Origin of the sequence: Variovorax gossypii, assembly GCF_003965815.1 — a bacterium.
Lineage (GTDB): Bacteria > Pseudomonadota > Gammaproteobacteria > Burkholderiales > Burkholderiaceae_C > Variovorax > Variovorax gossypii.
Map to the genome: position 1 here is coordinate 393,109 of NZ_RXOE01000002.1, position 113,824 is coordinate 506,932.

The following is a 113,824-nucleotide window of genomic DNA, read 5'->3' on the forward strand; positions in this document are numbered from 1 at the left end:
GGCTTCGATGCGGTCGTTGAGCTGGTCGATGCGGCGCTGGCTGTCGCGCAGTGCCTGCACCTGCTTGTCGCGGTCGTCCTCGACGCGGCGCTGCTCCACGTAGCGTGCGGCCAGCGCGCGCGCCAGCGGCTGCAGCGCCTGCGCCTCGGGCGCGGGGTTGGAGATCACGCGCTGCAGCAGGCCCAGCGCGCGGGCCAGGTCGGCCGGCACGCGGGTCTGCGAGAGCAGCAGCGCCACCTGCATCTGCGCCGTGGGCGAATCGCCGGGGTCGCCCACGCGGGCGATCTCGGCGCTCAGGTCGGCGCCGTTGAGCGGGCGCACCTTGTCGGCGTACGACAGCATCGAGGCCACCGGCCCCTGCGTCATCAGCGTGAAGAGCGAGGCCGCGGGCTGCGTGGCCGGCGCCTTGGGCTCGGCCTCCACCGGCATCACGCGCGGCACGACCGGAGGCGGCGGCAGCGCATCGGCCTCCGGGGGCGGCTTGGGCTGCGAGGCGCAGGCGGCCAGCAGCAGGACGAAAGGCACGGTCATCGCCCCGGCGAAGGAGGAACGGCGGACGAACGGAAAAGACATGGGTCGAAGAAAGGACGCGAGGCGGTCGGACAGTATCTGGAGGGGGACGCCGGGGCGGTCAGGCCGTGCGCGGCAGTTCGATGCGAAAGCGCGCACCGGGACCGCCGGGCTGCAGGGTGATGCGGCCCCCGTGGGCTGCAATGTACTCCTGCACGATGGAAAGTCCGATGCCCGTGCCCTTCACGGTGTGTTCGGGCTGGCGCTCGCCGCGGAAGAAAGGCTCGAAGATCCGGTCGCGGTCACCCTCGGCGATGCCCGGCCCGGCGTCGTTCACGTCGATGTGCACCGCTTCCGGCGTCTGCGACACGGCCAGCGTGATGACACCGCCCGTTACCGAAAAGCGGATGGCGTTGCTCAACAGGTTGGCGATGGCGGTGCCGAGCTTGGAGCGGTCGACCGTGGCCGTGACGGGGTCGCCCTCGGCCCGCACGCGCAGGCCGTGCGACTGCCACTGCAGGCGCTGGGCCTCGATCTGCTCCTCGATCAGCGGCAGCAGCTCGGTGCGCTCGCGGCGCAGTTCGCGCGCCTCGAAGGCGGCGGCGTTGAAGCGCAGCAGCGCCTCGATCTGGCCCTGCAGCGACACGGTGTTCTGGTTCAGGATCTGCGCCACTTCGAGCTGCGCCGGGTTCAGCGGGCCGGTCACGCCGTCTTCCAGCAGCGAGACGCCCTCGCGCAGTGCAGCCAGCGGCGTCTTCAGCTCGTGCGACACATGGCGCAGGAAGCGCGCCTTGTCGGCGTCGAGTTCGGTCAGGCGCAGCCGCAGCCATTCGAGCTGCTGCGACACGCGCCGCACGTCGGCCGGACCGCGGATGTCGATGGGCTCGTCGAGCCGGTTCTGGCCGAGGCCGACGATGGCCTGCTCCAGCCGCTTGAAGGGCCGCGCCAGCCAGATGCCGAAGGCCAGCGCCAGGGCCGCGGCCAGCACGCTGGCGGCCACCACCTCGCGCATCAGCCGGCGGCGCGCGTTCTCGATGCGCCGGGCCAGCGCGTCGTTCTGCGTCTCGATGAGGAACTGCGCCTGCTGCGCGATGTTGGTGTTGAGGGCGTCGAGCTCGCGGAACTGCATCGCCATCGTGCTCTCGCGGGCGAGGGCGCTGTCGGCGCTGCCGCTCATCAGGCCCTCGATCACGCCGAGCTGGTTGCGCCACATGTCGATGCCGGCGGGCGGCAGGCCGTTCTTCTCCAGGCGCTCGAGCACCTGGTGCGCCTCGCGCGCGGCGTCGTCGAAGCGGCGGCGCAGCACGGCGTCGTTCAGCACCAGCGACTGGCGTCCGGCGCGCTCCATGGCCGCACTGCGCTCGGCCAGCGACTGGGAGGCGCCCGACAGGCGCAGCGCGCGCGCGGCCGCGTCGCGGCTTTGCGTCATGAGCGCGTCGTACTGCAGCACCGAGCGCAGCGCCACGCCGACCAGCAGCGCGGTGATCAGGAGAAAGGCGAAGAGCAGGAGCTGCTGGAACGAGCCCCGTATGGATGGACGCTTCGCCATCAGTGGTGGGCGAGCGCCATCGGCGATTCGTTCGTCGCTACCTCGCCGCGCAGCGTGTAGGCCAGCGAGCGCGTGATGCGCAGGTCGATCATCCGGCCGACCAGCCGGGCGTCGCCCTCGAAGTTGACGACGCGGTTGCAGGCGGTGCGGCCCATGAGCTCGTTCGCGTCCCTGCGCGAGGCGCCTTCCACCAGCACGCGCTGTGTTGTGCCGACCAGCGCCTGGCCGAAGCGCTTCACGTTGACGTCGATCACGGCCTGCAGCTTCTGCAGGCGCGCGAGCTTCACCTCGTGCGGAGTGTCGTCGTGCAGCGCGGCGGCCGGAGTGCCGGGACGCGGGCTGAAGATGAAGCTGAAGCTGGCGTCGAACTGGCAGTCGTCGATCAGCTTCATCATCTTGTTGAAGTCGTCCTCGGTCTCGCCGGGGAAGCCGACGATGAAGTCGCTGCTCAGCGCGAGCTCGGGGCGGATGGCGCGCAGCTTGCGTACCGTGCTCTTGTATTCCATGGCGGTGTAGCCGCGCTTCATCGCCATCAGGATGCGGTCGCTGCCGTGCTGCACCGGCAGGTGCAGGTGGCTCACGAGCTGCGGCACCTTCGCGTAGGCCTCGATCAGGCGCGGCGTGAACTCGTTCGGGTGGCTGGTGGTGTAGCGGATGCGTTCGATGCCGGGAATCTCGGCCACGTACTCGATGAGCAGCGCGAAGTCGGCGATCTCGGCTGTGTCGCCCATCCTGCCGCGGTAGGCATTCACGTTCTGGCCCAGCAGCGTGATCTCGCGCACGCCCTGGTCGGCCAGGCCGGCGATCTCGACCAGCACGTCGTCGAGCGGGCGGTTCACTTCCTCGCCGCGGGTGTAGGGCACCACGCAGTAGCTGCAGTACTTGGAGCAGCCTTCCATGATCGACACGAAGGCGGTGGCGCCTTCCACGCGCGCGGGCGGCAGGTGGTCGAACTTCTCGATCTCGGGGAAGCTGATGTCCACCTGCGGGCGGTCGAGCCGTTCGCGGTCGCTCAGCATCTCGGGCAGGCGGTGCAGGGTCTGCGGGCCGAACACGATGTCGACGTAGGGTGCGCGCGCGATGATGGCCTCGCCCTCCTGGCTCGCCACGCAGCCGCCCACGCCGATCTTCACGCCCTTGGCCTTCAGGTGCTTCACGCGGCCGAGGTCGGAGAACACTTTCTCCTGTGCCTTCTCGCGCACCGAGCAGGTGTTGAACAGGATGAGGTCGGCCTCGTCCACGTTCTGCGTGGGCTCGTAGCCCTGGGCTGCGTTCAGCACGTCGGCCATCTTGTCCGAGTCGTACTCGTTCATCTGGCAGCCGAAGGTCTTGATGAATACTTTTTTCATGGGGAGCTCTCTCTCGTGGCCCGGCGCGGCGGCGGGGCGCGACGGCATATGGCGCGCAGCGCAACGGGCTGCGCCGCCACCCGTCTCTTTCTTACTGCGTGTTGAGGGTGTCGTTCGAGGTGAACGGCCAGACGTTCAGGAACGGCTTGTTCAGCGATTCGCGGCTGGCGGTGGCTTCGTCGGGCGTGAGGATCCACACCTCGCGCAGCAGCCCGGCGGCGTCGCGCGTGTAGTTGACGAGGTACTTCTGGCCAATGATGGCGCCGGGCATCACCAGCATGTTCTGGCCGCTGCGGATGCGCGCGCCGGCGCCCAGGCGGTCGGGCTTGCCGTCGAGCTCGACGTCGGGCGCATTGGTCACCATGAACTTGCCGCGCAGGGTGCCGACGGGGAAGACGCGGCCGCCCACGAGCGATTCGTTCTGGGTCTGGGGGCGGGGCACTTCGTCCTGGGCGCTGGCGGCGAGCGGGAAAAGGCCCATGGCCGCCATGGCTGCTGTGCAAAGCGCTATGTAAGTGAGAGCATTCGTAGGTTTCTTGCAGCGGTTCATGGGGTTTATCCAGAGGCTGTGGACCGGGGATTTTAGCTAGGGGGTGTGTTCCCTCGCGTCGGCCACAGGGAGTTGAGCGGGCTTCGGGTTGACCTGCTTTACATTTCTTTACAGAGGGCGTGATCCTCGGAAGTCAGCTGCTGATTCAATAGCTGCTGTCAGCCCAAAGTGCACAAGAACCCATGAAGAAAAGTGTCGCCGTCGCCCTTTCGGGCGTGTTGATCGTAGCCGTCGCAGGCGGGTGGTGGAGCATGTCCGCGGACAAGTCCGCCACAAAGAGCGCCAAGGCCCCGAACGCGGGTGCCGGCGGCGGCATGCCCGCGCTGGTGACGCTGGCCACGGCGAAGAAGCAGGACGTGCCCGTGACCGTGCAGGTCAACGGCAGCGTGGTGTCCCTCAACAGCGTCGACCTGCGCCCGCAGGTGACCAACACGGTGAGCGCGGTGCATGTGAAGGAAGGCCAGTTCGTCAAGGCCGGCCAGCTGCTCTTCTCGCTCGACGACCGCAACGACCAGGCCAATCTCGCGCGCGCCCGCGCCCAGCAGCAGAAGGACGAGGCCACGCTGGCCGATCTCGAGCGCCAGTACAAGCGCAGCCAGGACCTGGTGGCGCAGAACTTCATCGCCAAGAGCGCGGCCGACGCCACGCTCTCGCAGCTGGAGGCGCAGCGCGCCGCCGTGGCCGCCGACCGCGCGGCCGTGCAGTCGGCGCAGGTGGCGCTGGGCTACGCCACGCTGCGCGCGCCCATCGCGGGGCGCATCGGCGCCGTGAACATCTATCCGGGCACGCTGGTGCAGCCGACGCTGTCGCTGGTGACCGTCACGCAGCTCGACCCCATCGCCGTGAGCTTCCCCGTGCCCGAAGGCAACCTGCAGGACCTGCTGGAGGCCGCGCGCTCGCGCTCGAAGGTCGAGGCAGTGGTCACCGGCCGCAAGGAATTGCTGACCGGCACGCTCGATTTCGTCGACAACACCGTCGATCCGCAGATCGGCACGGTGCGCGCCAAGGCCGTGTTCGCCAATGCCGACCAGAGCCTGTGGCCCGGCCAGTTCGTCGGCACGCGCATCACGGTGCGCACGCTCAACGGCGCCACGGTGGTGCCGGCCGCGGCGCTGATGATGCTGTCCGACGGCGCCTCGCTCTACGTGGTCGACGAGGCCAAGACAGCCACGCGCCGCAAGGTGAAGACGCTTCACACCTTCGGTACGCAGGTGGCCGTGAGCGGCGTGGAGCCCGGTGAGCAGGTGGTGATCGAGGGCAGCCAGAACGTGCGACCCGGCGGCAAGGTGCGCGTGGATGCAAAGGCTCCCGCCGCGGCGCCGGGCGCTCCCGGTGCTCCGTCCAACGGCACCACGGGCGTCACGCCCGGCAGCGCGGCGTCCTCCGACGGCACCGACATCAAGCCGCCGCGCCAGGAACGCGCATGAACATTTCCGAGCTCTGCATCCGCCGTCCGGCGATGACGGTGCTGCTGTCCGCCGCCGTGGTGGTCATCGGCATCTTCGCGTACTTCAGCATCCCCGTCGCCGCGCTGCCCAGCTACAACACGCCGGTCATCAACGTCAACGCGCAGCTGCCGGGCGCGAGCCCGGACACCATGGCGTCGTCGGTGGCGCTGCCGCTGGAGAAGCAGTTCTCGACCATCCCCGGCCTGCAGACCATCAGTTCGGTGAACACGCAGGGCGTGACCTCGCTCACGCTCGAGTTCGTGAGCAGCCGCGACATCGACGCCGCCGCCGTCGACGTGCAGGCCGCGCTGCTGCGCGCCCAGCGCCAGCTGCCGCAGGAGCTGACGCAGCTGCCCTCGTACCGCAAGGTGAACCCGGCCGACGCGCCGGTGCTGTTCATCGCGCTGATCTCGCCGTCGATGAATCCGTCGGAGCTCAACGACTACGCCGAGAACCTCATCTCGCCCACGCTCTCGACCATCGACGGCGTGGCACAGGTGGGCGTGTACGGCCGCAAGGCCTTCGCGGTGCGAATCAAGGCCAATGCCGACCTGCTCAACGCGCGCAACATCACGCTCGACGAGCTTGCCAAGGCGGTGAACTCGGCCAACGCCAACACGCCGGTCGGCGTGCTCGACGGCCCGCGCCAGACGCTCACCATCCAAGCCAACCGCCAGCTCATGAAGGCGGCCGACTTCGCCAAGCTGATCGTCGGCCAGCGCAACGGCGCGCCGGTGCGGCTCGACGAAGTCGCCACCATCGAGGACAGCTTCGAGTCGGTAAAAACCGCCAGCAGCTTCAACGGGCAGGACTCCATCTCGCTGGCCGTGCAGCGCCAGCCCAATGCCAACACCGTGCAGGTGGTGGACGCGGTGCGCGCTCTCATCCCGCGCTTCAAGGCCGAGCTGCCGCAGTCGGTCGAGATCCAGATGGTGAACGACCGCTCGCTGTCGATCCGCGAGGCGGTGCACGACGTGCAGCTCACGCTGCTGGGCACCATCGCGCTGGTGGTGCTGGTGATCTTCCTGTTCCTGCACCGGCTGGTGGCCACGCTGATCCCGGCCGCGACCATCCCGATCTCGCTGATCGGCGCGGTGGCGCTGCTCTACGCCTTCGGCTACAGCCTCGACAACATCTCGCTGCTGGGCATCACGCTCGCGGTGGGCCTGGTGGTGGACGACGCGATCGTGGTGCTGGAAAACATCATGCGCTACGTCGAGAAGGGCATGGACCCGTTCGCCGCCGCGCTGCGCGGCGCGCGCGAGGTGGGCTTCACCATCGTGTCGATCTCGATCTCGCTGGTGGCCGTGTTCATCCCGATCTTCTTCATGCCGGGCGTGATCGGCCTGCTGTTCCACGAGTTCGCGGTGGTGGTGGCGCTGGCGGTGCTGGTGTCGGCCGTGGTGTCGCTCACGCTGGTGCCCATGCTCGCGAGTAGGCTGCTCAAGCAGGTGCCGCGCCGTGCGGGCGCGCTCGACCATGAAGAGGGGCACCCCGAGCCCGGCACCGCCATCGGCCGTGCCTTCGAGCGCGGCTACCGCGCGGTACACGCCGGCTACATGAGCACGCTCGACTGGACGCTGGGGCACCGCAAGGTGATGCTGGCGATGGCGGGGCTGACCTTCGTCGTCACCGGCTGGCTGTTCGCGACCATCCCGAAGGGCTTCTTCCCCGAGGAAGACATCGGCCAGATCCAGATCACGACCGAGGCCGCCGAGGACATTTCCTTCACCGCCATGAAGGCCCTGCAGGACCGCGTGGCCGCCGCGCTCAAGGACGACCCGAGCGTTGACTACGTGAGCTCCTTCGTCGGCGTGGGCGGACCCACGGCCACGCAGAACTCCGGCCGCCTGTTTGCCGTGCTCAAGCCGCGCAGCGAACGTCCGCAGATGTCGAAGGTGCTCGAATCATTGCGCCAGCGCTTCCGCGAGATCCCGGGCATCGCCGTCTACATGCAGCCGGTGCAGAACCTGCGACTGGGCGGCCGCCAGAGCAAGGCGCGCTTCCAGTACACGCTGCAGAGCGTGAACGCGGGCGAGATGGTGCCGTGGGCCACGCGGCTCATGGAGCGCATGCGCGCCGACCCCGACTTCCGCGACGTGACCAGCGACTCGCAGAACCGCGGCCTGCAGGCCACGCTCGAGATCGACCGCGACAAGGCCGGCGTGCTCGGCGTGGCCGTGGGCGACCTGCGCACCGCGCTCTACAACGCGTACGGCGACCGCCAGATCGGCAGCATCTACGGCTCGAGCAACACCTACCAGGTGATCCTCTCGGCCGCCGACAACGACCGCCAGTTCGAGGAAGACGTCTCGCGCCTGTCGGTGCGCAGCACCACCGGCAAGCTGGTGCCGCTGTCGGCTTTCTCGACGGTCAAGCGCACCGTGGGCCCGACCGCGGTCAACCACCAGGGCCAGTTGCAGGCAGTGACGGTGTCGTTCAACCTCGCGCCCGACGTGCCGCTGGGCAACGCGACCGCGAAGATCGACCGCTTCAAGGACGAGCTGAAGATGCCGCAGTCGATCATCACCACCTACGGCGGCGATGCGGCGGTGTTCCAGAGCTCGCAGTCGAGCCAGGCCGTGCTGCTGGTGCTGGCGGTGCTGGTCATCTACGTGCTGCTGGGCGTGCTCTACGAGAGCTACATCCACCCGATCACCATCCTGGCGGGGCTGCCGTCGGCGGCCGTGGGCGCGCTCATTTCGCTGAAGCTCTTCGGCTTCGACCTCACGCTGATCGCGACCATCGGCATCCTGCTGCTGATCGGCATCGTGAAGAAGAACGCGATCATGATGATCGACTTCGCCCTCGAGGCGCAGCGCACCGAGGGCATGAAGCCTGTCGAGGCGATCCGCGAGGCCTGCCGCCTGCGCTTCCGCCCGATCCTGATGACCACGCTGGCCGCGCTCATGGGCGCGCTGCCGCTCGCACTGGGCCTGGGCGCCGGCGCAGAGCTGCGTCAGCCGCTGGGCGTGGCGGTGGTGGGCGGGCTGATCTTCTCGCAGGTGATCACGCTGTACATCACGCCGGCCATCTACCTCGCGCTCGACCGCTACAGCGGCACCGGCCCGATGGTGGACCTGCCGGGCGAAGAGAAGACGCCGCAGGCGAGCCAGGGCCCGGGGCACGCCACCTCGCACGCTTGACGGCGCCTTGCGCCGCGCACCTGCCGCTCACTCGCCGGGCGTCAGGCCGGTGGCTGCGCGGCGATGCCCAGCTTGCGCAGCAGGCGATGGAAGTTGCTGCGGTCCATGCCGGCCTGGGCAGCCGCCCGGCTGAGGTTGCCGCCGTGGCGGGCCACGCAGGCGGCCAGCCACTCGCGCTGGAAGGCTTCGGTGGCCTCCCGCAGCGTGGTGGCTGGCGCTTCCGAAGCCGCGGCGCTGGCCGGTACGTCGACGGGCGACGGCTGCAACGGCGCTTCCTCCAGCAACAGGTGCCGCGGCTCGATCGCCACCCAGCGCGCGCGAGGCGCGTGCTCGCGGTAGGCGCGCAGCGCGGCACGGCTGATCGTGTGTTCGAGCTCGCGCACGTTGCCGGGCCATGAATGCGCCAGCAGCGCGGTCCGCGCGGCGGGCGACAGGCGCAGGTTGCGCGCGCCCAGCCGGTGCTGGTTCTCCTCGAGGAAGCCGCCGGCCAGCGCAAGCACGTCGCGGCCGCGCGCGCGCAGCGGCGGCACCACCAGCGGATAGACCGACAGCCGGTGGTACAGGTCGGCCCGGAACCGCCCCTGCGCGATGGCGGCGGGCAGGTCCCGGTTGGTGGCCGCGATCACGCGCACGTCCACGCGCAGCGTGCGATCGCTGCCCGGGCGTTGCAGCTCGCCGCCCTGCAGCACGCGCAGCAGCTTGGCCTGCACGCCCAGCGGCAGCTCGCCGACCTCGTCGAGGAACAGCGTGCCGCCGTCGGCCAGCTCGAACTTGCCGGTGCGGTCCTGGATGGCGCCGGTGAAGGCACCCCGGCGATGGCCGAAGAGCTCGCTGTCGGCCAACGTCTCGGGCAGCGCCGCGCAGTTCACCTGGACCAGCGGCTGGGACCTGCGCCGCGAGCACGCATGCAGCCGCTGCGCCACCAGGTCCTTGCCCACGCCGGTCTCGCCCAGCAGCAGCACGGTTAGGTCGGAGGCACCCACGGTGTCGATCTCGCGGCGCAGCTGCTGCATCGCCGCGCTGGTGCCCACCAGTTCGCGCACGGCGGCGCGGCCGGACTGCCAGGCCTCGGCCAGCACCTGTTCCTGTGCCGTGCGCCGGGCCATGTCGCGTGCCGCATGCGCAGCCTCGATGCCCGACTCGACCAGCCGCACCAGCGCTTCCATCCGCGCGGGGCCGACGGCGTCGAAGGCCGAAGGTTCCAGCGCGTCGAGCGTGAGCAGGCCCCAGGTGTCGCCGCGCAGGCGCAGCGGCGCGCCCATGCAGTCGTGCACCGGCAGGATCTCGGGCTGGCCCGAGACGAGGCCGTCGTAGGGGTCGGGCAGATCGCAATCGGGCGGAAAGCGCACGCCCGCCGGGCTCTCGAGCAGGCGGGCGAAGCGCGGATGTGCCGCCACCGCGAAGCGGCGTCCCAGCGCCTCGTCGCTGAGGCCGTCGACCGCGACGGCGCGCAGCATGCCGTCCTCCAGCCGCAGCAGCGCCACCGCGTCGCAGCGCACGAGTTCGCGCACGGCCTTGAGGAGGGCGCCGAAGCGCTCGCCCTCACTGGGGAGATCGGGCCCCCCGGATGTGGTCATTTCTACGCTCATGGTGGTCTATTTGACAACATGTTTTGTGGTCGATTTGACTGAGTCGGAAAAAACATGTTCAAAAACAAGGGCTTGCGAAGGCGCGACGGCAGGCACGCTTCATGAGAAGGAAGAACGTTCCTTCACTACCTTCGAGTTTCCCAGCCATGCTTTCCGAACGCACCATCGCCCTCGTCAAGGCCACCGTTCCGCTGCTGCAGACGCAGGGGGAGGCGATCACCTCCCACTTCTATAGCGTCATGTTCGCGAACCATCCCGAGGTGAAGACCTTCTTCAACGAAGCGCACCAGGCCAGCGGCACGCAGGCGCGCGCGCTGGCCGGCGCGGTGCTCGCCTATGCCGCGAACATCGACCGGCTCGAGGCGCTGGCGGGCGCGCTGCCGCGGATCATCCAGAAGCACGTCGCGCTCGGCGTGCAGCCCGAGCACTACCCGATCGTCGGCAAGTGCCTGCTGCAGGCCATCCGCGAGGTGCTGGGCGACGTCGCGACCGACGAAATCATTGCCGCCTGGGCAGAGGCCTACGAGGCGCTGGCCGGCCTGCTGATCGCCGCCGAGGAAGAGGCGTACGGCGCCAACGAGCGGCGCCCCGGCGGCTGGCGCGGCACGCGCCGCTTCGTCGTGGCGCGTCGCGAGCCGGAGAGCGAGCTCATCCTCTCGCTGTACCTGGAGCCCGAGGACGGCGGCCCGCTGCCCGCGTTCCTGCCGGGCCAGTACCTCACGCTGGTGCTGGAGATCGACGGCGAGACCGTGCGGCGCAACTATTCGCTTTCCGATGCGCCCGGCAAGCCCTGCCTGCGCATCAGCGTGAAGCGCGAGGAGGGCGGGCGCGTGTCGAACTGGCTGCATGTCCATGCCCGCCCAGGCACCGTGCTCGACGTGCTGCCGCCCAGCGGCGACTTCGTGCTGCAGCCCGCGCCCGCCGAAGGCCGCCCGCTGGTCCTCGTGACCGGCGGCGTGGGCATCACGCCGGCGATGAGCATGCTCGAGACCGCAGCGCCCACGGGGCGGACGATCCGCTTCATCCATGCCGCGCGCCACGGCGGCGTGCATGCCTTCCGGGCGCGCGTCGACGCACTGGCGGCCGCGCATGCGAACGTGGAGGCGCTCTACGTGTACGACGCGCCGCGTGACGCCGACCGTCCGCACGCGACCGGCTTCGTCACGAAGGAACTGCTCGCGCAGGCCTTGCCGCCGGACCGCGACGTGGACTTCTACTTCCTCGGCCCGAAGCCCTTCATGAAGGCGATGTACGCGAACGGCGTGGCACTGGGCGTGCCCGCGCAGCAGATCCGCTACGAGTTCTTCGGGCCGCTGGAGGACCTGGGCGCGGATTGCTGATGCGGGGCGGGGAGCGAGGCTTCAGCTCGTGGTTTCGTCGAGCGGGCTGCCCGCCGAGAGATGGGCGGTGTCGCTCCAGCCCACGAGGCTGAAGCCTTCGGGCGTCCACAGCATGCGGTTGATGGCCGCGTTGCCGAGCTGCCAGGTGCGTGGCGCCTGCAGCTCCTGGCGGGTGGCGGCGCGGTAGAGCACGTCCATCACGCCGCCGTGCGCGACCAGCACGACGAGCTCGCCCGGGTGGCGCGCCGCCAGCTCGGCGGCCACGCCCGTCACGCGGTCGCGGAAGGTGAGAAGGCTTTCGCCGCCCTCGGGCTCGAATTCGGGATCGCGTTCGCGCCAGAGCCTGGCCTGCACGGGCAGAGTGGCCTCGATCTCGGCGAAGCTCATGCCCTCGAAGGTGCCGAAAGCCCGCTCGCGCAGGCGCGGCTCGGGTTGCACGGCCAGGCCATGGGGCTCGGCGATGGCCTGCGCGGTCTGCCAGGCGCGCGACAGGTCGCTGGCATAGACGACGCCGATGGGCTCGTCGGCCAGCGCCGCGCCCGCGCGCTGCGCCTGCCAGACGCCGGTGGCGTTGAGCCCGATGTCGAGCTGGCCCTGGATGCGGGTGTCGACGTTCCAGGCGGTCTCGCCGTGGCGAACGGCGATCAGGCGGGTGGGTTCTTCCATCCGGGGAATTTTAAAAGCCGCTATTTCCGGGCCTGCGCCGTCGGCAGCTCGATGTTGACCCGGCGCTCGCCCTGCGGCGGATTCGGGAAGCCCTGCAGCGCGGCCTGGAACATCACCGGCAGGATCGCCGCGCTCGAGGTGTAGGGGCCGTCGTTGCGGGCGCGGGTCTCGTAGACCACGCGATTGGAGCCCGCCTCGCGCAGCACGATGCTCACCTCGCGCTCGTACCAGGGGTTGGCCGGTGGCGCGAACATGGGGCCGCCATACCAGCCGCCGCCGTACCAGCGCCGGCCGTAGTAGCCATAGCCGCCGTAGCCGTAGCCCCAGGGGCCGTTGTAGAGCCACGGGTCGGCCCAGGGCGAGAGGCCGGCCGTCACGCGCGCGCCGATCTGCGCGGTGTACTGGGCCTTGGCGTCGTCGCGGCGCAGGCCGACCTGGTCAAGCGCCGCGCCGGCCATGGCTTCGAGCGATTCCTGCCGCGCGCCGTCGGCCTGTTGCGAGGGCAGGCGGTCGAAGCGGTAGGTGGCGCCGGGCGCGATGGCGCCCGGGGAGGCGAAGCTCTTCACGTCGCTGTCGACCACCCAGGAGGTGGCGCAGCCTGTCAGGGTTACTGCAAGAAGAAGAGCCGAGAACGCAGATTTCATGAGGGTCTCCGGGCACTGTTGCCCAAAATTCCCCTGGGTTGCCCGTTCAGCCCTGGACGATGCGCAGGGCGGCAGGTGCCTGGGAGAGCAGATCGAAGGAAGGCGGGTCGAAGGCCTTGTCGCCCTCGTCGTCCGCCACGCCGGTCGCCTTCAGACCCTTGAAGTCGTGCCGCGTTCCGTCGAGCAGGTGCGAAGGCACCACGTTCTGCAGCGCGGTGAACATGTTCTCCACGCGGCCGGGATACTTCTTGTCCCATTCGCGCAGCATTTCTCCCACCTGCTTGCGCTGCAGGTTCTCCTGACTGCCGCAGAGCGTGCACGGAATGATCGGGAACTCGCGGTGCTGGGCCCAGCGGATGGTGTCCTTCTCGGACACGTAGGCCAGCGGGCGGATAACGACGTGCCTGCCGTCGTCGCTCACCAGCTTGGGCGGCATGCTCTTCAGCTTGCCGGCGAAGAACATGTTGAGGAAGAAGGTCTGCAGCATGTCGTCGCGGTGGTGGCCCAGCGCGACCTTGGTGGCGCCCAGCTCGTCGGCCACGCGATAAAGAATGCCGCGGCGCAGCCGGCTGCACAGGCCGCAGGTGGTCTTGCCTTCGGGAATCACGCGCTTGACGATGCTGTAGGTGTCCTGGTTCTCGATGTGGAAGTCCACGCCCAGCTCGCTCAGGTACTTGGGCAGCACTTCCTCGGGAAAGCCGGGCTGCTTCTGGTCGAGGTTGACCGCCACGATGTCGAAGTGGATGGGCGCGCGCGCCTTCAGCTTGAGCAGGATGTCGAGCAGCGCGTAGCTGTCCTTGCCGCCCGAGACGCACACCATGACCTTGTCGCCTTCCTCGATCATGTTGTAGTCGACGATCGCCTGCCCGACCTGGCGGCACAGGCGCTTCTCGAGCTTGTGCGTCTCGCGCTCGATCTTCATGGAATTGGCGGGAGAGGAGGCGGTGGCGTCGGCGGTGGCGGGCGCCTCGTCGATCCAGACGGCGTTCATGGGCAGGCTGCTTCGGGGAGTCGGGGGAAGGGGGTGATTGTCCCCGATCCCCATTTCACCCGCCATCGGGCCCGTTTACGGTTGTTCCGGCTACCCCGGTTACCCCGGCCGCGGGCAACGGGGATTCCGGGAAGGCCTGCCGCATCGCCTCCACGAAGAGCCGCAGCCGCGCCGGATAGAAGCGCGCGTACGGATACACGATGTACACCGGCGCGGGCGTGCCGTGCCACTGCGGCGCCAAATGCACCAGCCGCCCCGCAGCCAGCTCCTCGGTGAGCATCCAGGCCGACGACACCCCGACCCCCACGCCCAGCACGGCCGCGCTGCGCAGGGCGTAGAGGCTGTCGGTGATCATGCGCGGGCGGATCGGCACCCGGCACACCTCGCCGGTGCTCTCGTGCGTGAACACGACCTCGGTCCGGTAGAAGTTGCGCGCCGCCAGCCAGGGCAGGGCTTCGAGCTCTCTGGCGTGCACCGGCAGCGGCGTGCCGGGCCCGAAGAGGGAGGGCGCCCCGACCGCGATGCGTGGCACGTCGAACAGGCGGATCGCCACGGCGTTGGGGTCCGTCACCTCGCCGACGCGGATCGCGCAGTCGACGCCCTCGGCGATGAAGTCGGGCGTTTCGTCATGCGGGCTGTCGTGCAGCAGCCACTCGACCGTCACCTGCGGATGGCGCTGCAGGTAAGAGGCCAGCGGCCCGACCAGCAGCTGCTGCCCGAAGGCATGCGGCGCCACCACGCGCAGCCGGCCCTCGGGCTGGTCGCCCACGCCGCGCAGTTCGGCCTCGAAGGCTCCCCAGCTCAGGATCAGCTCCTTGGCGCGATCGAAGCAGCGCTCGCCGTCTTCCGTGAGCTTCATCGCGTGGGTGGAGCGCTGCAGCAGCCGCACGCCCAGCGAGCGTTCGAGCGCCTGCAGGCGGCGGCTCACGGTGGGCTGGGTGGTGCCCATCTGGGCGGCGGCGGCCGACAGGCTGCCGGCCTCGACGATGCGCACGAAGGTCTGCATCAGCTCGATGCGGTCGGCTGGTGGTGGGGGCGGGAGTGGCTTGGCCATGCGCCGAGCGTATATCAATTGTTCGACACACAGGCCTACCTTCAGAGTGGAGAGGCCCGCAAACTCCGGCCTTCGTTTCTCGAATCCAAGGGTTTACACCATGTATTCCATTCAAAGCACGCATGAAAAGCTGCCAGGGTCGCTGATCCTGCTGCTGGCCGCCAGCGCCGGCTTCGGCGTGGCCGCGCTGTACTACAGCCAGCCCATGCTGGGCGTGCTCGGCCCCGACATCGGCGCCTCGGCCCGCTCCGTGGGCTTCGTGCCCACGCTCACGCAGCTGGGCTACGCGCTCGGCATCCTGCTGCTCGCGCCGCTGGGCGACCGCTTCGACCGGCGCCGCATCATCCTCGTCAAGGCTTCCGTGCTGGTGTTCGCGCTGTTGGGCGCGGCGTTCTCTCCTTCGGTCGCGCCGCTGCTGGCGGCGAGCCTCGTCATCGGCCTCGCGGCCACGATGGCGCAGGATGTGGTTCCCGCCGCCGCCACATTGGCGCCCGAGGCGCATCGCGGCCGGATCGTCGGCACGGTGATGACCGGGCTGCTGCTGGGCATCCTGCTGTCGCGCGTGCTCGCGGGCTTCGTGGCCGAGCACTTCGGCTGGCGCGCGATGTTCGTCGTCGCGGCAGTGAGCATCGCGCTCATCGGCGCCGCCGCTGCGCGCGGGCTACCGCGCCTGCGCCCGACCACGCACCTGGGCTACGGCGCGCTGCTGGGTTCGCTGGCCGGCCTGTGGAAGCGCCATGGCGCGCTGCGCCGCGCGACCTTCGCGCAGGCCCTGCTGTCGGTGGGCTTCAGCGCCTTCTGGTCGACGCTGGCCGTGATGCTGCATGGCGCGCCGTTCCACCTGGGCAGCGCGGCAGCCGGCGCCTTCGGCCTTGCCGGCGCGGCGGGTGCGCTGGCCGCGCCCATCGCCGGGCGCCTCGCGGATCGCCGCGGGCCCGAGCTGGTGATCCGCATGGGGGCCGCGCTGGTCGCCGTCTCCTTCGCGGCGATGCTGTTCGCTCCGCTGTTTGCGGCTCCGGCCGCGCGGCTGGGGCTGATCGTGGTTGCCGCCATCGGCTTCGACTTCGGCCTGCAGGCCGCGCTGATCGCGCACCAGACGGTGGTCTACGGCATCGACCCCGGCGCGCGCAGCCGGCTCAACGCGGTGTTCTTCACGGGTGTGTTCGTCGGCATGGCCACGGGCTCCGCGCTGGGTGCCCTGGTGCTGGCGCAATGGGGGTGGTCGGGCGTGGCGGCGATGGCTTCGGTATCGGCGCTCGGCGCGCTGGCCGTGCGCATGTGGCCGGCGGCAAAGAGGTCCGCGGTGGCCTGCGGCTCAGCGGCCTGAGTGCCGCGGATGGCTGCGGCTCAGCTCACCACTCGCCGGCTTCCATGCGGATCGCCACTTCGCAGTCGTCGAAGATCTCGAGCTTGGCGATCTTCACGCGCACGCCCAGCACGCCGGGGAGTTGCAGCAGGCGCTGCACCAGCTTGCCGATCAGGCTCTCGAGCAGGTTGACGTGCTCGGCGGTGCACTCGTCGATGATGATGAGGCGCACCTTGCCGTAGTCCAGCACATGGAAGATGTCGTCGTCCTGCGGCAGCAGCGGCTGCTCCCCGAGGTTGAGTTCCGCATCGACCTGGATCGGCTGCGGCGCGACCTTTTCGTGGTCGAGGATGCCGAGGTTTGCGTCGAAGCGCAGGCCCATCAGGGTGAGGGTCTGGTGGCCGTGGGTGTGCTTGGTGGAAGACATGGAGGTGCTCACATGAGCGAGAAATCGCGCTCGAATTTCATCAGGTGCTGGCCGCCGTCCACCAGCAGCGTGGTGCCGGTGATCGAACGGTTCTCCAGCGCGAACTTCACCGTGGCGGCCACGTCCTCCGGAGTGGACGAGCGGCCCAGCGGCGACAGCTTGTGCAGTTGCGCGAACTTGTCGTCGTCCAGCATGTGGCTCGCCAGCGTGAGGCCGGGCGCCACGCCCACCACGCGCACGCGCGGCGCCAGCGCCAGCGCCAGCATCGGCGTGGCGGCCTCGAGCGCGGCCTTCGACAGCGTGTAGCTCAAAAAGTCGGGGTTCGGGTTCCAGAGTTTCTGGTCGAGCAGATGGACCACCGCGCCCTGCGCATCGCGCGCCGCCAGGTGCTCGTGCAGCGCCTGCGCCAGCAGGATGGCCGCGCCGGTGTTGCTGCGCGCATGGCGTTCCATGAGCGCGTAGCCGAAGGTGGCGGCCTCGTCGTGCTCGAAGAGGGCGGCGCTGTGCACGACGGCATCGATGCCGCGGAAGCGCGCGACCACGCGGGGCAGCAGCGCGCGCGTGGCCTGTTCGTCCTCGAGGTCGGCCGAGAACAGGGCCGAGTCGCCCGAGAGCGCGGCGCAGTCGGCGACCGTCTGCTCGGCCTCGGAGCGCGAGTTCCGGTAGTGCACCGCCACCTGCCAGCCGCTCGCGGCGAGCGCCAGCGCAATCTCGCGGCCGAGCCGACGGCCTGCGCCCGTAACGAGGACCGTGCGGGGAGAGGTGGAGGCTGGGGAGGCGGGGCTCATGCGGGGAGAGAGGGGAGAATGGCGCTGTGACGACAAAGACGACCCCCAGCAGTTTACCCACCGCCCTCGACCATCTCATCGCGCGTTCCGTCGAGCGCGCGGGCGGCTGGATAGGCTTCGACCGCTTCATGGCACTCGCGCTGTACGCGCCCGGCCTGGGCTACTACGCCAACACGCTGGCCAAGTTCGGCCACATGCCTTCTTCGGGCAGCGACTTCGTGACCGCGCCCGAACTCACGCCCATGTTCGGCCAGACCCTGGCGGCTCAGGTCGCCGAGGCGCTGGAGAAGACCGGAACCGACACGGTGTGGGAGTTCGGCGCCGGATCGGGGGCGCTCGCGGTGCAGCTGCTGCATGCGCTCGACGAGATGGGGCGCAGCGACGTGCGCTATCGCATCGTCGACCTGTCGGGCACCTTGCGCGAGCGGCAGCAGCAGGCGCTCGTTCGCCATGCAGGCCGCGTCGAATGGCTCAACGAGTTGCCGGAGGCGATGGAAGGCGTGGTCGTCGGCAACGAAGTGCTCGATGCGATGCCGGTGCAACTGCTGGCCCGCGTGGGTGGGCAGTGGTTCGAGCGGGGTGTCGTGCGCAATGTCGCCGGCGATGGATGGGCCTGGGCCGACCGCGCGACAGAACTGCGGCCGCCGGTGGAAGTGCCTGGCGAGCACGATTACCTCACCGAGATCCATCCGCAGGGGAAGGCCTTCATCGCGACCCTGGCGGACCGGCTGAAGAAGGGGGCTGCGTTCTTCATCGACTACGGGTTTCCCGAGGCCGAGTACTACCACCCGCAGAGGCACATGGGGACTGTGATGTGCCATCAGGGGCACAAGGCCGATGGCGATCCGCTGGCTGATGTCGGGTTGAAGGACATCACGGCGCATGTCGACTTCACCGGGGTTGCGCTGGCTGGGCAGGATGCGGGGCTTGCTGTGCTGGGCTATACGAGCCAGGCGCGGTTTCTGTTGAATTGCGGGTTGCTTGCCAGGATGGAGCAGGGGTCTGTTGGTGAGCGGGGGATGGCGGCTCGGCTCATTCATGAGCATGAGATGGGGGAGTTGTTCAAGGTTTTGGGGTTTGCTGTGGGGGAGGGGTGGGATGCGATGGGGTTTGTTGAAGGGGATCGCAGTCATACGCTTTGAGTGGCTGTTCTTGATTTGCTTTCCGAGGCCGGGACTCGCCCCGGCGGGCGACCTACTTTCTTTTGCTTCGCCAAAAGAAAGTAGGCAAAGAAAAGGCGACCCCACTGTCTGCGACCCCTTCGCTGTGCGAAGGGGCAACCTGCGGTGCTCGCGTTTCGCGGGGTCTCGCAGAACTCGCTTCGCTCAAACAGCTGCGATCCCTGATCCGCGAAACGCTGCGCTCCTCGGCGCAGCCAGAGGGGAGGGGAGACGCGCGAGCCATCGCGTTGCTCGGCCCCCAAGGCACTGCAGGCGCTTCGCGCCTGCAGTGCTTGGAATGAATCGTTGGTCTTGTTGGGGCGCTGGAACTAAATATGTATGTGGCCAAGCGAAGCGAAGGCCAGTCCAGGTAGTTCAAAGGCCGAGCGCAGCGATGGCCTGCTCGGTCTCCAACTCCCTTCTGGCTGCGCCGAGGAGCGCAGACGTAGGAGGGACAAGGGCCGCAGCTGTCTGAGCGAAGCGAGTTCTGCGGACCCCCTCCTACGTCGAGCACCGCAGGTTGCCCGTAGCGAAGCGAAGGGACGCAGACAGTAGGGTCGCCTTTCTTTTGCCTACTTTTCTTTGGCGAAGCAAAGAAAAGTAGGTCGGCCGCCGGGCCGAGACCCGGCCCCGGAACCCAAACCAAACTCCGGCGAAATTACATAGTCATAAGCTAGCAACGAAGAGTTCGTTGGCGAACGACACCCCGCCCCCTACATTCCCGGCATGACTGCCGTCCCCTCCAGCAGCGTTGCCAACACCGCAGCGCAGCACTTCGAGATCCGCCCCTTCCCCGCCCCCGTAGGAGCCGAGGTCGTAGGCCTCGACATCTCGAAGCCCATCACCACCGAAGACTTCGCCCGAATCCACAAGGCCCACCTCGACCACCACGTCCTGGTATTCCGCGACCAGCAGATCACCCCCCAGGAGCACATCGATTTCAGCCGCCGCTTCGGCCCTCTCGAGATCCACGTCCTCCACCAGTTCCAGCTCAAGGACCACCCCGAGATCCTCATCGTCTCCAACATCAAGGAGAACGGCGAGCCCATCGGTCTCGGCGACGCCGGCGTCTACTGGCACTCGGACATTTCGTACAAGCCCAAGCCCAGCCTCGGCTCGCTGCTGCACGCGCAGGAGCTTCCGAGCGAAGGCGGCGACACGCTCTTCGCCGACCAGCATCTCGCATGGGAATCGCTGAGCCCCGAGCTGCAGCAGCGCATCCTGCCGCTGAAGGCCGAGCACAGCTACCTCGCCAAGTACGAAGAGCTGCGCGCCAAGAACCCGTGGCGGCCCAAGCTCTCGCAGGCGCAGATCGACCAGGTCGCACCTGCGGTGCAGCCCGTGGTGCGCACGCACCCGGAGACGGGGCGCAAGGCGCTCTTCGTCAGCGAGCATTTCACGACGCGCATCGTCGGCCTGCCGCAGGACGAGAGCGACGCGCTGCTCGCGGAGCTGTTCGCGCACAGCGTCAAGCCCGAGTTCGTGTATCGCCACACATGGGCGCCGCACGACCTCGTGTTCTGGGACAACCGCTCGCTGATGCATCTCGCGGCCGGCACGCCCGACCATCTGCGCCGCCGCCTGAACCGCACCACCATCGTCGGCGACACGCCTTTCTGATTCTTCTTCTCTCTCGATTCCCGATCCAATGAACCGCTTCACCCGCAAAGCCGCGGCGCTCGTCGCCGGCCTCGGCCTCCTGTCCGGCAGCCTTTCGGCGCATGCCGAAGGCCAGATCCGCATCGCCGAGCAGTTCGGCATCGTCTACCTGCTGCTGAACGTGGCGCAGGAGCAGAAGCTCATCGAGAAGCACGCGAAGGCCGCCGGTGTCGACGCCAAGGTCGAGTGGGTCAAGCTCTCGGGCGGCTCGGCTGTGAACGACGCGCTGCTGTCGGGCAACATCGAGATCGCCGGTGCAGGAGTGGGGCCGCTGCTCACGCTGTGGGACCGTACCAAGGGCAAGCAGAACGTGAAGGGCGTGGCCTCGCTGGGCAACTTCCCGTACTACCTGGTGACCAACAACCCGAACGTGAAGTCGATCGCCGACTTCACCGACAAGGACCGCATCGCGCTGCCCGCAGTGGGCGTGTCGGTGCAGTCGCGCGTGCTGCAGTTCGCCTCGGCAAAACTGTGGGGTGACAAGGAGTTCAACAGGCTCGACAAGATCAGCGTGGCGGTGCCGCACCCCGATGCGGCGGCGGCCATCATCAAGGGCGGCACGGAGATCACGGGGCATTTCGGCAATCCGCCGTTCCAGGAGCAGGAGCTCGCTGGCAACCCGAATGCGCGCATCGTGCTCAACTCGTACCAGGTGCTGGGCGGCCCGTCGTCGGCGACGGTGCTCTACGCCACGGAGAAATTCCGCAGCGAGAACCCGAAGACGTACAAGGCTTTCGTCGATGCGCTCGACGAGGCGGCGAAGTTCGTCACCGCCAACCCCGAGAAGGCCGCGGACATCTACCTGAAGGTGAGCAACGCGAAGCTCGACCGCGACCTGCTGCTGAAGATCATCAAGAACCCCGAGGTGCAGTTCAAGACCACGCCGCAGAACACCTATCCGCTGGCCGAGTTCATGCACCGCGTGGGGGCGATCAAGAACAAGCCGGCTTCGGTGAAGGACTACTTCTTCGACGATGCGCAGAACGTGTCGGGGAATTGAGTGAGCACGGCAGCGGTTCTGGATTCGCGGGTTGACTCCCTCTCCCATCGGGAGAGGGCGGGGGTGAGGGGGGAGCCACCGGCATCGCCGCCAGTCCTCACCCCGAGCCTCTCCCGCGAGCGGGAGAGGGGGCAAGACAGTGCACCGCTGCTGCAGGTCGACAACGTCAGCCTCGAATACCGCACCCCCGAGCGCGTCGTGCGCGCCACGCATCGCGTGAGCTTCGACGTCCATGCCGCCGACCGCTTCGTGTTGCTCGGCCCCTCGGGCTGCGGCAAGTCCACGCTGCTGAAGGCGGTGGCCGGCTTCATTCCGCCGGTCGAGGGCGAGATCCGTCTCGACGGCCGGCGCGTGGCGCAGCCCGGGCCCGACCGCATCGTCGTGTTCCAGGAGTTCGACCAACTGCCGCCGTGGAAGACGGTGAAGCAGAACGTGATGTTCCCGCTGCTGGCCTCCCGCACGCTCGGCAGGAAGGAAGCGGCCGAGCGCGCGCTGCACTACCTCGACAAGGTCGGCCTCTCGAAGTTCGCCGACGTGCATCCGCACCAGCTTTCGGGTGGCATGAAGCAGCGCGTGGCGATCGCGCGTGCGCTCGCGATGCAGCCGCGCGTGCTGCTGATGGACGAGCCTTTCGCCGCGCTCGATGCGCTCACGCGCCGCAGGATGCAGCAGGAGCTGCTCGAGCTGTGGGACGAGGTGCGATTCACGCTGCTGTTCGTCACCCACTCCATCGAGGAGGCGCTGGTGGTGGGCAACCGCATCGCGCTGCTGTCGCCGCATCCGGGGCGCATGCGCGCCGAGATCAACAGCCATGCCTTCACGCTCGACAGTCTGGGCGGCGCGGAATTCCAGGGTACGGCGCAGCGTATCCACGACATGCTGTTCGAGGAAGAAACCGGGGAGGCCGCCGCATGAGCGCCGTCGTCCCGCCGATTCGTCCCGAGTACGAGCGCACGCTCGAGCCCTTCACCGAAGTGCCGCTCGAGCGCCGGCCGCCGCTGGGCGAGCGCATCTGGTCGCAGGCATGGCTGCGCAAGGGCCTGATCCTCGCCATCATCGCCGCGCTGTGGGAACTGGCCGCCCGCTGGCAGAACAACGACCTGCTGCTGCCCACCTTCACCGCCACGGCGGCGGCGCTGTTCGACGGCCTCGCGAGCGGCGAGCTGATCGAGAAGGTGCGCATCTCGCTGGCCGTGCTGCTGCAGGGCTACATCGCCGGCGTGCTGCTGGCCTTCGCGCTCACCACGCTCGCCGTGTCCACGCGCATCGGCCGCGACCTGCTGGACACGCTCACCTCCATGTTCAACCCGCTGCCCGCCATCGCGCTGCTGCCGCTGGCGCTGCTGTGGTTTGGGCTGGGGCGCGGCAGCCTGGTGTTCGTGCTGATCCATTCGGTGCTGTGGCCGCTGGCGCTCAACACGTACGCGGGCTTCCAGGGCGTGCCCGACACGCTGCGCATGGCGGGGCGCAACTACGGGCTCAGGGGCCTGCGCTACGTGCTGCAGATCCTGGTGCCGGCGGCGCTGCCGTCGATCCTGTCGGGGCTGAAGATCGGCTGGGCCTTTGCCTGGCGCACGCTGATCGCGGCGGAGCTGGTGTTCGGGGCCTCGTCGGGCAAGGGCGGGCTGGGCTGGTACATCTTCCAGAACCGCAACGAGCTCTACACCGACCGCGTGTTCGCGGGCCTCGCGCTGGTGGTGCTGATCGGCCTGCTGGTCGAGAGCCTGGGCTTCAGGACGCTGGAGCGGCTGACGGTGCGGCGCTGGGGGCAGCAGCGCTAGCTGCTCGGCTAGCCGCCCGCCTTCTTCGGCCCTGCGGCCTGCCGCAGCGCGCGCAGCTCGCCGTTGAGGAATTCGTTGGCGTCGCGCACCGTGCCGTTGGTGAGCTTCACCTTGTAGGCCTGTCCGGTCATTTCCGAGCGCGAGGCGCAGCGCTCGATGAAGTCCTCGGCCGTGAGCAGTTCCTTTTTGAAGTAGTCGTACTTCGCCTGCATGTGCTTGGCGGCGTCGGCGGCGTTGTATTCGCTGCCGTTGCGCAGGAAGATCATTGAGCTCATCCTCGAGACGCGCTGGATCAGCGTGTCGATCAGTTTGTCTTCCGTATCGGAGGGCGTGGCGTGGGCCAGCAGGGTCGAGGCGCCGAGCACGAGGGCCAGCAGCGCCGAGCGAAGGTGGGTGAAAGAAGCCATTTGTCGTAGTCCCTGGCAAATTTCGGGCCATGCTAGGGCTGGCCGGCCCGGCATGTCAAACCCGGCCCGGCTCGGGTCTAATTGCACGTTTTGGCACGCGTTTCTCACTCTTCCATGAGCTCTTCCATTTCCGACCTCTCGCCGATCGCCGAAGCGCTGGCCGATGCCGCCGCCGCCAAGTCGATGCACTACTTCCGCACGCCGCTGGACATCATCACCAAGGCCGACGAAAGCCCCGTCACGCTGGCCGACCGCGCCGCCGAGACGGCCATGCGCGAGATCCTCGGCGCGCGCGTGCCGGCCGACGGCATCTACGGCGAGGAGCACGGCCCCGAGCGGCTCGATGCCGACCGTGTCTGGGTGCTCGACCCCATCGACGGCACGCGCAGCTTCATCACCGGCTCGCCGCTGTGGGGCACGCTGATCGGCGTGCTGCAGGGCGGCCGCGTGGCGCTGGGCATGATCGACATGCCGGTGCTCAAGGAGCGCTGGATCGGCGTGGCAGGCCAGGGCGCCACGCGCGACGGCCAGCCCGTGCGCGTGAGCGGCTGCACCGAAGTGGCCAAGGCCCGCATCGTCACCACCTCGCCCGACATCTTCGCGCCGGCCGACTGGAGCGCCTTCGACAGGCTCAGCCGCCAGTGCGCGATGCGCCGCTTCGGCGGCGACTGCTACGGCTACGCCCAGCTGGCTGGCGGCACCATCGACCTCGTGGTCGAGACCGGCCTGCAGCCCTACGACTACCTCGGCCCGGCCGGGCTGATCGAGGCGGCCGGCGGCGTCATCACCGACTGGCAGGGCCAGCCGCTGGGCCTGAAGTCCGACGGACGGGTGATCGCCGCGGCAACGCCCGAACTCCACCGGCAAGCCATGGCCATTCTCTCGGCCTAGACTGTCGCCTTATGTTCCGCTGGCTGATCGTCGTCGTCCTCGCGCTGGTGCTCATGAGCGGCCTGACCGCCTGGCTGCGCCGCTTCGGCTTCGGTCGCCTGCCGGGCGATTTCGAGTTCCGTGCCTTCGGGCGCGAGTGGCAGCTGCCGATCGCGAGCACCATCGTGCTCAGCATGATCGCGGCGCTGGTCGCGCGCCTCCTGTAGAGACGAGAAACAAGGAAAAGACAAACTGCGATGAGAGCCTGCGTAGACATCGGCGGCACCAAGGTGGCCGTGAGCCTTTCCGCTTCGAGCGACGCGCCGCTGATCGGCCGCCGCAGCGAGCCCACGGCCAAGACCGGCGACAACGACGCGGTGGCTGTGCAGATCATGCGGATGATCGACGAGGTCTGCGCGGAGCAGGGGGTCGATGCTGCGTCCATCGACCGCGTGGGCGTGTCGTCGGCCGGACCTTTCGAGCTGCGCGACGGCAAGGTCGAACTGGCCACGCCCAATATCTGCGGCGGCATCGCCGGCCCGGCTCGGGGCCTGCCCAACAACTGGATGACCGCGCTGGTCGAGGCCCCGCTGGCGAAACGCTTCGCCCGCGTGCGGGTCGAGAACGACGCGGTGGCCGCGCTGGAGGCCGAGCGCCACTGGGGCGCGCTCAAGGGCATGGACGACTGCGCCTACGTCACCTGGAGCACCGGCGTGGGCGTCGGCCTGTGCGTGGACGGCCGCGCGCTGCGCGGAAAGAACGGCAATGCCGGCCACGCGGGCCACAGCTTCGTGGTCGACGACGCCAGCGGTGCGCTGTGCGGCTGTGGCAACGTGGGTGATGTCGAGGGGCTGATCGCCGGCAACTCGATCGCGCGGCGCTTCGGCCAGCCCGCGGCCGATCTCTTCAGTTCGGCGGCGGCCGGCGAGCGGCATTCGCTGGAAATCGTCGATGCGCTGTGCCGCGTGATGGGCCGCATGCTCTACAACCTGATCGCCACGCTCGACCTGCAGCGCATCAGCCTGGGCGGCAGCGTGTTCTGGCACCACCGCGACTTCCTGCTGCCGAAGCTGCAGGCGCAGGTCGACGGCAAGCTGCCGCCGCTCACGCAGGGCGTGCGCCTCGTCCCGGCGGGCCTGGGCGACAAGGTCGGCGACTACGCGGCGCTCGCGCTGCTCGACTGACCGGCACCGGCGGCACGCAACACCAGAACCATCGGCGGAACCATGACCCCGTCGCCTCGCCGCTCCTCCTTCGCCTGGCTGCTGTGGCTGGTGGGAGGCTTCATCGGAGCGCATCGTTTCTATCTGGGGAGCTACCTGGGCGGCGCGGCGCAACTGGGGCTGCTGCTCTACGGGCTCGCGGGCCTGCCGGGTTCGCGCTTCTGTCTCATGGTGCTGCTGCCGTGGCTGTTGTTCGATCTCTGGTGGGTTCACCGGCGCCTGAAGCAATTGAAGGAAGGCGGAACTGGAGCAATGGACGGCGATGGCGATGGCGATGACGCCCCCGCCGCGCGCCAGGCCACCCGCCGCCCCGCGCCGAGGGACGCCGCAAAGGACTTTGACCTCGCCGCCCTGGCCGAAGCCAACAAACTGCAGGAGCGCTTCGTGGCCGCCGCCGAGGCCGGCGACTGGGGGCAAGCTGTCGCCATCGGCGAGCAGATCGTCGCGGCCATGCGCCGCGTGTTCAGGGGGCCGCACCAGAACCTCGCCATGACCCTGTGCATGCTCGGCCAGGCCTGCTACCGCGTCGATGCTTTCGACAAGGCGCGGGCCAGCCTCGAGGAAAGCCTTTCCATCGGCCGCAAGATCGGCATGCCCGCCGAGGACATGGACGTCGCCCGCAAGGCGCTCGACCTGACGCTGGTCGGCATCGAGCAGCGCAAGGCGCGAGGCGCGACCTCCGACGAACAGGGCGCGCTGCTGAACCTGCTCGACGATCGCGAGGCGCGTTACCGCGATGCGCTCGCCCAGGGCGACCTGCAGAGCGCCGAGAAGCTCTGCGCCGAAGCCGTCGCCGCCAGCCGGCGTTTGCACGGCGGTCCCGACAAGACCGTGGTGCTGCACCTGTCCAGCCATGCCGAACTGTGCCGCCGGCTGCGCTGGAACGAAAAGGCCCAGGCATCGGCGGACGAAGCCATCGCGATGATCGGCCAGCTGGGCCTCGACGACAGCTGGCGACGCGGGCCGACCAACACGCTCGCGCTGCTGCACGCCGCGGCCGGGCGGGCCGACGAGGCCGAGGCGCTCTACAAGAAGACCATCGCCATGGCGGTGTCCGAGGCCGGGGGCGGCTCCAGCGACGGCGTGGTGCGCGCCTTCAACAACCTGGCGTTCCTCTATGCCGAGTCAGGGCAGGACGTGAAGGCCGAGCTCTGCTATGCCCGCGCCCTGGTGCATCTCGACAAGCTCCCGCCGGGCGAGGGCGACACCGAACTGCACTCCGACATGCTCAACAACTTCGCCAGCCTGCACATGTCGCGCCGCGACTTCGTCCGGGCTCGGGAGCTGTTCGAGCGCTCGCTCGACATCCAGCAGCGCAGCTGCCGCGGCATTTCGGCGACGGCCGCCAATGCCCACAACGACCTGGGCCTGATCGCGCAGGAAGAGGGCGACCTGCGCCAGGCGCTGCTGCACTTCAAGCGCACGCTGCTGCTCAACCAGATCTGCACGCCCGATCATTTCCGGAACATCGACAACGCGCAGCGCAACATCGAAAGCGTGAGCATCGCGCTGGCAGCCGTGGCGCGTGCGGCGCGCATGGAACCGAGTACATGAGCATCGGCGCCGCCTTCTACGCGCTCGATCGCTACCGGCTGCGCGCGCTGGTGATCGACCCGTCCACCGTCTCCGGCTTCCTGAACTCGCCCGCCGCGCAGGGCGGTCCGCACGACAGCCAGACGGTGGAGCAGGCCTGGGACGTGGTGCGCACCCTGATGCCCGAGGCGATCGACGGCGAGGAACTCGACGGCACCGACGGGCTGGGCTGCATCTATCTCACGGCCGCCCACGTGGAGCGCGCGGCGGCGCGGCTCGCGCAATGCGACGTCAGCGAACTCGTGGGCCGCTTCACGGGCGAGCCGGCGAAGTTCGGCGAGCTTTACTGGGCCAAGGTCTGGCAGGACGGCGCGCAGGACCTCGCGGACTTCATGGAAGGCGTCAAGCGCTTCTTCGCCGGCGCAGCCTCGAGGCGCGACGCCGTGCTGTTCTACATCGTCTGAACGGGGTTAGCCGGGTCGACCGGCCCTAGTTCGCCGGCCGCACGGCCGACACGATCTCGCCGAGCCGCCGCAGCCCGGCCTCGACGGCATCGGAATACGGCCAGCCGCAGTTGATGCGCAGGTAGTTGTCGAAGCGCCCCGAGTTCGAGAACTGCGCGCCCGGCGCCACCAGCATCTGCTCGCGCAGCGCGGCATCGAACACGTTCACCGACGAGCGCTGCCCCGGCAGCTCCACCCACAGCTGGAGCCCGCCGCGCGGCAGGTTCATGCGCGTGCCCGCCGGGAAGTACCTGGCGATGGCGTCGGCCGTCTGGTCGCGCTGCACATGCAGCCGCTCGCGCAGCCGGCGCAGGTGGCGGTCGTAGGCGCCGCCCGCGATGTACTCGCCCGCGGCGATCTGCGCCAGCGCCTCGTTGTTGCGGGTCTGGGCGTACTTGAGCATCTCCACCTGCGCGTGCCAGCGCCCGGCGGTGATCCAGCCCAGCCGCAGCCCCGGCGCCAGCACCTTGTGCAGCGAGGCGCAATAGATCACGTTGCCCGTGCGGTCCCACGACTTCAGGGCGCGCAGCGGCGCGTCGCTCTCCACGAGGTCGCTGTAGGTGTCGTCCTCGACGAGCGCGATGCCGTGGCTCTCGCACAGGTGCGCGAGCCGCTGCTTGTGGCTGTCGGGCATCACGCTGCCGATCGGGTTCTGCAGGTGCGGCACCACCACCACGGCCTTGATGTCGTCGTAGGTGTGGATGGCGAGGTCGAGCGCTTCCAGCGAGATGCCGGTCTGCGGGCTGGTGGGAATCTCCAGCGCGCGAAGGCCGAGGCTCTCGAGCACCTGCAGCAGGCCGTAGAAGGTGGGCGACTCCACGGCCACCGTGTCGCCGGGCTTCGCGATGGCGCGCAGCGCGAGGTTCAGCGCCTCGATGCAGCCGTTGGTGACGAGCACCTCGTCGGGCGGCACCGTCATGCCGATGCGCAGGCTGCGCTGCGCCACGGCCTCGCGGAACTGCTCGTGGCCCTTCTGCGAAGAGGCGGTGGTCAGCAGCTCGGGCCGCTGTCGCAGCGCGCGCGTCATCGAGTTGCGCAGGGCCTCGGCGGGATACAGCTCGGGCGCCGCGCGGGCGATGGCGAAGTTGAGCTTCACGCCGGTGTGCCGGCCGCGCGCCATGAAGTTGGCCATGCGCGCGCGCATGCTGACGAACTGCGCCGGATCGGGCGGCACGTCGGCCACGGGCTCTTCCATGGGCGCGATGGCCAGCCGCTGCGGCCGGCGCACGAAATACCCGGAGCGGTCGCGCGCCTCGACCCAGCCGTCGCTTTCCATGGCGCGGCAGACCTGCAGCGCGGTCGACAGGCTGATGTCGTGCAGCCGCATCAGGCTGCGCAACGACGGCAGCTTGTCGCCCTGCTTGAGCGAGCCGGTGTGGATCGCATCCACGTAGTGCGCGGAAAGCTGGCGGTAGAGCGGTAGCGAATCCATGGCGTCGATGTTCCCCGCATCGGGCATCCGAAAACAGATGCAGTTGGCTGGGAAAACGACCATAACAGATGCGTTTCCGGCTCGGCTGTTACGGCTGCAATAGCCACTGCGTGTGCCTGTTTTTCGGGCGCCCGGATTCCTACGATGAAGCCTCGTTCTTCCGAGGTCCGCCATGATCACCACACTCTCCCAAGCGCCCGATTCCATCGTTCTCGAACCCGGGCAGTCCCTGCGCCTGCCGGTCGATGCCGGCGCATGGCTGCACCTGGCCGAAGGACGTGCCCGCGTGGTCTCGCCGCCCGGCTGGCTGGGCGAGACCGTGTTCATGACTGAGACGCCGCTCGAGGAGGGCGACGTGCACCGGCTGCCGCACGGCGGCTGGATCGAGGTGTCGGCGCTGACGCCGGTGCACCTGAGGGTGCACGCGCCGCTGTCCGTGCGGCGGGCGCCGAGGGCCGCGGTGGCCGAGGCCCGGCCCGTGATGCGGTTCGTGCGGCTGCTGACCGGCTGGTAGCCGGCTGGTAGCTGGCGGGGGCTCAGCGCTCGCTCGCCGCCTCGCGCAGCGCATCGAGAAAGCTGCGCCGCCACCAGTGGATGTCCTGCTCGCGGATGCGCGACAGCAGCTTCTGGTGCCGCTCGCGCCGCTCTTCCAGCGGCATCTGCAGCGCCTGCTGCACGGTCTCCGCCGTGCCGTGCGTGTCGTAGGGATTCACCAGCAGCGCTTCCCTCAGCTGCTCGGCCGCCCCCGCGAAGCGCGACAGCACCAGCACGCCGGGGTCGGCCGGGTCCTGCGCCGCGATGTATTCCTTCGCGACGAGGTTCATGCCGTCGCGCAGCGGCGTCACCAGCCCCACGGCCGCCGCGCGGCACAGCCCCGGCACGCGCTTGCGCGCCACCATGCGGTGGATGTAGCGCACCGGCATCCAGTCGAGCTCGCCGTAGTCGCCGTTGATGGCGCCGCACAGCGATTCGAGCTCGCGCCGGATGTCTGCATACGCGTCGACTGTCTCGCGCGTGGGCGAGGCGATCTGGATCAGCGTGGCGCTGCGCCGGTTCTCGGGGTAGTTCGCCAGCAGCTCGCGGAACGAGCGCACGCGCTGCGGAATGCCTTTCGAATAGTCGAGCCGGTCGATGCCCAGCAGCAGCCGACGCTGCGAATACTCGCGCTTCATGGTCTCGTACATGTCGCGCGACTCCTTCGCATGCGTGAGCGCAGCGAACTCGTCCACGTCGATGCCGATGGGGAAGGCGGCGGCGCGCACCGTCTGCCCGTAGGCGCGGTACATCTCGTCGCCCAGGTACTCGCCGTTGGCCTCGTTGCGCACGTAGTGCTCGAAGTGCTGCACGTCCTGCTGCGCCTGGAAGCCGATCAGGTCGTAGGCGAACAGCGAGCGCATCAGCCACTCGTGCTGCGGGATGGCCGCGGTGATGATCTGCGGCGGCAGCGGAATGTGCAGGAAGAAGCCGATGCGCTGCCTGCAGCCCATGGCGCGCAGCTCGGCCGCCAGCGGGATCAGGTGGTAGTCGTGCACCCAGATGATGTCGTCTTCCTTCAGCAGCGGCAGCAGCTTGCGCGCGAACAGCTGGTTCACGCGCCGGTAGCCGCCGACGAAGCCGGCGTCGAAGTGCGCCAGGTCGAGCCGGTTGTGGAACACCGGCCAGAGCACGTCGTTGCTGTAGCCGAGGTAGTAGCTGTCGTGGTCCTCGCGGCTCAGGTCGAGGGTGGCGAGCGTGACCTTGCCGGCCTGCTGCCTGTGCAGCTCGCCTTCGCCGGTCGGGCCGCCCTCGATGACCTGCCCGCTCCAGCCGAACCACAGGCCGCCGCTTTGCTGCAGGCTCTCGCCCAGCGCCACGGCCAGGCCGCCGGCGGCGGGCTTGCGCGGGTCGGCCACGCGGTTGGAAACTACGACGAGACGGCTCATGGAGCCTCCTTGCGGCCGCCGCCGGGCCGCCCCAAGGCGGGCCGTGCCTCCCCCCCGGGGGGTGGAGTCGCACGAGCGAAGCGAGTGAAAAGCCGGGGGGCCTGTTTCATATGCAAGAGTCCCAGGGAGCGGACAGTCGCACGGCCGCGTTGATGATGCCGACCATCGAATAGGTCTGCGGAAAGTTGCCCCACATCTCGCCCGTGACCGGGTGCGTGTCCTCCGACAGCAGGCCCAGCGGGTTGCGCGCCGCGAGCATGGTCTCGAAGATCTGGCGCGCCTCGGCCTTGCGGCCGATCTTGGCCAGCGCGTCGATGCGCCAGAAGGTGCAGATGTTGAATGCGGTCTCGGGCTTGCCGAAGTCGTCGGCGGCCTCGTAGCGGCGCATGTAGGGGCCGTCGCACAACGACTTCTCCATCGCGTCGACGGTGGAGATGAAGCGCGGGTCGCGCGCGTCGATCAGGCCCACTTCCACCATCAGCAGGATGCTCGCATCGAGCTCGTGCCCGCCGAAGCTCTCGGCGAAGGCCTGGCGCTCCTCGCACCACGACTTGGCGAGGATCTCTTCCTTCATGCGCGAGGCATGGCCGTGCCAGTAGGCGGCGCGCTCGGGCAGCTGCAGCGTGCGCGCGATCTTCGCGAGCCGGTCGCAGGCGGCCCAGCTCATCAGCGCCGAGCTGGTGTGCACGCGCGCGCGGGTGCGCAGCTCCCACATGCCGGCGTCGGGCGTGCCGTAGACGCGCACCGCCCGCTCGCCCACCGCCTCCAGGTGCGGGAACTCCGCCAGTCCCGCGCGGCTGAGCAGCCGCTGGTCGTGGAAGGCCTGCGCCGCGCCGAGCACGATGTTGCCGTACACGTCGTGCTGGAAGTGCTCCTGGGCCTGGTTGCCCACGCGCACCGGGCCCATGCCTCGATAGCCCGGCAGCCCGTCGACGAAGGACTCGGGCAACTCGCGCTCCAGTCCGATGCCGTACAACGGCTGGATGTGCTCGCCGTGCGAGCCGATCACCACGTTGCCGAGCCAGCGCAGGTAGTCCTCCATGGTGCCCACCTCGCTGAGCGAGTTGAGCGCGCGCACCACGAAGAAGGCGTCGCGCAGCCAGCAGTAGCGGTAGTCCCAGTTGCGCTGGCTGCCCGGCGCCTCGGGAATGCTGGTGGTCATGGCCGCGACGATGGCGCCGGTGTCCTCGTACAGCGAGAGCTTCAGCGTGATGGCCGCGCGGATCACCGCGTCCTGGTATTCGAGGGGAATGGCCAGGCGCTTGCTCCAGGTGCGCCAGTAGGAGATGGTCTCCTGCTCGAAGCGGCGCGCGGTGTCGGCGATGCCGTCCATCAGCGTCTCGTCCACGCCGAACATGAAGTTGTACTCGCGCGAGAGCACGAAGGGCTGGCGCGAGAGGATGTGCGAGATCGACGCGTCGGTGTTCAGCCGCAGCGTCACGTCGGGGCCGACGTAGCGGATGTGGTTGCTGCCGCGCGTGACCTCCACCGGCGCCGACGAGCCCCACTGGAAGCGCGGGTCGAGCGACACGCGGATGCGCGGCGCGCCCGCGATGGGCCGCACGCGGCGCACGATCATCAGCGGGCGGAAGTAGCGCGAGCGGCTGTAGAAGCGCGGCGCGAAGTCGGTGATCTCGATGCCCTGGCCAGCGCTGTCGAAGAGCTGCGTGCGCAGCACGGCGGTGTTCGGCTCGTACCACTGCTTCGCCTCGGCGAAGTTCTCGATGTCGATGCTCCAGGCGCCGGCATCCTCGCCGGGGTGCAGCAGGGCGTTGAACACCGGGTCGCCGTCGAAGCGCGGCAGGCAGCACCACACGGCGCGGCCGCGCGCGTCGATGAGCGCGCTGTAGGCGCAGTTGCCGATCACGCCCACGTCGAGAGAGGGCTCGGCCGGCGGCGCGAATCCTCGCGGTCCGGGGGCGGCGGCCGCCTGCGCGTCGACCGGCGCGCGATCGTCGGGGCCGGCCGCGCCAGCCAGCGCCTGGCCGGCGCGGTCCTCGGGCGCCACCGGCAGTTGTTGTTCGCTCATCGGGGGCTCCTCGGTGATTCTTCGGGTTGGCTTGCGGTGTCCTGCGGCCGTGCCGCGAGCATGTCGCGTGCCTGCACGAGCCATTCGTACACGGCGCGCGGCGATTCGAGGCGGTGCAGCGCCAGGCTCGGCCCCGAGCCGACCTTCACGGCGATGCCGCCGCGCGGCTGCACCACGGCGAAGCCGCTCTCGTCGGTGGTGTCGTCGCCGAGGAAGACGGGCGTGCGGCCCGCGAAGGGCGCCTCGGTCATGAAGGCGTCGATGGCGATGCCCTTGTTGACGCCCGCGGGCTTCACCTCGAACACGAACTTGCCGTGCATCAGCTCCAGCTGCGGATGGTTCGCGATGGCGCGCGACATCGCGTCGCGGCACACCGCCTCGAGCTGCGGCGCGAGCCGGTAGTGCAGTGCGATGGCGGCGTGCTTGCGCTCCACCAGCAGGCCTTCGTGCACGCGCGCGAGTTCGTTGGCGACGTCGAGGATGGGCACGAGGTCGGGCGGGCGCTGCTCCTGCATGCGGCCTTCGGCGTCGCGGCGCTGCACGCCGTGCTCGCCGGCCGCGGGCAGCCGCAGCGGCGCGAGGAAACGGTCGATGGAATCGATCTGGCGGCCCGACACCACGGCGAGCGCGCCGCCCAGCTGGTCGCGCAGGTCGGCCAGCAGGGGCACGAGGGCCGGCGGAATCTCGATGGCTTCAGGCGTGGGCGCGAGCCCGACCAGCGTACCGTCGAAGTCGAGGAAGAGGGCTGCGTCCCGGCCCAACGGAGGTGGCAACTGCGAGTTGCTGGAGGACTTTGGCATCGGGGAAAACCTTAACACGCACCGTGCGCGGCGCTTGTCGGCGAAAGCCCAATCTCCCCGGATCATCCCCGGGGCCTGCCCGGGCGATCCCCGAAAGCAGCTCAGTGAGCCGTTTCCGTCTCCGCCTGAGGGATCAGCTCGGCGAGCACGCCCAGCAGCGTCGCGGCGCTCACCGGCTTGAACAGCACCGGCACGCCCGAGGCGCGCACGCGCTGCAGCCGCTCGGGCGAGGTCTCGCCGGTCACCAGCAGCAGCGGCGCCTGCAGATCGAAGCGGCGCTGCAGCCGCTGGCCGACGTCGAGCCCGTTGTCGCCGTCGGCGAGGCGGTAGTCGCACACCAGCAGCGCGAACGGGTGCTCGCGCGTCTCGGGCCGGGCGAGCAGCTCGGCGGCCTCGGCTTCGTCGGCCGCGGTCTCCACCGCGAGGCTGTGGGCCTGGAAGAAACCGGTCATGGCCTCGCGCACCTCCGCCTCGTCGTCGATCAGCAGGATGCGTCCGCGCGTCGCGAGGGGCGTGCGCACGGTGCGCACCGGATCGGGCATGGCCCCGGCGGCGAAGGGCGTTGCAAGGCCGGCCGAGGGCGTCGTCGCCTCGTCCGCAGCCGATGCCGGCAGGCGCAGGCGAAAGCGGCTGCCGCGGCCCGGGCGCGACTTCAGCTGCACCGGGTGCCCCAGCAGCCGCGAGAGCCGCTGCACGATCGACAGGCCGATGCCCAGGCCCTGCGTGCGGTCGCGGCCCGGGTTGTGCACCTGGTAGTACTCCTCGAACACGCGCTCCTGCTGCTCGGGCGCGATGCCGATGCCGGTGTCGAACACCTCGATCCACACCATGTCGCCGCGCGCGCGGGCCCGCACCGCGACGCCGCCGCGTGCCGTGTACTTCAGCGCGTTGTCGACGAGGTTCGAGAGCATGCGGAAGAGCAGCTGCGGATCGCTGCGCACCCACAGGCCGCTGGCCTGCACGCGCAGCTGAAGCTGCCGCTGCTCGGCCCGCGCCGCGAACATGTGGTTGAGCGAGCGCAACAGCGCGTCGAGCGGCACGGGCACCACGGTGGGCGTGACCACGCCCGCGTCGAGGCGCGACACGTCGAGCATGGTGTCCAGCGAATTGCCCAGCGCGTTCACCGCGCGCATCAGTTGCCGCGCATTGCGCCCGCCGTGATGCTCGCGCAGTTCGTTTTCCAGCGCCGCGCCGAACAGCGCGATTGCATGCAGCGGCTGGCGCAGGTCGTGGCTGGCGGTGGCGAGGAAGCGCGTCTTCTCCGCGCTGGCGCGCTCGGCCACGGCGATCTGCCTGCCGAGCTGCCCGGCCAGCGCCTCGTTCTCGAAGCGAAGCACCAGCGAATCGGTCAGCAGCCTGTGCTGCTGGTTGCCCACGCGCAGCGTGAACAGCAGGTAGCCCAGGCTGAAGATCGCAAGGAAGAAATGCATGGCGTCGCCCTGCCAGGCCAGCACGGCGATCAGGCTCAGCATCATCGGCAGGGTGTAGCCGTACAGCGCGGGCTTGAGCGGCCACAGCAGCTGCATGGCGCGGGCGCAGCTACCGATGATGACCACCGTCACCACCGAGGTCACGGGCAGGTCGTCGGGGGAGATGAACAGCAGCGGCGCGCTCGCCATGCCCACGCCCACGGCGGTGACGGTGCGCGAGTGCCGGCGTGCCCAGCGCGTGGTGTCGGCGAGCGGCACGCCCGGGTGCCAGCGCGGCATGAGGAACAGGAACAGGCCGAGCGAGAGATGCACCGCCATCCAGACCAGGATCCATGTGCGCGGCTGGTGCACGTACATGGCGGTGCCCAGTGCCGCGCCCAGGCCGAAGTGCACGAACACCGACGCGTTGTAGGCCGCGTACACCGAGGCCACGTGCTCGCGCAGCACGCGCAGGGCCAGTTCGTCCGGCCCCGAGGGGAGCGGGAAGTCGGCGGATTCGCGTGACGGCTTCGGCGCGGTGGCATTCACCCGGCCGATGCTATCGACAGGGCCTGCACCGGGAAGTGCCAGAAGTCATGTCCCGGCGGGCGGTCTTCAGGCGGTGTTCGGTCAGCGAGGCTCAGGCCGGCGAGGCCGCGACGGCCTCGACCCGCGCCCGGTGGATGGCCTCGCCGATCTTCGGGCCGGTGGCGCCGGACTGCTGGGCGGCCCTGGCCACCACGTCGGTGGGTACGGCCGCCGCCGTGGCCAGCACCGCGAGCAGGTGCTGGCGCGGCGCGTAGGGTGCCTCGCCGCCGCCTGAGCTGCGCGCATCGCACTCGCAGGCCTGCAGCGCCTCGGCGAAGCGCGCCGGCTTGCGGAAGGCATCGCAGCGCTCCAGCAGGCGGACCAGACCGGAGGCGTCGAGCGTGCCGCTGCCGTCGATGTGGCCCTGTTCGCGCGCCACCACCTCGGCCAGTTCGCGGATCTCCACCGGCACGCGCCAGCGCTCGCACACCGCATGCAGCGCCTTCAGCCCGGGAGGCCCGCTCCGGCCGAGGCCGCCGGTCAGGCAGGCGAAGCGCACGGCCAGCGACGCCTTCTGCCCCGCGGCGATGTCGATCGCCTGCATGGTCCGCGCGTCGGCTTCGATCTCGGGCAGCAGCACCGCCAGCGCCCCGCATTCGCGCAGCACCTCGAACATGCGGGAAGGGCGCGTTTCCATCAGGCCGCGCGACAGCTCCTGCCACACGCGCTCGGGCACCAGCGCGTCGACTTCGCCGGCCGCGACCATCTCGCGCATCAGCGCCTTGGTCTCGGGAGCGACGCCGAAGTCGTCGAAGCGGGCCGCGAAGCGCGCCACGCGCAGGATGCGCACCGGATCCTCGCGGAAGGCGTCGGTCACGTGGCGCAGCACCTTGTCGCGCAGGTCGCGCTGACCGTGGAAGGGATCGGCCAGCGTCCCGGGCGTGGGGTCGAAGCGGCCGTCGGCGCTCACCAGCTCCGACGGCAGCGCGATGGCGTTGACGGTCAGGTCGCGGCGCGCGAGGTCCTGCTCGAGCGTGACGTCGGGGGCCGCGTGCACGGTGAAGCCGCGATAGCCCGGCGCGCTCTTGCGCTCGGTGCGGGCGAGCGCGTATTCCTCGCGCGTCTCGGGGTGCAGGAACACCGGAAAGTCGCGCCCCACGGGCAGGTAGCCGCGGGCCACCATCTCCTCGGGCGTGGCGCCGACCACCAGCCAGTCGTGGTCGGATACCGGGCGGTCCAGCAGGCGGTCGCGCAGCGCGCCGCCGACGAGAAAGATTTTCATGGCCGCAGTGTAGGGATACTCCTTGGATTGAAAATAGAACGGTCGTTCGATAATCCGGCGATCGGACCGGGCAATCTTTCGTCATACGGAAGATTTACAGCGGCGGTCACAGCCGACGCCCGTATCCGTAGAGGGATATTTCAATCAAAGGAGCAATTCACATCATGAAGAAAACAACGATTGCGCTTGCAGCCCTGGGCGCCCTGGCGTCCGGCAGCGCCATGGCGCAACAGGCCGGCGACTGGGTCGTCGGGGCAGGGTGGTTCCATCTGTCGCCGCAGGACTCGAGCAAGCCGCTGACCGTGACTTCGCCCATCCCGAGCGTGCTGGCCGGTTCCGGCGCCAGCGTGAGCGACTCCGACACCCTCGGCCTCAGCGCCACCTATTTCCTCGACAGCCACTGGGCAGTGGAAGGCGTGTTCGGCGTGCCGCCGAAGTTCAAGCTCAACGGCACCGGCACCCTCGGGCGCGTGGGCCAGCTCGGCGAGGCCCGCCAGTGGAGCCCCACGATCCTGGGCAAGTATTTCTTCAATGAAGGCAACGACGCCTTCCGCCCGTTCGTGGGCCTGGGCGCCACCTACGTCTGGTACAGCGACGTCAAGCTGACCTCGAACCTGCAGGGCGCGCTGGCCACGCAGTTCCACCAGTCGCCCTTCGCCGTGAACACCACGGCCAAGCTCGACAGCTCGTTCGCACCGGTGATCAACGTGGGCGCGGCCTACCAGTTCGACAAGCACTGGGGCATCTCGTTCTCGGTGTCGTACATCCCGCTGAAGACCAAGGCCAAGCTGACCACCACTTCGGTATACGGCCTGCCCGTGGCCACCAGCGAAGCGAGCCTGAAGCTGAACCCGATCGTCACCTACGTGTCGGCAACGTACAGGTTCTGAACCTGGCTCGCCCCCAGGCTGCGCGCACTTCGTGTCGCTTCGCCAACCCCCTACCCGGGGGCGACACCTGCGGCCCGGCAAAGCCGGTTCCGCGGTGTCCCGCGATTCCCCTCGCAAGGGCACGCCACTCTTGTTCGAAGAGCCCTATCGCCCCGTGCGGTAGGGCTCTTCGAATTGCAGGAAGTCCTTTTCCGCGAGCCCGGCGTCGATCCACGCCTTGACGCCCGGCAGCGCCTGCACGCGCTCGATGTAGTCCGTGATCCGCTGCGGAACCGGCAGGCCGTAGGTCTTGATGCGCGTGCCCACGGGCGCGAAGTAGGCGTCGGCGATGCCGAACTCGCGGCCGAACAGCATCGGGCCGCCGTGCGCGTCGAGCAGGCCGCTCCACATCTGCACGATGCGTGCGAGGTCGCTGGCGACTTCGGGCACATCCTTCATCAGCCGCGCGCCCACCTCGGGCAGCGAGGCCTCGAGGTTCATGCCGCAATGGCCGCGCAGGCCGCCGAAGCCCGAGTGCATCTCGGCGCAGACGCTGCGGGCGCGCGCCCGGTCGGCCGCGGCGCGGGGCCAGAGCTGCTTTTCGGGAAAGGTCTCGGCGAGGTATTCGGCGATGGCCAGCGTGTCCCAGATGACAAGGCCGTCGTCTTCCACCAGCACCGGCACCTTGGCCACCGGGTTCAGCGCGCCGATGGTGTGCTTGAACTGCGAGTCGGCCTCGAAGGAGTCGAAGCGCACGGCGACTTCCTCGAAGTCGATGCCGGCCTGCTTCATCAGCACCCAGGGCCGCATGGACCATGACGAGTAGTTCTTGTTGCCGACGTAGAGCTTGCGCATGAGGGGTCTCCGGTCCGTTGCGGGGTTCTGAAACAAAGCCTTCGATGCTAGCCGTGCGCCGGACGGCGATTGATGCCGAACGCGGCGCGAATTGATGCCGCTGCCTTCGTTCAGCGACGGCGGCTGTCGTCGTCCTTGTCGCCGTCGCTGTTGTTCTTGCTGCTCTGCTTCTTCGGCCCGGACGCGCGCTCGATCAGGCTCACGAGGCGCGGCACCAGCGCCAGCACCGCGAGTGCGAGCAGCGCGCTCGTCACGGCCGTCACCTCGCGGCCGAGCCCGCAGGCCATGCCGATGGCGGCCGTCATCCACAGGCCGGCGGCCGTGGTCAGGCCCTGCACGTGGCTCTCGTCCTTGCCCTGCTTGAGGATGGTGCCGGCGCACAGGAAGCCCACGCCCGCCACCAGCCCCTGGATGACGCGGCTCATGTCGGCCGGAACGATGCCGGTCTGCTGCGGGATCAGCACGAACAGCGCCGATCCGATCGCCACCAGCATGTGGGTGCGCACGCCCGCGGCCTTGCCCTGCTGCTCGCGCTCGAAGCCGAGCACGAAGCCCAGCGCGCCCGCGAGCGTGAGGCGCAGCACGATGCGCGTGAGCTGCGCGACGTCGCCCGCATCCGAGAACTCGGACGCGATGGTGTCGAGGACCTCGTCGCGCCAGCTCATGTCAGGCGGCGGACTTCAGGGGAGGTCCTTGTTCGGCTCGGGCTCGGAGGCGTCGCGCGGGCCGACGCGGCCCAGGCGCTCCTTCAGCGACTGCGGCCGGCCACTGATGATGGCGGCGTAGTTGGTGGTGTTGGCCAGCACCTTCTTCACGTAGTCGCGCGTCTCGTTGAACGGCACGTTCTCGGCCCAGATGGCGGCGTCGAGCACCGGGCCGTTGCGCCAGTTGCGCGGGCGGCCTGGGCCCGCGTTGTACGCGGCGGCGGCCAGCGCCATGGAACCGTCGAAGTCGTCGAGCGCGAGCTTCAGGTAGTTGGTGCCGATGGTGATGTTGGTCTCGCGGTCGTTGATCTGGCTGGGCGAGAAGTCGGTCATGCCGATCTTGCGGGCCGTCCAGCGCGCGGTGGCGGGCATGACCTGCATCAGGCCCGAGGCGCCGACGCCGGAGCGCGCGTCCATGATGAAGCGGCTTTCCTGGCGGATCAGGCCGTAGACGTAGGCCGGGTCGAGGCCGATGTCCTGGCTCTTGCGCAGCACCGTGTCGTGGAAGGGCATCGGGAAGCGCTGCTCCACGTCGACCACGCCCTTGGTGCGTTCGCTGGTGTTGATGCAGCGGTCCCACACCTCGCGCTGGCAGGCGAAGTCGGCAGCGGCCAGCAGCGCGCGGTCGTCCATGCCGCCCTTGTCGTGCAGGTTGGTGGCGTAGTTCCACTCGCGCGTGCCTTCGGGGCGCAGGCCGATGGCGATGGCGTAGAGGCCGCGGGCGAGCGAGGGGTTGTTGCGCGCGGCGGCCTTTTCCTCGGGCGTGAGCGGGGCCGGGCGCGTGGCCGCCACGGTACGCTGGCCCAGTTCCTCGAGCGCCAGCATCTCGTAGAAGCCGCGCGAGCCGGCAATGCTCTGGTAGAGCTCGCGGGCCTGGGCGCGGCGCTCGTCGCCGCCGGCATTGGACAGGGCGCGGGCTTTCCAGTAGACCCAGGTGGGGTCGAGCTGGGCGGTCTCGCTCATGGCGTTGATGGCAGGCACCACTTCCTTCCACTGGCCGGCGCGCAGCGCGGCGCGCACGCGCCAGGCGAGCATGTCGTCGGACAGGTCGCTGTTCTTGGTGACGTTGGCGTAATAGGTGCCGGCCTGCGGCCAGAGCTTCAGCGCGGCGGCGCGGCCGATGGTGCCCCAGAGCCAGTTGCGCTCCTCGGCGGAAAGCATCGGGCCCCACTTGCTGTCGAGCTGCGAGGCGGCCAGCTCCGGGTCGGCGATGGCGATCTTGATGAGCGCCAGCACCACCAGTTCCTTGCGCGACTTGGCGGCCACGAAGGCGCGGCCGGTCAGGAACTTGGCCGAGCTCGCGTTGAGCTCCTCGAACAGCGGCAGCGCGTCGGGCGCTGCGATGGTGACGGCGGCGCGCGCGGCCGACGGGCGGTTGGCCTCCATGGCCAGTCGCGCCTTCTTCCAGACGTCGTTGGTCGACATCAGGCGGGCGGCGACCATGCGGTCGGCGGCGGTGAGGCAGCCGTCGTCCAGGTCTTTCTGGGCGAGCCAGTTGCGGCGCACCTCGTCGGCCTGTGCCTGGGTGGCGGTGCCGTTGCGCAGCGTGTCGACCAGGATCGCGTAGCAGCGCACCTGCGCGTCGTCGCCCATGCGGAAGCCGTCGACCGAGGCGGAGAAGTTGTCCCAGTCGCGGCGCTGGCCGGTGAGCAGCAGCCAGTCGTTGCGCAGGCGATCTTCCTGGTAGGTGCCGGGGTAGCGGGCGTAGAAATCTTGTACCTCGTTGGGCGCGGCCTCCTGCAGTCGCGCCTTGAGTTCCCAGTAGGCGGCCCAGGGTTCGAGCGCATGGCCGCGGGCCTGCGGAAGCAGGGCCGTCAGCCGGGCCTTGTCGCCGCGCTGGAAGGCCAGCTTCATCTGGATCAGAACGTCGTCGTTGGTGTTGCTCTGCGCGGCGGCGGGCTGCTGCGAGAGCAAGGCGGCGAGGGCCAGGACCGCGGAAAAAACCAGTGCGGGTGCCGCTTTGCGCGGGCGATGGCTCTTGGATGCCAAAATGCTTGGGAACTGCATCGGGGGATTATGGACAAGTCAAAGGGTGCCGACACTTCGGCAACGGCGAGTTTTCTTAAGGAACAGTTGAGAAAAGCACTCATCGAGCAACGTCTTGCGATGCCCGATCGGCTGACACGCGCCGACCTTCTGCAGCGCGTGATGCGGATCTGGCTGGTGGGCCGGCCCGATACCGTGATCGGCGCCTACTGGCCGATCAAGGGCGAATTCGATCCGCTGCCCGCCCTGCACCGCTGGAAGGAGGACGGCGAGCTCATGGAAGAGCCCCAGCGCCGCCGCATCGGACTGCCGGTGATCGACAAGGTTCACAAGACCCTGACCTTCCACGCCTGGTATCCGGGCTGCCAGATGGAAGAGGACGCCTACGGCATTCCCAAGCCCAAGGACACCGAGCTGATCGTGCCCACCCTGCTGTTCGTGCCCTGCGTGGGCTACAGCGCCGGCGGCTACCGCCTGGGCTACGGCGGCGGCTTCTACGACCGCACGCTGGCCGCGCTGGAGCCCCGGCCGTTCACGGTGGGTCTGGGCTTCACCAACGGCTTCGTCGCGGACTTCGAGCCCGAGGCGCACGACCTGCCGCTTGATGCCATCCTCAACGACAACGGTGTGGTCTGGCCCACGAGCTGAGCCAGGCCCTTCGATCTTCCTTCAGTCGATGTTGTCGACGGTGTCCGGATCGGGCACTTCGCCGATGGTCTCGCGCGTGGTCACGGCCTGCAGCTGCAGCCAGTCGCAGAAGGCCCTGATCTCCGGCCGCTGCACGCTGCGCGGCCCCGCGATCAGCCAGTAGGACATCGGCGAATCCATGCGGTGCTGCGGCAGCACCTCGACCAGGTCGCCATTGGCCAGGCTCTCGGCGATCAGCGAGCTGCGCGCCAGGGTCACGCCCTGGCCGGTGAGCGCGGCCTGCACCATCTGGTAGGCGTAGTTGAAATAGAGCCAGCGCTTGGGCTGCGCGCGCTCCAGCCCGTTCACCTCGAACCAGCGGCGCCAGGTCAGCCATTCGAGGTGGGTGCGGTGGGCGTCGCCCGCCTCGATCAGCGTGAACCGGGTCATGTCCGCCGGCGTCTTGATCGGCGGGCTGCTCTTCAATAGCCAGGGGCTGGCCACGGGGGTGAGCGTTTCACCGAACAGGCGCACGGCGCCGGAGGGCATCACCTCGCGCGGGCCGTAGCGCAGGGCGATGTCCACGTCCGCCACGTCGAGGTCGACGGCCACGTCGCTGGCGTCGATGCGGATGTCGATCTCGGGGTTGTCGCGCTGGAAGGCCTCCAGCCGCGGGATCAGCCACATCGAGGCGAACGATGCGAATGTGGTCAGCGACACGCTCTGCCGCCCCGCGCTCTGGCGGATCTGGCGCACGGCCGTGTCGATGCGCGGCAGCGACTGCTGCACCGCCAGCAAGAGCAGCGCGCCCGCGCTGGTGAGCTCCACGGCGCGGGTATGGCGCAGGAACAGGGCCACGCCCACTTCCTCCTCCAGCGACTGGATCTGGCGGCTCACGGCCGACTGGGTCAGCGCCATTTCTTCCGCCGCCGCCCGGAAATTCAGGTGCCGGGCCACCGCCTCGAAGGCGCGCAGGTGCCCGGCGGAAATGGGGCGGGAGCGCAGATGAGTCTGGGAATGTTGCATGGATATGAATCGAGGGCGGTTCCCGGCCGATCAATTGATGCGGAACCAGCATCAGTAGGCTACCTCGTTTTCATTGGACCGCCAACGCCGGAGAAACGATCATTCATTCCCGAACTGCGCTATTGCCTCTTTCTGTCAAGCGCTTCGGCAAAGCCCTAAGGAGTTACATCATGTCCACCGCCGTCTGCACCACCGAATCGCTCTCGTCCCTGTCCGTCCCGGCTCGCGCCGCCACCGTTCCGCCGGCCGTCCGCCGCGGTGCATGGCAGATCGCTCCCGGCGAGGCGATGAGCCTGAAGGCGCGGGCGGCCAGCATCCTGCGCGTGAGGCAGGGCCGGGTGTGGATCACGCCCGACGCCACGCTCGCCAACCCCAGCGAAGACTTGGTGCTCGCACCCGGCGAATCGCTGATGGTGGCCGCGGGCCAGCGCATCGTGATGGAGGCCTGGGACGGCTACGGCGCCACCTACAGCTGGGACAACGCCTGATCGTTCCCCAGTCCTCCAGGTGCTGAAAAAGGCGGCTTCGGCCGCCTTTTCCTTTTTTGGGGCTGTTCTTTCGGGGCTGATCAGCCGTTGATGTCGAAGCTGGGCAGCAGCGCCAGGAAGTGCCGCAGCGCCACCTCCCCGTCGAGCGCATGCACGCCGGCCATCAGGTCGGGTCCCTCGCACTCGGCCAGCCCCATGCCGAAGCCGCTGTAGCGGCGGGCTTCCAGCGGGGCTTCGTGGACCACCCTGACGCCGACGTGGCGCGGATCCTTCCCGATGCGCTGCATCAATGCACCGACGGCCTCTGGCGGGCCTTCCAGGTGCTGGCAGAAGCGCAAGCCGTCGAACACCAGCAGGCCGGTGATGCCGTGCAGCGCGTTGTGCGCCCGGGCCCGCGAGGCGATCAGGCCCACGGTGTCCGGAGGCAGGCCTTGGGCGAGCGTGCTGCAGTAAAGAATCTCGTGAAGCGGGGGCGTTTCTTGTTCTGTCATGCGTCTTGGATGGGGAAACGGTGCGCAGTGTAGGCAGCGCCCGGGCGCCGGGAAATGTCAAAAGACACAGGCCGGGCGCCTGTGCGGGCGCCTATAGTGAGGCGTGAAGTTCGAGGACTACCCCGCAGCCATGGCGCCTCCGCAGGGCGCGAATCCGTGCGACCAGTGCGCATTGCGCCGGCTCGACGCATTCCTGGCCCCGTCCGGCGACGAGCTGCGGACGATCCAGTCGTTTCGTGTCGGCGCCCGGAGGGTGGAGGCCGGCAGCTCGATCATCGACGAGCACCGCCCGAGCCCGCAGCTCTTCACTCTCTATTCGGGCTGGGCCTTCCGCTACAAGACACTCAGCGACGGTCGGCGGCAGATCCTGAGCTTCCTGCTGCCCGGCGATTTCCTCGGCCTGCAGGACGAATTCGCCGACGGCCAGACGCACGGCGTCGAGGCGGTGACCGACGTCACGCTGTGCGCCTTCCCCCGCGAGCGGCTCTGGGGCCTGTTCCACGCCCAGCCCAAGCTGGGCTACGACATCACCTGGCTGGCGGCGCGCGAGGAGAAGCTGGTCGACGACAACCTCGTCACCACCGGCCGGCGCAATGCCGGCGAGCGGGTGGCGATGCTGCTGATGCACCTGTACCGCCGCGCCCTGCGCGTTGGCATGGAGCGCGACGGCTGGGCCGAATTCCCGTTCAACCAGCAGCACATCGCCGACGCGCTGGGGCTTTCGCTGGTGCACACCAACAAGACGCTGCGGCGCCTGCAGCGCCTGGGGCTCTACAGGATCGACGGCGGCTGGCTGCGCATCATGGAGCCGCGCGCGCTGGAAGCGCTGGGCGACTACTTCGAGCGTCCGATGCGGCCGACGCCGCTTATCTAGAACCCCAGACTCCGGAGCTCCATTCCGGCGCCTTCAGCGCGCCGCCACCAGCTCGCGCAGGTCGTCCTGGTAGGCCTGCAGCCGGCGCACCGCCTGAGCGCGCTGGCTGGCGCTCGTGCCGTTGTGCATGGCCGCGGTGTTGCGGCAACCTTCCTGCAGCAGGGCCTGCTGGTGGTCGCGCCAGGGCCCGGGCGGCGGCTCGGCGATGCGCTGGATGTAGTCGTGCAGCGCGGCGCGTGCCTCGGCGGGCGAAGGCTTGCCGGCGACGAAGCCGCGCAGCAGCCTGAGCGCCTCCTGCTGGCGCTTGCGGCGCTCGGCATCCGCCAGCTTCGGGTCGAACACCGACTGCGCGACCTGCTGCTTCAGCAGCTCGCGCTGCTCGGCACTCAGGCGGCCGTAGAAGTCCTCGGTGCGGTCGAGGAACTGGTCGTAGCGCTTCTCCTGCACCTGGGCCGGCGTGCGGTCGAGCCAGTCCTTGCGGTACTCGGCGTTGTTCTTGGCGTACTTGCGCTCCAGCTGCTGCAGCTGCGCCTCGTTCAGGCTCAGCGCCAGCTCGGTGCCGGCGGGCTCGGCGCGCTCGGTCACGGCCAGCAAGCGCTCGCGGATGCGGTCGGCCATGGCGCAGACCTGCTCCGGCGTCACCTCGCCCGGGGCCATCGCCTGGGCCTCCTTCAGCAGCGACGCGAGGCGCGGCAGCTCGTTCTGCCGGTGCCAGGCCAGCAGCTGGGCGAGCTCGTCGCGCACCTTCGGGGTCTGGGCGCCGTCGAAATCGAGGTAGCCGTCGAGCCACCAGTAGCTCACCGTCGGCAGGTTGTTGTAGGCCAGCTGGATCGCGCTGCAGGCGCCCAGGGCGGCCACCACGAGCAGCGCGCCGATAATTCGGGTCACTGCAGAGATTGCCGAGCAAGTCGCGCAACGAATCCTGGAAAAGAAACGCATGAATCAGCCTCCGCAACAGAACCACGACGCCGGACCGATCGACGTCGTCATCATGGCCGCCGGCAAGGGTACCCGCATGAAGAGCCGGCTGCCCAAGGTCCTGCACCGGCTGGGCGGCCGCGCCCTGCTGGCGCACGTGGCGGGCACCGCCGCGCGCATCGGGGCACGCGACGTGGTGGTCGTCACGGGCCATGGCGCGGCCGAGGTCGAGGCCTCCATGGCCGGCGGCATCGGCAACGCCACGGTGCGCTTCGCGCGCCAGGAGCCGCAGCTGGGCACCGGCCATGCCGTGCAGCAGGCCGCGCCGCTGCTGGCGGACGACGGCACGGTGGTCGTGCTCTCGGGCGACGTGCCGCTGATCGGCGAAGAAACCCTGCGCGCGCTCGTCGCCGCCAGTGCCGGCGGCAAGCTGGCGCTGCTGACCATCGTATTCGACGATCCCACGGGCTACGGCCGGGTCATCCGCTCAGGCAGCACGGGCGACGTCCAGGCCGTGGTCGAGCACAAGGACGCCACCGAGGCCCAGCGCGCGGTGCGCGAGATCTACAGCGGCGTGATGGCCGTGCCCGCGCGCCTGCTCAAGGGCTGGCTCGGCCGGCTGGACAACGACAACGCCCAGGGCGAGTACTACCTGACCGACGTGGTGAAGCTCGCGGCCGCCGACGGCGTGCCCGTGGTCGCGCACATCACCACCGACGCGTTGCAGGTGGCCGGCATCAACAGCCCCGCCCAGCTCGCGGCGCTGGAACGTGCCTGGCAGCTGCGCCAGGCGAATGCGCTGATGGAGCAGGGCGTGCGCCTGGCCGACCCGGCGCGCTTCGACCTGCGCGGCACGCTCGAATGCGCGGCCGACGTGGAGATCGACGTCAACTGCGTGTTCGAGGGCGCGGTGTCGCTGGGCGAGGGCGTGCGCATCGGCGCGAATTGCGTCATCGCCAATGCGCGCATCGAGGCCGGTGCGGTGATCCATCCGTTCACCCACATCGAGGGCGAGAAGGCCGGCGTGAGCGTCGGCGCGGGCTCGCTGATCGGCCCCTTCGCCCGCCTGCGCCCCGGCGCGCAGCTGGGCGCCGAGGTGCACATCGGCAACTTCGTGGAAGTGAAGAACTCCACGCTGGCCGCCGGCGCCAAGGCCAACCACCTGGCCTACCTGGGCGACGCCACCGTGGGCGAGCGCGTGAACTACGGCGCGGGCAGCATCACCGCCAACTACGACGGCGCCAACAAGCACCGCACCGTGATCGGCGACGACGTGCACGTGGGCAGCAACTGCGTGCTGGTGGCGCCCGTCACCATCGGCGCGGGCGGCACCATCGGCGGCGGCTCGACCATCAACAAGTCGACCGAGCCGGGCGCGCTCACCGTGGCGCGCAGCAAGGCGGTGAGCTTCCCCAACTGGAAGCGGCCGCAGAAGAAGCCGAAGGCCTGAGGGCCTTCCTTTCCTTGTTCTCTATGCCCGGGGCGCCAGCGGCACCCGGGGTTCGAACTTCGCGCGCTTCAGGCTGAAGAAGGCCTTGACGTTGCGAACGTTCGCATCGGCCGTGAACAGGCGCTGCGTAAGGGTGCCGTAGTCCTGCATGTCGCGCGCCGCCACCACCAGCACGAAATCGGGGCCGGGCGACACGCGCCAGCATTGCTGTACCGAGTCGTCGGCGATCACGCGCGTCTCGAATGCGTCGAGCGAGGCGGCGTCCTGCCGGTCCAGCGAGATCTCGATCACCGCCTGCAGGCCGTGGCCCAGCACCGTGGCGAGCCTGTCGGGCGACAGCAGCGCGACCTGGCGCTCGATCAGCCCGATGTCGCGCAGCCGCTGCACGCGGCGCAGGCAGGTGGGTGGGGAGATGCCCACGTCTGCGGCCAGGCGCTGGTTGGTCTGCGAGGCGTCGCGCTGCAGGGCGTCCAGCAGGCGCAGGTCGGTTGAATCGAGGGAGATTGATTCCATATATGAAGAAATTATGGAATAAAACTCCATATGTATGGAGTGAAGAAATAAAAGTCCGAAATCAATTGAATTTCGAATGCATATTTCTTTCGTGCCTTCCTACCATCGAGCCTCTTCTTCATTCAAAGGCAGCTCACCATGTGCGGCATCGTCGGGGCAGCGTCCCATCGCAACATCGTTCCGGTCCTCGTGCAGGGCCTTCAGCGGCTCGAGTACCGCGGCTATGACTCCTGCGGCGTGGCGGTGCATGCCGGCGGCCTGACGCGGGCGCGCACCACCTCGCGCGTGGCCGACCTCGTGGCGCAGGTGCGCGACGACAAGGTCGAGGGCCTCACCGGCATCGCCCATACGCGCTGGGCCACGCACGGCGCGCCGGCGGTGCACAACGCGCACCCGCATTTCAGCCATGGCCCAGGCGCCGACGCGCAGGCCGCGCGGCCGGGCCGCATCGCGCTCGTGCACAACGGCATCATCGAGAACCACGAAACGCTGCGCGCCGCGCTCGAAGCCAAGGGCTACGCCTTCGAGAGCCAGACCGACACCGAGGTCATCGCCCACCTCGTCGACAGCCTCTACGACGGCGACCTGTTCGAGGCCGTGAAGGCGGCCGTGCTGCAGCTGCACGGCGCCTACGCCATCGCCGTGATCTGCCGCGACGAGCCGCAGCGCGTGGTCGGCGCGCGTGCGGGTTCACCGCTGATCCTGGGCGCGGGCAAGGACGGCGCCGAGAACTTCCTCGCCAGCGACGCGATGGCCCTGGCCGGCGTGACCGACCAGATCATCTACCTGGAAGAGGGCGACGTGGTCGACGTGCAGCCCGGCAAGTACTGGATCGTCGACAAGAACCACAAGCCGGTCACCCGCCAGGTGCGCACCGTGCTGGCACACAGCGGCGCCGCCGAGCTCGGCCCCTACCGCCACTACATGCAGAAGGAAATCTTCGAGCAGCCGCGCGCCATCGGCGACACGCTCGAAGGCGTGGAAGGCATCGTGCCCGAGCTGTTCGACGGCATCGGCCAGGACGGTGCCACGGGCGCCAGCGCGCATCGCGTGTTCCAGGACATCGACAAGATCCTCATCCTGGCCTGCGGCACCAGCTACTACAGCGGCTGCACCGCCAAGTACTGGCTGGAGGGCATCGCGAAGATCTCCACGCAGGTCGAGATCGCGAGCGAATACCGCTACCGCGAATCCGTGCCCGACCCGAAGACGCTGGTCGTCACCATCAGCCAGTCGGGCGAAACGGCCGACACGCTGGCCGCGCTGAAGCACGCTCGTTCGCTGGGCATGGAGCAGACGCTGACCATCTGCAACGTCGCCACCAGCGCGATGGTGCGCGAATGCAAGCTGGCGTACATCACGCGCGCCGGCGTGGAAATCGGCGTGGCCTCGACCAAGGCCTTCACCACGCAGCTGGCGGGGCTCTTCCTGCTCACGCTCGCCATCGCGCAAAGCAAGGGTCGCCTCAGCGATGCCGACGAGGCACGCTACCTGAAGGAGATGCGCCACCTGCCCGTCGCGCTGCAGTCGGTGCTGGCGCTGGAGCCGCAGATCATCGGCTGGGCCGAGGACTTCGCGCGCAAGGACAACGCGCTCTTCCTGGGCCGCGGGCTGCACTACCCGATCGCGCTCGAAGGCGCGCTCAAGCTCAAGGAAGTGACCTACATCCACGCCGAGGCGTATGCCGCCGGCGAACTCAAGCACGGCCCGCTCGCGCTGGTGACCAGCGAGATGCCCGTGGTGGCCGTGGCCCCCAACGACGCGCTGCTAGAAAAGCTCAAGAGCAACCTGCAGGAAGTGCGCGCGCGCGGCGGCGTGCTCTACGTGCTGGCCGACGGCGACACCAAGATCACCAGCAGCGAAGGCCTGCACGTGATCCGCATGCCCGAGCACTACGGCGCGCTCTCGCCGATCCTGCACGTGGTGCCGCTGCAGCTGCTGGCGTATCACACGGCCTGCGCGCGCGGGACCGACGTGGACAAGCCGCGCAACCTGGCGAAGAGCGTGACGGTGGAGTGAGCGCCGAGGGCGACTGGCGCACTACTACTGCAGCATGCGCGCCGGCACCAGTCTCAGCGCGCGCAGCTTGGGCTCCTCGTAGACCGAGTCCTCGGCCGGATAGCGCAGACCTGGAATCTGCGCTGCCCTGGCGCTGGCCCAGACGACGCTTTCGCCCGCCGGCAGGGTGTCGATCTGCACGGTGTAGATCGGATCATCGAAGGCTGTCCTGGCGGCGATGAAAGACCACCCTCGCGCCCTGAACGCCGCGATCAACTCCCCGAGAGCAGCGGCGTTGATCCTGCTCGTGTGCAGCAGCGTCACATGGGCAGGGCTGCGGCCGAGGACCTGTCGGGCAAGACCATCGTAGTAGGCTGCACGGTCCAGCAGGTGCTCGATGTACGCGGCCTTCACGCGATCGGCCTTGTCGGCATCTCCTGCGTCCAGCCAGGCCGCATAGAGCTGGTTGTAGTACCAGTCGCTCGCATCGATCGAAACCGGCGCCGCCCTGTAGCCCGCGGCCTGCATCCAGAGGCGCATGCCGTCTCGCTTGGCGAGCGTGTTGCCCTCCTTCAGATAAGGAAAGCGCAGCATCTTCGTCCAGCCCGGTATTTGGCCCAGCACGGCGTCGGCCTCCTTGACATCGCCGATGAAGTCCGCGAGCGGCACTTGAGGCGATCCCAGGCTGCGATGCCGGGATGTGTGGTTGCCGATCGCGTGGCCCGCGCGCGACCAGTCCCGGATGAGGTCCAGTCCCTGGGCCCGGCCGGTGCGCACGAGTGCTGGAAACACCAGCGACGTGATGCCCGCATCGTGGAGCGTCTCCAGGATCTGCCGGTTCCACGACGGAGCCGCGGGCTCCTTCTGGGGATCGAGGCCGTCGTCGAATGTCAGCGCCAAGGTCTGGGCCAGCCCGCAGGACGAGCCCAGAGCGAAGAGAAGCGCGGCAAGTGCGCGACGCAATGCGGTCATGGCGCAGCGGCCGGCAGAAGCTGGAGCAGCTCGTCGCGTGCGCGCAGGCCCGCGTTGGGCTTGAGGGCTTGCTCGTCCTGTATCAGGCGTGCGAATACCAGCCTTCGCTCGCCCTTGGTAGCCCAGCCCACGTACCAGCCGTAGGCGCGGCTTGCGTCATAGCGGTTGTCGCTGCCCGGCGACCCGGTGCCCGTCTTGCCATGCACGGCCCAGCCGTCGACCGGTGTGCCGTAGCTTGCGATGAGTGCGGTCATGTCGAAAGCATGGGCACTCACCGGCAACTGGCGACGCACGATCCTGCGCATGAACGCGAGCTGTTCCTCGGCGGAGATGCGCAGGGAGCTCATCACCCAGACGCCGTTCTGCCCGGGGTCATCGACCGGCACCGCAGAGACATCTGCATTGCCATACTGAAAAACCTTCGCGTAGTGCGCGAAGCGCTCCTGCCCCACGCGCTTCACGACCTGCTGCGAGTACCAGAAGACGGAGTCCCTGATCCACGTAGTCGGCGTGACGTCACGCCGCCAGGCATCGCCACTCCAATCCGGATATCCCGCCTGATACGACAAGGCAGGCTGTACAGCATCCTTCAGCACGCCTGCGTCGTAGCCCATGAGGCTGATGGCGAGCTTGAAGGTCGAGGCAGGCGTCACGCGCTCGGAGCAGGAGGGGCCACGCTGCAGGACGACCTTGCCGGAATCGGCATCGGCAATCAGCGTGCACAGCTCGTGCGCGGTCGCGAAAGGAACTGAAAGAAGGGCGGCCGCTGCTGTCGCGGCAACCCGGAGGACGCGGTTGAGCATGTCGTTTGTTTCTGCGGTGAAGGAGAGGAGGAGTGCGGTGCCGGGCGTGCTTCCGGAGCAACCCGTGGCACCGAGGGCCGAATAGACTTTATTGTCGTCAAGCAGCCGTCCTTGTCCGCAAGAGCCATCCGCAAGACGGATGGCATGCGTTCTCCATGGTGCATCGCAGGGTGCCGGTTTTCCAATTCCAATGGATCCGTCGTCCGGAGCCCGGCTCCGCGGAACCACTGAAGAAAGGCATCCATCACCATGCAGTCAATCAACCGGCGTCTTGCCGTGCAGGCAATCGGCGCGGCCCTGGCCGCGGCATCCGTTCAGGGCGGCGCCGCCACCCCTTCGACCCGCGACGCAGCGGCGGCAGCCGGGAGAAGAATCCTGATCGTGGTGTCGAGCCATGACAGAAAAGGCAAGGATCTCGTTGCCGGTTTCTGGTTTCCCGAACTCACGCACCCTGCCCACGTGTTCGCGCAGGCGGGCCATGCATACGACATCGCGAGTCCGCGGGGAGGAATGCCGCCTTTCGACGGCTTCGATCTCAAGGACGCTGGCAACAGCTGGTTCTGGATCCAGCCGGAGCAGCGGAACAAGCTGGCCAACAGCCTCAGGCTGTCGCAGGTCGATCCCTCTCGCTATGACGCGGTCATGCTGGTGGGCGGACATGGCCCGATGTGGGACTTTGCGGGAAACAGCACCCTCCACGACATCGTGCGCTCGATCTACGAGCGCGGGGGAATCGTGAGCGCGGTGTGCCATGGGCCAGCGGGCTTGCTGGACCTGAAAATGTCCGACGGAACCCGTTTCATCGAGGGCCGCAAGTTGACGTCGTTCACCAATGAAGAGGAAGTCTCCAGGCAGTACGACAAGCTGATCCCCTTCGAGCTGGAGACCGCGCTCAGGGGGCAGAAGGCCGTCTTCGAGAAGGCTGGCGTGTTCCAGAGCCGGGTGGTCGTCGACGGGCGCCTGATCACCGGCCAGAACCCTGCATCCGCCAGGCCTTTCGGGGAGGCAGTCGTGGCGGCCCTCGAACGGCGGGAGCAGGCATGAAGAATGAATGACATACCCATCTCCGCGCTGCGGACGTTCCGGGCACTGGCGCGGTGCGGTAGCTTCACCGCGACGGCCCGCGACCTGGGCTGTGCGCAGTCGGCCGTCAGTCGCCACATTGCCGCGCTGGAGGCGCACCTGCAGCAGACGCTGGTGCTGCGCGGCCATCGGCGAGTGAAGCTCACTCCGGCGGGGCAGCTCTATCTCGAAACCGTGCAGCGCGTGCTCGACGAGCTGGATCAGGGAGCGATGCGCATCGTGCGCGCCAGCGACCGTCCGGTGGTCAAGGTCCTGGCGATGCCTTCCTTCGCCGCGCGCTGGCTGATTCCGCGCCTCACCCGGCTGCAGGCCGCCCGCGTCGGCGTGGACATCGAGCTGTCCACGTCGATCTGGGACGTGGACTTCCACAGGGAGCGCTACGACATCGCCATTCACTACGGGGACGGCTCATGGCCCGGCGCCAGATTGCTCATGCATGACAGCCTCGTTCCCGTCGGCTCGCCACAACTGCTGTCTGGGACCGCGCTGGAGCGCAAGGAAGAACTGGCGCGTTTCTGCTGGCTGCACGACTCCCTGCGAGCCGGCAAATGGGCGCAGTGGCTCGCGGCGTGTGGCGCCGAGGGGCTCTCCAGCGACCGGCACATGAGATTGCCGGACACGGAGGCCGCGCTGACCGCCGCCGTGGAAGGCCTGGGCATCGCCATCGGGCACTCCGTGCTCATCGAGAACGACATTTGCAAGGGACGCCTGATCCAGGCGTTCCCGCAGCGAATGCCCCTGGCTGCCGGCTACCACCTGCTGCAGTCCAAGAGAGCCATGCGGAACCCGGCCGCCCAGACACTGGTGGCGTGGCTGCTGGGCGAGGCGGATGCGTATCGGCGGCTGTAGCCTTGCGGCGAGGGCTGCAGTCGGGGGCGTTTCCTCGAGCGACTTGAGCGCGAGGCGTGACACGAGCGTCGCTGCAGCCGCATTGAGCGAGTTTCTCCGTGTGTTCGAGGCGCGCCCGAACTCCATGGCATCGGGCAATATAATTGAGAATTATTCTTATTGAAGCCTGAGCGCGGCCCCCCGGCTGCGGGGAGATGCCATGCCGGCCGGCGAGTTCGCTCTACAGCACGAGGTGCAAGCGCTCTACAGCAACCATCACGGTTGGCTGCACGCCTGGCTGCGCAAGAAGCTGGGCTGCACGCACAACGCCGCCGACCTGGCGCACGACACCTTCGTGCGCGTGCTGAGCAAGACGGAGCCCGTCGCCGCAGCCGAGCCGCGCGCGTACCTCGCCACCATCGCGCACGGGCTGGTCGTGGACTTCCATCGCCGCCGCGCGCTCGAACGTGCCTACCTCGACACGCTCGCCGCGCTGCCCGAGCCGCAGCTGCCTTCCCTCGAGGTGCGGGCCATCGTGCTCGAGGCGCTCGTGGCCATCGACACCATGCTCGACGGCATGAAGCCGCCGGTGCGGCAGGCCTTCATCCTTTCGCAGCTCGATGGCCTGACCTATGCGGAAATCGCCTCGCGCCTCGGCGTGACGGTGCGCACGGTCAACAACTACATGCTCAAGGCGCTCGAACATTGCTACCTGCTCGCGCCGTGACCATGAACCACGCGCGCAGCGAAGCCGAGGTCCGCAAGGAAGCCGTCGCCTGGTACGCCCGGCTGTGTTCGGGCTGCGCCACCGCAGCCGATCACGAGGAGTGGCGCCGCTGGCATCACGCCCACCCCGACCATCAACGCGCGTGGCAGCGCTTCGAGTCCATGCAGGCGACGCTGCAGCGCGTGCCGGGGCATGTTGCGGCGTCCACGCTGCGGGCCGCGCAGGCTGACCGGCGCCGGGTGCTGCGCGGCATCGCGGTGCTGGCGGGCGGCGGATCGCTCGCCTGGCTGTCGTGGCGAGCGGCAGGGCCCGACGGTCTGGGCGCTTGGCTGGCCGACCACCGCACGGGCACCGGCGAGCAGCGCACCGTCAGGCTGGCGGACGGATCGCAGCTGATGCTCAACACCCGCACTTCGGTGGACGTGTCCATCGATGCCAGCCGCAGGCTCGTCACGCTGCGCGAGGGCGAAATCCTCGTGCAGACCGCGAAGCATCGCGAGGTGCCGGGCGTTGCTCGCACGGACAGCCGCCCCTTCATGGTGGAAACGCCGCACGGCCGCATCCTCGCGCTGGGCACGCGCTTCACCGTCCGCAGCGACGACGTACGCACGGTGGTGAGCGTGCTCGAGGACGCCGTCGAAGTCCGCGCCTCGCAGGCGCCCGGCCAGGTCGTGCGGCTGGAGGCCGGCCGGCAGGCGCGCTTCACCGCCGGGCACGTCGATGCGCCACAGCCGGCCGATCCGGCGCTTGCCGATTGGGAGCACGGCAGCCTGGTCGTCAACGACTGGCGGCTGGAGGACGTGGTCGGCGAGCTCGCGCGATACCGCCGCGGCCGTCTGGTCTGCGACCCCGCCGTCGCGGACATCCGGGTGTCGGGCGCCTTCCCCATCACCGACACCGACAAGGCGCTCGCTGTCATCGCCCGTGCGTTCCCGGTGCGCGTGAGCAGCCTGACGCGCTACTGGGTGTCGCTCGTGCCCGCCTGAGCCGGCAGGGCAGGGTGCGGTGGAGAAATTTTTTCCTCCGTGCCTTTCATCTTTTCCGATTTCGTTCGGCCTACCCATTGAGAGCCATGAATCGCAGTCAATGAATGCCGAAGGAATCCCGAATGCACGCGCACCCCTCACCGTTTCCACCTCATCCCGTTCGCAAGGCGCTGCTGTGCCTGGTTGCGGCCATGATGGCCTTGCCCCTCGCGGCCACGGGTGCCGAGCCTGCCGCGGGCGCCGGCACCCGGAGCCAGCCCGCCAGAAGCTTCCGCATCGACGCTGGCCCGCTGGCCTCCGTGCTCGGCCGCTTTGCCGCGGCAGCGGGCGTGGCGCTGTCCTTCGACCCCGCCAGCACCAGGGAGCTGAAGTCCGCCGGACTCCAGGGCAACTACACCGTGCGCGCCGGCTTTGCCGCGCTGCTGTCGGGCACCGGGCTCGAAGCGGTGGAAGGCGGTGCGGGTGAGTTCACGCTGCGCAAGACCGCTGCGCCGGCCTCATCGCCCGACAACGTGGAAGAAGCCGGCGGCACGCTGCCGGCCGTGCGCGTGGTGGCCCGCGCTGCGCCGGCGCCCGCCGACGCCGACGACCGCTACCAGCCCACGCCCGACGCATCGACCCTGCGCACGACCGCGCCCGTGCTCGAGATCCCGCAGGTGGTGAATGTGGTGCCCGCGCAGGTGATCCGCGACCAGCGCCCGCGCAACATCGACGACGCGCTTGCCAACGTCAGCGGCATCAACCAGGGCAACACGCTGGCCAGCACGCAGGACACCATCATGAAGCGCGGTTTCGGCGGCAACCGCGACGGCTCGATCATGCACAACGGCATGCCGCTGGTGCAGGGGCGGGGCATGAACGCGGCGGCCGAGAGCGTCGAAGTGCTCAAGGGCCCGTCGTCGCTGCTCTACGGCCTGATGGACCCGGGCGGCGTGATCAACGTTGTCAGCAAGAAGCCGCAGCTGCGGCAGCGCACCTCGCTGTCGCTGCTGGGCTCGGGCTATGCGAAGGGGCGCGACGGCAGTGGCGCCACGCTCGACACCACCGGCCCCATCGGCGAGGACGGACTGGCCTATCGGCTGATCGTCGACCATGTGGACGAGGACTACTGGCGCAACTTCGGCAAGCACCGCGAGACGCTGGTGGCGCCGTCGCTCGCCTGGTATGGCGACGACACGCAGGCCGTGCTCTGGTACGAGTACCGCAAGTACGTCACGCCCTTTGATCGCGGCACCGCGCTCGACCCGCGCACCCAGCGCCCGCTCGCGCTGCCGAAGACGCAACGCCTGGACGAACCCTTCAACGAGATGACCGGCGAGACCCACCTGGCGCAGTTCTCGGTCGACCACCAGTTCGGCGGCGGCTGGGCCGGCCACCTGAACCTGAGCTACAACCGCGAGACCTACGACGCCAACCAGCTGCGCGTGAACGGCATCAACACCACGCGCGGCACGCTCGCGCGCAGCAACGACGCGACGCACGGCGCGCTGAGCACCGACAGCTACGCCACCGCATACGTCGACGGCACCGTCGAGCTCGGCGGCATGCGCCACGACCTCCAGTTCGGCTGGGACGCCGAGTACCGCAAGATCTACCGCGCCGACCTGCTGCGCCAGGCCACCACGCGCACCTTCAGCTACCTGAACCCGGTGTATGGCCTCGAATCCCCGTCGAGCACCGTGTCGGCGAGCGACAGCGACCAGACCGACAAGCTGCACAACCAGTCGCTCTTCTTCCAGGACTCGATCCACCTGAACGACCGGTGGATCGCCGTGGCGGCGCTGCGCTACCAGGCCTGGTCGCAGATGGCCGGACGCGGGCGTCCCTTCAAGGTCAACACCGACACCGACGGCTCCAAGCTGCTGCCGCGCCTGGGCCTCATCTACAAGCTGAGCGACACCGTGTCGTTCTACGGCAGCTACACCCAGTCGCTCAAGCCCGCATCGACCATCGCGCCGCTGTCCAGCGGCTACGTGCTCGATTCGTCGGTGAAGCCCGAGGAAGCGAAGTCGTGGGAGCTCGGCGCCAAGTTCGACATGCCCGGCGGCGTGACCGGCACCGTGGCGCTGTTCGACATCCGCAAGAAGAACGTGCTGGTCTCGCAGTTCAACGACGTGACCAAGCTGACCGATTGGCGCACCTCGGGCGCGGCCCGCTCGCGCGGCCTCGAGGTGGACGCGGCGGGCCAGCTGAGCAGGAACTGGAGCGCCATCGCCAGCCTTGCCTACATCGACGCCAAGACCACCGAAGACCCGCTGTACGCGGGCAACCGGCTCTGGAACGTGGCGCGCCAGACCGCATCGCTTTCGGCCGTGTACGACTTCGGCCAGGTCTTCGGCGGGGAGGGCCGGCTGCGCATGGGCGCGGGCGCACGCTACGTCGGCAAGCGCGCCGGCGACTCGGCCAACAGCTTCGAGCTGCCGGCCTACACCACGGTCGACGCCTTCGCCACCTACGACACGCGCATCGGCGGCAAGAAGGTCAAGTTCCAGCTCAACGTGAAGAACCTGACCGACAAGACCTACTACCCGTCGGCCGCGAACACCTACTTCATCTCGATGGGCGACGCGCGGCAGGTTTCGTTCCTCACGACCTTCGAGTTCTGAAATGAAGCAAGGCATTCGCTCCATCACCCGGCGCGTGGCGACGGCACTGCTGCTTGCGTGCGGTCTCCATGCCGGCGTCCAGGCGGCCGAGCCCGCGGGCCAGGGCCGCAAGGTCGTGCTGCTGGTGCAGCGCGACGGCCCCGGCATGCCGGTCGACGAGAAGGTCAGGGCGCATCTCGAGTCGCGCGGCTTCGTCGTCACGCTGCAGGACCAGTCGGCCGTGCCGTCGGTTGCCGCCGGCGCCGACCTCGTCGTGATCTCGTCCACCGTCTCCGCCAAGGACGTGAGCGGTGCGTGGCGCCAGTTGCCCGTGCCGCTGCTCACCTGGGAGAACGACCTGCTCGACGACCTCGCCATGACCGGCAAGCGTCACGACACCGATTTCGGCGAAGCCGCGAAGGAGCGCTACGTGTGGCTCGTCAACGCGCCGCATCCGATGGCGGCGGGCCTGCCCGCCGGCGTCGCCAACGTCTACCTGAAGCAGGCCGGCATGAGCTGGGGCAAGCCCGGCCTGGGCGCCACCACTATCGCCACGCTGTACGGCCAGCCCGAGAAGGCGGCGATCTTCGGCTACGAGAAGGGCGCCACCATGGACTACGAGTCGCTTGCGCCGGCGCGCCGAGTGATGTTCTTCCTCGGCAACGAGACTTTCGGCAATCTATCGCCCGCGGGCCGGCTGCTCTTCGACGCGGCGGTCGACTGGGCCGCGGGCATTCGCTGAGGAGACGAATCCGGAAATGAATTCTTAAGCTCTCCGACAGGGTGAAATAGGGTGAAATCCATAGTTCTCCGCTATGGACTCAATTCACTCAATTGGATTGAACAGCGGGAAATCCAAACCTAGACTGGGTCCGGCCCCCGCGTGATCAACTACCAAAGGAGAACCCCTTGTCCGATGAAACCAAGTGCCCCTTCCCGGGCCATGCGCGCAAGCACACCTTTTCCGGTGCTCCTGCCAATACAGACTGGTGGCCCAACCAGCTGAACCTGAAGCTCCTGCACCAGCACTCCGCCGAGTCCAACCCGATGGGCGAGGCGTTCGACTACGCCGAGGAGTTCAAGACCCTCGACCTCGATGCCGTGATCAAGGACCTCCACGCCCTGATGACCAATTCGCAGGACTGGTGGCCCGCCGACTACGGCCACTACGGACCTCTCTTCATCCGCATGGCCTGGCACTCCGCCGGCACGTACCGCACAGCCGACGGCCGCGGCGGCGGCGGCCACGGCGCGCAGCGCTTCGCGCCCCTGAACAGCTGGCCGGACAACGGCAACCTCGACAAGGCACGCCGCCTGCTGTGGCCGATCAAGCAGAAGTACGGCCGCAAGCTCTCGTGGGCCGACCTGATGATCCTGACCGGCAACGTCGCGCTGGAGTCCATGGGCTTCAAGACCTTCGGCTTCGCCGGCGGCCGCCCCGACATCTGGGAGCCGGAAGACGACATCTACTGGGGCCCCGAAGGCAAGTGGCTGGGCGACGAGCGCTACAGCGGCGACCGCGACCTCGCCAACCCGCTGGCCGCCGTGCAGATGGGCCTGATCTACGTGAACCCCGAAGGACCGAACGGCAACCCCGATCCGCTCGGATCGGCCCGCGACATCCGCGAGACCTTCGCCCGCATGGCGATGAACGACGAGGAAACCGTGGCGCTCACCGCCGGCGGCCATACCTTCGGCAAGGCCCACGGTGCCGGCGATCCGACCAAGGTCGGCGCGGAGCCGGAAGGCGCCGACATCGAGGAGATGGGCCTGGGCTGGCGCAACAGCTTCGAGAGCGGCATCGGCGTGCACGCCACCACCAGCGGCATCGAGGGCGCATGGACCCCCACGCCCACGAAATGGGACAACAGCTACTTCGAGACGCTGTTCGGCTACGAATGGGAGCTCACCAAGAGCCCGGCCGGCGCCAACCAGTGGAAGCCCAAGGGCAGCACCGGCGCGGGCACCGTGCCCGATGCGCACGACCCGTCCAGGCGCCACGCCCCGATGATGACCACGGCCGACATGGCCATGCGCATGGACCCGGCCTACGAGAAGATCTCGCGCCGCTACATGGCCAACCCGCAGGAGTTCGCCGACGCCTTCGCCCGCGCCTGGTTCAAGCTCACGCACCGCGACATGGGGCCGCGCGCGCGCTACCTCGGCGCGCTGGTGCCGAAGGAAGAGCTGATCTGGCAGGACCCGATCCCCGCCGTCAACCATCCGCTGGTCGACGACAAGGACGTCGCGGCGCTGAAGGCCAAGGTGCTCGCCTCGGGCCTGGGCATCTCGCAGCTCGTGGGCGCGGCATGGGCCTCGGCCTCCACCTTCCGCGGCAGCGACAAGCGCGGCGGCGCCAACGGCGCGCGCATCCGCCTCGCGCCGCAGAAGGACTGGGAAGTCAACCAGCCGGCGCAGCTCGCGAAGGTGCTTTCCACGCTCGAGGGCATTCAGAAGGAGTTCAACGGCGCGCAGTCGGGCGGCAAGAAGATCTCGCTGGCCGACCTGATCGTGCTGGCGGGCAACGCGGCGGTCGAGGCCGCCGCGAAGAAGGCAGGCCAGGACGTGACGGTGCCCTTCTCGCCGGGCCGCGGGGACGCCTCGCAGGAGCAGACCGACGTCGAATCCTTCGCTCCCCTGGAGCCGAAGGCCGACGGGTTCCGCAACTACCTGAAGAAGGGTGTCGACGGATCGCTGGCCGCCGCGCTGCTGCTCGACAGGGCGCAGCTGCTGACGCTGAGCGCGCCCGAGATGACGGTGCTGGTCGGCGGCCTGCGCGCCCTGAACGCGAACTTCGGGCAGTCGCCCAACGGCGTGTTCACCAAGCGCCCCGAGACGCTGAGCAACGACTTCTTCGTGAACCTGCTCGACATGAACACCGGCTGGAAGAAGTCCGCCGCGAACGACGGCGTGCTGGAAGGCCGCGACCGCAAGACCGGCGAAGTCAAGTGGACGGCCACCATCGTCGACCTCGTGTTCGGCTCGAACTCGCAGTTGCGCGCGCTCTCTGAGGTCTACGGGGCGGCCGACTCGCAGAAGGCCTTCGTGACCGACTTCGTGGCCGCCTGGGCCAAGGTGATGAACCTCGATCGCTTCGACCTCGGGAAGAAGTGATCGAACGGTGACCGCGGGCGGGCCGGTTGCGGCCGCCCGCGGTGAGTGAGTGAATGAGCTCAGTACGCATCGGCCTGGCTCCGGATGATTCCGGGCCAGGCCGGGACGCATAAGAAATGACGGCAGGAGACAACCATGCTAGTCGTGAAGAAGACATCGCCGCCGGTGCCCATGGAGTTCTTCCAGCCCGAGCAGTGGATGCATCTGCTCGAGCAGCTCGACATCATCCTGGCGACGGTGCAGGGCGACGACTCGAATCCCATACTCCGCCGCTTCGGCGCGCGCCGCCGTTCGGCCATCGTCAGGCGCCTCATGCAGGAGCGGCGGCGCCTCGTGAAGGAGATCGAGGCGTTCGGCCAGGAAGGGCTCCTCGCCTTCGCGAAGAACCAGACGACGCCGGATGCATCGGCTTCGCGCCGCCATCTCGACGTCGAGTTCAGGCTGCTCGGCGAAGCCTTCGACCAGTGCTCCAGGGACCTGTCTCCCGACAAGCAGGCCGCGCTGAAGAGCTGGCTGGTCGCGCGTTCGCACATGCACCGGGAGCACGCCAGGTTTCTCGAGACCTATTGAAAGGCGAAAGGCCCCGGAGGCTGGTACCGTTGCCGGCAACCTCAGGAGCCCTCAATGAAACCCCAGCCCATCGAATACGCGGCCGCATCCGACGAGGTGCGCGCCGTCTTCGACGACATCAAGGCCACGCGCAACGTGCCCGACGTCAACAACTTCTGGAAGTACCTCGCCAACGACCCCGTCACGCTCAGGCGCACCTGGAGCAGCCTGAAGGAAGTGATGGCGCCCGGCGCGCTCGATCCGGTGGTGAAGGAAATGGTCTACCTCGCCGTGAGCGTCACCAACAGCTGCGGCTACTGCATCGCGAGCCACCATGCGGGCGCGGAAAAGGCCGGCATGACGCCCGCGATGTTCGCCGAGCTCATGGCGGTGGTCGGCATGGCGAACGAGACCAACCGGCTCGTGAACGGCTACCGCGTGCCGATCGACCCGGCCTTCGACAAATAGCCGCGGGTGCGGGCGGCGCTCAGCCGATCGTCATCAGGCTCGCGTTGCCGCCGGCCGCCGCGGTGTTGGTGCTGATCGCGCGCTCCACCACCAGGCTTTCGAGCGGAATGCGCGCGTCGCCGGAAGCGAAGCCGCGCACGCCGACGATCGGGCCCGGCCGCGCCGCGATGCGCCGCATCGCGTCCGACAGGCCCTGCGCGCTGCCGTGATGCAGCGCCGCGTCGAATGCCACCGTGTCGGAGGTCCAGTCGTTCGCGACGGCCACGCACTGGCGCACCTCGGCCGGCAGCGAAGCGCGCAGGCCCTGCGCCGCGGCGTCGGTGGGCCAGATCGCGGTGCTGCCAACTGACAGCACCGCGGCCAGCTGCGCCAGCCGGTCGGCCTCGGCATCGGCGAGACACAGCACCGCCTCGCGCGGCTCCAGCGTGTAGACATTGCGCTCGCCGGTCGGGCCGGCCAGCGTGCGCGAACTGCCGGCGCGTGACTGCTCGGCGAACCCCGCGCACTGCGCCGCGAGCGCCGGGCGGCCGGTTTCCCGGGCCCATCGCGCCAGTGCTGACAGCGGCGTCCGCGGCACTGCGGTGCCGCCGGCCACCGCGCGCACCATCGCATCGTCCGGCCGCGCCGACAGCATGCGCAGCATGTACAGCGGCCCGCCGGCCTTGGGCCCCGTGCCCGAGAGTCCTTCGCCGCCGAACGGCTGCACGCCCACCACCGCGCCGACGATGTTGCGGTTCACGTAGACGTTGCCCGCCCTGGCGTGCTCCACGATCTGCGCGATGGTCTCGTCGATGCGCGTGTGCACGCCCAGCGTGAGCCCGTAGCCCGTGGCGTTGATCTGCCCGACCAGCGCGCCGAGGTCGCGACGGCGGTAGCGCACGACGTGCAGCACCGGCCCGAACACCTCGCGCTGCAGCTCGGCGATGCCGTCGAGCTCGATCAGCGTCGGCATCACGTAGGTGCCGTCTTGCGTGTCGTGCGCGTATTCGCGGCCCTGGCGGAAGACCGCATGGCCGCGCGAGCGCATGGCCTCGACGTGGCGCTCGATGCCGTCGCGCGCCTCGGCGTCGATCACCGGGCCCACGTCCACCGCCAGCCGCGCGGGGTTGCCGATGCAGGCCTGCGCCATCGCGCCCTTGAGCATCGCGACCAGCCGGTCGGCCGCTTCCTCCTGCACGCACAGCACGCGCAGCGCCGAGCAGCGCTGGCCCGCGCTGTCGAAGGCCGAGGCCATCACGTCGGCGACCACCTGCTCCGCGAGCGCGGACGAGTCGACGATCATCGCGTTCTGCCCGCCGGTCTCGGCGATGAGCGGCACCGGCGCACCGTGCGCGCCGAGCCGCTGCGACAGCGTCTTCTGCAGGATGCGCGCGACCTCCGTCGAGCCGGTGAACATCACGCCCTGCACGCGCGCGTCGGCTACCAGCGCGGCGCCGACGGTCTCGCCGCGGCCCGGCAGCAGCTGCACGGCGGCACGCGGCACGCCGGCCTCCCACAGCACGCGCACCGCCTCGGCCGCCACCAGCGGCGTCTGCTCGGCCGGCTTGGCCAGCACCGGGTTGCCCGCAGCGAGCGCGGCAGCCACCTGGCCGGTGAAGATCGCGAGCGGAAAGTTCCACGGACTGATGCAGGCCATGGGGCCGAGCGGGCGATGCGTGTCGTTCGAGAAATCGCTGCGCGCCTGCGCCGCGTAGTAGCGCAGGAAGTCGACCGCCTCGCGCACTTCGGCGACGGCGTTGGCATATGTCTTTCCGGCCTCGCGCGTCAGCAGGCCGAGCAGGCGCGGCATGCCCTGTTCCAGCTTCGACGCGGCGCGTTCGAGCAGTGCGGCGCGCGCGGCGGGCTGCGTGGCCGCCCAGTCCGCCGCGAAGCCGTGGGCCTGCGCGACGGCTGATTCGACGTCGGCCTGCGTGGCTTCCCGAACCTGCCCGACGATGTCGCGATGATCGGCCGGGTTTCGCACATCGTTCGCTTCTCCTTCCTGCTGCAAGGCCCCGGCGAGCATCGGCGCGGCCTGCCAGTTCTCGCCCGCGCTTTCGCGCAGCACCCGGCCCAGCGCGCGCAGGCTGTCGTCGCTCGCGAGATCGAGTCCGTGCGAATTGGCGCGCTGCGTTCCGTACAGCGCGACGGGCAGGGCGATGGCCGGGTGCGGAAGGCCCGTGGCGCCTTCCTGCACCGCCATGTGCTCCACCGTGGCGACCGGGTCTTCCACCAGCACCTCGAGCGGGATCGCCGGGTCCGCGATGCGGTTCACGAAGGACGTGTTCGCGCCGTTCTCCAGCAGCCGGCGCACCAGGTAGGCCAGCAGCGTCTCGTGCGTGCCCACAGGCGCATAGATGCGGCAGGGCCGCGCTAGCGGGCCCACCACCTGCTCGTAGAGCGGCTCGCCCATGCCGTGCAGGCACTGGAATTCGTACTGCCCCGGCTCGTAGCGCGACGGGTCCGCCATCGTGTAGATGGCCGCCAGCGTGTGCGCGTTGTGCGTGGCGAACTGCGGGTACACGGCCTCCGGCGCATCGAGCAGCTTGCGCGCGCAGGCGAGGTACGACACGTCGGTGTAGGCCTTGCGCGTGTAGACCGGATAGCCGTCGAGGCCGTCGATCTGCGCGCGCTTGATCTCGCTGTCCCAGTAGGCGCCCTTCACCAGCCGCACCATCAGCCGGTGCCCGCTGCGGCGCGCCAGTTCGATCACGAAGTCGATCACGAAGGGGCAGCGCTTCTGGTAGGCCTGCACCACGAAGCCGATGCCGTTCCAGCCCGCGAGCGCGGGCTCGAGGCACAGCTGTTCCAGCAGGTCGAGCGAGAGCTCGAGGCGGTCGGCTTCCTCCGCGTCGATGTTCAGGCCGATGTCGTACTGCCGCGCCAGCAGGGCGAGATCGCGCAGCACCGGGTACAGCTCGGCCATCACGCGGGCATGCTGCGCGCGGCTGTAGCGCGGGTGCAGCGCCGAGAGCTTGATCGAGATGCTCGGGCCCTCGTACACGCCGCGGCGGTCAGATGCCTCGCCGATGGCGTGGATCGCCTCTTCATATGCGGCGCGGTAGCGCTTCGCGTCCTCCATGGTCAGCGCCGCCTCGCCGAGCATGTCGTACGAATAGCGGAAGCCCTGCGCCTCCAGCTCGCGCGCGTTGCCCAGAGCCTGCGCGATGGTCTCGCCGGTGACGAACTGCTCGCCCATCATCCGCATCGCCATGTCCACGCCCTTGCGGATCAGCGGCTCGCCGCCCTTGCCGATGAGGCGCGTGAGCACCGCCGACAGGCTGCTCTCGCTGTGCGTGGCCACCAGCTTGCCCGTGAGCAGCAGGCCCCATGTCGCGGCGTTGACGAACACCGAGGGGCTGCGGCCCGCGTGCGACTGCCACTGGCCGTGCGCGATCTTGTCGCGGATCAGCGCGTCGCGCGTGCCGGCATCGGGAATGCGCAGCAGCGCCTCGGCCAGGCACATCAGCGCCACGCCTTCCTGCGACGACAGCGCGTATTCCTGCAGCAGGCCCTGCACGAGGCCGGCGCGGCCGCCTGCATTCCTGCGCTCGCGCAGCTGCCGGGCGATGCGGAATGCGAGCTTCCGGGCTTCCTCCGCCTGCCCGTCCGGCAGGCGGGCCTGCGCGAGCAGCGGAGGCACCGCCTGCGGCTCGGGGCGGCGGCAGGCTGCCGTGATGCGGGCGCGCAGCGGCGCGGGATCGGGTTGCAACCCGTCGGCGAATGCTGCGAAGGAAGAGGGCAGGGGGTCGGGGTTCATGGGCGGCTGGTGCTTGCGATATATGTTGGATGATCCGCGCGCCGCGGCCGAATATGTGTTCGAAGAGTGACGTTTCCGCTGAGTAAATCGCTGGTAAATCAGCGCGCAAGTCAGCTTGGGTGCTGCATGGCGGGCAGAGAATCCGCGTTCCATTCCGGGAGTCGCACGAACATGTCCAGCTTCAGATGGTTCTTCCCCCTGGCTCTCGCGGCCGCGTGCATCGCGCCCTGGCCGGCGCATGCGGCAACCGCCGATGCCTCCACCTGCCTGAACTCGGCCGCGGCGGAGTGCTTTCGCAGCTTCACGCCGCCCGGGGCCGGAGGCGCGCTTCATTACTACTCGTCGCTCGATCCCGATGCGGCAGCCGGAGCCACCGCCGGGCCTACCAAAGCGCTGATCGCCATGCACGGCCACTCGCGCGACGCCAACAAGACATTCGAAGCGACGCTGCGCACCGTGCGCGATGCCGGCGTGTTGGGCGACACGCTGGTTGTCGCGCCGCTCTTCCAGGTGCCCACCGACAAGGCGACCGCCGGCCGCTGCACCAGCCCGGGCCTGCCCGCGCCTCAGACCGGCGACCTGCTGTGGAGCTGCGGCTCGTGGCTCGAAGGCGGCCGCTCGGCATCGGGCAGCCGCATCGGCTCGTTCGCGGTCATGGATGCGCTCGTGGCCGACATCGCGCAGCGCTGGCCCAGCCTGCGCACCATCACCATCGCCGGCTTCTCGGCAGGCGGGCAGTTCGTGCAGCGCTACGCCGCCTTCGCGCGCAACGACGCCGTGACGGGCAAGGTCGCCATGCGCTTCGTGGTGGCCGACCCGAGCACGTGGCTCTATTTCGACCCGGTGCGCCCCAAGCTTTCGCCCGACGGTGCGACCGTCTCTGGCTTCGCGGTGCCCGATGCTGCCGCGTGCCCCGAAATGAACCGCTGGAAGTACGGCACAGACGACCTGCCCGCGCACCTCGGCCGCAGTGCCGAGCAGGCGCGCCGGCAGTACGCGCTGGCCGACATCGGCTACCTCGAAGGCGCGCTGGACAGCAACGACGCCAGGGGCACCGCCTACCGCGTGCTCGACAAGTCCTGCGCCGCCATGGCGCAGGGCTCGTTCCGCCTGCAGCGCGGCCTGGCCTATGCGCAGTACGACCGCACGCTGCTCGCGCCGGACAAGCGCCGTGAAGTCGTGGTGGTGCCGGGCTGCGCGCACGACGTGGCCTGTGTCTTTCCGTCGGAGGCCGCGCGCGCCACGCTGATCGGCCCTTCGCGATGAAGATGCTCCGCGGGGAGGATGGGCAGAGTCGGGAGGGTTGACGGAATTTCCTTCATGGTGGATATTTCATCCAATATGAAGGAAATAGAAGAAGCACCCGGCGCCGGGGCATCCGGCCTCAACGACCGCATCGCGCAGCGCGTGCGAGACCTGCGCGCGGCCAGCGGCCTCTCGCTCGACGCGCTGGCCACGCACTGCGGCGTCAGCCGCTCCATGATCTCGCTCATAGAGCGCGGCGAGAGCAGCCCCACCGCCGTGGTCCTGGAAAAACTCGCGACCGGCCTCGGCGTGTCGCTGGCCTCGCTGTTCGAGGCACCGGCTCTCGCGGCCGACCCGGTGTCGCGGCTGGCCGACCAGCTGCAGTGGCGCGATCCGCATTCAGGCTACGTGCGGCGCAACGTGTCGCCCGGCGGCTTCGCTTCGCCGATACAGATCGTCGAGGTGCTGTTTCCGCCGAAGGCCCGCGTGGCCTACGAGACATCGGCGCGCGAGCCGCTTATCCACCAGCAGGTGTGGGTGCTCGACGGCGTCATCGAACTCGCGCTGGGCGACGAGAGCCACCGGCTCGGGACCGGCGACTGCCTGGCCATGGTGCTCGACCGCCCCATGAGCTACTACAACCCTTCGCGCAAGAACACCCGCTACGTGGTCGTGATCGCGACCATGCCTTCCGCGCCCGCTTCCTGGAGATGAGATGAACCGAACGACGAATTCCGACGACAGCAGCCCGCGCATCCGCCTGCTGGACACCGTCACCGATGCGCAGTTGCGCGAGCTGGCCGCCGTGCTGGCCGATTGCGTGGAGGGCGGCGCATCGGTGAGCTTCATGCAGCCGCTGACCGAGGCCCGCGCGCAGGCCTTCTGGCGCCACGTGGCCGACGGCGTGGCGAGCGGCGAGCGCGCGCTGCTGGTGGCGGAGGACGAAGAAGGCATCCTCGGCACCGTGCAGGTCGTGCTGGCCCTGCCCGAGAACCAGCCGCATCGCGGCGAGGTGGCAAAGATGCTCGTGCACCGCCGCGCGCGCCGCAGGGGCATCGGTGCGCTGCTGATGAAGGCGGCCGAAGAGCTGGCGCGCGAGCGCGGCAAGACGCTGCTGGTGCTCGACACATCGAGCGCCGATGCCGAGCGGCTCTACGAGCGCTCGGGCTGGGTGCGTGTCGGCTCGATCCCGGGCTACGCGCTGCTGCCGCAGGGCGAGCCATGCGCCACCACCTACTTCTATCGCGAGCTCAATAAGTGACGAGCGCCAGCGCGATGGATCGCGGCTTCGACGAGTTGCTGCAGGAGGCGCAGGCCCGCCCGCTCATCGGCTGGGACCTTTCCTGCGATGGCCGCATCACGACGACGGCCACGCCGTGGAACTTCGAGCAGACCGTCGAAGCGCATGCGCGCAGGTCGCCCGACATGCTCGACATGGGCACGGGCGGCGGCGAGTGGCTCAGCCGCCTGGCCTTTCGCCCGCCACGCACCGTGGCAACAGAGGGCTGGGCGCCCAACGTCGCCGTCGCGCGAGAGCGGCTTGCGCCGCTGGGCGTGGAGGTGGTCGAAGTGGAGGGCGCCGACGACAACGCGCTGCAGCCTGACGGCGCGGAGCAGGCGCGCCTGCCGTTCGGCGACGCGTCCTTCCATCTCGTCGTCAACCGGCACGAATCCTTCGTCGCCGCCGAGGTCCATCGCATCCTCGCGACGGGAGGGCGCTTCGTCACGCAGCAGGTCGCGTCCGACTTCAACGCCGACTGCTACGCATTGCTCGGCCTTCCGGTGCCCGAACTCCCGCGCTGGAAGCTCGACACCGCCGTGGCGCAACTGGAGCGCGCGGGCTTCGGTGTCGACGACAGCGCGGAGGGCGCCGAGCTGATCGCCTTCGCCGACATCGGCGCCTTCGCGTGGTACCTGAAGCACGTGCCGTATGTCTGCCCGGAGTTCGACATCGACGGTTGCCGCGGCGCGCTGGAGCGCCTGCACCGCCGCATGCAAGGCGGCGAGGCGCTGGCGATGCGGCAGAAGCTGTTCTGGGCGAGCGGCGTCAGGCAGGCCTGAGCAACAGCTGCTTTGTGGCCGTTCAGAGAAACGGTATGGTGTCCGCGAGCATGTGCGCGAACACGACCGGCCACAGCCAGCCTGTGCGCAGATAGAACAGCCCGAACACGATGCCGACCACCACCAGCGACAGTGCGCCATGCGGCCCCTGGTAGAGGTGGTACAGCACCCGTACCAGCACGCTCACGCCCAGCGCGAAGGACGCACCGTGGTGGCGCAGCCCCTTCTGCAGATAGCCCAGCAGGAAGACTTCTTCGTACAGGCCGTTGACCACCGACAGCGCGAGGACCATCGCCATCGAAGGACGCGCCGTTTCCATCATGCGTTCGATGGGCTGCGTGGCCGTGTTGTCGGCAAGCGGGGAGAGCACGATCACGCAGGCCAGCAAGGCGGCGAGGTACAGCAGCGCCCCTGCGCCGCAGCCTTTCAGCGAGGGCAAGGGCAGCAGATCGCGCACCGCATAGCCCCGGCTGCGCAGGATGAGCAGGGCGATCGGACCCACGAACAGTTCGAAGGCCACGATGCCGAAGAGCGAGGCATCATTGAATGAGGCGTTTCGGAAGCCGGCGCTGACCGACCATAGCGAGCCGATGATGAACCAGCCGAAGCACAGGGCCACGATGCCCAGTGCTTCCAGGGGCGTGGCGGTCGGCGGTGAGGAGGGCTGCTTCATGCGCGTCGGATGGGGCGGTGAACGCGCGCATGCCGGCTGGCACGCGGCGCCGGCCGGCATGTTAAGGGCAAAGACCGGAGCTACCGCGCGCCGAAGGTCGCGTTCTCGAACAGATCCTTGAACTCGCGCGGTTGCGAGCGCCAGTACTGATACGGCGCTTTCACCCGCGCGCCCAGCTCGGCCGCCGCATGCCACGGCCAGCGCGGGTCGTACAGGATCGCGCGCGCCAGCGAGACCGCGTCGGCCTGTCCGTTGGCGACGATGGCTTCCGCGTGCGCGGGTTCGGTGATGAGCCCAACCGCGATGGTCGGCAGTCCGACTTCGGCCTTGATGCGTTCCGCGAACGGCACCTGGTAGCCCGCGCCGAGCGTGATCGCCTGTTGCGGAGAGACGCCGCCGCTGGACACATGGATCGCCGCGCAGCCGCGTGCCTGAAGCGCGTGCGAAAACGCGACGGTGCTGTCGAGGTCCCAGCCGCCGGGCACCCAGTCGCTGGCCGAGACGCGCACCCATACCGGGCGATCGGCGGGGAACACCTCGCGCACCGCCTCGAAGACTTCGAGCGGAAAGCGCAGGCGGTTTTCCAGGCTGCCGCCGTACTCGTCCTCACGGTGGTTGGCGATGGGCGAGAGGAACTGGTGCAGCAGATAGCCGTGCGCTGCGTGGATCTCGATGCCGTCGATGCCCAGCCGCGCGGCGCGACGTGCGGCGGCCACGAAGCCGTCGCGCACGCGCGCCAGTCCGGCGGTGTCGAGCGCGATGGGTGGGTCTTCGGTGGGGGCGTGCGGCACGGCCGACGGAGCCCAGGCTTTCCAGCCGCCGGGTTCGCCTGGGCGGATCTGCTTGCCGCCTTCCCATGGTGCGCGGCTCGAAGCCTTGCGGCCCGCATGGCCGAGCTGGATGGCGACCTTGATCGGCGAGTGCGCGCGCACCGCATGAAGCACCTTCGCCAGGCCTTCCTCGTTGGCGTCGGAATACAGCCCCAGGTCGCCGGGAGAGATGCGCCCGTCGGCCTCCACAGCCGTCGCCTCGAGGATCAGCAGCCCCGCGCCGGAAAGCGCCAGGTGCCCCAGGTGGATCAGGTGCCAGTCGCCCGGCGTGCCTTCCGTGGCGGAGTACTGGCACATCGGCGCGATGACGATGCGGTTGTCGATCCGGAGGGGGCCGAGCTGCAGGGGCTCGAAAAGATGGCTTCGGGGGCTGTCGCTGATGCTCATGAGGGTGTGGCTCCACAGGTCCGGTAATTCTGCTGTGGCAGCGCGATCGGTGCAGCCGCGGCGGCGGAAGCCTTGCGGCTCGATGCGGTATGGATCAGGAGCGCCGCGATCACCATCGCCATGCCGGCCGCTTCGCCCGCCGTGGGCAGGCGGCCCATCGCCGCGCTCATCAGCAGCGCCGACACCGGAACGAAGTTGAGGAAAGCCGTGCCCGTGACGGCGCCGAGCGCGCGCACGCCGTAGTTGAAAGCCAGCACCGAGATGGCCGAAGGCACCACGCCCACGAAGAGCAGCGCATGCCACGACAGGCGCAGGCCTTCCATGCTCGGCACGGCGGACCAGCCGAGCAGCGAAGCGCCCACGGCCGCCGCGAGCAGCACGGGCCACGAGGCCAGCACCGTGAGCGCGGTGTACTCGATCACGTCGAGCTCCGGAAAGCGCGTGGTGCCGCGCGTGTACCAGACCCAGCCCAGCGTGCCGCCGAAGGCGATCGCGTCGCCGAGCAGCGTGCTCGCGCCGGCCGAAGAGCCCGCGCCGCCGGTCAGCAGGCCGGAGACCGTTGCCACGCCCAGCAGTGCCAGCGCGCTGGTCAGCAGGGTGGTGCGCGTGGGGCGCACGCCGTCGAGCAGCCACCGCACGATCTGCGTGGTCATGGGCGTGGTGGCGATGATGACCGCGCCATGCGAGGGCACCGAATGCGCCAGCCCCACCAGCAGCATCACGCTGAACACACCGAAGCCCGCGGCGCCGCGCAGCGCAAGCGGCCCCGCGTGCCGGCGCAGCTTGCGCCAGGGAGCCGCGCCGCGCGGCAATACCAGCAGCACGAAGAGCAGCGCCGACAGCGTGTAGCGGATCAGCGTGAACCACACGGGTTCGACATGGTGGAGCACGCCCTTGCTCACGAGGAACAGGGAGCCCCACCCGGAGGTGGCGAGCAGCAGCGCGGCGGTGCCGGCGATGCGTTGGCGACGGGACATGGGGAAACCAGCCTTTTCTTGCGATGAATCGATGTCCCGAGGATGGGTGCCCGACGCTCCGAATGCCATTCGCTTCTTTGGACAGGGGGCTCCAAAAAAGCGAACGGACCGGTCCGGCCCCGAAGCTCACAATCCGTTCCCATGGAGCTCTACCAACTGAAGACCTTCGTCGCCATCGCGCGCGAAGGCAGCCTGACGCGGGCCGCCGAGCGCGTGTTCACCAGCGCGCCGGCGGTGAGTGCCCAGCTCAAGGCGCTGGAAGACGAGCTCGGCGTGAAGCTGTTCGAACGCACGCCGCGCGGCATGTCGCTCACCGAGGCCGGCACCGGCCTGCTCGAGGAGGCCGAGCGCACGCTGGCCTCGGCGATGCGCATGCGCTCGGCGGCCGACCAGCTGCGGGGCGCGGCGCAGGGCGTGGTGCGCTTCGGCACGGTGGTCGATCCGGTCGCGCTGCGGCTGGGCGAGGTGCTGGTGAAGCTGGCGGAGCGGCACCCTCAGGTCGCGCTGCAGCTCAGGCAGGGCCTCTCGTACGAAACGCTTTCCGCCGTGCAGCGCGGCGATCTCGACTGCGCCTATGTGCTCAGCGACGGCGAGCGCATCGAAGGGCTGGAGCTGCACCGGCTCGGCGTCGTCGATCTCGTGGTGACGCTGCCGCCTCCGGTGGCCGAGGCGCATCCCGACCTCTCGCTCGACGAACTCACGAACCTGCCGTGGGTCGGCACGCCGCCTTCGTGCATCCTGCGCGTGCATCTCGAGAAGCTCTTCGCCGGCGCGGGCCGCGAATACCGACAGGGCCGCACGGCCGACGGCGAGAGCGCCATCCGCAGCATGGTCGCGAGCGGCATGGGCGCGGGGCTGATGCGGCTCGACCAGGCGGAGCAGGGCGAGCGCAACGGCGAGCTCGCGATCTGGAAAGGGTGGCGCTCGCACACATGGCTTTGCTGGGTTGCGCCGGCGGAGGGCAGGAGGGCCGTAGCGGTCGATGCGGTGCGCAGTGCCGTGATGGAAGCCTGGGCCTGAAACCGGTACGCGAAGAAGCCGGCGACACGCCACGCGTTGGTGCTGGTCGCGCCATCTCGCGATCGTTCTTAGGAGCTTCTTCTTAACAGGCATATCGAACGGCGTATTGCCCGCCCACCGAGCCGCCGATACCTTCGATGCGCGCCTCACCCGAGGCGCTATTCGCCTGGAAAACGGACAACCACATGGCTCATTCGATCTCCGCGCTTCGCCTCGTCGCAGGCTTGCGCTGGCAACAACTCCTGGCCGGCGCCGCACTGCTCGCGGCCGCTGCTTTTTCGTCGGCAGCAGAGCCCGCGAAAGATCACCCGCTGGTCGGCCGCTACGAAGGCTCCGTGATGGATGCCTTCCAGAGCAAGAACTACGACGAGGTCGGGCTCATCCGCGAACCCATCCAGACCTGGGGCGACCCCAGGCCCGCGCCCAACCGGCTGCAGGTGGCGGGCAAGGTATCGCTCTACTACTACCACCTGCCTGAAGGCCGCTCGCTGCTCGAGGTGCAGCGCAACTACGAGGCCAGCCTGAAGGCCAAGGGCTTCCAGATGCTGTTCTCCTGCGCGAGCAACGACGGCAGCTGCTACAGGAAGGACCCGGACCGCAGCGGCCCCAACACCGACGTCTCCGCGCTGGCCGATGCGGTCGACACGCCCGAGTGGCCCATGATCGGCCTGGGCCGCAACTACGTGAGCACCTATTTCGGCACCGGCGGTCGCTACCTGCTGGCCCAGTACGACAACCCGAACGGCGGCAAGGTGTACGCCAGCATCGCGCTGGCCGAAGGCAACTTCCGCGGCAACTTCGCCTTCGTGAAGGTGGTCGAGGCCAAGGCCATGGAGACCGGCAAGATCGTCTTCGTCGATGCCACGGCAATGCAGAAGAGCCTTGCCGAGAGCGGCCGCGTCAACCTCTACGGCATCCACTTCGATCTCGACAAGGACAACATCAAGCCCGACTCGCAACCCACGCTCGACGAGATCGCCAAGCTGATGCGCAACAACCCGCAGCTGCGCGTGCAGGTGGTGGGCCACACCGACGCGCAGGGCGAGGAAGGACACAACGCCGACCTGTCGCGCCGCCGCAGCGTGGCGGTCATCGCGGCGCTCGCGAAGACGGGGCTCGATGCGCGGCGCTTCAGCTCGCGCGGCGCGGGCTCGAAGGAGCCGGTGGCGCCCAACACCAGCGAGGACGGACGCGCGAAGAACAGGCGCGTGGAGCTGCTGCGGCTGTAGCAGGTCAGCCAGTCGTCAGGCTGCGAGCAAATTCCATGGATTGACGGGATGGCGGGCCGCGCCGTGGCCTGTCATCATTCGCGGCTGCATGAATCAAGACCAGAAGAATCCTCTTGCAGATCTGTTGAACCGCGCCAGGCAGGCCCTGGCGGACCCGGCGGGTGTTCTGCCCGCCACGGCGCCTGTCACCGGCGAGGCGGGCTGCGTGGTCTTCTTCGCCATCGGCGAAAGCGGCAGCCGGGCCCGCGTGGCCTCGGGCCGCGGCGGCGACATCGAAGCCGCATGGCGCGCCGCCGCCGATGCCGTCACCACGCAGGCCAGGCGAGCCGCGCAGCCGCCGCAGCGCCTGCGCGCCGAAGTGGTCGACAAGGTCGTGCCCATGAGCTGGGGCGAGCTGAAGGCGAGGCTCGCGCAGACAAAGCGCAACTACTTCAACGAGGGCATCGCCTTCGACACGCGCTTCGAGTTCGCGCTGCTCGCGCAGGAGATGCACGGCAGCGCGATCCTCTACAACGGCGACGTGGACCATGCCGAGCCCAACGCCGGCAACCTGCGCCTGCACACCAAGCGGCGCTTCGGCCGCGAGCTCGACTTTCCGGCGGACGATGCCGCGCCCGTCTGGTGCTTCACGACGCGGGCGGTCTACGTCGACGCGAAGGGCGCATGGCCCGTCACGGCAGAAGGGCAGGCGGCAGGCTTTCGCGAGCTGCGTGAATGGAACGCACAGCAGGTGCACGCACTGATCGACGACGCGGGCAACTACCTCGCCGAACAGGTCAAGCCCACGGGCGAATTCCACTACGGCTGGTTTCCCTGCTTCGACCGCACCATCCCCACCTACAACACGCTGCGCCACGCGAGCTCGACCTACGCGATGCTCGAGGCGTGGGAGCTCACGCGCAACGACGCGCTCAAGGCCGCCATCGACCGCTCGCTGGCCTTCCTCACCGGCACGCTGATCCGCCCGGCCAACCTGCCCGACGGCACGCGCGCGGCCTACCTGCTGGACATCGGCAGCGAGATCAAGCTCGGCGGCAATGCCGTGTGCCTGCTCGCACTGGTCAAGTACACCGAGCTCACGGGCGACGAGCGATACCTGCCGCTGCTGGAGCAGCTCGCGCTGGGCATCCGCCACATGCAGGACCCGGAGAGCGGCAGCTTCGTGCACGTGCTCAATGCGCCCGCGCTCGACGTGAAGGACAGGTTCCGCGTCATCTACTACGACGGCGAGGCCGCCTTCGGGCTGATGCGCCTGTACGGCCTCACGCGCGACGAGCGCTGGCTCGCGGTCGTCGAGAAGGCCTTCGAGCATTTCATTGCGGCCGAGCACTGGCGCGCGCACGACCATTGGCTGAGCTACTGCGTCAACGAGCTCACGCGCTACCGGCCCGAAGTGCGCTACTACCGGTTCGGCCTGCAGAACGTGTCGGGGTACCTCGACTTCGTGCTGGAACGCATCACCACCTTCCCCACGCTGCTGGAGCTGATGATGGCCGCGCGCGACATGGTGCTGCGGCTGGAGGTCGACCCCGAGCTGCGCCCGCTGCTGGAAGGGCTCGACCGCGACAGGTTCGACCGCGCGCTGGAGTACCGCGCGCGCTACCTCGCCAACGGCCATTTCTGGCCCGAGCTGGCGATGTTCTTCCGCAACCCCGCGCGCATCGCCGGCTCCTTCTTCATCAAGCACCACAGCTTCCGCGTGCGCATCGACGACGTGGAGCACTACCTCTCCGGCTACGTGGCCTACCACCGCATGCTGAAGGAGAACGAGGGCCGCGCGGCGGGCACCGGCACCGTCGCATGGGGCGGCGACGTGAACCTCGCGCGCCGCCAGCACTACCGGTTGAAGGAGCTCGGCGGCGCGCACAGGATGCTCGGCGATATCGCCGCGCTGCGCGAGGCCGACCTTCGCATCGTGAATCTCGAATGCGTGGTCGCCACCGTGGGCGAGCAGGGCGTGGACAAGGGCGAGGCCGGCCCTTACTACTATCGCGCGCGCCCCGAGATGCTCGCGGTGCTGACCGAGGCCGGCATCGGCATGGTCGCCACCGCCAACAACCACAGCGGTGACTACGGCCCCGAGGCGCTCATGGAGCAGCAGGCCCTGCTGCAGGTCGCGGGCATCGCCCATGCGGGCACCGGCCGCACGCCCGAGGCCGCGCTGCGCCCGGCCTTCCGGCGCGCGGGGGGCGTGCGCGTGGCGCTGTTCTCGCTCGACGCCACGCAGCCGAGCTTCGCCGCCACCGCCGAACGCGCGGGTGCCGCGTGGCTCCCGCTCGACGATCCCTCCGCATGGACCGCCACGCTCGCGCCGCGCATCGAGGCCGCGCGCCGCGAGGCCGACGTGGTGCTGGTGGCGGTGCATTGGGGCGCCAATCTCGAAACCGAGCCCACGCAGGCCGAGATCGCCGTCGGCCACGCCATCGTCGATGCCGGCGCGGACGCGGTGCTCGGCACCTCGGCGCACGTGCTGCAGGGCATCGAGATCCATCGCGGCCGGCCGATCCTGCACGACGCGGGCGACCTGCTGTTCGACTCGGTGCGCAACGACTTCGGCGACTCCGGCGTCTTCACGCTGGCGCTGAGCCCGCGCGGCGTGGAGGAAGTGACGTTCACGCCCATCGGCGTCGGCTTCGGTTTCTCGCGGCAACTCGAGGGCGACGAGGCGCAGGCGCTCGGCGAGCGCTTCGCCGCGCAATGCCGCGCGCTCGGTACCGAGATGGTTCCGCTGCCTGGCGGCCGTTGCGTCGCGAGGCTGTCGCCACCGGACCGGCAGGCGTTCCAGGCCGGCACCACAGACGCTGCCGCGCCAGCACAGCAGCCCGCGCCGGTCATCGCTGCGCTGTCCGCGCCAAGACCCGAATGGCTGGTCGACGCCGTGCCCGACGACGCGCGCATCGCGCCGCTGCAGATCGGCCCGCTGCGCCTCGTGGGCCTGCGCTGCACGCCGAAGCAGATCGTCGGGCGCCGCCTGCTGTGGGTCGAGTCGTTCTGGTCCGTCGACGAGCCCGTCGCCGCCGACCTGCGCGTGGGCTTCCGCGCGATGCCGATGCGCAGCAGCCGCATGCCGCCGTGGGGCGAGGGCATGGACCACGACCCCTGCGACTGGATGTGGCCCACCAGCCGCTGGGAGCCCGGCCGCATCTACCGCGACCGCTACGGCCTGCGGCCGCCGCGCGCGGGGCTGCTGGAAAGCGACGTGCTGCAGCTCGAGGTGAGCGTGCGCGGCGATCTTCCCGGCCTGCCGCCTCCGCGCCGCCTGCCGTTCTGGTGCGGCCTGCGCGTACCGGAGCTGCCCGTGCCCCTGCCCGAACGTCCCGCGCCCGTGCTCTCGGCCGACCGGCCCGGCGCGGCTGCGCACCCTGCGCCCGTGTGGACCGCCGAGGAGGTGCAGCGGGCCACCGGCGGGCGCTGGCTGGTCGAGCCGCCGGCGGGCTGGTACGCCAACTCGGTGGTGCGCGGCCCGGTGCACATGGGCGTGCTGCCGCAGCCGTCTCTTTTCGTCGCTTCCGACTACCGCACGCTGGCCGTTCACGAGAGCTACAGCAAGCCGGGCTCCGACAACTGGGACCGCCATCTCGAGCTGCCCCGCCTGCAGTTCACGCTGGCCGGCGCCGTCGTGGCCCGCACGGTGGAGGGGCTCGATCCGGCCTTTCCGCTGCTGCAGGCCGACGATCCGATCCGCGCCATGCTCGCCATGGGCGAGGCCGCGCGGGCGCGCTTCAAGGGCCTGGTGGTCGGCGTGACCGGCACGGTGGGCAAGTCGTCCACCATCGCTATGTTGCGCGACCTGCTGCCGGAGCGCGCGCGCGTTCACACCACCGTCTACAACTACAACTCGCGCGTCGGCGTGCCGGCCACGCTGGCGAACCTCGGGCCCGACGTGGACGTGTGCATCCTCGAAATGGCGCAGAGCGGCCTGTGGATGGACCGGGGCCCCATCTCGCTGATGGCCCGGCCGCATGTGGCCATCCTCACGGAGGTGGGGCTCTCGCAGACGCGGCAGGCACCGACGCTGGAGCTCACGGCTCAATACAAGTCGCGCATCTTTCTCGGGCTGGAGCCCGGCGGCGTGGCGATCGTGCCCGACCACATTCCCTGCCTGCGCCAGGTGGTGGAGGCGGCCGCGCGCACGGCGGGCGCGATCTGGGTGGTGGGCAGCGGGCCCGACGCCAACGTGCGCATGCTCGACGCCCGGCCCGAGCCCGGCGGCGGCTGCCGTGTGCGCGTTGCCGTGCCGGGGCGAACGCACGAGTACCTGTTCCCGGTCGAGAGCGCGGGGCTGGTGCGCAATTCGGTGCTCGCCTTCGCGGCGCTGCTGGCCATGGGCTTCGACGGCGAGGCCGCCTGCGCGCGCATGCCGCATGTGCGCCTGCCGGCCTCGGTGATGCAGGTGCGCGCGCTGCGCACGCTGGGCGGCGTGCAGGCCACGCTGATCGACGACAGCTGGAACGCGGAGGTCATGTCGATGCGCAACGCCATGGAGTTCGTGCGCACCTGGCAGCGTGCCGATGCCGGCCCGGTGCTGCGCAAGATCGGCGTGCTGGGGCGCATCGTCAATCTCGACAAGGACGCCGAGGCCATGCACCGCGGCCTGGCCGAGCCGCTGCTGGCCTCGGGCATCCAGCACCTCGTGACGCACGGCGCCGAGATGCGCTGGCTGCGCGAGGAAATGCCCGCCGAGCTGCTCGGCCCGCACTTCGACGATGCCGTGCAGCTCGCCAACTACCTCGGCACCTTCCTGCGCGACGGCGACCTCGTACTGGTGAAGGGCGACCGCGACCGTTCCGACTTCGGCAGCATCCCCGGGCTGCTGCAGCGGCTATGACGACGCCGGCCTTCCTTCGCCGTTGCGCGCGCGGCGCGCTCGTTCTGCTCGCGCTGGCGCAGGCGGCCTGCGCGCAGCGCACGGGGCCGGACGTGCCCCGCCTCTTCGCCGCCGGAAACGACGAGGTGCTGTACTGGAACCAGCCCGCCGACCGCAGCCGCTGCCCCGACCGCAACGGCTTCCTGTGGGTGCAGGCCGTCGAGGGACCGTCCTGCATCCGCTATTTCGCGAGCGACGACATCGACGGCGCACGCATCGCCATCGTGCAGTTCTCGGGCGACCGCGACGGCGTGATGGACCAGGCGCCCACGCGCATTCCCGAGAACACCGACGAGCTGCGCACGCTCGACGCGCAGCGCAGCCGCGACCGCGCGGGCGTGCCGTGGATCTTCATGGCACGGCCCGGCACCTACGGCTCGTCGGGCGACCACCGCAAGCGCCGCCAGCTGGTGGAGTTCCACGCGCTCGATGCCGCGCTCGACGCGCTCATGCAGCGCCACCGGCTGCAGCGCATCGTGATCGTCGGCCACAGCGGCGGCGCCACCGCGGGCGCCGCGCTGCTCACGATGGGGCGCACGCGCGTGGCCTGCGCGGTGCTCACTTCGGGTGCCTACGGCCTGCTGGAGCGCGCGCGCATGCTGGGCCGCTCGAAGGACGGCCGCACCGACACCACCGGCAGCACGCAGTTCTACGACCCGCTCGACCACGTGGGCGGCATCGCGCGCGATCCGTCGCGGCGCATCGTGCTGATCGGCAACCGCGAGGACCGCAACACGCCCTTCGTGCTGCAGGAGCGCTTTGCCGACGCGGTGACGAAAGCCGGCCACCGCATCGAGCTGCGCACCCATGCGGCCGAGCCGCCCGACTTTCACGACCTTAAGGACCGCATCGCGCTGCGCACCGCCTCGCAGTGCGCGCGCGAGGCGCTGTTTCCCTGAACCGCAGGAGACACATGAGCATCAGCAACGTCAACAGCATCACCTCGCGCGAGTTCGGCCGCATGCCCGACGGCCGCGCGGTCACCGAATACACGCTCGACAACGGCCGGGGCCTGAGCCTGAGTGCCATCAACCTCGGCGGCATCGTCACCGCGCTGCGCGTGCCCGATCGTCATTGGCGCAGCGCGAACATCGTGCTGGGACTGCCCACGCTGGCCGACTATCTCGGGCCGCATCCGCACCTGGGCACCATCGTCGGGCGATACGCCAACCGCATCGCGGGCGGGCGCTTCACGCTCGACGGAAAGGCGTACCAGCTGGGGCTGAACAACGGCCCGAACTCGCTGCACGGCGGAGCGACGGGTTTCGGCAAGCGCTACTGGGAGATCGCGCCGGTGCCGGCTCGGCAAGCCGGCGACGACGCCATCGCCATCGAACTGAGCTACACCAGCGCCGACGGGGAAGAGGGCTACCCGGGAGAGGTACGGCTGGTGGTGCGCTACACGCTGGGCACGAAGGCGAACACATGGCGCATCGACTACAGCGCCACCGCCGACAAACCCACGGTGCTGAACCTGAGCCATCACGACTACTTCAACCTCGCGGGCAGCGGTTCGGTGATGGACCACCGGCTGACCCTCGCCGCAAGCCGCTACTGCCCGGTGGACGCGACGCTGATCCCGCTGGGCATCGCCGAGGTGGCGGGCACACCCTTCGACTTTCGCGCGGCGACGCGCATCGGCGAGCGCATCCGCGAAGGCCACGAGCAGCTGCTGCGCGCGCACGGCTACGACCACAACTGGGTGCTCGACCGCGATCCGGCGCAGCAGGGGCTGGCGCTCGCGGCGCGGCTGGAGCACGAGGCCTCGGGCCGCGTGATGGAAGTGCACACCAGCGAGCCGGGCGTGCAGTTCTATTCGGGCAACTTCCTCGACGGCAGCCTGCTGGGCAGCGCGGGCGCGAGCCTGCGGCAGGGCGACGGGCTGTGCCTGGAGACGCAGCACTTCCCCGATTCGCCGAACCGGCCGGACTTTCCTTCAACAGTGCTGCGGCCGTCCGGGGTTTTCCGCAGCGCGACCGAGCATCGCTTCGGCATCGCCGGCTGAGTCTTCCGGCAGGGTGCCGAAGTCGGTCGCCGCGAATTCTGGCGACACGTGCACGGCCTCGCCGTCGCGCCGCAGCAGGCCGCGGCTTTCCATGTCGCGCATCGTCTTGTTGACCACCTCGCGAGAGAGGCCCGAGTACGAGGCGATCAGCGACTGCGAGATCCGCTTGTCATAGCCGCCCGCGGGAGCCGGCGCCAGCTCCGTGAGCTGGTAGAGCACGCGGCGCACCAGGTCTTCGGAGGGCAGCGTCGTCACGCGCCGCATCTGGCCGCGCAGCATGCTCATGCGCTTCATGGCCAGGCCCAGCAGCGCCATCGCGACGGCGGGATGCCTCACGCACAGCTCGCGCATTGCGCGGATGGGCACGAGATACACCGACGAAGGCAGCGCCGCCACCAGCGCCTGGGACGAGGTGTAGCGGTCTTCCCGGATCGACAGGTCGAAGAAGAAATCGTCCCGGCGGATGAACTCGCTCGTGAACTCCGCGTCGGGGTCGCGCCCCGGCGCGGCCACCCGCAGCAGGCCGCTGGCCACGCAGTAGATGCTGTCCGTGGGCTCGTCGATGCGCAGCACGGTCTGGTTGCGCTTGAAGTAGCGAAGCTGGCTCTGGCGGGCGAGCGCCTCCCGCTCCGCCGCCGGCAGGCCGGCTGTCAGGGGATGCAGATACATGCCGCGGATGATTCGCGAAGGCGCCCCGCCCGTCTTCTCAATGCGCGCAGGCGCCCTGATTTATTGGTACTTCTGTTTTCGAAAGTACGGCGCCGCAGGCGTCACCCGCCCTGCGCCGCCGCCGCCCGCGCGTCGCGCGGCGTCATGGCGTAGGCCGCGCGGAACACCCGGTAGAAGGTGGCGATGCTGTCGAAGCCGCAGAGATAGGCGATGTCGGTGACGGAGCGCTCCGGCGCCTCGGCCAGCATCCTGGAGGCGTCGGCGAGCCGCATGGACGTGAGCGTGCGCGCGAAGGACAGCCCCGTGGGCTCGAACAGCACGTGCACCTGGCGCAGCGAGATGCCCAGTTCGCGGGCGACCCTGGCCGGCGAAAGCTCGGGCAGCCGCAGGTCGCGCGCCAGGATCTCGCGCGCCGCATGCAGGAAGCCCGAGCGCAGCGCGGCGCGGCTTTCCGGCAGGCCCGGTGCCAGGCGCCCGCGCGCCAGCAGCGCCAGCCGGGCGGCGTGGGCGACTTCGGTCTCGGCGCCAGGAATGTCCGCCGGGTGCTGCGTGAGCGCCTGGAACTGCGCCATCAGCGGCCGCAGGAAGGGCGCGGCGCGGTCCAGGGGTTCGGCGAACAGGTCGTCGGCCCGCGCGCCGAGCAGCAGCTCGGGCGTCAGCGGGATCCGCATCATGCGGAAGTCGAAGCCGTCGGTGCGCACCGGCGTGCCGGCGTAGGGCAGGTCGGAGTGATTGACGACGAGGTCGCCCTCGCGTATCTGCAGGCCGGAAGCCCGGTCGGTGTTCATCAGCCCCGGCCCGCGCACCTGCAGGCCGATGCACAGGCTCTGGCTGGCGACCCGCGCGATGTCGGCGCGGGTGCGGCTGATCTGATAGGACGAGGCGCTCATGTTCGAGACAGTCGCGCCGCCAACCGGAACGGCGTGGAAGCGGCCCTGGAAATCGGGCCGGCGCTCGCGCGGCAGTTCGATCGTGACGCCGAACATGTGCCGCCCGCGAACCTCGCACCAGTGGTCGAAGCGGTCCCGCGGGTGGATGTCGTCGGTCGAGAAGTTCAGCATGGCCATCGGCGTCGGAAAGTCCGAATGTCCGACAACTGCGCGCATCCTGCGCGCTTGCGGGCGCTACGTCCCTCGACGGCCGTGGGATTTAGCCCGCGAACAGCGCCGCCGGCACGCCGGGGCTGTCGATGCGCACCCTGAAGAGCCCTCCGGCCAGCGGCTCGGCGGCCTGCTGCTCGGGCGTGAGGCTGTTGCGGGCGGTCGTGATGTAGAGCGTGCGCAGGTCGGCGTCGCCGAAGGCGCAGTCGGTGACGTGGCTCGCGGGTATGGCGATGCGGCACAACTCGGCCGCGCTCACCGGGTCGTGGCAGGTGACGCAGGAGCCGCCCCAGTGCGCGATCCAGAGCCGGCCGGCGGCGTCGGTGGTCATGCCGTCCGGCAGTCCGTCGGGCTTGGGGAAGCGATGCCATACGCGGCGGTTCGACACGGTGCCGGCTTCCATGTCGAAGTCGTAGGCATACAGGTTGTCGAGCACCGTGTTGTTGAAATACATGGTGCGGCCGTCGGCCGACCAGGTCGGGCCGTTGGTCACCTCGAAGCCGTCGTCGTGCTTCGTGCAGCGGCCGTCGGCGTCGTAGCGGTAGAGCGCGCCGGTGGGCGCCTTGCAGTCGAAGTCCATGCTGCCGGCCCAGAAGCGGCCGCGGGCATCGCACTTGCCGTCGTTGAAGCGGTTGCCGGTGCGCTCGGGCTCGGGCTGGTGCAGGTAGCGCGGCTTCGCTTCGTTGCCGGGCGCGGTGGTGTCGAACAGCGCGAAGCCGCGGCGCAGCGTGATGAAGAGGCCCGGTGCCGAGGCGCGCTCGGCGATGGCGGTGATCTCCTCGTCGAAGGTCCAGGTGCGCTGCGCGCCGGTGGCGGGGTCGTAGCGGAAGAGGCGCGGCGTGAGGATGTCGATCCAGTACAGCGCCTGCTCGCGCTGCGACCACAACGTGCCTTCGCCGAGGTTGGCGCCGGCGGGCCAGATGCATTCGGCTTCGCCGATGACGGCAGGGGAGGAGAGGGGAGAGGGAACGGGGCTTGTCTCTTTGCTCATTGGTCTTGTTTCCTGTTCGTGTCTTCTTGACGCGGCGGATCGTATCAAGGCATATTGATAACGGAAATTAAAAATCCATGCATTGATCGATATGCATATTGCAATGTCAGATGCAGGGCACTCCGGAGACTTTTCTTGAATTCCCCCCAGCTTTCCATCCATCCCAGCCTGGCGGGCCGCACGGTGTTCGTCACTGGCGGCGGCAGCGGCATCGGCGCGGCCATCGTGTCCGCCTTCGCGACCCAGGGCGCGCGCGTGGCCTTCGTCGACATCGCCGAGGGCGCCAGCGCGGCACTCGCACGGCAGATCGAAGAGGCCGGCCATGCGGCGCCGTGGTGGCGCGCCTGCGACGTGCGCGACATCGCCTCGCTGCAGAAGGCCATTGCCGATGCCGCCGCCGAACTCGGCGACTTCGCGGTGCTGGTCAACAACGTGGCCAGCGACGACCGCCACACGCTCGAATCGGTCACGCCCGACTACTACGACAACCGCATGGCCATCAACGAGCGGCCCGCGCTCTTCGCGATCCAGTCGGTGGTGCCGGGCATGAAGCGACTGGGCTTCGGCTCGGTGGTCAACCTGGGCTCCACGGGCTGGCAGACCAAGGGCTCGGGCTATCCCTGCTACGCGATCGCCAAGTCGTCGGTGAACGGCCTCACGCGCGGGCTCGCGGTGGAACTGGGCCGCGACCGCATCCGCATCAACACCGTTTCTCCCGGCTGGGTGATGACCGAGCGGCAGGTCAAGCTCTGGCTCGACGATGAGGGCGAGCAGGCGCTCAAGCGCAACCAGTGCCTGCCCGACAAGCTGATGCCGGAAGACATCGCGCGCATGGTGCTGTTCCTGGCGTCGGACGACGCGAAGATGTGCACCGCGCAGGAGTTCACCGTCGACGCCGGCTGGACCTGACCAGGTCCGCGGATCGATCCGGTCAGTCGATCTCGAGCTTGCGTCCGTAGACGCTCATGCTCGCGGTCTTCAGCGCCTTCATCATCACCTTCGCCGCCGGCGACAGCAGCCGGTCGGTGCGCGTGATGATGCCGAAGGCGTCCATGTGGCAGGGCATGTCCAGCGGCAGCAGCGACACGATGCCGTGCGATGCGTAGTAGCGCGCCACGTCGGTCGCCAGCACCGCCACCATGTCGCTCTGCTGCAGCATGCGCGTGATGAAGAGCAGGGCCGAGCTCTCGATGGTGTTGCTCGGCGGCGCGAGGCCTTCCTCCTGGAACATCAGCTCGAAGCGGTGGCGCAGCACGCTGCCCGCGGGCGGCACGATCCAGCCGGCGCTCACCACGTCGCGCAGCGTGAGGCCGCTCACGCCCAGGAGCGGATGGCCGGGGCGCACCAGCGCGCACACCGGCTCCTCGCTCAGGGCCTCGTAGCGCAGCTGCGACTTGTCGTGCTCGGCGAAAAGGCGCGCCACGAGGATGTCGAGCTTGCCCTGCTCCAGCCGCTCGATCAGCACCGGGCTGGTCTCGATCTCCAGCGACACGCGCAGGTCGGGCTGCTCGCGCTTCACCATCGCCACGGCCGGCGGCATCAGCGTGAGGCCGGGCGCGGTGATGGCGCCCACGCTCACCTGGCCGAAGCGGCCTGCCTTGAGCGCGGTGAGCTCGTCGTGCGCCTGGTTCAGGCTCGCGAGCGCCACGCGGGCGTGGCGGATCATGGTCTCGCCGTACCAGGTCGCCCGCATGCCGCGCGGCAGGCGCTCGAACAGCGGCACCTCCAGCACGTCCTCCAGGTCCTTCAGCAGCTTGGACGCGGCCGGCTGCGTCATGTTGAGCACCTGCGCCGCGCGATGGATGTTGCCCTCCTCGGCCAGGGCCACGAGCAGCAGCAGCTGGCGGGTCTTGAGGCGGGCGCGGATGAACCAGTGGTTGTAGTTGGTCATGTCTCTGGAGCTTGAAACAAAGGACTGATCGGGTTTTCCAGAATCCGGCGATCGATATCCATTTTGCTTAAAAAACGATTGGATCGATATCAAATCTATACATAGACTGCCGGCACTTCAAGAACAACAGAGACAAGGTCCACGCCCCGGTGATCCATGGCGAGATCCATCAGAACGTGCGGCTCTACATCAACGGCCGCTGGGAAACCAGCGCGACCACCGGTGTGAGCGCCAATCCCTCGGACACCAGCGAAGTGGTGGCCGAGTACGCACGTGCCGATCGCCGCCAGGCCGAAGCCGCCATCCGCGCCGCCACCGAGGCCTTTCCCCACTGGAGCCACAGCACGCCGCAGCGGCGCGCCGACGTGCTCGACCGCATCGGCACCGAGCTGCTCGCACGCAAGGACGACCTGGGCCTGCTGCTGGCGCGCGAGGAGGGCAAGACGCTGGCCGAGGCGGTGGCCGAAGTGGCCCGCTCGGGCCAGATATTCAAGTTCTTCGCCGGTGAAGCATTGCGCGGCGGCGGTGGCGAGAACGTGGCCTCGGTGCGCGCGGGCGTGCAGGTCGACGTCACGCGCGAGCCGGTCGGCGTGGTGGGGCTCATCACGCCGTGGAACTCGCCTTTCGTCGTTCCCGCGTGGAAGATCGCTCCCGCGCTGGCCCACGGCAACAGCGTGGTTTTCAAGCCGGCCGAGCTGGTGTCGGCCTGCGGCTGGGCGCTGGCCGAGATCATCAGCCGCGCCGCGCTGCCGGCCGGTGCCTTCAACCTCGTGATGGGCAGCGGCCGCGAGGTGGGGCAGGCGCTGGTCGACAGCCCGCTGGTCGATGCGCTGAGCTTCACGGGCTCGATGGCGAACGGCGAGCGCATCCTGCAGGCGGCGGCCGCGCGGCGCGCCAAGGTGCAGCTGGAGACCGGCGGCAAGAACGCGCTGGTGGTGCTGGCCGATGCCGACCTCGACCGCGCCGTCGACTGCGCGGTGCAGGGCGCCTACTTCTCCGCCGGCCAGCGCTGCACCGCGTCGAGCCGGCTCATCGTGGAATCGGCGGTGCACGACGCCTTCGTGGCGAAGCTGCGCCAGCGCCTGAAGACGCTGAAGATCGGCCACGCGCTGGAGCGCGGCGTCGACATCGGCCCGGTGGTCGACGAAGAGCGCCTCGCGCAGGACCTCGCGTGGGTCGACGTGGCGCGCGAGGAAGGTGCCGAGCACGTGTGGGGCGGCGAGGCGCTGGAGCGCGCCACCGCCGGCCACTACATCAGCCCCGCGCTGTTCCTCGCCAAGCCCTCGCACCGCATCGCGCGCGAGGAGATCTTCGGGCCGCTGGCCTGCGTGCTGCGCGCCGACGACTACGACGAGGCGCTGGCGCTGTGCAACGACACGCCCTTCGGCCTGTGCGCGGGCATCTGCACCAATTCGCTGAAGCACGCGATGCATTTCAGGCGCCATGCCGTGGTCGGCATGACGATGGTCAATCTGCCGACCGCGGGGGTGGACTTCCACGTGCCCTTCGGCGGCCGCAAGGGGTCGGGCTACGGGCCGCGCGAACAAGGGCGCCACGCCGCGGAGTTCTACACGACGGTGAAGACCGGCTACATGCTGGCCTGACCGGACGGGGTTTCAGCACGTCAACCGCCAACGCCAACCGGCAAATCCTCGGAATCATCAAGAAGGAGACATCCCATGACCATGAATCGCCGCACCCTCAACACCGCCCTGGCCGCAGCCGCGCTCGGCGGACTGCTGCCCGCCTCCGTGCTCGCGCAGAAGAAACTCGTGCTCGGCTTCGCCCAGGTGGGCGCGGAGAGCGAATGGCGCACCGCCAACACCGAGTCGATCAAGTCTTCCGCCAAGGAGGCTGGCATCGAGCTGAAGTTCTCCGACGCGCAGCAGAAGCAGGAAAACCAGATCAAGGCCATCCGCTCGTACATCGCGCAGAAGGTCGACGTGATCGCTTTCTCGCCCGTGGTCGAGTCGGGCTGGGAGACCGTGCTGCGCGAAGCGAAGGCCGCGAAGATCCCGGTGGTGCTGACGGACCGCTCCGTCAACACCAAGGACGACTCGCTCTACGTGACCTTCATGGGCTCCGACTTCACCGAGGAAGGCCGCAAGGCCGGCCGCTGGCTGGTCGAGAAGATGAAGGACCAGAAGGGCGAGGTGAACATCGTCGAGCTGCAGGGCACCGTGGGCTCGGCGCCGGCCATCGACCGCAAGAAGGGCTTCGAGGAAATCATCAAGGCCGACCCGAAGTTCAAGATCATCCGCTCGCAGACCGGCGACTTCACGCGCGCCAAGGGCAAGGAAGTGATGGAAGCCTTCCTGAAGGCCGAGGGCAAGAAGATCAATGTGCTCTACGCGCACAACGACGACATGGCCATCGGCGCGATCCAGGCCATCGAGGAAGCGGGCCTGAAGCCGGCGAAGGACATCGTGATCATCTCCATCGACGGCGTGAAGGGCGCCTTCGAGGCAATGATCGCCGGCAAGCTCAACGTGTCGGTCGAGTGCAGCCCGCTGCTCGGGCCCCAGCTCATGCAGGCCGTGAAGGACATCAAGGACGGCAAGACGCTGCCCAAGCGCATCGTGACCGTGGAGAGCATCTTCCCGATGGAAGTCGCCGCCAAGGAATTCCCCAATCGCAGATATTGAGTACTCCCCCAGGCTTCGCGCACTTCGTGTCGCTTCGCCAACCCCCTCGCCGGGGGCAACACCAGCGGCCCGGCAAAGCCGGTTCCGCGGTGTTCCCTGAAAGACCTGCCCTTATTGAAAGACGGAGTTCCTAGCACCATGAAACGCAATTTCCTCAAGGCCTCGCTCGCGGGCATCGCACTGGCCATCGTCGGCTTCACGCCGCTGGCCAACGCGCAGGACAAGGGCCTGATCGCCATCTCCATGCCGACCAAGTCGTCGGCGCGCTGGATCGCCGACGGCGCCAACATGGTCAAGTACTTCAAGGACAAGGGCTACAAGACCGACCTGCAGTACGCGGACGACGACATCCCGAACCAGCTCGCGCAGATCGAGAACATGGTGACCAAGGGCTCCAAGGTGCTGGTCATCGCGGCCATCGACGGCACCACGCTGTCCGACGTGCTGCAGAAGGCTGCCGACAAGGGCGTGAAGGTCATCGCGTACGACCGGCTCATCAAGGGCTCGAAGAACGTCGACTACTACGCCACCTTCGACAACTTCCAGGTCGGCGTGCTGCAGGCGCAGTCGATCGAGTCGGCGCTGGGGCTGAAGAGCGGCAAGGGCCCGTTCAACATCGAACTCTTCGGCGGCTCGCCCGACGACAACAACGCCTTCTTCTTCTACAACGGCGCGATGTCGGTGCTCGACCCCTACATCAAGAGCGGCAAGCTGGTGGTGCGCAGCAAGCAGATGGGCATGGACAAGGTCGGCACGCTGCGCTGGGACGGCGCGGTGGCGCAGGCGCGCATGGACAACCTGCTGTCGGCCTTCTACACCAAGGACCGCGTCGACGCGGTGCTGTCGCCGTACGACGGGCTTTCGATCGGCATCCTGTCCTCGCTCAAGGGCGTGGGCTACGGCTCGGGCTCGCAGCCGATGCCTGTGGTGTCGGGGCAGGACGCGGAGATTCCGTCGGTGAAGTCGATCCTGCGCAAGGAGCAGAGCTCGACCGTGTTCAAGGACACGCGCGAGCTGGCCAAGGTGACGGTGTCCATGGTGGACGCGATGCTCTCGGGCAAGACGCCCGAGGTGAACGACACCAAGACCTACAACAACGGCATCAAGGTCGTGCCCTCGTACCTGCTGAAGCCGGTGAGCGTGGACGCGTCGAACTGGAAGACGGTGCTGGTCGACAGCGGCTACTACAAGGAAAGCCAGATCAAGTGAGCGTCGACGGTCGCACAGCCGATGCCGCCATCCTCGAGATGCGCGGCATCACCAAGACGTTTCCCGGCGTGAAGGCGCTGAGCAACGTCAACCTCAGCGTGCGCGCGGGGGAGATCCACGCGGTGGTCGGCGAGAACGGCGCGGGCAAGTCGACGCTCATGAAAGTGCTGAGCGGCGTCTACCCGTGCGACTCGTACACCGGCGAGATCTTCTTCGAGGGCGAGGAGCGCCGCTTCGGGGGCATCGCCGACAGCGAGAAGCTCGGCATCATCATCATCCACCAGGAGCTGGCGCTGGTGCCGCTGCTGTCCATCGCGGAGAACATCTTCCTGGGCAACGAGATCGCCAGCGGCGGCGTGATCGACTGGTTCGCCGCCTATGCGAGGACGCGCGAGCTGCTCGCCAAGGTGGGCCTGAAGGAGCCGCCGACCACGCTGGTGACCGACCTGGGCGTGGGCAAGCAGCAGCTGGTGGAAATAGCGAAGGCGCTGGCCAAGGAGGTGAAGCTGCTGATCCTCGACGAGCCCACCGCCAGCCTCAACGAGAACGACAGCGACGCGCTGCTGATGCTGCTGCTGGAACTCAAGCGCCAGGGCATCGCTTCGATCCTCATCTCGCACAAGCTCAACGAGATCGCCAAGGTGGCCGACTCCATCACCGTGCTGCGCGACGGCGCGACGGTGGAGACCATGGACTGCCGCGGCCAGCCCATCAGCGAGGATCGCATCATCCGCGGCATGGTCGGGCGCGACATGGCGCACCGCTACCCGCAGCGCGACCCGAAGATCGGCGAGACCGTGTTCGAGGTGCGCGACTGGCGCGTGCATCACGCGCTGCACGCCGATCGGGAGCAGATCAAGGGCGTGAGCCTGAACGTGCGCCAGGGCGAGATCGTCGGCATCGCGGGCCTCATGGGCGCGGGCCGCACCGAGCTGGCCATGAGCGTCTTCGGCCGCTCCTACGGCCAGCGCATCAGCGGCTCGGTGTTCATGCATGGCAAGCAGGTGGACGTGAGCACGGTGCGCAAGGCCATCGACCACGGCATCGCCTACGTCACGGAAGACCGCAAGGGCCTCGGGCTGGTGCTCGAGGAAGACATCCGCAAGAACATCAGCCTCGCGAACCTGGATGCGATCGCCGACAGATCGGTGATCGACAACGGGCGCGAGTTCAAGGTGGCCAATGAGTACCGCAAGGCGCTCAACATCCGCTGCTCGGGCATCGAGCAGCTGGTGGTCAACCTTTCAGGCGGAAACCAGCAGAAGGTGGTGTTGAGCAAGTGGCTCTTCACCAGGCCCGAGCTGCTGATCCTCGACGAGCCCACGCGCGGCATCGACGTGGGTGCCAAGTACGAGATCTACACCATCATCGACAGGCTTGCCGGCGAGGGCAAGGGCATTCTCATGATTTCTTCGGAACTGCCGGAGCTGCTCGGCATGTGCGACCGCATCTACGTGATGAACGAGGGGCGCTTCGTCGCCGAGTTTCCGGCTGCGCAAGCTTCGCAGGAGCGCATCATGCACGCCATCGTGAGTTCAGGGAGTTCCGTTCATGTCGCAGCCTGAAGTCAACGCGGTGAAAGCCGCCGTTCCCGCGGCGGAGGGCGCATCGGCGAAGCTGCATGCCGGCTTCCTGAAGAACAACCTGCGCGAATACGGCATGCTGATCTCGCTGGTCGCGATCATGGTGCTGTTCCAGGTGCTGACCGACGGCACGCTGCTGCGGCCGCTGAACCTCACCAACCTGCTGCTGCAGAACAGCTACGTGGTCATTATGGCGCTGGGCATGCTGCTGGTGATCGTGGCCGGCCACATCGACCTGTCGGTGGGCTCGGTGTGCGGCTTCATCGGCGCGCTGGCGGCGGTGCTGATGGTGGAGTACGACTGGCACTTCGTGCCGACGGCGCTGGTGAGCATCCTCGCGGGCGCGGTCATCGGCGCGGCGCAGGGCTGGTTCGTGGCGTTCCGCAAGATCCCGTCGTTCATCGTCACGCTCGCGGGCATGCTGGTGTTCAAGGGGCTCACGCTGGCGCTGCTGGCGGGGCAGTCGGTGGGGCCGTTCCCGGTGGAGTTCCAGCGGCTGAGCTCGGGCTTCATTCCCGATCCGCTGGGCGGCGACACGCTGCGCACCACTTCGTTGATCGTCGGCGCGCTGGCCGCGGCGGCGCTGGTGTTCTTCAAGCTGCGCGGACGCGCCAGGCTGGCGGCGCACGGCATGGAGCAGGAACCTTACGCCTTCTTCCTCGTGAAGAACCTGTTCTTCGCGGCCATCATCCTGTTCTTCAGCTACCTGCTGTCCACCTACAAGGGCCTGCCCAACGTGCTGATCGTGATGGCGGTGCTGATCGTGGTGTACGACTTCGTCACCAACCGCACCACCGTCGGCCGGCGCATCTATGCGCTGGGCGGCAACGAGAAGGCGGCGCGGCTTTCGGGCGTGAAGACGCAGCGGCTGGCCTTCCTCACCTTCGTGAACATGGGGGCGCTGGCGGCGCTGGCGGGCCTGGTGTTCGCTGCGCGGCTCAACACGGCAACGCCCAAGGCCGGCCTGGGCTTCGAGCTCGACGTGATCGCGGCCTGCTTCATCGGCGGCGCATCCGCTTCGGGCGGCGTGGGCCGCGTGATGGGCGCGGTGATCGGCGCCTTCATCATGGGCGTGATGAACAACGGCATGTCGATCCTGGGCATCGGCATCGACTACCAGCAGGTCATCAAGGGGCTTGTGCTGCTGGCGGCGGTTTTCATCGACGTCTACAACAAGAACAAGTAACGGGCAGCGGCACGACATGGCAGAAGACGGAAGCACCGCCGGCCCCGTACTCCAGCTCAGGGGCATCCACAAGCAGTTCGGCGGCATTCCGGTGCTGCGCGACGTTCGGCTCGACCTGCATCCGGGCGAGATCCACGCGCTCATGGGGCAGAACGGCGCCGGCAAGTCGACGTTGATCAAGGTGCTGACAGGCGTGCTGCCGTCCAGCGGCGGCGAGATGCTGCTAGAAGGCCGGCCGATCCGCCCGCACTCGCCGCTGGAGGCGCAGAAGCTGGGCATCAGCACGGTCTACCAGGAAGTGAACCTGTGCCCGAACCTCTCGGTGGCGGAGAACGTGTTCGCCGGGCGCTATCCGCGCAAGGGCGCGGCGCAGGGCTTTCGCATCGACTGGGCGGCGGTGAACCGGCGCGCCGAGGAGCTGCTGGCGCGCATCGGCCTCGACATCGACGTGACGCGGTTGCTGTCGAGCTACTCGGTGGCGGTGCAGCAGATGGTGGCCATTGCGCGTGCGCTGGGCGTTTCGTCGAAGGTGCTGATCCTCGACGAGCCGACCTCCAGCCTCGACGACGACGAGGTGGAAAAGCTGTTCGAGGTGCTGCGCAGATTGCGCGGCGAGGGGCTGGCCATCGTCTTCGTGACGCACTTCCTCAACCAGATGTATGCGGTGTCGGACCGCATCACCGTGCTGCGCAATGGCGCATGGATCGGCGAGTGGCGCGCGGCCGATCTCGGGCCGCAGGCGCTGATCGCCGCGATGCTGGGCCGCGAGCTGGCGGCGCAGTCCGCGCGGCCGGCAGCCTTGCCCGCGTTCGACGAGGCCGCGCCCGCGCTGCTGCAGATCGAGGGGCTGGGGCAGGCGGGCCAGCTGCAGGCGACCGACCTGCGCGTGCGCGCGGGCGAGGTCGTCGGCATTGCGGGGTTGCTCGGTGCGGGCCGCACGGAGCTCGCGCGGCTGCTGTTCGGGCTGGAGACGCCGGATCGCGGCGTGCTCAAGGTCGACGGCCGCAGCGTCTCTTTCTCGAACCCGGCCGATGCGATCCGCGAAGGCCTGGCGCTGTGTCCCGAGGAGCGCAAGACGGACGGCATCGTCGCCGAGCTGTCGGTGCGCGAGAACATCGCGCTGGCCTTGCAGGCACGGCTGGGCACCAGGCGCTTTCTCTCGCATGCCGAGCAGACGGCGATGGCGGAGAAGTTCGTCGCGTCGCTGGGCATCAAGACCGCGAGCGTCGAGACGCCCATCGGCCTGCTGTCGGGCGGCAACCAGCAGAAGGCCATGATCGCGCGCTGGCTCGCGACCGAGCCGCGCCTGCTGATCCTCGACGAGCCCACGCGCGGCATCGACGTGGCAGCCAAGCAGGAGATCATGGAAGAGATCCTGCGGCTCGCGAAGGCCGGCATGGCGGTGATCTTCATCTCCTCGGAGATGAGCGAGGTGGTGCGCGTGGCGCATCGCATCGTGGTGCTGCGCGACAGGAAGAAGGTGGGCGAGCTGCCGGGCGGCTCGACCGAGGACGAGGTCTGCGAAATGATCGCCGCGGCATGACGAACCCGAAGAAGAACCTTTTCTCGGCGGCGATGCATCACCGCCTCGCGTGGCCGATCGTCACGCTGGTGCTGCTGCTCGCGGTGAATACCGCATTCAATCCGAGCTTTCTGCACCTGGAGTGGCGCGAAGGCCACCTGTACGGCAGCCTCGTCGACATCCTGAACCGCGCGGCGCCGCTGGTGCTGGTGTCGCTGGGCATGACGCTCGTGATCGCCACGCGCGGCATCGACATCTCGGTGGGCGCCGTGGTCGCCATCGCCGCGGCGCTTGCGGCCTGGATGATCGGCGGCTCGGTGTCCAGCGACACGAGCCGCTTTCCGATGCCGCTCGCGATCCTCGCGGCCATCGGCATCGCACTCGTGTGCGGGCTGTGGAACGGCCTGCTGGTGGCGAAGGTGGGCATGCAGCCGATCATCGCGACGCTGATCCTGATGGTGGCGGGGCGCGGCATCGCGCAGCTGATCGCCGACGGGCAGATCATCACCATCTACTACAAGCCCTTCTTCTTCCTCGGCAGCGGCTACCTGCTGGGCCTGCCGTTCTCGCTGTTCATCGTGGCGGCGGTGTTCGCGCTGCTGTACCTGGCGATCACGCGCACGGCGCTCGGGCTGTTCATCCAGGCGGTGGGCATCAACCCGACGGCGGCGCGCGTGGCGGGCGTGCAGGCGCGGCGGCTGATCGTCGGCGCTTATGCGTTCTGCGGCGCCTGCGCGGGCGTGGCGGGGCTGCTGATCAGCTCCAACGTGAAGAGCGCGGACGGCAACAACGCGGGCCAGCTCATCGAGCTCGACGCGATCCTCGCGGTGACGCTGGGCGGCACGGCACTGACGGGCGGACGCTTCAGCCTCGTGGGCAGCGTGATCGGCGCGCTGATCATCCAGACGCTGACCTACGCGATCTACTCGCTGGGCGTGCCGCCCGAGATCAACCTCGTGGTGAAGGCGGGCGTGGTGTTCGTGGTGATGCTGCTGCAGTCGCCGGAGTTCAGGTCGCAGGTGCGTGCGCTGGTTCAGCGGCCTGTGCATGAAGGAGCGAAGGTATGAGCGCGGTGATCGACGCTGCACCCTCACCCCAGCCCTCTCCGGTTCGCGGAAAAGGGGGCGGGAGAGGGGGCAAGAGGGGTCTCAACCCGAAGTACCTGCCGCTGGTCGCGACCATCTCGCTCTTCGTGCTGGTGGCGACGCTGGGTTCGGTCTTCTACGACGGCTTCTTCTCGGCGCAGGTGTTCCTCAATCTGCTGATCGACAACGCCTTCCTCATCGTCGTGGCGGTGGGCATGACCTTCGTGATCCTCTCGGGCGGCATCGACCTGTCGGTTGGCTCGGTGATCGCGCTCACCACGATGGTGTCGGCCTCGCTGGTCGAGAAGCACGGCTGGAGCCCGGGCATAGTGATTCCGCTGGTGCTTGCGATGGGCACGGCATTCGGCGCGTTCATGGGCGTGCTCATCGAGCGCTTCAGGCTGCAGCCCTTCATCGTCACGCTGGCGGGCATGTTCCTGGCGCGCGGGCTTTGCTATCTGATCAGCATCGATTCGATCAGCATCACCAACGAGTTCTACTCGGAGGTCTCGCAGATCCGCATCCCGGTGTGGGGCGAGGCCTCGGTGTCGATCAGCGCGGTGATCGCCATCGTGGTGCTGCTGGCGGCGATCTTCATTGCGCACTGCACGTCGTTCGGCCGCGCGGTGTACGCCATCGGCGGCAGCGAGCAGTCGGCGATCCTGATGGGCCTGCCGGTGCGCCGCACGCTCATCGGCGTGTACACGCTCTCGGGCTTCTGCTCGGCGCTGGCGGGCGTGATCTTCACCTTCTACATGCTCTCGGGCTACGGCCTGCACGCGATGGGGCTGGAGCTCGACGCCATCGCGGCGGTGGTGATCGGCGGCACGCTGCTCACCGGCGGCGTGGGCTACGTGGCGGGCACGCTCTTCGGCGTGCTGATGCTCGGGATCATCCAGACGCTCATTTCCTTCGACGGCACGCTGAGCTCGTGGTGGACGCGCATCGTCGTGGGCGCTCTGCTCTTCGTGTTCTGCCTGCTGCAACGCTTCTTCACCTCGCGCGCCCCACGGCGCTGACTGGCTCTACAAAAAATGACGACAAGGAAACTGCGCTCGACCGAATGGTTCGGTTCGGCCGACAAGAACGGCTTCATGTACCGAAGCTGGATGAAGAACCAGGGAATTCCCGATCACGAATTCGACGGCCGGCCGATCATCGGCATCTGCAACACCTGGTCTGAGCTCACGCCGTGCAACGCGCACTTCCGCAAGATCGCCGAGCACGTGAAGCGCGGCATCTCGGAGGCGGGCGGCTTTCCGGTGGAGTTTCCGGTGTTCTCCAACGGCGAATCGAACCTGCGGCCCACCGCGATGCTCACGCGCAACCTCGCGAGCATGGACGTGGAAGAAGCGATTCGCGGCAACCCGGTCGACGCGGTGGTGCTGCTCACCGGCTGCGACAAGACCACGCCTGCGCTGCTGATGGGCGCGGCGAGCTGCGACATCCCGGCCATCGTGGTCACGGGCGGGCCGATGCTCAACGGCAAGCTCGAGGGCAAGAACATCGGCTCGGGCACGGCCGTGTGGCAGCTGCACGAATCGCTGAAGGCGGGCGAGATCAACCTTCACCAGTTCCTTTCGGCCGAAGGCGGCATGTCGCGCTCGGCCGGTACCTGCAACACCATGGGCACGGCCTCGACCATGGCCTGCATGGCCGAGGCGCTGGGCACTTCGCTGCCGCACAACGCGGCGATTCCGGCGGTCGACGCGCGGCGCTACGTGCTCGCGCAGATGTCGGGCATGCGAGCGGTGGAAATGGCGAAGGAAGGGCTCACGCTGTCGAAGATCCTTACGCGCGAGGCTTTCGAGAACGCGATCCGCGTGAACGCGGCCATCGGCGGATCGACCAACGCCGTGATCCACCTGAAGGCGATCGCGGGGCGCATCGGCGTCGAGCTGGAGCTGGAAGACTGGACACGCATCGGCAGCCACACGCCGACCATCGTCGACCTGATGCCCTCGGGGCGCTTCCTGATGGAGGAGTTCTATTACGCGGGCGGCCTGCCGGCGGTGCTGCGCCGGCTCGGCGAGGCCAAGCTGCTGCCGCACCCCGGCGCGCTGACGGTGAACGGCCATTCGCTCTGGGACAACGTGCGCGATGCGCCCAGCCTCGACGACGAGGTCATCCGCCCGCTGGACAAGCCGCTCATTGCCGACGGCGGCATCCGCATCCTGCGCGGCAACCTGTCGCCGCGCGGCGCGGTGCTCAAGCCCTCGGCCGCGTCGCCGGAGCTGCTGAGGCATCGCGGCAAGGCGGTGGTGTTCGAGAACCTGGAGCACTACAAGGAGCGCATCGTCGACGAGAACCTCGACGTCGATGCCAGCTCCATCCTCGTGATGAAGAACTGCGGCCCCAAGGGCTACCCCGGCATGGCCGAGGTCGGCAACATGGGTCTGCCGCCGAAGCTGCTGCGCCAGGGCATCAAGGACATGGTGCGCATCTCGGACGCGCGCATGAGCGGCACGGCGTATGGCACGGTGGTGCTGCACGTTGCGCCCGAAGCGGCGGACGGCGGCCCGCTCGCGGCTGTGCGCGACGGCGACTGGATCGAGCTCGACTGCGATGCGGGGCGCCTGCATCTCGACATCAGCGACGAGGAGCTGGCCGCGCGGCTGGCTTCGTTATCCGCGTCCGACAAGCAGCCGATGAGCACGCGCGGCGGCGGCTACCAGAAGCTCTATGTCAACCACGTGCTGCAGGCCGACGAAGGCTGCGACTTCGATTTTCTCGTCGGCTGCAGAGGCGCCGCCGTTCCCCGTCACTCGCACTGATCAACACCCGTACACCATGACCCCCAGATACCGCGGCATCTTCCCGGTGGTGCCCACCACCTTCACCGAACAGGGCGCGCTCGATCTCGAGAGCCAGAAGCGTTGCATCGATTTCATGATCGACGCGGGCTCGGACGGCCTGTGCATATTGGCGAACTTCTCCGAGCAGTTCGTGCTGTCCGACGAGGAGCGCGAGGTGCTCACGCGAACCATCCTCGAACACGTGAAGGGCCGCGTGCCGGTGATCGTGACCACCACGCACTACAGCAGCAAGGTGTGCGCCGAGCGCAGCCGCCGCGCGCAGGACATGGGCGCCGCGATGCTGATGGTGATGCCGCCGTACCACGGCGCGACATTCCGCGTGCCGGAGCCGCAGATCTTCGAGTTCTATGCGCGACTGTCGGACGCGGTGGGCATTCCCATCATGATCCAGGACGCGCCGGCCAGCGGCACGGTGCTGTCGGCGCCGTTCCTCGCGCGCATGGCGAAGGAGATCGAGCAGGTGGCGTACTTCAAGATCGAGACGGCGGGTGCGGCCTCGAAGCTGCGCGAGCTGATCCGTCTTGGCGGCGACGCCATCGAGGGACCATGGGACGGCGAGGAAGCCATCACGCTGATGCCCGACCTCGATGCGGGCGCGACCGGGTCGATGACGGGCGGGGGCTATCCGGACGGCATCCGGCCGATCATCGAGGCGCACCGCTCGGGCGACCGCGAGAAGGCCTTCGCGCTGTACCAGCAGTGGCTGCCGCTCATCAACTACGAAAACCGCCAGGCAGGCCTGCTGGCCTGCAAGTCGCTGATGAAGGAGGGCGGCGTGATCGCCTGCGAGGCGCCGCGCCATCCGCTGCCCGCCATGCACCCCGACACGCGTGCCGGGCTGATCGAGACCGCGAAGCGGCTCGATCCGATGGTGTTGCGCTGGGGGAAGTAGGGCGGCGGGGAGAGGGAATACCGGGCGGGGCGCCCGGAGCCGCCGGGGTTCAGGAGGCGGTGGAGTTCTTTTCGAGTTCGCTGACTTGCAGCGACAGGTCGAACAGCTTGGACTTGCTGGCGTAGTAGCGGTCGAGCCGCCACTCCTTCAGGATGTCCATTGCGAGCTGGAAGCTCTTGTAGTCGAGGTCGTAGAGGGTAATCAGTTCGAAGCTGCGTTCGGACTCGAGAGCCAACACGAGCTGGGCCAGGATCTTGGCCGATTCGTTGGCCGGGTCCGTTTCGATGAATCGGCGAGCGACCTTGATGGCATTCATGAGAAAGGGTTCCTCGGTGGGCAGAGAGCGGGAACTATAGCTAGCATGCCGTGGGCTTTTATGACAGAAATATGACAATAGGGGCATCGCCATCTCCGTGGAAATGGCAATGCCCCTGGTGCGGAAAACCTGTCAGGTCAGCGGATCGGAGCCGGCATCGGCCGTGGCATGGGCATCGGCATCGGCTGCGGTTCCATGGGCGCAGGCGCCACTGGCACCATGGTGGTGGTGACCGATTCGCGGATCAGCCCGCCGCCCATCACGCTGCCGTCCACGTTGGTCGTGGTGTTGCCCATGCTGCCGAGCACGCGGGCCTCGCATGCGGGGCGATCGGCCGGCTGCTGCAGGCCGCAGCGCGCGAGTGCGTTGGCACGGTAGTCGGGGGCGCTCGTGAGGCCGCCGCGCGCGGCCGCCTGGCGTGCCGCTCCGGCTTCGCGGATGCAGGCCGCGCGATCCTGCTGGTTGTGGCCGCAGACGGCCAGTTCCTGCTGGTAGATGCCCGGGGCTTCTCCGCGGGCCGGCGGAGCCGCGAACGCGGCGGTGGTGGCTGTCAGTGCGCCGGCTGCGAGCATTGTGAAGAGCATCGAACGGGGGTTGCTTTTCATGGATGACTCCTTGAGGTGAGCTGGAAAACCAGGGAAAGGTTGGAGCGCCCGGCGCAGGCCGGGTTCGCATTCATCGCTCAGCGTGCGGGTGCGGGCACGGTCTGCGGGGGCAGGGGCGTCACGGTCTCGCGGATCACGCCGCCGCCCATCACGCTGCCTTCGGTGGTGGTGCGCGAGCCTCCCTTGATGCGGGCTTCGCAGTCGGGCTGCTCGGCGGCGGGCAGTTCGCTGCAGCGGGCGAGGGCGTTGACCTGTTCCCGCGCGGGGCTGGGGCTGGTGAGGCCGCCGCGCCCGGCTTCCTGGCGTGCGGCGCCGGCTTCGCGCAGGCAGGCTGCGCGGTCCTGTTGCACGCCGTCGCAGGTGGCGCGCTCCTTCTGCATGCGGGCATCGCTGCCCGGCGCCTGCGCGCTGGCCGTCTGCGCGCCGAAGACGATGAAGCCACTGGCGGCGAAGAGTGCCGTGGCGGAAAGAATGGAACGAAGGCTTGTTCTCATGAGGGCTCCTGTGAATGCACGCCCCTCCGGGAGGGTGCGTGACCGGAGCCTCAGTGTGCTGTCGCCGGTGGGCGGCGGTCTGTGGGACAGCCGCACGCCGCCGACCGGGCCGGACTCGCCCCTGCTTGTGGGACGTGTCCGGCAAGGCCGGCTTCAGCCGGCAGCGATGCGCTGGGCCAGGTGAGCGAGCGCTTCCTCGACCTGGTCGACGAGGATCAGCGAGAGGTCGCCCGGCTGCAGGCGCGCCAGCGCGGCGTCGATGGCCACGAACTCGCCGCGGATCTCGTCGACGTAGCGTGTGCGCGCCGCACCCTGCAGACCCTGGCGCAGCAGCGCCATGACTTCGCCGTCGGCGCGGCCGCGCTGGGCCGCGTCCTGATAGAGGATCACGTCGTCGAAGGCTTCGCCGAGGATGGCCGTCTGGTCGCGGATGTCCGAGTCGCGCCGATCGCCCGCGCCGCTGATCACCACCGAGCGCTTCTTCGCCGGCATGGTGTCCACGGCCGACACCAATGCGCGCATGGCGTCGGTGTTGTGACCGTAGTCGGCGATCACGGTGGCGCCGCGGTAGTCCATGACGTTGAAGCGCCCGGGCACGCCGGCCGCGTCGTTCATGAAGCTCGCGAGGCCGCTGCGGATGGTGTCCCAGTCGAGGCCCACGCCCCATGCCGCGGCCACGGCGGCCATCACGTTGTCGACCTGGAAGCCGATGCTGCCGCCGCGCGTGATGGGCACGTCGCGTAGCGCGATGCGTTCGCGCCACGAGCCTTCGGCGGCCACCAGCGTGTCCTGGTCGACGTACACGGTGCGCTTGCCTTGAGCGCGGTGCGTGGCCATCACCGGGTGCATGCGGTCGGCGGTGAAGAAGATCACGTTGCCGGGGCAGCCGGCCGCCATGGCGGCGACGTTGACGTCGGCCGCGTTGAGCACCGCGTAGCCATCGGGCGCCACGTTGCGCACGATCACGCGCTTGAGCACCGCGAGGTCTTCGACGGTGGTGATGTAGTTCAGGCCGAGATGGTCGCCGCTGCCGATGTTGGTGACGACCGCCACCTGGCAGCGGTCGAAGCCGAGGCCCTCGCGCAGGATGCCGCCGCGAGCCACTTCGAACACGGCCGCGTCGACGTCGGGGTGCATCAGCACGTTGCGCGCGCTCTTGGGGCCGCTGCAGTCGCCGCTGTCGGTCTGGCGGCCGTCGACGTAGACGCCGTCGGTGTTGGTCATGCCGGTGCGCAGGCCGCTCGACGCGAGCAGGTGGTTGATCAGGCGCGCGGTGGTGGTCTTGCCGTTGGTGCCGGTGACGGCCACCACGGGGACGCGGCCGTCGTCGCCGTGGGCGAAGAGGGTGTCCATCACCGCCTCGCCCACCGCGCGGCCACGGCCGAAGGAAGGCGAGATGTGCATGCGCAGGCCGGGCGCGGCGTTCACTTCGACCACGCCGCCGTGCTGCTCCTCGAGCGGGCGCAGCACGTTCTCGCAGACCATGTCGACGCCGCAGATGTGCAGGCCGACCATCTGCGCCGCGTCGACGGCGCGCGCCGCGACTTCGGGGTGCACGGTGTCGGTCACGTCGGTGGCGGTACCGCCGGTGGAGAGGTTCGCGTTGTTGCGCAGCACCACGCGCTGGCCGCGCGCGGGCACGCTGTCGGGCGTGAGGCCCTGCGATTCGAGCCGGCCGATGGCGATGTCGTCCAGGCGGATCTTGGTGAGCGAGGTGGCGTGGCCCTCGCCGCGGCGCGGGTCGAGGTTCACCGTGTCGACCAGCTGGCGCACGGTGGAGCTGCCGTCGCCGATCACCTGCGGCGGATCGCGGCGAGCCGCGGCCACGAGGCGGTCGCCCACCACCAGCAGGCGGAAGTCGAAGCCGGGAAGGAACTTCTCGACCATCACCTCGCCGTAGACGGCGGCCGAGTCGTAGGCCGCGAACAGCTCTTCACGCGAGTTGATGTTGACCGTGACGCCCTTGCCCTGGTTGCCGTCCTGCGGCTTCACCACGACCGGCAGGCCGATCTCGTTGGCGGCGGCCCAGCCATCCTCGGCGCTCGTCACGGGGCGGCCCAGCGGCACCGGCACGCCGGCGGCGTTGAGCAGCTGCTTGGTCAGTTCTTTATCTTGCGCGATCGACTCGGCCACGCCGCTGGTGCTGTCGACCTCGGCGGCCTGGATGCGGCGCTGCTTGGAGCCCCAGCCGAACTGAACCAGGCTGCCGCGCGTGAGGCGGCGGTACGGAATGCCGCGCGCAACCGCTGCATCGACGATGGAGCCGGTGCTCGGGCCCAGGCGCTCGGATTCGTCGAGGTCGCGCAGTTCGGCGATGGCGGCTTCGGCGTCGAAGGGCGTGTCGGCCTGCGCGGCGGCGATCAGCTGCTCGGCCAGTTCGGCGGCGCGGCGGCCCACGGCCTCCTCGCTGTACTGGAACACGACCTGATAGACGCCTTCTTCCATCGTGGGAGAGGTGTGGCCGAAGTTGACGGCACAGCCGGCCTGGGCCTGCAGCGCGACGGCGGCGTTCTCCAGCACGTGCGCCAGCGCCAGCGGCTGGCCCAGCACCATCGGGTGCAGTTCGCCGATGGTGGGGAAGCGCGCGCGCAGGCGGTCTTCGAAACCGGCCAGCTTGCTGATGGCGTTCTCGTCGCCCTGGCAGGCCACGACCGCCTCGATGGCGGTGTGGCGGCTCCAGAGGTTGGGCCCGCGAAGGGCTCGGGTGCGGGTGACTTTCATGGGGCTGCGAGAGCTGCTGCTGTCTATCTGGCGAGGCGAAGGTGCCTCAGGCGAATTGGGGTTGTTGGAGAGGCTGGGTCTGCGAGAGCTGCAGCGAGGCCAGCGCGGCCTGCAGGTCGGCCTCGAAGGCTTCGACGCCGGCACCGATCAGGTTCAGCGGAATGCCCATGGCCCAGGCCGCGGCCACGGCGGCCAGCAGGCTCTCGAGGCTCACGCCGGCATGGGTGGCGCGCCACACGGTCAGGCGGCCGAGGCCCGGCAGGAACGATTCGCTGCTGCCGTTGGCCAGCACCACGCGGTCTTGCCGCACGAGCACGGCTTTGCCGCCGGCGGTCTGATGTGCGGTGAGTTCAGGAGCCTGCGCGTCGGCCGAATAGAGGATGACCGCGCCGTCGCACAGCGGCGCCAGGCCGGCCACGCGCGGATCGGCGGCATTCAGCACGGCCGTGCCCTCGGGCAGCACCACGTCGACCTGCGTGCGCAGCACCTTGACCATCTGGTCGCTCTCGGTGATGTCGTAGTCGGCCAGTGCTTCCGAGCCTTCGAGGTCGGTGACGATGCCGACTTCGCAGCGGTCGTAGGAGAGGCCGTCGCGCAGGATGGTCTCGGCGCCGTTCTCGATCACCACGGCCTGCACGGCGCGGTTCACGAGCAGGCGGTGGCCGGCTTCCCAGTTGGCGCTGTCGCGCGCATCGACGCGGCGGCGCTCGAGGAACAGGCCGTCGCGGCAGGCCAGGCCGGTGTGGCGGCCGCCCAGGTTGATGAGCCAGGCCACCAGGCGCGCCAGCACGGCGGTGTCGCGCGAGCCGGCCACGCCGACCACGGGAATGCGCCCGGGCGCGTCGTTGGGGAACAGGTGGTCGCAGATCGCGCGGCCCACCGGGCGCGGCGAGCCGACGGCCGGCTTCAGGTGCATCAGCAGGCCGGGGCCGGCGTTGACTTCGACGATCGCGCCGCCCTGCGGGCCGAGGGGCTTGGAAATGTCCTGCGCCACGAGGTCGATGCCGGCGATGTCCAGGCCCACCACGCGGGCGGCCAGCACGGCGGCGTGCGCGACTTCGGGGTGGACCAGGTCGGTGCAGTCGTTGGCCATGTTGCCGTTGCGCTGGATCGTGACCACGCGGCCGGCGGCGGGCACGGCGTCGGCGTTCAGATCCTGGCGCTTGAGCTCGAGCTGCAGCTTGGCGTCGGTGTCGACCACGATCACGTCAAGCGGGAACTCTTCCTCGGCGCCGCGGCGCGGGTCGCTGTTGAGCTGCTTGTCGATGAGCTCGCGCACGCTGGCCTTGCCGTCGCCGGTCACGGTGATGATCTCGCCGCGCGCGGCCGCCACCACCTCGCCGCCCACCACCAGCAGGCGGTGCTCGTGGCCGCGGATGAAGCGCTCGACCATCACGTCGCTGCCCTCGGGCTCGGCGACCGCGAAGGCGGCCATGACTTCCTCGCGGGTCGTCAGCTCGAGCGAGACGCCGCGGCCGTGGTTGGCATCCGACGGCTTCACGACCACGGGCAGGCCGATGTCCTCGGCGGCTTCCCAGGCTTCCTCGGCGTCAGCGACCACCTGGCCTTCGGGCACGGGCACGCCGCAGCTCGCGAGCAGGGACTTGGTCAGCTCCTTGTCGCTGGCGATCGATTCGCCGATGGCGCTGGTGTAGTCGGTCTCCGCGGTCCAGATGCGCTGTTGGTTGGCGCCGTAGCCCAGCTGCACCAGGTTGCCGCTGTTCAGCCGCATGTGGGGAATGCCGCGGTCGGTGGCGGCTGCCACGATGGCGGCGGTGCTCGGGCCGAGGTAGCAGTCTTCGACCTTGGCCTTGACCGCGTCGACGGCCTTCTGCACGTCGGCGGCGGTGAACGGGTCGTTGTTGATGGCCGCCATCAGCAGGCGGTGGCCCTCGGCCAGCGCCACGCGGGCGACCTGCTCGTCGCGCGCGCGGAACACCATGCGGTAGACGCCGTGCTCCGAGGTGCTGCGGGTTTGCCCGAAGCCGGTCGGCATGCCTGCGAGGTTCAGCAGTTCGATGACGACGTGCTCGAGCACGTGGCCCGACCAGGTGCCTTCGGTCAGGCGCTGGATGAAGCCGCCGCGCTCGCCGACGCCGCAGTGGTGCTCGATCAGCGCCGGCAGCAGGGCGGTCAGGCGGTCGGTGAAGCCGTCGATCTTGTTGGAGGGGAAATCTTCGAGCTGGCCCAGGTCGAGCCAGACTTCGAGGACCGGGCGGTAGGTCCAGAGGTTGGGGCCGCGCAAATAATTGATGCGCAGCAGTCGGATGTCGTCGAAACGGGTCATGCAAACGTTCGATGTGCTTTGGCCGAGCACCACGGCGCCTTCAAGTGCGCCCATGGCTATCAGTCAGAATCGGCGCCCGACTTGAGGCGCCATGACGCGGTCCATGAGGCCCGCGACGGGCAAGAGTCAAAGAAACACAATGCAACATCACGATCCAGTCGGCACCCGCGAGGGCGAAACAGAAGCGGTACTCAAAAACCGCCTCGCAGTCGCGGAAAACGTTCTGGTAACACTGACGGTTGACCTCGACGACCAACTTCGCTTCGCTTCCGGCTTAGTCGCCTTGACTGACCGGAGGCTGATTTCGCTCGATCCTGGCGGTGATTGGCGTGAGTGGCCGCTAACCGACGCGGCCTTGGAATTGCGCCTTTCCGACCATTCGGGCGTCGGAACGCTCGATCTGACGGGCCCCTCGGGCCGCCTCGCGCGCTGGCGCTACACCCTGGCCGGGCAGGTCGCGGCCCTGCGGTTGCTGAAGCTGTTCGGCCAGCGCATGGCGGGTGTCGCCAAGGAGACACCCGAGGCCGTCGAGACGGCTGACGGCGAGGATTCCGCCGACACCGAACTCCAGACCCCGCCCTCCACCTGGGTCCTGCTGCGGCTCGGCCGCTTCGCCAAGCCCTACCGCAAGCAACTGATCGCAGGGTTTCTGCTGACCCTGTTCTCCACGGCCGCCACCCTGGTGCCGCCGTACCTGACCATCCCGTTGATGGACGACATCCTGATCCCGTTCCAGAACGGGCAGAAGATCGACACCATGCGCGTCGGCCTGTACCTGGGCGGTCTGCTGATCGCGGCGCTGGTCGGCTGGGGGCTGGGCTGGGCACGCACCTACCTGCTGGCGCTGGTGTCCGAGCGCATCGGCGCCGACCTGCGCACCACCACCTACGAGCACCTGCTGACCCTGCCGCTGGACTATTTCGGCGGCAAGCGCACCGGCGACCTGATGGCGCGCATCGGCTCCGAAACAGACCGCATCAACGTCTTTCTCTCGCTGCACGCCCTCGATTTCGCCAACGACGTGCTGATGATCGTGATGACCGCGGTCATCCTGATCTCCATCAACCCGCTGCTGGCGGTGGTCACGCTGGTGCCGCTGCCCTTCATCGCCTGGATGATCCACGTCGTGCGCGACCGCCTGCGCACCGGCTTCGAGAAGATCGACCGCGTCTGGTCCGAAGTGACCAACGTGCTGGCCGACACCATCCCCGGCATCCGCGTGGTGAAGGCTTTCGCCCAGGAACGCCGCGAGGCCGAGCGCTTCCGCGTGGCCAACGTCTACAACCTGCAGGTCAACGACAAGCTCAACCGCACCTGGTCGCTGTTCACCCCGACCGTGTCGCTGCTCACCGAAATCGGCCTGCTCGTGGTCTGGGCCTTCGGCATCTGGCAGGTGGCGCGCGGCAGCATCACGGTGGGCGTGCTCACCGCCTTCATCGCCTACATCGGCCGCTTCTACACCCGGCTCGACTCGATGAGCCGCATCGTCTCGGTCACGCAGAAGGCCGCGGCGGGCGCCAAGCGCATCTTCGACATCCTCGACCATGTGAGCAACGTGCCCGAACCGGCCAACCCGGTGAAGGTGGAGCGCGTGCAGGGCCGCATCGACATGAGCGGGCTGGGCTTCCGCTACGGCTCGCGCGCCGTCATCCACGACCTCGACCTGACCATCGAGCCCGGCGAGATGATCGGCCTGGTGGGCCACAGCGGTTCGGGCAAGAGCACGCTGGTCAACCTGATCTGCCGCTTCTACGACGTGACCGACGGCGCCATCAAGGTCGACGGCACCGACATCCGCCGCTTCGCCGTGGCCGACTACCGCCGCCACGTCGGCCTGGTGCTGCAGGAGCCGTTCCTGTTCTTCGGCACCATCGCGCAGAACATCGCCTACGGCAAGCCCGACGCCACGCGCGAGGAAATCGTCGCCGCCGCGCGCGCCGCGCATGCGCACGACTTCATCCTGCGCCTGCCGCACGGCTACGACTCGCTGGTGGGCGAGCGCGGGCAGGGCCTGTCGGGCGGCGAGCGCCAGCGCATCAGCATCGCGCGCGCGCTGCTGATCGACCCGCGCATCCTGATCCTCGACGAGGCCACTTCGGCCGTGGACACCGAGACCGAGAAGGAAATCCAGAAGGCGCTCGACAACCTCGTGCAGGGCCGCACCACCATCGCCATCGCGCACCGCCTGTCGACGCTGCGCAAGGCCGACCGGCTCGTGGTCATGGACCGCGGCGAGGTGGTCGAGGTCGGGCCGCACGACGCCCTGATGGCGAAGCAGGGCGCCTACTGGCGGCTCTACCAGGCGCAACTGCGCCAGGGCGACGACGACGCGAGCGAGGGTGCGGCCGACGAGCGCGCCAATGCGCAGGCGCCGGTCGCCATCGCCCACGCAGCCCATCCGGCGGGGGACGCATGACCAACGACAACAACAAAGACTTTCAACTGGAGCGCGATCCCTTCGGCCGCCTCGTGCTGACCGATGCACAAGGCGAGCGCCACGTCGGCGTCGTGCCCGTGCGGGCCTTTCCGCTGAGCGCGCCCGGCCATGGCATTTCAATGGTCGGCAGCGAAGGGCGCGAGCTGGTCTGGATCGACAGCGTCGATCAGCTGCCGGCGCAGGCCAAGGCTCTGCTTGAGGAAGACCTCGCGGTGCGCGACTTCGCGCCCACGCTGCTGAAGCTGCACGGCGTGTCCAGCTTCGGCGTGCCCAGCACCTGGACCATCAGCACTGATCGCGGCGAAACCAGCTTCGTGCTCAAGGCCGAGGAAGACATCCGCCGGCTCGAGGGCGGCGCGCTGCTGATCGCGAGCGCGCACGGCGTGCAGTTCCGAATTCCGGACGTGAAGACGCTCGACCGTACCTCGCGCAAGCTGCTCGAGCGTTTCCTCTAGCAGAAGAGTTCCGCCTCGCCTTCAGTGCCGTGCGAACCGGTGCAAGGCGGCGGCACCTGCCGCCGCAGCCGCGCCGCTCACCAGCGTGCCCCAGGCCATGTCGATGAACGACAGCGCCACCGGCCAGTCGCGCACCACCGCCAGGTTGGTGAGGTCGTAGGTGCCGTAGCAGAAGAGGCCGAACAGCCCGCCCATCAGCGTCGCCTGCATCGTGCCTCCCGCTCGCAGGCCGGGCACGATCGCGAACACCAGCAGGCCGATGGGGTAGGCCAGGTAGAACACGGCTGCGAAGCCCAGCCGCGGGTTCGGCGACATCAGCCCGCTCATGCCCTGCTGGTACATGTCCTTGGCCACGACGCCGAGCCAGACCATGTCGAGCGCCAGCAGCACCGCCAGGGTGACGACCCATGCAACCAGGTGTTTGGCACTCATGCGCGGGATCGTATCCGCGGCCTCGCGCAGCCTGCGAAAATTGCGCCTTTGGACTACAGCGGCCCCGCCGTTGACGGATATGCCCCTGCACACCACCGCCCTCGTTCTGTTCTCCGGCGGCCAGGACTCGACCACCTGCCTCGCCGATGCGCTCTCGAAGTACCAGCGCGTCGAAACCCTGGGCTTCGACTACGGGCAGCGTCATCGCGTGGAGCTCGACGTGCGCGGCAACATCCTCGCGAAGATGCGCGAGCGCTTTCCCGACTGGGCGCCCCGCCTGGGCGAGGACCACGTGCTCACGCTCGCCGCGCTGGCCCAACTCGGCGGCTCCTCGCTCACCGAGGAGGTCGCCTTCGCGATGCAGGCCGACGGCCTGCCCAACACCTTCGTGCCCGGGCGCAACCTGCTGTTTCTCACGCTCGCGGGCGCGCTGGCCTACCGGCGCGGGCTGCAGGTGATCGTGACCGGCGTCTGCGAAACCGACTTCTCCGGCTACCCCGACTGCCGCGACGACACCATGAAGGCGATGCAGCTCGCGCTCTCGCTCGGCCTGGAGCGCCGCCTCGTCATCGAGACGCCGCTGATGTGGATCGACAAGGCCGAGACCTGGAGCCTGGCCCATCGCCTGGGCGGCGAGCCGCTGGTCGACCTGATCGTGGAGGAGACCCACACCTGCTATCTCGGCGATCGCGTGCATCGCCAGGCGTGGGGCTACGGCTGCGGCGAGTGCCCTGCCTGCGACCTGCGCAAGAAGGGCTGGGAGCGTTACGCGGCTGCGCTGCCCGCCGGCGCCGCCACGACTTCCACGCGGTAGCGCGCCGCGGCGCCGTCGGCTTCCGGCACCAGCGTCCAGCGCTGGTTGTGGAACTCGCCCACCGCCGCTCGATGGGCCACCGAGACCATCGCGCCGCCGCCCGCGCGCACCATCTCCGAAAGCCGCTGGTACAGCGTGCGCTCGGCCGGCGCATCCAGTGCGCTGCTGATCTCGTCGGCAAAGACCCAGCGGGGTTTCTTCAGCAGGACGCGCGCGATGGCGAGCCGCTGCTGCTCGCCGCCCGACAGTTTCTGGCTCCATGCATCGCTGTCGTCCAGCCGGTTGGCGAACTCGGGCAGCAGGGCGTCCTTCAACGCCTGGCGCAGCTGTTCGTCGTCGTATTTCGCGGCGTCTTCCGGATAGGCCAGGGCAACACGCAGCGGGCCATCGGGCATGTAGGGCCGCTGCGGCACGAACATCGCGTCGGCCGGCACCTGCACCCGTCCGCGCGCGAACGGCCAGATGCCCGCGAAGGCGCGGAACAGGGTCGACTTGCCGCTGCCCGAGGGGCCTTGCACGAGCACGCTGTCGCCGGCTTTCGCGGTGAGTGCCGCGTTGGCCAGAAGCGGCGTGCCGTTCGGCAGGTTCAGCGAGAGGCCGTCGGTATGAAGCCCGGGTGCATCGCTGCGCTCGAGGGCGTTCTCCTGCGCGGCATGCGCGCGGATTGCATCGTCGAAGCTGGTGAGACGGTCGGTCGTGGCGCGCCACACGGCCACGCTGTCGTAGTTGTCGACGAACCAGCTCAGCGAATCCTGCACCTTGCCGAAGGCCGACGAGATCTGCATCAGCTGGCCGAGCTGGATCGCGCCGCTGAAAAAGCGCGGCGCGGCGACCACGAACGGGAAGATCACAGCGGCCTGCCCGAAGAACGCAGTAAAGGTCACGAGATTCTTCTGCTGCTTGATGAGCTGCAGGTAGTTGCGCAGCACGGAGCCGAAGCGCAGGTCGAGCTGGCCATGCTCCACCTTCTCGCCGCGGTCGAGCGCGATCGCCTCGCTGTACTCGCGCACGCGCACGAGGTGGTGGCGGAAGTCGGCCTCGAAGCGCTGCTGGCGGAAGTTCAGCCCGATCAGCGGCCGTCCGATGTAGTGGGTGATGATCGTGCCGACCACGCAGTAGGCCACCGCCAGCCAGACCATCGCGCCCGCGACCTGGTAGGTGGTGCCGTTCAGCGAGAGCTCCGTCGTTCCCGAGAGTCCCCAGAGGATGCCGACGAAGCTGACGAGCGTGACCACGGCGTTCAGCAAGCCCATCGACAGCGTCATGGTCGCGCTGGTGAACAACTGCATGTCTTCCTGGATGCGCTGGTCCGGGTTGTCCGGCGTCGTGCCGTCCTTGCCGGCATAGCGGGCCAGCTCCATCTCGTAGAAGGTGCGGTCCGCCATCCAGCGGCCGAGATAGTTGCGCGTGATCCAGGCGCGCCAGCGCAACTGCAGCAGCTGCGTCACATAGAACTTGAGCACCTGCAGCGCGATGTTGAAGAAGGCCAGCACGACGAACACGCGGATCTCGCGCCAGAACACCGTCACGTCCTTGTTTTGCAGCCCGTCGTAGAAGCGTCCGTACCACTGGTTGAAGAGCACCAGCGCGTAGACGTATGCCAGGTTGAGCGCGACGATGGCCGCGAACATGGTCCGCGCACGCCATTTCTCCTCGGATTGGAAGTAAGGCGCCGCAAGCCTGAAGACGCGGCGCAGCACCTGGATGAACGAGCCCGCGCGAGCTGTGATGGATGGGGACATGCTGGTTTCCTCGAACGCGCCCGGGCGGCGCTGGTCATCTTGAGGAGACCATCGTAGACAAATGTTTCTTAAACCGGCCTGAAACGGGCCGCGAACCTGCCCGGACGCCCCGAAAAGAACTCGTCAGCGCAACATGACCCTGGCTGCAGTCGTCAGGAAGTGCGCCAGAGGCGGCGTCTGCAGCTTCTCGACCTTCGCCTCCTCGTCCCACAGCCGCAGCCGGATCGCATCGCCGGACCACTGGTGCGAGGCGAAGCGCTGGGCCGCCTCGGCGTCCATCACGCCGCCCTGCAGGGCGAGGCTGCGCACCGAATCGGGCGAGAGCCTGGAGAAATAGTCGGGCCGCGTCGCGCACAGGTAGCGCTTGGCGTCCACATGCAGCCGGATCGGCTCGCGCACCTCGACGTCGAACACGCCGCGCAGCAGGGGGAGGGCGATGTACTGGTGCCGGTCGTCGATGCCCAGCTCTGTAGGAGAGTGCGAAAGCGTCTGGTGCTCGGCGATCAGCAGGTGCCCCAAGTCATGCAGCAGCGCCGCGGTGACCAGCGAGTCGCTCGCGCCGGCCTGCTCGGCGAGCCAGGCGCATTGCAGCGCATGTTCGAGCTGCGACACCGGTTCGCCCGCGTAGGCGACTCCACCGCGCTCGGCGAACAGGCGGGCGATCTCGGCGAGGTCGAGTGTCATGAAAGTGAAACCGAACGGACGGGGCGAAAGCACAGGCAATAAGTCCGTGAGTCTGCTGCGCCACGGTGACATCTGGATGACGCTGCCGTGGCAGGACTGCCGGGAATCGTCGCTCTCCGGCGCATTTTTGGGTATTTGAGTTTTTTTGAGGCATTTTGACAAATCTCTGTCATATGCCGCTGCCAACATCGCCCCCATTCGTCGTCGGGCGGAATCTGCGTACTTTCGAATTCGCGTCCGGTTGCTCCCCCGCTGCGTCCTTTCTTCTTTCCACTTTCTCCCAAGGAAACCCCGTCCATGCTGCATCGTTCCATCCGCTGGGCCGCCGTGCCGGCCGCTCTGCTCTCGCTGGCCTTCGCCGCATCGGCCCAGGGCCGCACCGAGCTGCTGGTCTACACCGCGCTCGAAGCCGACCAGGTGCAGGCCTACAAGGCCGCCTTCGAAAAGGAGAACCCGAGCATCGAGCTGAAGTTCGTGCGCGACTCCACCGGCATCGTCACCGCCAAGCTGCTCGCCGAAAAGGCCAACCCGCAGGCCGACGTGGTGTGGGGCCTGGCCGCCACCTCGCTGATGCTGCTCGACAAGGAAGGCATGCTCCAGCCCTACGCGCCCAAGGGCCTGGACGCCATCAAGGCCAACATGCGCGATCCGGCCAACCCGCCCAAGTGGGTCGGCATGGACGTGTGGTCCTCGGCCATCTGCTTCAACACCGCCGAAGCCCAGAAGAAGAACCTGCCCAAGCCCACCAGCTGGGCCGACCTGACCAACCCGGTCTACAAGGGCCAGATCACCATGCCCAACCCCGCCGCCTCGGGCACGGGCTACCTGATGGTGTCGGGCTGGATCCAGATGATGGGTGAAGAGAAGGCGTGGAAATACATGGACGCGCTGCACCAGAACATCGGCATCTACAGCCAGTCGGGCAGCAAGCCCTGCCGCCAGGCCGGCGCCGGCGAGTTCGCGCTGGGCATGTCCTTCGAATACCGCGCCAACAAGACCAAGCGCGACGGCGCTCCCATCGACATCGTGCTGCCCAAGGAAGGCCTGGGCTGGGACATGGAAGCCACCGGCATCATCAAGACCAGCAAGAAGCAGGAAGCCGCCAAGGCGCTGGCCGACTGGGCCGTGACGAAGCAGGCCAACGAGCTGTACGCCAAGAACTTCGCCGTGCTCGCGCTGCCTGGCATCCAGGAGAAGCTCGAGTTCGTGCCGGGCGACGTCGAGAAGCTGCTCGCCAAGAACGACTTCAATTGGGCCGCCGCCAACCGCGAGCGCATCCTGACGGAGTGGTCGAAGCGCTACGAATCGAAGTCGGAAAAGAAGCCGCTCTGATCCCGGCATCGAAGCAAGACGGTATCCGGCCATGACGAGCAGCAGCTTTCTTTCCCTCCGCGGCATCGGAAAGTCCTTTGGCGCCACACGCGTGCTCGACGGCATCGATCTCGACATCGAGCCCGGCGAGTTCGTGTGCCTGCTCGGCCCCTCGGGCTGCGGCAAGACCACGCTGCTGCGCATCGTCTGCGGCATCGAGCGTGCCGACAGCGGCCAGATCCTGCTCGGCGGCCAGGACATCGCCGGCCTGCCGCCAGCGGCGCGCGGCTTCGGCGTGGTGTTCCAGTCGTACGCGCTCTTTCCCAACCTGACGGCCGCACAGAACATCGCCTACGGCCTGCATCCCACGGGCGCGCTGGCCCGCGAGATGGCCAAGCGCTCGCGCGAGATGCTCGACCTGGTCGGGCTGGCCGCGCATGCCGACAAGTACCCCGTGCAGCTCTCGGGCGGCCAGCAGCAGCGCATCGCGCTGGCCCGTGCGCTCGCGCCCAATCCGCGCCTGCTGCTGCTCGACGAGCCGCTCTCCGCGCTCGACGCGCAGGTGCGCGCCACGCTGCGCAGCGAGATCCGCGCGCTGCAGAAGCGCCTGGGCATCGTCACCATCATGGTCACGCACGACCAGGAAGAAGCCCTCTCGATGGCCGACCGCGTCGTGCTCATGCACAACGGCCGCATCGAGCAGGCCGGCACGCCCGACGAGCTCTATCGCCAGCCGCGCACCCGCTTCGTGGCGGGCTTCGTGGGCCGCATGAATATGCTGCCCGCCACGGTGCTGGCCGACGGCAAGGTGCGCGTGCGCGACAGCGAGCTGCTGTGCGCGCCCGGCAACCTCAGCATCGGCTCGCAGGCCACGGTGGGCATCCGTCCCGAGCACGTGGTGGTGAAGCGCTTCGGTACCGAGCTCGGCGCCAACAGCTTCGCCGCGCGCCTGCTCGACACCGAGTTCTTCGGCAACCGCACGTCGGCCCGGCTGGCCTGCGAGCCGCTGGGCATCGAGATCGAAGCCGAGCTGCCCGCCGATGCCCGCAGCGGCGGCGACGAGCCGCTGGTGCCCAGCAGCATGGTCCACATCCA

Annotated in this window: 98 protein-coding genes (2 of these 98 running past the window's edge); 55 read left to right on the plus strand and 43 right to left on the minus strand. The window is 68.8% G+C overall.

All coding sequences use genetic code 11. The features are described from left to right. The 4 genes from EJP69_RS09535 to EJP69_RS09550 form a co-directional block, all read right to left on the minus strand. A protein-coding gene (locus EJP69_RS09535; RefSeq protein ID WP_126469671.1) for a hypothetical protein crosses the window boundary here: on the minus strand, nt 1–573 show its 5' portion. It extends 96 nt beyond the left edge of the window; only the first 573 of its 669 coding nucleotides appear in the window; its start codon is at nt 571–573; its stop codon lies off the left edge, out of view. Nucleotides 574–631: 58 nt separating this feature from the next. Then, entirely contained in the window at nt 632–2,059 is a 1,428-nt protein-coding gene (locus tag EJP69_RS09540; protein ID WP_093196848.1) for a sensor histidine kinase, read from the minus strand. Beyond that, nucleotides 2,059–3,408, minus strand: a complete 1,350-nt coding sequence (gene miaB / locus EJP69_RS09545) for a tRNA (N6-isopentenyl adenosine(37)-C2)-methylthiotransferase MiaB (RefSeq protein WP_126469673.1) — start codon at nt 3,406–3,408, stop codon at nt 2,059–2,061. The genes EJP69_RS09540 and miaB overlap by 1 nt, the downstream gene beginning before the upstream one ends. Before the next feature lie 91 nt (nt 3,409–3,499). Further along, on the minus strand, nt 3,500–3,889 hold the full coding sequence (locus tag EJP69_RS09550) for a hypothetical protein (RefSeq protein WP_240652098.1): 390 nt from the start codon (nt 3,887–3,889) through the stop codon (nt 3,500–3,502). A gap of 320 nt (nt 3,890–4,209) precedes the next feature. Here EJP69_RS09550 and EJP69_RS09555 point away from each other — a divergent pair, with 320 nt between their 5' ends. After that, entirely contained in the window at nt 4,210–5,385 is a 1,176-nt protein-coding gene (locus EJP69_RS09555; RefSeq protein ID WP_240652099.1) for an efflux RND transporter periplasmic adaptor subunit, read from the plus strand. After that, nucleotides 5,382–8,552, plus strand: a complete 3,171-nt coding sequence (locus EJP69_RS09560) for an efflux RND transporter permease subunit (RefSeq protein WP_126469677.1) — start codon at nt 5,382–5,384, stop codon at nt 8,550–8,552. The genes EJP69_RS09555 and EJP69_RS09560 overlap by 4 nt, the downstream gene beginning before the upstream one ends. A gap of 41 nt (nt 8,553–8,593) precedes the next feature. On the opposite strand, the gene norR is transcribed toward EJP69_RS09560, so the two are convergent. Then, nucleotides 8,594–10,129 (minus strand): nitric oxide reductase transcriptional regulator NorR, encoded by a 1,536-nt coding sequence (gene norR / locus EJP69_RS09565; protein WP_240652100.1) that lies wholly within the window; start codon nt 10,127–10,129, stop codon nt 8,594–8,596. Between the two features lie 158 nt (nt 10,130–10,287). Here norR and hmpA point away from each other — a divergent pair, with 158 nt between their 5' ends. Then, nucleotides 10,288–11,481, plus strand: coding sequence for an NO-inducible flavohemoprotein (hmpA, locus tag EJP69_RS09570; protein WP_126469681.1), 1,194 nt, complete (start codon nt 10,288–10,290; stop codon nt 11,479–11,481). Between the two features lie 21 nt (nt 11,482–11,502). Here the strand turns inward: hmpA and EJP69_RS09575 are convergent, their stop codons facing one another. The 4 genes from EJP69_RS09575 to EJP69_RS09590 are packed head-to-tail and all read right to left on the minus strand — an operon-like array spanning nt 11,503 to nt 14,836. Further along, nucleotides 11,503–12,147, minus strand: coding sequence for a histidine phosphatase family protein (locus tag EJP69_RS09575; protein ID WP_093196834.1), 645 nt, complete (start codon nt 12,145–12,147; stop codon nt 11,503–11,505). 20 nt (nt 12,148–12,167) lie between these two features. After that, nucleotides 12,168–12,791 (minus strand): DUF4136 domain-containing protein, encoded by a 624-nt coding sequence (locus EJP69_RS09580; protein WP_126469683.1) that lies wholly within the window; start codon nt 12,789–12,791, stop codon nt 12,168–12,170. 46 nt (nt 12,792–12,837) lie between these two features. Then, a complete protein-coding gene (gene ttcA, locus EJP69_RS09585) occupies nt 12,838–13,782 on the minus strand; it encodes a tRNA 2-thiocytidine(32) synthetase TtcA (protein ID WP_126469685.1) in 945 nt (314 codons plus the stop codon). A 55-nt stretch (nt 13,783–13,837) separates the two neighbouring features. Then, nucleotides 13,838–14,836, minus strand: coding sequence for a LysR family transcriptional regulator (locus EJP69_RS09590; protein ID WP_126469687.1), 999 nt, complete (start codon nt 14,834–14,836; stop codon nt 13,838–13,840). A gap of 100 nt (nt 14,837–14,936) precedes the next feature. Between EJP69_RS09590 and EJP69_RS09595 the strand changes: the two genes are divergently transcribed. After that, nucleotides 14,937–16,163 (plus strand): MFS transporter, encoded by a 1,227-nt coding sequence (locus tag EJP69_RS09595; protein ID WP_126469689.1) that lies wholly within the window; start codon nt 14,937–14,939, stop codon nt 16,161–16,163. Between the two features lie 25 nt (nt 16,164–16,188). Here EJP69_RS09595 and EJP69_RS09600 read toward each other — a convergent pair whose 3' ends face one another. Further along, nucleotides 16,189–16,569, minus strand: coding sequence for a dihydroneopterin aldolase (locus EJP69_RS09600; RefSeq protein WP_093197242.1), 381 nt, complete (start codon nt 16,567–16,569; stop codon nt 16,189–16,191). An 8-nt stretch (nt 16,570–16,577) separates the two neighbouring features. Then, on the minus strand, nt 16,578–17,357 hold the full coding sequence (locus tag EJP69_RS09605; protein ID WP_093196826.1) for an SDR family oxidoreductase: 780 nt from the start codon (nt 17,355–17,357) through the stop codon (nt 16,578–16,580). 26 nt (nt 17,358–17,383) lie between these two features. Here EJP69_RS09605 and EJP69_RS09610 point away from each other — a divergent pair, with 26 nt between their 5' ends. The 5 genes from EJP69_RS09610 (at nt 17,384) to EJP69_RS09640 (ending at nt 22,957) form a co-directional block, all read left to right on the plus strand. Beyond that, a complete protein-coding gene (locus tag EJP69_RS09610) occupies nt 17,384–18,499 on the plus strand; it encodes a class I SAM-dependent methyltransferase (RefSeq protein WP_126469691.1) in 1,116 nt (371 codons plus the stop codon). A 744-nt stretch (nt 18,500–19,243) separates the two neighbouring features. Then, on the plus strand, nt 19,244–20,137 hold the full coding sequence (locus EJP69_RS09625) for a TauD/TfdA dioxygenase family protein (protein WP_093196822.1): 894 nt from the start codon (nt 19,244–19,246) through the stop codon (nt 20,135–20,137). A gap of 28 nt (nt 20,138–20,165) precedes the next feature. Beyond that, nucleotides 20,166–21,176, plus strand: a complete 1,011-nt coding sequence (locus tag EJP69_RS09630; RefSeq protein ID WP_126469693.1) for an ABC transporter substrate-binding protein — start codon at nt 20,166–20,168, stop codon at nt 21,174–21,176. 63 nt (nt 21,177–21,239) lie between these two features. Further along, nucleotides 21,240–22,091 (plus strand): ABC transporter ATP-binding protein, encoded by an 852-nt coding sequence (locus EJP69_RS09635; RefSeq protein WP_420824208.1) that lies wholly within the window; start codon nt 21,240–21,242, stop codon nt 22,089–22,091. Further along, complete coding sequence (locus EJP69_RS09640; RefSeq protein ID WP_126469695.1) at nt 22,088–22,957, plus strand: ABC transporter permease; 870 nt, start codon at nt 22,088–22,090, stop codon at nt 22,955–22,957. Before EJP69_RS09635 ends, EJP69_RS09640 begins: the two co-directional genes overlap by 4 nt. A gap of 8 nt (nt 22,958–22,965) precedes the next feature. Here the strand turns inward: EJP69_RS09640 and EJP69_RS09645 are convergent, their stop codons facing one another. Beyond that, nucleotides 22,966–23,364, minus strand: a complete 399-nt coding sequence (locus tag EJP69_RS09645) for a DUF5329 family protein (protein WP_126469697.1) — start codon at nt 23,362–23,364, stop codon at nt 22,966–22,968. Between the two features lie 114 nt (nt 23,365–23,478). On the opposite strand from EJP69_RS09645, the gene hisN reads away from it, so the two are divergent. From hisN to EJP69_RS09670, 5 genes are read left to right on the plus strand one after another with little or no spacing between them, the layout of a single operon-like run. Further along, nucleotides 23,479–24,255, plus strand: coding sequence for a histidinol-phosphatase (gene hisN / locus EJP69_RS09650; protein WP_093196814.1), 777 nt, complete (start codon nt 23,479–23,481; stop codon nt 24,253–24,255). A gap of 11 nt (nt 24,256–24,266) precedes the next feature. After that, nucleotides 24,267–24,461, plus strand: coding sequence for a DUF2905 domain-containing protein (locus EJP69_RS09655; protein WP_093196812.1), 195 nt, complete (start codon nt 24,267–24,269; stop codon nt 24,459–24,461). 30 nt (nt 24,462–24,491) lie between these two features. Further along, nucleotides 24,492–25,418 (plus strand): ROK family protein, encoded by a 927-nt coding sequence (locus EJP69_RS09660; RefSeq protein ID WP_093196810.1) that lies wholly within the window; start codon nt 24,492–24,494, stop codon nt 25,416–25,418. A 42-nt stretch (nt 25,419–25,460) separates the two neighbouring features. Beyond that, nucleotides 25,461–27,011, plus strand: coding sequence for a tetratricopeptide repeat protein (locus EJP69_RS09665; RefSeq protein WP_126469699.1), 1,551 nt, complete (start codon nt 25,461–25,463; stop codon nt 27,009–27,011). Further along, complete coding sequence (locus EJP69_RS09670) at nt 27,008–27,454, plus strand: DUF1877 family protein (RefSeq protein ID WP_126469701.1); 447 nt, start codon at nt 27,008–27,010, stop codon at nt 27,452–27,454. The genes EJP69_RS09665 and EJP69_RS09670 overlap by 4 nt, the downstream gene beginning before the upstream one ends. Before the next feature lie 25 nt (nt 27,455–27,479). Here EJP69_RS09670 and EJP69_RS09675 read toward each other — a convergent pair whose 3' ends face one another. Next, entirely contained in the window at nt 27,480–28,925 is a 1,446-nt protein-coding gene (locus EJP69_RS09675) for an aminotransferase-like domain-containing protein (protein ID WP_126469703.1), read from the minus strand. A gap of 172 nt (nt 28,926–29,097) precedes the next feature. Between EJP69_RS09675 and EJP69_RS09680 the strand changes: the two genes are divergently transcribed. Then, nucleotides 29,098–29,439: a hypothetical protein gene (locus EJP69_RS09680; RefSeq protein WP_126469705.1), complete on the plus strand. Its 342-nt coding sequence runs from the start codon at nt 29,098–29,100 to the stop codon at nt 29,437–29,439. A 22-nt stretch (nt 29,440–29,461) separates the two neighbouring features. Here the strand turns inward: EJP69_RS09680 and otsA are convergent, their stop codons facing one another. The 5 genes from otsA to EJP69_RS09705 form a co-directional block, all read right to left on the minus strand. Beyond that, nucleotides 29,462–30,847 carry an alpha,alpha-trehalose-phosphate synthase (UDP-forming) gene (otsA, locus tag EJP69_RS09685; protein ID WP_126469707.1) on the minus strand — a complete coding sequence of 462 codons (1,386 nt, stop codon included), beginning with the start codon at nt 30,845–30,847 and terminating at the stop codon, nt 29,462–29,464. Nucleotides 30,848–30,953: 106 nt separating this feature from the next. Next, nucleotides 30,954–32,876, minus strand: coding sequence for a glycoside hydrolase family 15 protein (locus EJP69_RS09690; protein ID WP_093196800.1), 1,923 nt, complete (start codon nt 32,874–32,876; stop codon nt 30,954–30,956). Continuing rightward, nucleotides 32,873–33,676 (minus strand): trehalose-phosphatase, encoded by an 804-nt coding sequence (gene otsB / locus EJP69_RS09695; RefSeq protein ID WP_093196798.1) that lies wholly within the window; start codon nt 33,674–33,676, stop codon nt 32,873–32,875. Before otsB ends, EJP69_RS09690 begins: the two co-directional genes overlap by 4 nt. Before the next feature lie 101 nt (nt 33,677–33,777). Further along, complete coding sequence (locus EJP69_RS09700; RefSeq protein WP_126469709.1) at nt 33,778–35,634, minus strand: ATP-binding response regulator; 1,857 nt, start codon at nt 35,632–35,634, stop codon at nt 33,778–33,780. Nucleotides 35,635–35,725: 91 nt separating this feature from the next. Then, complete coding sequence (locus tag EJP69_RS09705) at nt 35,726–36,895, minus strand: multifunctional CCA addition/repair protein (protein WP_126469711.1); 1,170 nt, start codon at nt 36,893–36,895, stop codon at nt 35,726–35,728. A gap of 164 nt (nt 36,896–37,059) precedes the next feature. On the opposite strand from EJP69_RS09705, the gene EJP69_RS09710 reads away from it, so the two are divergent. After that, nucleotides 37,060–37,785, plus strand: a complete 726-nt coding sequence (locus EJP69_RS09710) for an OmpW/AlkL family protein (protein ID WP_093196792.1) — start codon at nt 37,060–37,062, stop codon at nt 37,783–37,785. Between the two features lie 144 nt (nt 37,786–37,929). Here the strand turns inward: EJP69_RS09710 and EJP69_RS09720 are convergent, their stop codons facing one another. The 3 genes from EJP69_RS09720 to EJP69_RS09730 all read right to left on the minus strand — a co-directional run bounded on the left by EJP69_RS09720 (nt 37,930) and on the right by EJP69_RS09730 (nt 41,330). After that, entirely contained in the window at nt 37,930–38,619 is a 690-nt protein-coding gene (locus tag EJP69_RS09720) for a glutathione S-transferase family protein (protein WP_126469713.1), read from the minus strand. 110 nt (nt 38,620–38,729) lie between these two features. Further along, complete coding sequence (locus EJP69_RS09725) at nt 38,730–39,284, minus strand: MgtC/SapB family protein (protein WP_093196788.1); 555 nt, start codon at nt 39,282–39,284, stop codon at nt 38,730–38,732. A 15-nt stretch (nt 39,285–39,299) separates the two neighbouring features. Then, a complete protein-coding gene (locus EJP69_RS09730; RefSeq protein WP_126469715.1) occupies nt 39,300–41,330 on the minus strand; it encodes a lytic transglycosylase domain-containing protein in 2,031 nt (676 codons plus the stop codon). 9 nt (nt 41,331–41,339) lie between these two features. Between EJP69_RS09730 and EJP69_RS09735 the strand changes: the two genes are divergently transcribed. Then, nucleotides 41,340–41,957, plus strand: coding sequence for a 5-formyltetrahydrofolate cyclo-ligase (locus tag EJP69_RS09735; protein ID WP_126469717.1), 618 nt, complete (start codon nt 41,340–41,342; stop codon nt 41,955–41,957). A gap of 21 nt (nt 41,958–41,978) precedes the next feature. On the opposite strand, the gene EJP69_RS09740 is transcribed toward EJP69_RS09735, so the two are convergent. Continuing rightward, on the minus strand, nt 41,979–42,962 hold the full coding sequence (locus EJP69_RS09740) for a LysR substrate-binding domain-containing protein (protein WP_093196782.1): 984 nt from the start codon (nt 42,960–42,962) through the stop codon (nt 41,979–41,981). Nucleotides 42,963–43,132: 170 nt separating this feature from the next. Here EJP69_RS09740 and EJP69_RS09745 point away from each other — a divergent pair, with 170 nt between their 5' ends. After that, nucleotides 43,133–43,450, plus strand: a complete 318-nt coding sequence (locus EJP69_RS09745) for a DUF2917 domain-containing protein (protein ID WP_093196779.1) — start codon at nt 43,133–43,135, stop codon at nt 43,448–43,450. 80 nt (nt 43,451–43,530) lie between these two features. Here EJP69_RS09745 and EJP69_RS09750 read toward each other — a convergent pair whose 3' ends face one another. Further along, the gene (locus tag EJP69_RS09750) at nt 43,531–43,941 is read right to left on the minus strand and encodes a BLUF domain-containing protein (protein WP_126469719.1); all 411 of its coding nucleotides are present in this window, start codon (nt 43,939–43,941) and stop codon (nt 43,531–43,533) included. Nucleotides 43,942–44,044: 103 nt separating this feature from the next. On the opposite strand from EJP69_RS09750, the gene EJP69_RS09755 reads away from it, so the two are divergent. Continuing rightward, complete coding sequence (locus EJP69_RS09755) at nt 44,045–44,815, plus strand: Crp/Fnr family transcriptional regulator (protein WP_240652101.1); 771 nt, start codon at nt 44,045–44,047, stop codon at nt 44,813–44,815. Between the two features lie 33 nt (nt 44,816–44,848). Here EJP69_RS09755 and EJP69_RS09760 read toward each other — a convergent pair whose 3' ends face one another. Beyond that, nucleotides 44,849–45,703, minus strand: a complete 855-nt coding sequence (locus EJP69_RS09760) for a DUF6279 family lipoprotein (protein ID WP_240652102.1) — start codon at nt 45,701–45,703, stop codon at nt 44,849–44,851. A 49-nt stretch (nt 45,704–45,752) separates the two neighbouring features. Between EJP69_RS09760 and glmU the strand changes: the two genes are divergently transcribed. Continuing rightward, complete coding sequence (gene glmU / locus EJP69_RS09765; RefSeq protein WP_126469725.1) at nt 45,753–47,183, plus strand: bifunctional UDP-N-acetylglucosamine diphosphorylase/glucosamine-1-phosphate N-acetyltransferase GlmU; 1,431 nt, start codon at nt 45,753–45,755, stop codon at nt 47,181–47,183. 21 nt (nt 47,184–47,204) lie between these two features. On the opposite strand, the gene EJP69_RS09770 is transcribed toward glmU, so the two are convergent. Continuing rightward, on the minus strand, nt 47,205–47,696 hold the full coding sequence (locus EJP69_RS09770; protein ID WP_126469727.1) for an Lrp/AsnC family transcriptional regulator: 492 nt from the start codon (nt 47,694–47,696) through the stop codon (nt 47,205–47,207). A 138-nt stretch (nt 47,697–47,834) separates the two neighbouring features. Between EJP69_RS09770 and glmS the strand changes: the two genes are divergently transcribed. Then, entirely contained in the window at nt 47,835–49,715 is a 1,881-nt protein-coding gene (glmS, locus tag EJP69_RS09775) for a glutamine--fructose-6-phosphate transaminase (isomerizing) (RefSeq protein ID WP_126469729.1), read from the plus strand. Between the two features lie 24 nt (nt 49,716–49,739). On the opposite strand, the gene EJP69_RS09780 is transcribed toward glmS, so the two are convergent. After that, nucleotides 49,740–50,666, minus strand: a complete 927-nt coding sequence (locus tag EJP69_RS09780; RefSeq protein ID WP_126469731.1) for a polysaccharide deacetylase family protein — start codon at nt 50,664–50,666, stop codon at nt 49,740–49,742. Then, nucleotides 50,663–51,469 (minus strand): class D beta-lactamase, encoded by an 807-nt coding sequence (blaOXA, locus tag EJP69_RS09785; RefSeq protein WP_126469733.1) that lies wholly within the window; start codon nt 51,467–51,469, stop codon nt 50,663–50,665. The genes EJP69_RS09780 and blaOXA overlap by 4 nt, the downstream gene beginning before the upstream one ends. Nucleotides 51,470–51,718: 249 nt before the next feature. Between blaOXA and EJP69_RS09790 the strand changes: the two genes are divergently transcribed. From EJP69_RS09790 to EJP69_RS09830, 9 genes are all read left to right on the plus strand, one after another. Further along, the gene (locus EJP69_RS09790) at nt 51,719–52,513 is read left to right on the plus strand and encodes a type 1 glutamine amidotransferase domain-containing protein (RefSeq protein WP_126469734.1); all 795 of its coding nucleotides are present in this window, start codon (nt 51,719–51,721) and stop codon (nt 52,511–52,513) included. Nucleotides 52,514–52,516: 3 nt separating this feature from the next. Next, on the plus strand, nt 52,517–53,401 hold the full coding sequence (locus EJP69_RS09795; protein ID WP_126469736.1) for a LysR substrate-binding domain-containing protein: 885 nt from the start codon (nt 52,517–52,519) through the stop codon (nt 53,399–53,401). Nucleotides 53,402–53,600: 199 nt separating this feature from the next. Continuing rightward, a complete protein-coding gene (locus EJP69_RS09800; RefSeq protein WP_126469738.1) occupies nt 53,601–54,107 on the plus strand; it encodes a sigma-70 family RNA polymerase sigma factor in 507 nt (168 codons plus the stop codon). Between the two features lie 2 nt (nt 54,108–54,109). After that, the gene (locus tag EJP69_RS09805; RefSeq protein WP_126471047.1) at nt 54,110–55,093 is read left to right on the plus strand and encodes a FecR domain-containing protein; all 984 of its coding nucleotides are present in this window, start codon (nt 54,110–54,112) and stop codon (nt 55,091–55,093) included. A gap of 191 nt (nt 55,094–55,284) precedes the next feature. Further along, entirely contained in the window at nt 55,285–57,699 is a 2,415-nt protein-coding gene (locus EJP69_RS09810) for a TonB-dependent siderophore receptor (RefSeq protein ID WP_240652103.1), read from the plus strand. Between the two features lies 1 nt (nt 57,700). Then, entirely contained in the window at nt 57,701–58,420 is a 720-nt protein-coding gene (locus EJP69_RS09815) for a hypothetical protein (RefSeq protein WP_126469742.1), read from the plus strand. 167 nt (nt 58,421–58,587) lie between these two features. Then, on the plus strand, nt 58,588–60,792 hold the full coding sequence (katG, locus tag EJP69_RS09820; protein WP_093196764.1) for a catalase/peroxidase HPI: 2,205 nt from the start codon (nt 58,588–58,590) through the stop codon (nt 60,790–60,792). Nucleotides 60,793–60,927: 135 nt separating this feature from the next. Further along, nucleotides 60,928–61,362 (plus strand): hypothetical protein, encoded by a 435-nt coding sequence (locus tag EJP69_RS09825; protein ID WP_126469744.1) that lies wholly within the window; start codon nt 60,928–60,930, stop codon nt 61,360–61,362. A gap of 54 nt (nt 61,363–61,416) precedes the next feature. Then, nucleotides 61,417–61,809 (plus strand): carboxymuconolactone decarboxylase family protein, encoded by a 393-nt coding sequence (locus tag EJP69_RS09830; protein ID WP_093196760.1) that lies wholly within the window; start codon nt 61,417–61,419, stop codon nt 61,807–61,809. A gap of 19 nt (nt 61,810–61,828) precedes the next feature. Here EJP69_RS09830 and putA read toward each other — a convergent pair whose 3' ends face one another. After that, nucleotides 61,829–65,647, minus strand: a complete 3,819-nt coding sequence (gene putA / locus EJP69_RS09835; protein WP_420824215.1) for a trifunctional transcriptional regulator/proline dehydrogenase/L-glutamate gamma-semialdehyde dehydrogenase — start codon at nt 65,645–65,647, stop codon at nt 61,829–61,831. Between the two features lie 72 nt (nt 65,648–65,719). Here putA and EJP69_RS09840 point away from each other — a divergent pair, with 72 nt between their 5' ends. From EJP69_RS09840 to EJP69_RS09855, 4 genes are all read left to right on the plus strand, one after another. Then, complete coding sequence (locus tag EJP69_RS09840) at nt 65,720–66,814, plus strand: hypothetical protein (protein WP_126469746.1); 1,095 nt, start codon at nt 65,720–65,722, stop codon at nt 66,812–66,814. Between the two features lie 75 nt (nt 66,815–66,889). Further along, entirely contained in the window at nt 66,890–67,507 is a 618-nt protein-coding gene (locus tag EJP69_RS09845; RefSeq protein WP_126469748.1) for a helix-turn-helix domain-containing protein, read from the plus strand. A gap of 1 nt (nt 67,508) precedes the next feature. Next, the gene (locus EJP69_RS09850; protein WP_126469750.1) at nt 67,509–68,054 is read left to right on the plus strand and encodes a GNAT family N-acetyltransferase; all 546 of its coding nucleotides are present in this window, start codon (nt 67,509–67,511) and stop codon (nt 68,052–68,054) included. Beyond that, entirely contained in the window at nt 68,051–68,854 is an 804-nt protein-coding gene (locus EJP69_RS09855; RefSeq protein WP_206169310.1) for a class I SAM-dependent methyltransferase, read from the plus strand. The genes EJP69_RS09850 and EJP69_RS09855 overlap by 4 nt, the downstream gene beginning before the upstream one ends. A gap of 22 nt (nt 68,855–68,876) precedes the next feature. Here EJP69_RS09855 and EJP69_RS09860 read toward each other — a convergent pair whose 3' ends face one another. The 3 genes from EJP69_RS09860 to EJP69_RS09870 all read right to left on the minus strand — a co-directional run bounded on the left by EJP69_RS09860 (nt 68,877) and on the right by EJP69_RS09870 (nt 71,721). Next, entirely contained in the window at nt 68,877–69,527 is a 651-nt protein-coding gene (locus EJP69_RS09860) for a CPBP family intramembrane glutamic endopeptidase (protein WP_170217083.1), read from the minus strand. Nucleotides 69,528–69,607: 80 nt separating this feature from the next. Continuing rightward, complete coding sequence (locus EJP69_RS09865) at nt 69,608–70,744, minus strand: NADH:flavin oxidoreductase/NADH oxidase (RefSeq protein WP_126469754.1); 1,137 nt, start codon at nt 70,742–70,744, stop codon at nt 69,608–69,610. Beyond that, a complete protein-coding gene (locus EJP69_RS09870) occupies nt 70,741–71,721 on the minus strand; it encodes a DMT family transporter (RefSeq protein WP_126469756.1) in 981 nt (326 codons plus the stop codon). Before EJP69_RS09870 ends, EJP69_RS09865 begins: the two co-directional genes overlap by 4 nt. 141 nt (nt 71,722–71,862) lie before the next feature. On the opposite strand from EJP69_RS09870, the gene EJP69_RS09875 reads away from it, so the two are divergent. From EJP69_RS09875 to EJP69_RS09895, 5 genes are all read left to right on the plus strand, one after another. Then, nucleotides 71,863–72,741 (plus strand): LysR family transcriptional regulator, encoded by an 879-nt coding sequence (locus tag EJP69_RS09875; protein ID WP_126469758.1) that lies wholly within the window; start codon nt 71,863–71,865, stop codon nt 72,739–72,741. 185 nt (nt 72,742–72,926) lie between these two features. Next, a complete protein-coding gene (locus tag EJP69_RS09880; RefSeq protein WP_126469760.1) occupies nt 72,927–73,970 on the plus strand; it encodes an OmpA family protein in 1,044 nt (347 codons plus the stop codon). 88 nt (nt 73,971–74,058) lie between these two features. Further along, nucleotides 74,059–78,798 (plus strand): CapA family protein, encoded by a 4,740-nt coding sequence (locus EJP69_RS09885; RefSeq protein ID WP_126469762.1) that lies wholly within the window; start codon nt 74,059–74,061, stop codon nt 78,796–78,798. Further along, nucleotides 78,795–79,736 (plus strand): alpha/beta hydrolase family protein, encoded by a 942-nt coding sequence (locus tag EJP69_RS09890; RefSeq protein ID WP_093196739.1) that lies wholly within the window; start codon nt 78,795–78,797, stop codon nt 79,734–79,736. Before EJP69_RS09885 ends, EJP69_RS09890 begins: the two co-directional genes overlap by 4 nt. A gap of 14 nt (nt 79,737–79,750) precedes the next feature. Then, nucleotides 79,751–80,842: an aldose epimerase family protein gene (locus EJP69_RS09895; RefSeq protein WP_126469764.1), complete on the plus strand. Its 1,092-nt coding sequence runs from the start codon at nt 79,751–79,753 to the stop codon at nt 80,840–80,842. Here EJP69_RS09895 and EJP69_RS09900 read toward each other — a convergent pair. The 3 genes from EJP69_RS09900 to EJP69_RS09910 form a co-directional block, all read right to left on the minus strand. Beyond that, on the minus strand, nt 80,774–81,511 hold the full coding sequence (locus EJP69_RS09900) for a Crp/Fnr family transcriptional regulator (RefSeq protein ID WP_126469766.1): 738 nt from the start codon (nt 81,509–81,511) through the stop codon (nt 80,774–80,776). The two genes, EJP69_RS09895 and EJP69_RS09900, sit on opposite strands and share 69 nt — an antisense overlap. Nucleotides 81,512–81,612: 101 nt before the next feature. Then, complete coding sequence (locus EJP69_RS09905) at nt 81,613–82,578, minus strand: AraC family transcriptional regulator (RefSeq protein WP_240652105.1); 966 nt, start codon at nt 82,576–82,578, stop codon at nt 81,613–81,615. A gap of 82 nt (nt 82,579–82,660) precedes the next feature. Continuing rightward, entirely contained in the window at nt 82,661–83,602 is a 942-nt protein-coding gene (locus EJP69_RS09910; RefSeq protein WP_126469768.1) for an SMP-30/gluconolactonase/LRE family protein, read from the minus strand. 135 nt (nt 83,603–83,737) lie between these two features. Between EJP69_RS09910 and EJP69_RS09915 the strand changes: the two genes are divergently transcribed. Further along, complete coding sequence (locus tag EJP69_RS09915) at nt 83,738–84,511, plus strand: SDR family NAD(P)-dependent oxidoreductase (protein WP_126469770.1); 774 nt, start codon at nt 83,738–83,740, stop codon at nt 84,509–84,511. A 22-nt stretch (nt 84,512–84,533) separates the two neighbouring features. Here EJP69_RS09915 and EJP69_RS09920 read toward each other — a convergent pair whose 3' ends face one another. Then, complete coding sequence (locus EJP69_RS09920; RefSeq protein ID WP_093196729.1) at nt 84,534–85,493, minus strand: LysR family transcriptional regulator; 960 nt, start codon at nt 85,491–85,493, stop codon at nt 84,534–84,536. Nucleotides 85,494–85,642: 149 nt separating this feature from the next. On the opposite strand from EJP69_RS09920, the gene EJP69_RS09925 reads away from it, so the two are divergent. The 10 genes from EJP69_RS09925 (at nt 85,643) to EJP69_RS09970 (ending at nt 98,431) form a co-directional block, all read left to right on the plus strand. Then, entirely contained in the window at nt 85,643–87,097 is a 1,455-nt protein-coding gene (locus EJP69_RS09925; protein WP_093196727.1) for an aldehyde dehydrogenase family protein, read from the plus strand. Between the two features lie 75 nt (nt 87,098–87,172). Beyond that, complete coding sequence (locus tag EJP69_RS09930) at nt 87,173–88,138, plus strand: ABC transporter substrate-binding protein (RefSeq protein ID WP_126469772.1); 966 nt, start codon at nt 87,173–87,175, stop codon at nt 88,136–88,138. Between the two features lie 138 nt (nt 88,139–88,276). Beyond that, the gene (gene chvE, locus EJP69_RS09935; protein ID WP_126469774.1) at nt 88,277–89,347 is read left to right on the plus strand and encodes a multiple monosaccharide ABC transporter substrate-binding protein; all 1,071 of its coding nucleotides are present in this window, start codon (nt 88,277–88,279) and stop codon (nt 89,345–89,347) included. A 38-nt stretch (nt 89,348–89,385) separates the two neighbouring features. Then, the gene (gene mmsA, locus EJP69_RS09940) at nt 89,386–90,912 is read left to right on the plus strand and encodes a multiple monosaccharide ABC transporter ATP-binding protein (RefSeq protein ID WP_126471055.1); all 1,527 of its coding nucleotides are present in this window, start codon (nt 89,386–89,388) and stop codon (nt 90,910–90,912) included. Further along, nucleotides 90,899–92,116 carry a multiple monosaccharide ABC transporter permease gene (gene mmsB, locus EJP69_RS09945; protein ID WP_093196721.1) on the plus strand — a complete coding sequence of 406 codons (1,218 nt, stop codon included), beginning with the start codon at nt 90,899–90,901 and terminating at the stop codon, nt 92,114–92,116. The genes mmsA and mmsB overlap by 14 nt, the downstream gene beginning before the upstream one ends. A gap of 16 nt (nt 92,117–92,132) precedes the next feature. Next, the gene (locus tag EJP69_RS09950) at nt 92,133–93,659 is read left to right on the plus strand and encodes a sugar ABC transporter ATP-binding protein (protein ID WP_093196719.1); all 1,527 of its coding nucleotides are present in this window, start codon (nt 92,133–92,135) and stop codon (nt 93,657–93,659) included. After that, nucleotides 93,656–94,705 carry an ABC transporter permease gene (locus tag EJP69_RS09955; RefSeq protein ID WP_126469776.1) on the plus strand — a complete coding sequence of 350 codons (1,050 nt, stop codon included), beginning with the start codon at nt 93,656–93,658 and terminating at the stop codon, nt 94,703–94,705. The genes EJP69_RS09950 and EJP69_RS09955 overlap by 4 nt, the downstream gene beginning before the upstream one ends. After that, the gene (gene yjfF / locus EJP69_RS09960; RefSeq protein ID WP_126469778.1) at nt 94,702–95,742 is read left to right on the plus strand and encodes a galactofuranose ABC transporter, permease protein YjfF; all 1,041 of its coding nucleotides are present in this window, start codon (nt 94,702–94,704) and stop codon (nt 95,740–95,742) included. The genes EJP69_RS09955 and yjfF overlap by 4 nt, the downstream gene beginning before the upstream one ends. A 15-nt stretch (nt 95,743–95,757) precedes the next feature. Next, a complete protein-coding gene (locus tag EJP69_RS09965; protein ID WP_126469780.1) occupies nt 95,758–97,497 on the plus strand; it encodes an IlvD/Edd family dehydratase in 1,740 nt (579 codons plus the stop codon). 16 nt (nt 97,498–97,513) lie between these two features. Next, nucleotides 97,514–98,431 (plus strand): dihydrodipicolinate synthase family protein, encoded by a 918-nt coding sequence (locus tag EJP69_RS09970; protein WP_126469782.1) that lies wholly within the window; start codon nt 97,514–97,516, stop codon nt 98,429–98,431. Between the two features lie 49 nt (nt 98,432–98,480). Here EJP69_RS09970 and EJP69_RS09975 read toward each other — a convergent pair whose 3' ends face one another. The 5 genes from EJP69_RS09975 to EJP69_RS09995 all read right to left on the minus strand — a co-directional run bounded on the left by EJP69_RS09975 (nt 98,481) and on the right by EJP69_RS09995 (nt 104,854). Next, nucleotides 98,481–98,747 (minus strand): hypothetical protein, encoded by a 267-nt coding sequence (locus EJP69_RS09975; protein WP_093196707.1) that lies wholly within the window; start codon nt 98,745–98,747, stop codon nt 98,481–98,483. Nucleotides 98,748–98,884: 137 nt separating this feature from the next. Continuing rightward, nucleotides 98,885–99,352 (minus strand): hypothetical protein, encoded by a 468-nt coding sequence (locus tag EJP69_RS09980; protein ID WP_126469784.1) that lies wholly within the window; start codon nt 99,350–99,352, stop codon nt 98,885–98,887. 77 nt (nt 99,353–99,429) lie between these two features. Beyond that, nucleotides 99,430–99,846 carry a hypothetical protein gene (locus EJP69_RS09985; RefSeq protein WP_126469786.1) on the minus strand — a complete coding sequence of 139 codons (417 nt, stop codon included), beginning with the start codon at nt 99,844–99,846 and terminating at the stop codon, nt 99,430–99,432. Nucleotides 99,847–99,999: 153 nt separating this feature from the next. Further along, nucleotides 100,000–102,567 carry a cyanophycin synthetase gene (gene cphA, locus EJP69_RS09990; RefSeq protein WP_093196701.1) on the minus strand — a complete coding sequence of 856 codons (2,568 nt, stop codon included), beginning with the start codon at nt 102,565–102,567 and terminating at the stop codon, nt 100,000–100,002. Nucleotides 102,568–102,613: 46 nt separating this feature from the next. Next, nucleotides 102,614–104,854 (minus strand): cyanophycin synthetase, encoded by a 2,241-nt coding sequence (locus EJP69_RS09995; RefSeq protein ID WP_240652106.1) that lies wholly within the window; start codon nt 104,852–104,854, stop codon nt 102,614–102,616. 139 nt (nt 104,855–104,993) lie between these two features. Between EJP69_RS09995 and EJP69_RS10000 the strand changes: the two genes are divergently transcribed. Together EJP69_RS10000 and EJP69_RS10005 are read left to right on the plus strand one after the other, a co-directional pair. Next, complete coding sequence (locus EJP69_RS10000) at nt 104,994–107,270, plus strand: cyanophycin metabolism-associated ABC transporter (protein ID WP_126469788.1); 2,277 nt, start codon at nt 104,994–104,996, stop codon at nt 107,268–107,270. After that, nucleotides 107,267–107,746 (plus strand): cyanophycin metabolism-associated DUF1854 family protein, encoded by a 480-nt coding sequence (locus EJP69_RS10005; protein WP_126469790.1) that lies wholly within the window; start codon nt 107,267–107,269, stop codon nt 107,744–107,746. The genes EJP69_RS10000 and EJP69_RS10005 overlap by 4 nt, the downstream gene beginning before the upstream one ends. Nucleotides 107,747–107,767: 21 nt before the next feature. Here the strand turns inward: EJP69_RS10005 and EJP69_RS10010 are convergent, their stop codons facing one another. Next, complete coding sequence (locus EJP69_RS10010) at nt 107,768–108,178, minus strand: DUF2177 family protein (RefSeq protein ID WP_126469792.1); 411 nt, start codon at nt 108,176–108,178, stop codon at nt 107,768–107,770. A gap of 79 nt (nt 108,179–108,257) precedes the next feature. Between EJP69_RS10010 and queC the strand changes: the two genes are divergently transcribed. Next, on the plus strand, nt 108,258–108,992 hold the full coding sequence (queC, locus tag EJP69_RS10015) for a 7-cyano-7-deazaguanine synthase QueC (protein ID WP_126469794.1): 735 nt from the start codon (nt 108,258–108,260) through the stop codon (nt 108,990–108,992). Here the strand turns inward: queC and EJP69_RS10020 are convergent. Together EJP69_RS10020 and EJP69_RS10025 are read right to left on the minus strand one after the other, a co-directional pair. After that, the gene (locus EJP69_RS10020; RefSeq protein ID WP_126469796.1) at nt 108,944–110,734 is read right to left on the minus strand and encodes an ABC transporter ATP-binding protein/permease; all 1,791 of its coding nucleotides are present in this window, start codon (nt 110,732–110,734) and stop codon (nt 108,944–108,946) included. The two genes, queC and EJP69_RS10020, sit on opposite strands and share 49 nt — an antisense overlap. Before the next feature lie 123 nt (nt 110,735–110,857). After that, the gene (locus tag EJP69_RS10025) at nt 110,858–111,418 is read right to left on the minus strand and encodes a phosphonate degradation HD-domain oxygenase (RefSeq protein WP_126469798.1); all 561 of its coding nucleotides are present in this window, start codon (nt 111,416–111,418) and stop codon (nt 110,858–110,860) included. Nucleotides 111,419–111,715: 297 nt separating this feature from the next. Here EJP69_RS10025 and EJP69_RS10030 point away from each other — a divergent pair, with 297 nt between their 5' ends. Both EJP69_RS10030 and EJP69_RS10035 read left to right on the plus strand, forming a co-directional pair. After that, the gene (locus EJP69_RS10030; RefSeq protein ID WP_126469800.1) at nt 111,716–112,750 is read left to right on the plus strand and encodes a putative 2-aminoethylphosphonate ABC transporter substrate-binding protein; all 1,035 of its coding nucleotides are present in this window, start codon (nt 111,716–111,718) and stop codon (nt 112,748–112,750) included. Between the two features lie 31 nt (nt 112,751–112,781). Beyond that, on the plus strand, nt 112,782–113,824 hold the 5' portion of the coding sequence (locus EJP69_RS10035; RefSeq protein ID WP_093196686.1) for an ABC transporter ATP-binding protein. Its footprint extends 37 nt past the window's final position; only the first 1,043 of its 1,080 coding nucleotides appear in the window; it begins with the start codon at nt 112,782–112,784; the stop codon falls past the right edge of the window.

Coding starts and splice junctions, on each gene's coding strand:
- EJP69_RS09540 (WP_093196848.1), bottom strand. CDS start 2,059: ATGGCGAAGCGTCCATCCATACGGGGCTCGTTCCAGCAGCTCCTGCTC.
- miaB (WP_126469673.1), bottom strand. CDS start 3,408: ATGAAAAAAGTATTCATCAAGACCTTCGGCTGCCAGATGAACGAGTAC.
- EJP69_RS09550 (WP_240652098.1), bottom strand. CDS start 3,889: ATGGGCCTTTTCCCGCTCGCCGCCAGCGCCCAGGACGAAGTGCCCCGC.
- EJP69_RS09555 (WP_240652099.1), top strand. CDS start 4,210: ATGTCCGCGGACAAGTCCGCCACAAAGAGCGCCAAGGCCCCGAACGCG.
- EJP69_RS09560 (WP_126469677.1), top strand. CDS start 5,382: ATGAACATTTCCGAGCTCTGCATCCGCCGTCCGGCGATGACGGTGCTG.
- norR (WP_240652100.1), bottom strand. CDS start 10,129: ATGACCACATCCGGGGGGCCCGATCTCCCCAGTGAGGGCGAGCGCTTC.
- hmpA (WP_126469681.1), top strand. CDS start 10,288: ATGCTTTCCGAACGCACCATCGCCCTCGTCAAGGCCACCGTTCCGCTG.
- EJP69_RS09575 (WP_093196834.1), bottom strand. CDS start 12,147: ATGGAAGAACCCACCCGCCTGATCGCCGTTCGCCACGGCGAGACCGCC.
- EJP69_RS09580 (WP_126469683.1), bottom strand. CDS start 12,791: ATGAAATCTGCGTTCTCGGCTCTTCTTCTTGCAGTAACCCTGACAGGC.
- ttcA (WP_126469685.1), bottom strand. CDS start 13,782: ATGAACGCCGTCTGGATCGACGAGGCGCCCGCCACCGCCGACGCCACC.
- EJP69_RS09590 (WP_126469687.1), bottom strand. CDS start 14,836: ATGGCCAAGCCACTCCCGCCCCCACCACCAGCCGACCGCATCGAGCTG.
- EJP69_RS09595 (WP_126469689.1), top strand. CDS start 14,937: ATGTATTCCATTCAAAGCACGCATGAAAAGCTGCCAGGGTCGCTGATC.
- EJP69_RS09600 (WP_093197242.1), bottom strand. CDS start 16,569: ATGTCTTCCACCAAGCACACCCACGGCCACCAGACCCTCACCCTGATG.
- EJP69_RS09605 (WP_093196826.1), bottom strand. CDS start 17,357: ATGAGCCCCGCCTCCCCAGCCTCCACCTCTCCCCGCACGGTCCTCGTT.
- EJP69_RS09625 (WP_093196822.1), top strand. CDS start 19,244: ATGACTGCCGTCCCCTCCAGCAGCGTTGCCAACACCGCAGCGCAGCAC.
- EJP69_RS09630 (WP_126469693.1), top strand. CDS start 20,166: ATGAACCGCTTCACCCGCAAAGCCGCGGCGCTCGTCGCCGGCCTCGGC.
- EJP69_RS09640 (WP_126469695.1), top strand. CDS start 22,088: ATGAGCGCCGTCGTCCCGCCGATTCGTCCCGAGTACGAGCGCACGCTC.
- EJP69_RS09645 (WP_126469697.1), bottom strand. CDS start 23,364: ATGGCTTCTTTCACCCACCTTCGCTCGGCGCTGCTGGCCCTCGTGCTC.
- hisN (WP_093196814.1), top strand. CDS start 23,479: ATGAGCTCTTCCATTTCCGACCTCTCGCCGATCGCCGAAGCGCTGGCC.
- EJP69_RS09655 (WP_093196812.1), top strand. CDS start 24,267: ATGTTCCGCTGGCTGATCGTCGTCGTCCTCGCGCTGGTGCTCATGAGC.
- EJP69_RS09660 (WP_093196810.1), top strand. CDS start 24,492: ATGAGAGCCTGCGTAGACATCGGCGGCACCAAGGTGGCCGTGAGCCTT.
- EJP69_RS09665 (WP_126469699.1), top strand. CDS start 25,461: ATGACCCCGTCGCCTCGCCGCTCCTCCTTCGCCTGGCTGCTGTGGCTG.
- EJP69_RS09670 (WP_126469701.1), top strand. CDS start 27,008: ATGAGCATCGGCGCCGCCTTCTACGCGCTCGATCGCTACCGGCTGCGC.
- EJP69_RS09675 (WP_126469703.1), bottom strand. CDS start 28,925: ATGGATTCGCTACCGCTCTACCGCCAGCTTTCCGCGCACTACGTGGAT.
- EJP69_RS09680 (WP_126469705.1), top strand. CDS start 29,098: ATGATCACCACACTCTCCCAAGCGCCCGATTCCATCGTTCTCGAACCC.
- otsA (WP_126469707.1), bottom strand. CDS start 30,847: ATGAGCCGTCTCGTCGTAGTTTCCAACCGCGTGGCCGACCCGCGCAAG.
- EJP69_RS09690 (WP_093196800.1), bottom strand. CDS start 32,876: ATGAGCGAACAACAACTGCCGGTGGCGCCCGAGGACCGCGCCGGCCAG.
- otsB (WP_093196798.1), bottom strand. CDS start 33,676: ATGCCAAAGTCCTCCAGCAACTCGCAGTTGCCACCTCCGTTGGGCCGG.
- EJP69_RS09705 (WP_126469711.1), bottom strand. CDS start 36,895: ATGAAAATCTTTCTCGTCGGCGGCGCGCTGCGCGACCGCCTGCTGGAC.
- EJP69_RS09710 (WP_093196792.1), top strand. CDS start 37,060: ATGAAGAAAACAACGATTGCGCTTGCAGCCCTGGGCGCCCTGGCGTCC.
- EJP69_RS09720 (WP_126469713.1), bottom strand. CDS start 38,619: ATGCGCAAGCTCTACGTCGGCAACAAGAACTACTCGTCATGGTCCATG.
- EJP69_RS09725 (WP_093196788.1), bottom strand. CDS start 39,284: ATGAGCTGGCGCGACGAGGTCCTCGACACCATCGCGTCCGAGTTCTCG.
- EJP69_RS09730 (WP_126469715.1), bottom strand. CDS start 41,330: ATGCAGTTCCCAAGCATTTTGGCATCCAAGAGCCATCGCCCGCGCAAA.
- EJP69_RS09735 (WP_126469717.1), top strand. CDS start 41,340: ATGGACAAGTCAAAGGGTGCCGACACTTCGGCAACGGCGAGTTTTCTT.
- EJP69_RS09740 (WP_093196782.1), bottom strand. CDS start 42,962: ATGCAACATTCCCAGACTCATCTGCGCTCCCGCCCCATTTCCGCCGGG.
- EJP69_RS09745 (WP_093196779.1), top strand. CDS start 43,133: ATGTCCACCGCCGTCTGCACCACCGAATCGCTCTCGTCCCTGTCCGTC.
- EJP69_RS09750 (WP_126469719.1), bottom strand. CDS start 43,941: ATGACAGAACAAGAAACGCCCCCGCTTCACGAGATTCTTTACTGCAGC.
- glmU (WP_126469725.1), top strand. CDS start 45,753: ATGAATCAGCCTCCGCAACAGAACCACGACGCCGGACCGATCGACGTC.
- EJP69_RS09770 (WP_126469727.1), bottom strand. CDS start 47,696: ATGGAATCAATCTCCCTCGATTCAACCGACCTGCGCCTGCTGGACGCC.
- glmS (WP_126469729.1), top strand. CDS start 47,835: ATGTGCGGCATCGTCGGGGCAGCGTCCCATCGCAACATCGTTCCGGTC.
- EJP69_RS09780 (WP_126469731.1), bottom strand. CDS start 50,666: ATGACCGCATTGCGTCGCGCACTTGCCGCGCTTCTCTTCGCTCTGGGC.
- blaOXA (WP_126469733.1), bottom strand. CDS start 51,469: ATGCTCAACCGCGTCCTCCGGGTTGCCGCGACAGCAGCGGCCGCCCTT.
- EJP69_RS09790 (WP_126469734.1), top strand. CDS start 51,719: ATGCAGTCAATCAACCGGCGTCTTGCCGTGCAGGCAATCGGCGCGGCC.
- EJP69_RS09795 (WP_126469736.1), top strand. CDS start 52,517: ATGAATGACATACCCATCTCCGCGCTGCGGACGTTCCGGGCACTGGCG.
- EJP69_RS09800 (WP_126469738.1), top strand. CDS start 53,601: ATGCCGGCCGGCGAGTTCGCTCTACAGCACGAGGTGCAAGCGCTCTAC.
- EJP69_RS09805 (WP_126471047.1), top strand. CDS start 54,110: ATGAACCACGCGCGCAGCGAAGCCGAGGTCCGCAAGGAAGCCGTCGCC.
- EJP69_RS09810 (WP_240652103.1), top strand. CDS start 55,285: ATGATGGCCTTGCCCCTCGCGGCCACGGGTGCCGAGCCTGCCGCGGGC.
- EJP69_RS09815 (WP_126469742.1), top strand. CDS start 57,701: ATGAAGCAAGGCATTCGCTCCATCACCCGGCGCGTGGCGACGGCACTG.
- EJP69_RS09825 (WP_126469744.1), top strand. CDS start 60,928: ATGCTAGTCGTGAAGAAGACATCGCCGCCGGTGCCCATGGAGTTCTTC.
- EJP69_RS09830 (WP_093196760.1), top strand. CDS start 61,417: ATGAAACCCCAGCCCATCGAATACGCGGCCGCATCCGACGAGGTGCGC.
- EJP69_RS09840 (WP_126469746.1), top strand. CDS start 65,720: ATGTCCAGCTTCAGATGGTTCTTCCCCCTGGCTCTCGCGGCCGCGTGC.
- EJP69_RS09845 (WP_126469748.1), top strand. CDS start 66,890: ATGAAGGAAATAGAAGAAGCACCCGGCGCCGGGGCATCCGGCCTCAAC.
- EJP69_RS09850 (WP_126469750.1), top strand. CDS start 67,509: ATGAACCGAACGACGAATTCCGACGACAGCAGCCCGCGCATCCGCCTG.
- EJP69_RS09860 (WP_170217083.1), bottom strand. CDS start 69,527: ATGAAGCAGCCCTCCTCACCGCCGACCGCCACGCCCCTGGAAGCACTG.
- EJP69_RS09865 (WP_126469754.1), bottom strand. CDS start 70,744: ATGAGCATCAGCGACAGCCCCCGAAGCCATCTTTTCGAGCCCCTGCAG.
- EJP69_RS09870 (WP_126469756.1), bottom strand. CDS start 71,721: ATGTCCCGTCGCCAACGCATCGCCGGCACCGCCGCGCTGCTGCTCGCC.
- EJP69_RS09875 (WP_126469758.1), top strand. CDS start 71,863: ATGGAGCTCTACCAACTGAAGACCTTCGTCGCCATCGCGCGCGAAGGC.
- EJP69_RS09880 (WP_126469760.1), top strand. CDS start 72,927: ATGGCTCATTCGATCTCCGCGCTTCGCCTCGTCGCAGGCTTGCGCTGG.
- EJP69_RS09885 (WP_126469762.1), top strand. CDS start 74,059: ATGAATCAAGACCAGAAGAATCCTCTTGCAGATCTGTTGAACCGCGCC.
- EJP69_RS09890 (WP_093196739.1), top strand. CDS start 78,795: ATGACGACGCCGGCCTTCCTTCGCCGTTGCGCGCGCGGCGCGCTCGTT.
- EJP69_RS09895 (WP_126469764.1), top strand. CDS start 79,751: ATGAGCATCAGCAACGTCAACAGCATCACCTCGCGCGAGTTCGGCCGC.
- EJP69_RS09900 (WP_126469766.1), bottom strand. CDS start 81,511: ATGTATCTGCATCCCCTGACAGCCGGCCTGCCGGCGGCGGAGCGGGAG.
- EJP69_RS09905 (WP_240652105.1), bottom strand. CDS start 82,578: ATGGCCATGCTGAACTTCTCGACCGACGACATCCACCCGCGGGACCGC.
- EJP69_RS09910 (WP_126469768.1), bottom strand. CDS start 83,602: ATGAGCAAAGAGACAAGCCCCGTTCCCTCTCCCCTCTCCTCCCCTGCC.
- EJP69_RS09920 (WP_093196729.1), bottom strand. CDS start 85,493: ATGACCAACTACAACCACTGGTTCATCCGCGCCCGCCTCAAGACCCGC.
- EJP69_RS09930 (WP_126469772.1), top strand. CDS start 87,173: ATGACCATGAATCGCCGCACCCTCAACACCGCCCTGGCCGCAGCCGCG.
- chvE (WP_126469774.1), top strand. CDS start 88,277: ATGAAACGCAATTTCCTCAAGGCCTCGCTCGCGGGCATCGCACTGGCC.
- mmsA (WP_126471055.1), top strand. CDS start 89,386: ATGCGCGGCATCACCAAGACGTTTCCCGGCGTGAAGGCGCTGAGCAAC.
- mmsB (WP_093196721.1), top strand. CDS start 90,899: ATGTCGCAGCCTGAAGTCAACGCGGTGAAAGCCGCCGTTCCCGCGGCG.
- EJP69_RS09950 (WP_093196719.1), top strand. CDS start 92,133: ATGGCAGAAGACGGAAGCACCGCCGGCCCCGTACTCCAGCTCAGGGGC.
- EJP69_RS09955 (WP_126469776.1), top strand. CDS start 93,656: ATGACGAACCCGAAGAAGAACCTTTTCTCGGCGGCGATGCATCACCGC.
- yjfF (WP_126469778.1), top strand. CDS start 94,702: ATGAGCGCGGTGATCGACGCTGCACCCTCACCCCAGCCCTCTCCGGTT.
- EJP69_RS09965 (WP_126469780.1), top strand. CDS start 95,758: ATGACGACAAGGAAACTGCGCTCGACCGAATGGTTCGGTTCGGCCGAC.
- EJP69_RS09970 (WP_126469782.1), top strand. CDS start 97,514: ATGACCCCCAGATACCGCGGCATCTTCCCGGTGGTGCCCACCACCTTC.
- EJP69_RS09975 (WP_093196707.1), bottom strand. CDS start 98,747: ATGAATGCCATCAAGGTCGCTCGCCGATTCATCGAAACGGACCCGGCC.
- EJP69_RS09980 (WP_126469784.1), bottom strand. CDS start 99,352: ATGAAAAGCAACCCCCGTTCGATGCTCTTCACAATGCTCGCAGCCGGC.
- EJP69_RS09985 (WP_126469786.1), bottom strand. CDS start 99,846: ATGAGAACAAGCCTTCGTTCCATTCTTTCCGCCACGGCACTCTTCGCC.
- cphA (WP_093196701.1), bottom strand. CDS start 102,567: ATGAAAGTCACCCGCACCCGAGCCCTTCGCGGGCCCAACCTCTGGAGC.
- EJP69_RS09995 (WP_240652106.1), bottom strand. CDS start 104,854: ATGACCCGTTTCGACGACATCCGACTGCTGCGCATCAATTATTTGCGC.
- EJP69_RS10000 (WP_126469788.1), top strand. CDS start 104,994: ATGCAACATCACGATCCAGTCGGCACCCGCGAGGGCGAAACAGAAGCG.
- EJP69_RS10005 (WP_126469790.1), top strand. CDS start 107,267: ATGACCAACGACAACAACAAAGACTTTCAACTGGAGCGCGATCCCTTC.
- EJP69_RS10010 (WP_126469792.1), bottom strand. CDS start 108,178: ATGAGTGCCAAACACCTGGTTGCATGGGTCGTCACCCTGGCGGTGCTG.
- queC (WP_126469794.1), top strand. CDS start 108,258: ATGCCCCTGCACACCACCGCCCTCGTTCTGTTCTCCGGCGGCCAGGAC.
- EJP69_RS10020 (WP_126469796.1), bottom strand. CDS start 110,734: ATGTCCCCATCCATCACAGCTCGCGCGGGCTCGTTCATCCAGGTGCTG.
- EJP69_RS10025 (WP_126469798.1), bottom strand. CDS start 111,418: ATGACACTCGACCTCGCCGAGATCGCCCGCCTGTTCGCCGAGCGCGGT.
- EJP69_RS10030 (WP_126469800.1), top strand. CDS start 111,716: ATGCTGCATCGTTCCATCCGCTGGGCCGCCGTGCCGGCCGCTCTGCTC.